The sequence below is a fragment of the Dyella flava genome (assembly GCF_016904955.1).
GTDB lineage: Bacteria > Pseudomonadota > Gammaproteobacteria > Xanthomonadales > Rhodanobacteraceae > Dyella_B > Dyella_B flava.
Map to the genome: position 1 here is coordinate 453,530 of NZ_JADIKE010000038.1, position 101,836 is coordinate 555,365.

102 protein-coding genes and 1 riboswitch (1 of these 103 only partly in view) are annotated in these 101,836 nt (G+C 61.3%); of the genes, 29 read left to right on the top strand and 73 right to left on the bottom strand.

What is annotated here, in order from left to right; translation table 11 throughout:
* The 7 genes from ISP19_RS17860 to parC form a co-directional block, all read right to left on the bottom strand.
* Window positions 1-885: the 5' portion of a beta-ketoacyl-[acyl-carrier-protein] synthase family protein gene (locus tag ISP19_RS17860; RefSeq protein ID WP_204683746.1), read on the bottom strand. 333 nt of this gene lie to the left of the window's left edge; 885 of the gene's 1,218 nt are visible here — the first part of the coding sequence; its start codon is at window positions 883-885; the stop codon falls past the left edge of the window.
* 10 nt (window positions 886-895) lie between these two features.
* The gene (locus tag ISP19_RS17865; protein WP_204683747.1) at window positions 896-1,147 is read right to left on the bottom strand and encodes an acyl carrier protein; all 252 of its coding nucleotides are present in this window, start codon (window positions 1,145-1,147) and stop codon (window positions 896-898) included.
* Between the two features lie 231 nt (window positions 1,148-1,378).
* Complete coding sequence (locus ISP19_RS17870; protein ID WP_204683748.1) at window positions 1,379-1,816, bottom strand: DMT family transporter; 438 nt, start codon at window positions 1,814-1,816, stop codon at window positions 1,379-1,381.
* Window positions 1,813-2,172, bottom strand: a complete 360-nt coding sequence (locus ISP19_RS17875; protein WP_204683749.1) for an EamA family transporter — start codon at window positions 2,170-2,172, stop codon at window positions 1,813-1,815. Before ISP19_RS17875 ends, ISP19_RS17870 begins: the two co-directional genes overlap by 4 nt.
* Before the next feature lie 11 nt (window positions 2,173-2,183).
* Window positions 2,184-3,023, bottom strand: a complete 840-nt coding sequence (locus ISP19_RS17880; protein ID WP_204683750.1) for an alpha/beta hydrolase — start codon at window positions 3,021-3,023, stop codon at window positions 2,184-2,186.
* Window positions 3,024-3,190: 167 nt separating this feature from the next.
* Window positions 3,191-3,688, bottom strand: a complete 498-nt coding sequence (locus ISP19_RS17885; RefSeq protein ID WP_204683751.1) for a hypothetical protein — start codon at window positions 3,686-3,688, stop codon at window positions 3,191-3,193.
* Between the two features lie 102 nt (window positions 3,689-3,790).
* Window positions 3,791-6,031 carry a DNA topoisomerase IV subunit A gene (gene parC / locus ISP19_RS17890; protein ID WP_204683752.1) on the bottom strand — a complete coding sequence of 747 codons (2,241 nt, stop codon included), beginning with the start codon at window positions 6,029-6,031 and terminating at the stop codon, window positions 3,791-3,793.
* Window positions 6,032-6,134: 103 nt separating this feature from the next.
* Between parC and ISP19_RS17895 the strand changes: the two genes are divergently transcribed.
* Window positions 6,135-6,596 (top strand): hypothetical protein, encoded by a 462-nt coding sequence (locus ISP19_RS17895; RefSeq protein ID WP_204683753.1) that lies wholly within the window; start codon window positions 6,135-6,137, stop codon window positions 6,594-6,596.
* A gap of 165 nt (window positions 6,597-6,761) precedes the next feature.
* Here the strand turns inward: ISP19_RS17895 and ISP19_RS17900 are convergent, their stop codons facing one another.
* The 10 genes from ISP19_RS17900 to ISP19_RS17945 all read right to left on the bottom strand — a co-directional run bounded on the left by ISP19_RS17900 (window position 6,762) and on the right by ISP19_RS17945 (window position 14,097).
* On the bottom strand, window positions 6,762-7,631 hold the full coding sequence (locus ISP19_RS17900; RefSeq protein ID WP_204683754.1) for a TraB/GumN family protein: 870 nt from the start codon (window positions 7,629-7,631) through the stop codon (window positions 6,762-6,764).
* 6 nt (window positions 7,632-7,637) lie between these two features.
* The gene (gene cfa, locus ISP19_RS17905) at window positions 7,638-8,756 is read right to left on the bottom strand and encodes a cyclopropane fatty acyl phospholipid synthase (RefSeq protein WP_204683755.1); all 1,119 of its coding nucleotides are present in this window, start codon (window positions 8,754-8,756) and stop codon (window positions 7,638-7,640) included.
* Complete coding sequence (locus ISP19_RS17910; RefSeq protein ID WP_204683756.1) at window positions 8,753-9,115, bottom strand: DUF190 domain-containing protein; 363 nt, start codon at window positions 9,113-9,115, stop codon at window positions 8,753-8,755. Before ISP19_RS17910 ends, cfa begins: the two co-directional genes overlap by 4 nt.
* A gap of 15 nt (window positions 9,116-9,130) precedes the next feature.
* Window positions 9,131-9,517 carry a fluoride efflux transporter CrcB gene (crcB, locus tag ISP19_RS17915; protein ID WP_204683757.1) on the bottom strand — a complete coding sequence of 129 codons (387 nt, stop codon included), beginning with the start codon at window positions 9,515-9,517 and terminating at the stop codon, window positions 9,131-9,133.
* 65 nt (window positions 9,518-9,582) lie between these two features.
* A riboswitch (Fluoride riboswitch) is annotated at window positions 9,583-9,670 on the bottom strand.
* A 108-nt stretch (window positions 9,671-9,778) separates the two neighbouring features.
* The gene (locus ISP19_RS21520; protein WP_204683758.1) at window positions 9,779-10,885 is read right to left on the bottom strand and encodes a glycosyltransferase family 9 protein; all 1,107 of its coding nucleotides are present in this window, start codon (window positions 10,883-10,885) and stop codon (window positions 9,779-9,781) included.
* A gap of 31 nt (window positions 10,886-10,916) precedes the next feature.
* On the bottom strand, window positions 10,917-11,393 hold the full coding sequence (locus ISP19_RS17925) for a hypothetical protein (protein ID WP_204683759.1): 477 nt from the start codon (window positions 11,391-11,393) through the stop codon (window positions 10,917-10,919).
* A gap of 169 nt (window positions 11,394-11,562) precedes the next feature.
* On the bottom strand, window positions 11,563-11,838 hold the full coding sequence (gene minE / locus ISP19_RS17930; protein ID WP_204683760.1) for a cell division topological specificity factor MinE: 276 nt from the start codon (window positions 11,836-11,838) through the stop codon (window positions 11,563-11,565).
* Window positions 11,839-11,843: 5 nt separating this feature from the next.
* Window positions 11,844-12,659: a septum site-determining protein MinD gene (gene minD, locus ISP19_RS17935; RefSeq protein ID WP_239556898.1), complete on the bottom strand. Its 816-nt coding sequence runs from the start codon at window positions 12,657-12,659 to the stop codon at window positions 11,844-11,846.
* Between the two features lie 38 nt (window positions 12,660-12,697).
* Window positions 12,698-13,480, bottom strand: coding sequence for a septum site-determining protein MinC (gene minC / locus ISP19_RS17940; protein WP_204683762.1), 783 nt, complete (start codon window positions 13,478-13,480; stop codon window positions 12,698-12,700).
* Window positions 13,477-14,097: a GNAT family N-acetyltransferase gene (locus ISP19_RS17945; RefSeq protein ID WP_204683763.1), complete on the bottom strand. Its 621-nt coding sequence runs from the start codon at window positions 14,095-14,097 to the stop codon at window positions 13,477-13,479. Before ISP19_RS17945 ends, minC begins: the two co-directional genes overlap by 4 nt.
* A 239-nt stretch (window positions 14,098-14,336) precedes the next feature.
* On the opposite strand from ISP19_RS17945, the gene ISP19_RS17950 reads away from it, so the two are divergent.
* The 7 genes from ISP19_RS17950 to ISP19_RS17980 all read left to right on the top strand — a co-directional run bounded on the left by ISP19_RS17950 (window position 14,337) and on the right by ISP19_RS17980 (window position 22,728).
* Window positions 14,337-15,578, top strand: coding sequence for a sensor histidine kinase (locus ISP19_RS17950; protein WP_239556899.1), 1,242 nt, complete (start codon window positions 14,337-14,339; stop codon window positions 15,576-15,578).
* Window positions 15,579-15,659: 81 nt separating this feature from the next.
* Window positions 15,660-16,301, top strand: a complete 642-nt coding sequence (locus ISP19_RS17955; protein WP_115477024.1) for a response regulator — start codon at window positions 15,660-15,662, stop codon at window positions 16,299-16,301.
* A 225-nt stretch (window positions 16,302-16,526) separates the two neighbouring features.
* Window positions 16,527-17,903, top strand: a complete 1,377-nt coding sequence (locus ISP19_RS17960) for an SRPBCC family protein (RefSeq protein ID WP_204683765.1) — start codon at window positions 16,527-16,529, stop codon at window positions 17,901-17,903.
* 195 nt (window positions 17,904-18,098) lie between these two features.
* Complete coding sequence (locus tag ISP19_RS17965) at window positions 18,099-19,037, top strand: ABC transporter ATP-binding protein (RefSeq protein WP_204683766.1); 939 nt, start codon at window positions 18,099-18,101, stop codon at window positions 19,035-19,037.
* Window positions 19,034-19,768: an ABC transporter permease subunit gene (locus tag ISP19_RS17970; protein ID WP_204683767.1), complete on the top strand. Its 735-nt coding sequence runs from the start codon at window positions 19,034-19,036 to the stop codon at window positions 19,766-19,768. Before ISP19_RS17965 ends, ISP19_RS17970 begins: the two co-directional genes overlap by 4 nt.
* The gene (locus ISP19_RS17975) at window positions 19,768-21,687 is read left to right on the top strand and encodes a GldG family protein (protein ID WP_204683768.1); all 1,920 of its coding nucleotides are present in this window, start codon (window positions 19,768-19,770) and stop codon (window positions 21,685-21,687) included. Before ISP19_RS17970 ends, ISP19_RS17975 begins: the two co-directional genes overlap by 1 nt.
* Before the next feature lie 165 nt (window positions 21,688-21,852).
* Window positions 21,853-22,728, top strand: a complete 876-nt coding sequence (locus ISP19_RS17980; protein WP_204683769.1) for a cytochrome c oxidase assembly protein — start codon at window positions 21,853-21,855, stop codon at window positions 22,726-22,728.
* A 7-nt stretch (window positions 22,729-22,735) separates the two neighbouring features.
* Here ISP19_RS17980 and ISP19_RS17985 read toward each other — a convergent pair whose 3' ends face one another.
* From ISP19_RS17985 to ISP19_RS17995, 3 genes are all read right to left on the bottom strand, one after another.
* A complete protein-coding gene (locus tag ISP19_RS17985; RefSeq protein ID WP_204683770.1) occupies window positions 22,736-23,506 on the bottom strand; it encodes a metallophosphoesterase in 771 nt (256 codons plus the stop codon).
* A 115-nt stretch (window positions 23,507-23,621) separates the two neighbouring features.
* A complete protein-coding gene (locus ISP19_RS17990) occupies window positions 23,622-24,071 on the bottom strand; it encodes a copper chaperone PCu(A)C (RefSeq protein ID WP_204683868.1) in 450 nt (149 codons plus the stop codon).
* A 2-nt stretch (window positions 24,072-24,073) separates the two neighbouring features.
* The gene (locus ISP19_RS17995) at window positions 24,074-24,691 is read right to left on the bottom strand and encodes an SCO family protein (protein ID WP_204683771.1); all 618 of its coding nucleotides are present in this window, start codon (window positions 24,689-24,691) and stop codon (window positions 24,074-24,076) included.
* Between the two features lie 81 nt (window positions 24,692-24,772).
* Here ISP19_RS17995 and ISP19_RS18000 point away from each other — a divergent pair, with 81 nt between their 5' ends.
* Window positions 24,773-25,150, top strand: coding sequence for a DUF423 domain-containing protein (locus tag ISP19_RS18000; protein ID WP_204683772.1), 378 nt, complete (start codon window positions 24,773-24,775; stop codon window positions 25,148-25,150).
* A 32-nt stretch (window positions 25,151-25,182) separates the two neighbouring features.
* Here the strand turns inward: ISP19_RS18000 and ISP19_RS18005 are convergent, their stop codons facing one another.
* Window positions 25,183-26,712: a transglutaminase-like domain-containing protein gene (locus ISP19_RS18005; RefSeq protein WP_204683773.1), complete on the bottom strand. Its 1,530-nt coding sequence runs from the start codon at window positions 26,710-26,712 to the stop codon at window positions 25,183-25,185.
* Between the two features lie 114 nt (window positions 26,713-26,826).
* Here ISP19_RS18005 and purT point away from each other — a divergent pair, with 114 nt between their 5' ends.
* Together purT and ISP19_RS18015 are read left to right on the top strand one after the other, a co-directional pair.
* The gene (purT, locus tag ISP19_RS18010; protein WP_204683774.1) at window positions 26,827-28,008 is read left to right on the top strand and encodes a formate-dependent phosphoribosylglycinamide formyltransferase; all 1,182 of its coding nucleotides are present in this window, start codon (window positions 26,827-26,829) and stop codon (window positions 28,006-28,008) included.
* Between the two features lie 84 nt (window positions 28,009-28,092).
* Complete coding sequence (locus tag ISP19_RS18015; protein WP_204683775.1) at window positions 28,093-29,607, top strand: FMN-binding glutamate synthase family protein; 1,515 nt, start codon at window positions 28,093-28,095, stop codon at window positions 29,605-29,607.
* Window positions 29,608-29,658: 51 nt separating this feature from the next.
* On the opposite strand, the gene ISP19_RS18020 is transcribed toward ISP19_RS18015, so the two are convergent.
* The 4 genes from ISP19_RS18020 to ISP19_RS18035 form a co-directional block, all read right to left on the bottom strand.
* Window positions 29,659-30,390, bottom strand: a complete 732-nt coding sequence (locus tag ISP19_RS18020) for an arginyltransferase (RefSeq protein WP_204683776.1) — start codon at window positions 30,388-30,390, stop codon at window positions 29,659-29,661.
* Between the two features lie 132 nt (window positions 30,391-30,522).
* A complete protein-coding gene (locus ISP19_RS18025; RefSeq protein WP_204683777.1) occupies window positions 30,523-30,921 on the bottom strand; it encodes a hypothetical protein in 399 nt (132 codons plus the stop codon).
* 67 nt (window positions 30,922-30,988) lie between these two features.
* Entirely contained in the window at window positions 30,989-31,858 is an 870-nt protein-coding gene (locus ISP19_RS18030) for an acyl-CoA thioesterase (protein ID WP_204683778.1), read from the bottom strand.
* 48 nt (window positions 31,859-31,906) lie between these two features.
* A complete protein-coding gene (locus ISP19_RS18035; RefSeq protein WP_204683779.1) occupies window positions 31,907-32,473 on the bottom strand; it encodes an N-acetylmuramoyl-L-alanine amidase in 567 nt (188 codons plus the stop codon).
* Window positions 32,474-32,627: 154 nt separating this feature from the next.
* Between ISP19_RS18035 and ISP19_RS18040 the strand changes: the two genes are divergently transcribed.
* The 3 genes from ISP19_RS18040 (at window position 32,628) to ISP19_RS18050 (ending at window position 35,797) form a co-directional block, all read left to right on the top strand.
* Entirely contained in the window at window positions 32,628-33,155 is a 528-nt protein-coding gene (locus tag ISP19_RS18040) for an alpha/beta hydrolase (RefSeq protein WP_204683780.1), read from the top strand.
* Window positions 33,152-35,353, top strand: a complete 2,202-nt coding sequence (rlmKL, locus tag ISP19_RS18045; RefSeq protein WP_204683781.1) for a bifunctional 23S rRNA (guanine(2069)-N(7))-methyltransferase RlmK/23S rRNA (guanine(2445)-N(2))-methyltransferase RlmL — start codon at window positions 33,152-33,154, stop codon at window positions 35,351-35,353. Before ISP19_RS18040 ends, rlmKL begins: the two co-directional genes overlap by 4 nt.
* 63 nt (window positions 35,354-35,416) lie before the next feature.
* Window positions 35,417-35,797, top strand: coding sequence for a hypothetical protein (locus tag ISP19_RS18050; RefSeq protein ID WP_204683782.1), 381 nt, complete (start codon window positions 35,417-35,419; stop codon window positions 35,795-35,797).
* A 73-nt stretch (window positions 35,798-35,870) separates the two neighbouring features.
* Here the strand turns inward: ISP19_RS18050 and ISP19_RS18055 are convergent, their stop codons facing one another.
* The gene (locus tag ISP19_RS18055) at window positions 35,871-36,320 is read right to left on the bottom strand and encodes a DUF6491 family protein (protein WP_204683783.1); all 450 of its coding nucleotides are present in this window, start codon (window positions 36,318-36,320) and stop codon (window positions 35,871-35,873) included.
* A gap of 194 nt (window positions 36,321-36,514) precedes the next feature.
* Between ISP19_RS18055 and egtB the strand changes: the two genes are divergently transcribed.
* Together egtB and egtD are read left to right on the top strand one after the other, a co-directional pair.
* Window positions 36,515-37,771 carry an ergothioneine biosynthesis protein EgtB gene (gene egtB / locus ISP19_RS18060; RefSeq protein WP_204683784.1) on the top strand — a complete coding sequence of 419 codons (1,257 nt, stop codon included), beginning with the start codon at window positions 36,515-36,517 and terminating at the stop codon, window positions 37,769-37,771.
* Complete coding sequence (gene egtD, locus ISP19_RS18065; protein WP_204683785.1) at window positions 37,768-38,745, top strand: L-histidine N(alpha)-methyltransferase; 978 nt, start codon at window positions 37,768-37,770, stop codon at window positions 38,743-38,745. Before egtB ends, egtD begins: the two co-directional genes overlap by 4 nt.
* 128 nt (window positions 38,746-38,873) lie before the next feature.
* On the opposite strand, the gene mfd is transcribed toward egtD, so the two are convergent.
* The 13 genes from mfd to ISP19_RS18130 form a co-directional block, all read right to left on the bottom strand.
* Window positions 38,874-42,323, bottom strand: coding sequence for a transcription-repair coupling factor (gene mfd, locus ISP19_RS18070; protein ID WP_204683786.1), 3,450 nt, complete (start codon window positions 42,321-42,323; stop codon window positions 38,874-38,876).
* Between the two features lie 118 nt (window positions 42,324-42,441).
* A complete protein-coding gene (locus ISP19_RS18075; RefSeq protein WP_204683787.1) occupies window positions 42,442-43,047 on the bottom strand; it encodes a GNAT family N-acetyltransferase in 606 nt (201 codons plus the stop codon).
* A 167-nt stretch (window positions 43,048-43,214) separates the two neighbouring features.
* Complete coding sequence (locus tag ISP19_RS18080; RefSeq protein WP_204683788.1) at window positions 43,215-44,123, bottom strand: cation diffusion facilitator family transporter; 909 nt, start codon at window positions 44,121-44,123, stop codon at window positions 43,215-43,217.
* Window positions 44,124-44,178: 55 nt separating this feature from the next.
* On the bottom strand, window positions 44,179-44,694 hold the full coding sequence (locus tag ISP19_RS18085) for a Slp family lipoprotein (RefSeq protein WP_204683789.1): 516 nt from the start codon (window positions 44,692-44,694) through the stop codon (window positions 44,179-44,181).
* A 108-nt stretch (window positions 44,695-44,802) separates the two neighbouring features.
* On the bottom strand, window positions 44,803-45,729 hold the full coding sequence (locus tag ISP19_RS18090) for a 23S rRNA (adenine(2030)-N(6))-methyltransferase RlmJ (RefSeq protein WP_204683790.1): 927 nt from the start codon (window positions 45,727-45,729) through the stop codon (window positions 44,803-44,805).
* 62 nt (window positions 45,730-45,791) lie between these two features.
* A complete protein-coding gene (locus ISP19_RS18095; protein WP_204683791.1) occupies window positions 45,792-46,433 on the bottom strand; it encodes an NAD(P)-dependent oxidoreductase in 642 nt (213 codons plus the stop codon).
* 102 nt (window positions 46,434-46,535) lie between these two features.
* Window positions 46,536-47,462, bottom strand: a complete 927-nt coding sequence (locus tag ISP19_RS18100; RefSeq protein ID WP_204683792.1) for a DMT family transporter — start codon at window positions 47,460-47,462, stop codon at window positions 46,536-46,538.
* Window positions 47,463-48,053: 591 nt separating this feature from the next.
* A complete protein-coding gene (locus tag ISP19_RS18105) occupies window positions 48,054-50,168 on the bottom strand; it encodes an AsmA family protein (RefSeq protein WP_204683793.1) in 2,115 nt (704 codons plus the stop codon).
* Between the two features lie 134 nt (window positions 50,169-50,302).
* Window positions 50,303-51,238 carry a peptidylprolyl isomerase gene (locus ISP19_RS18110; RefSeq protein WP_204683794.1) on the bottom strand — a complete coding sequence of 312 codons (936 nt, stop codon included), beginning with the start codon at window positions 51,236-51,238 and terminating at the stop codon, window positions 50,303-50,305.
* Window positions 51,239-51,456: 218 nt separating this feature from the next.
* Window positions 51,457-52,566 (bottom strand): alpha/beta hydrolase family protein, encoded by a 1,110-nt coding sequence (locus tag ISP19_RS18115; protein WP_204683795.1) that lies wholly within the window; start codon window positions 52,564-52,566, stop codon window positions 51,457-51,459.
* A 2-nt stretch (window positions 52,567-52,568) separates the two neighbouring features.
* Entirely contained in the window at window positions 52,569-53,402 is an 834-nt protein-coding gene (locus ISP19_RS18120; RefSeq protein WP_204683796.1) for an AraC family transcriptional regulator, read from the bottom strand.
* A gap of 163 nt (window positions 53,403-53,565) precedes the next feature.
* Window positions 53,566-54,750 carry a YXWGXW repeat-containing protein gene (locus ISP19_RS18125; RefSeq protein WP_204683797.1) on the bottom strand — a complete coding sequence of 395 codons (1,185 nt, stop codon included), beginning with the start codon at window positions 54,748-54,750 and terminating at the stop codon, window positions 53,566-53,568.
* A gap of 362 nt (window positions 54,751-55,112) precedes the next feature.
* Window positions 55,113-57,530, bottom strand: coding sequence for a TonB-dependent receptor (locus tag ISP19_RS18130; protein WP_204683798.1), 2,418 nt, complete (start codon window positions 57,528-57,530; stop codon window positions 55,113-55,115).
* 443 nt (window positions 57,531-57,973) lie between these two features.
* Between ISP19_RS18130 and ISP19_RS18135 the strand changes: the two genes are divergently transcribed.
* Both ISP19_RS18135 and ISP19_RS18140 read left to right on the top strand, forming a co-directional pair.
* Window positions 57,974-58,426 (top strand): DUF3574 domain-containing protein, encoded by a 453-nt coding sequence (locus tag ISP19_RS18135; protein ID WP_204683799.1) that lies wholly within the window; start codon window positions 57,974-57,976, stop codon window positions 58,424-58,426.
* 91 nt (window positions 58,427-58,517) lie between these two features.
* Window positions 58,518-60,113: a hypothetical protein gene (locus ISP19_RS18140; RefSeq protein WP_204683800.1), complete on the top strand. Its 1,596-nt coding sequence runs from the start codon at window positions 58,518-58,520 to the stop codon at window positions 60,111-60,113.
* A gap of 81 nt (window positions 60,114-60,194) precedes the next feature.
* Here ISP19_RS18140 and ISP19_RS18145 read toward each other — a convergent pair whose 3' ends face one another.
* The 6 genes from ISP19_RS18145 to ISP19_RS18170 form a co-directional block, all read right to left on the bottom strand.
* Window positions 60,195-61,184: a diguanylate cyclase domain-containing protein gene (locus ISP19_RS18145; protein ID WP_204683801.1), complete on the bottom strand. Its 990-nt coding sequence runs from the start codon at window positions 61,182-61,184 to the stop codon at window positions 60,195-60,197.
* Complete coding sequence (locus tag ISP19_RS18150) at window positions 61,181-61,750, bottom strand: chemotaxis protein CheB (RefSeq protein WP_204683802.1); 570 nt, start codon at window positions 61,748-61,750, stop codon at window positions 61,181-61,183. The genes ISP19_RS18145 and ISP19_RS18150 overlap by 4 nt, the downstream gene beginning before the upstream one ends.
* Window positions 61,747-62,598, bottom strand: coding sequence for a CheR family methyltransferase (locus tag ISP19_RS18155; RefSeq protein WP_204683869.1), 852 nt, complete (start codon window positions 62,596-62,598; stop codon window positions 61,747-61,749). Before ISP19_RS18155 ends, ISP19_RS18150 begins: the two co-directional genes overlap by 4 nt.
* Before the next feature lie 10 nt (window positions 62,599-62,608).
* A complete protein-coding gene (locus tag ISP19_RS18160; protein ID WP_204683803.1) occupies window positions 62,609-66,259 on the bottom strand; it encodes a response regulator in 3,651 nt (1,216 codons plus the stop codon).
* Between the two features lie 221 nt (window positions 66,260-66,480).
* Window positions 66,481-67,878: an FAD/NAD(P)-binding protein gene (locus ISP19_RS18165; RefSeq protein ID WP_204683804.1), complete on the bottom strand. Its 1,398-nt coding sequence runs from the start codon at window positions 67,876-67,878 to the stop codon at window positions 66,481-66,483.
* Between the two features lie 81 nt (window positions 67,879-67,959).
* Window positions 67,960-68,547, bottom strand: a complete 588-nt coding sequence (locus ISP19_RS18170) for a cysteine dioxygenase (protein WP_204683805.1) — start codon at window positions 68,545-68,547, stop codon at window positions 67,960-67,962.
* Window positions 68,548-69,171: 624 nt separating this feature from the next.
* Here ISP19_RS18170 and ISP19_RS18175 point away from each other — a divergent pair.
* The 4 genes from ISP19_RS18175 to hmpA all read left to right on the top strand — a co-directional run bounded on the left by ISP19_RS18175 (window position 69,172) and on the right by hmpA (window position 73,368).
* On the top strand, window positions 69,172-70,338 hold the full coding sequence (locus tag ISP19_RS18175; RefSeq protein WP_204683806.1) for an AAA family ATPase: 1,167 nt from the start codon (window positions 69,172-69,174) through the stop codon (window positions 70,336-70,338).
* Window positions 70,339-70,486: 148 nt separating this feature from the next.
* On the top strand, window positions 70,487-70,855 hold the full coding sequence (locus ISP19_RS18180) for a hypothetical protein (RefSeq protein ID WP_204683807.1): 369 nt from the start codon (window positions 70,487-70,489) through the stop codon (window positions 70,853-70,855).
* Between the two features lie 239 nt (window positions 70,856-71,094).
* Window positions 71,095-72,054: a hypothetical protein gene (locus ISP19_RS18185; protein WP_204683808.1), complete on the top strand. Its 960-nt coding sequence runs from the start codon at window positions 71,095-71,097 to the stop codon at window positions 72,052-72,054.
* Between the two features lie 105 nt (window positions 72,055-72,159).
* On the top strand, window positions 72,160-73,368 hold the full coding sequence (gene hmpA / locus ISP19_RS18190; RefSeq protein ID WP_204683809.1) for an NO-inducible flavohemoprotein: 1,209 nt from the start codon (window positions 72,160-72,162) through the stop codon (window positions 73,366-73,368).
* Window positions 73,369-73,379: 11 nt separating this feature from the next.
* On the opposite strand, the gene ISP19_RS18195 is transcribed toward hmpA, so the two are convergent.
* From ISP19_RS18195 to ISP19_RS18270, 16 genes are all read right to left on the bottom strand, one after another.
* Window positions 73,380-73,814, bottom strand: a complete 435-nt coding sequence (locus tag ISP19_RS18195; protein WP_204683810.1) for an RrF2 family transcriptional regulator — start codon at window positions 73,812-73,814, stop codon at window positions 73,380-73,382.
* Window positions 73,815-73,917: 103 nt separating this feature from the next.
* Window positions 73,918-74,247, bottom strand: coding sequence for an SDR family oxidoreductase (locus tag ISP19_RS18200; protein WP_204683870.1), 330 nt, complete (start codon window positions 74,245-74,247; stop codon window positions 73,918-73,920).
* 18 nt (window positions 74,248-74,265) lie between these two features.
* Window positions 74,266-74,736 (bottom strand): pilin, encoded by a 471-nt coding sequence (locus ISP19_RS18205; protein WP_204683811.1) that lies wholly within the window; start codon window positions 74,734-74,736, stop codon window positions 74,266-74,268.
* A 419-nt stretch (window positions 74,737-75,155) separates the two neighbouring features.
* Window positions 75,156-76,145, bottom strand: coding sequence for an acrylyl-CoA reductase (NADPH) (gene acuI / locus ISP19_RS18210; RefSeq protein ID WP_204683812.1), 990 nt, complete (start codon window positions 76,143-76,145; stop codon window positions 75,156-75,158).
* A gap of 16 nt (window positions 76,146-76,161) precedes the next feature.
* Window positions 76,162-77,439: an MFS transporter gene (locus ISP19_RS18215; RefSeq protein ID WP_204683813.1), complete on the bottom strand. Its 1,278-nt coding sequence runs from the start codon at window positions 77,437-77,439 to the stop codon at window positions 76,162-76,164.
* A 111-nt stretch (window positions 77,440-77,550) separates the two neighbouring features.
* The gene (locus ISP19_RS18220; protein WP_204683814.1) at window positions 77,551-77,781 is read right to left on the bottom strand and encodes a tautomerase family protein; all 231 of its coding nucleotides are present in this window, start codon (window positions 77,779-77,781) and stop codon (window positions 77,551-77,553) included.
* A 52-nt stretch (window positions 77,782-77,833) separates the two neighbouring features.
* On the bottom strand, window positions 77,834-78,544 hold the full coding sequence (locus tag ISP19_RS18225; RefSeq protein ID WP_204683815.1) for an SDR family NAD(P)-dependent oxidoreductase: 711 nt from the start codon (window positions 78,542-78,544) through the stop codon (window positions 77,834-77,836).
* 106 nt (window positions 78,545-78,650) lie between these two features.
* Complete coding sequence (locus ISP19_RS18230; RefSeq protein WP_239556900.1) at window positions 78,651-79,604, bottom strand: LysR family transcriptional regulator; 954 nt, start codon at window positions 79,602-79,604, stop codon at window positions 78,651-78,653.
* 136 nt (window positions 79,605-79,740) lie between these two features.
* Entirely contained in the window at window positions 79,741-80,856 is a 1,116-nt protein-coding gene (locus ISP19_RS18235) for an NAD(P)H-dependent flavin oxidoreductase (RefSeq protein ID WP_204683817.1), read from the bottom strand.
* A 409-nt stretch (window positions 80,857-81,265) separates the two neighbouring features.
* Entirely contained in the window at window positions 81,266-81,850 is a 585-nt protein-coding gene (locus ISP19_RS18240) for a DUF899 family protein (RefSeq protein ID WP_204683818.1), read from the bottom strand.
* Window positions 81,851-81,874: 24 nt separating this feature from the next.
* Window positions 81,875-82,579 carry a DUF899 domain-containing protein gene (locus tag ISP19_RS18245; protein WP_204683819.1) on the bottom strand — a complete coding sequence of 235 codons (705 nt, stop codon included), beginning with the start codon at window positions 82,577-82,579 and terminating at the stop codon, window positions 81,875-81,877.
* A 64-nt stretch (window positions 82,580-82,643) separates the two neighbouring features.
* The gene (locus ISP19_RS18250; protein ID WP_204683820.1) at window positions 82,644-83,063 is read right to left on the bottom strand and encodes an ArsR/SmtB family transcription factor; all 420 of its coding nucleotides are present in this window, start codon (window positions 83,061-83,063) and stop codon (window positions 82,644-82,646) included.
* Between the two features lie 183 nt (window positions 83,064-83,246).
* The gene (locus tag ISP19_RS18255; RefSeq protein WP_239556901.1) at window positions 83,247-84,818 is read right to left on the bottom strand and encodes a tetratricopeptide repeat-containing diguanylate cyclase; all 1,572 of its coding nucleotides are present in this window, start codon (window positions 84,816-84,818) and stop codon (window positions 83,247-83,249) included.
* 215 nt (window positions 84,819-85,033) lie between these two features.
* A complete protein-coding gene (locus tag ISP19_RS18260; protein ID WP_204683822.1) occupies window positions 85,034-85,330 on the bottom strand; it encodes a hypothetical protein in 297 nt (98 codons plus the stop codon).
* 168 nt (window positions 85,331-85,498) lie between these two features.
* Window positions 85,499-86,350 carry an SAM-dependent methyltransferase gene (locus tag ISP19_RS18265; protein ID WP_204683871.1) on the bottom strand — a complete coding sequence of 284 codons (852 nt, stop codon included), beginning with the start codon at window positions 86,348-86,350 and terminating at the stop codon, window positions 85,499-85,501.
* 171 nt (window positions 86,351-86,521) lie between these two features.
* Window positions 86,522-88,099 carry a tetratricopeptide repeat-containing diguanylate cyclase gene (locus ISP19_RS18270; protein ID WP_239556903.1) on the bottom strand — a complete coding sequence of 526 codons (1,578 nt, stop codon included), beginning with the start codon at window positions 88,097-88,099 and terminating at the stop codon, window positions 86,522-86,524.
* 12 nt (window positions 88,100-88,111) lie between these two features.
* On the opposite strand from ISP19_RS18270, the gene ISP19_RS21350 reads away from it, so the two are divergent.
* Window positions 88,112-88,603, top strand: coding sequence for a hypothetical protein (locus tag ISP19_RS21350; RefSeq protein ID WP_239556904.1), 492 nt, complete (start codon window positions 88,112-88,114; stop codon window positions 88,601-88,603).
* Between the two features lie 89 nt (window positions 88,604-88,692).
* Here ISP19_RS21350 and ISP19_RS18280 read toward each other — a convergent pair whose 3' ends face one another.
* On the bottom strand, window positions 88,693-89,517 hold the full coding sequence (locus ISP19_RS18280) for an SAM-dependent methyltransferase (RefSeq protein ID WP_204683825.1): 825 nt from the start codon (window positions 89,515-89,517) through the stop codon (window positions 88,693-88,695).
* A 383-nt stretch (window positions 89,518-89,900) separates the two neighbouring features.
* On the opposite strand from ISP19_RS18280, the gene ISP19_RS18285 reads away from it, so the two are divergent.
* Both ISP19_RS18285 and ISP19_RS18290 read left to right on the top strand, forming a co-directional pair.
* A complete protein-coding gene (locus tag ISP19_RS18285; protein ID WP_204683826.1) occupies window positions 89,901-90,677 on the top strand; it encodes an SDR family oxidoreductase in 777 nt (258 codons plus the stop codon).
* Window positions 90,637-91,125: a MarR family winged helix-turn-helix transcriptional regulator gene (locus ISP19_RS18290; protein ID WP_239556905.1), complete on the top strand. Its 489-nt coding sequence runs from the start codon at window positions 90,637-90,639 to the stop codon at window positions 91,123-91,125. Before ISP19_RS18285 ends, ISP19_RS18290 begins: the two co-directional genes overlap by 41 nt.
* Before the next feature lie 41 nt (window positions 91,126-91,166).
* Here ISP19_RS18290 and ISP19_RS18295 read toward each other — a convergent pair whose 3' ends face one another.
* The 4 genes from ISP19_RS18295 to ISP19_RS18310 all read right to left on the bottom strand — a co-directional run bounded on the left by ISP19_RS18295 (window position 91,167) and on the right by ISP19_RS18310 (window position 93,522).
* On the bottom strand, window positions 91,167-91,478 hold the full coding sequence (locus tag ISP19_RS18295) for a DUF3861 domain-containing protein (protein WP_204683827.1): 312 nt from the start codon (window positions 91,476-91,478) through the stop codon (window positions 91,167-91,169).
* A 74-nt stretch (window positions 91,479-91,552) separates the two neighbouring features.
* Entirely contained in the window at window positions 91,553-91,774 is a 222-nt protein-coding gene (locus ISP19_RS18300; protein WP_204683828.1) for a tautomerase family protein, read from the bottom strand.
* A 67-nt stretch (window positions 91,775-91,841) separates the two neighbouring features.
* Window positions 91,842-92,759: an SDR family oxidoreductase gene (locus ISP19_RS18305; protein ID WP_204683829.1), complete on the bottom strand. Its 918-nt coding sequence runs from the start codon at window positions 92,757-92,759 to the stop codon at window positions 91,842-91,844.
* A 22-nt stretch (window positions 92,760-92,781) separates the two neighbouring features.
* Entirely contained in the window at window positions 92,782-93,522 is a 741-nt protein-coding gene (locus ISP19_RS18310) for an SDR family oxidoreductase (RefSeq protein ID WP_204683830.1), read from the bottom strand.
* A 129-nt stretch (window positions 93,523-93,651) separates the two neighbouring features.
* Between ISP19_RS18310 and ISP19_RS18315 the strand changes: the two genes are divergently transcribed.
* Complete coding sequence (locus tag ISP19_RS18315; protein ID WP_204683831.1) at window positions 93,652-94,560, top strand: LysR family transcriptional regulator; 909 nt, start codon at window positions 93,652-93,654, stop codon at window positions 94,558-94,560.
* 6 nt (window positions 94,561-94,566) lie between these two features.
* Here the strand turns inward: ISP19_RS18315 and ISP19_RS18320 are convergent, their stop codons facing one another.
* From ISP19_RS18320 to ISP19_RS18350, 7 genes are all read right to left on the bottom strand, one after another.
* Window positions 94,567-95,316, bottom strand: a complete 750-nt coding sequence (locus ISP19_RS18320; RefSeq protein ID WP_204683832.1) for an HvfC/BufC N-terminal domain-containing protein — start codon at window positions 95,314-95,316, stop codon at window positions 94,567-94,569.
* Entirely contained in the window at window positions 95,313-96,161 is an 849-nt protein-coding gene (gene bufB, locus ISP19_RS18325) for an MNIO family bufferin maturase (protein ID WP_204683833.1), read from the bottom strand. The genes ISP19_RS18320 and bufB overlap by 4 nt, the downstream gene beginning before the upstream one ends.
* Window positions 96,162-96,224: 63 nt before the next feature.
* Window positions 96,225-96,509 (bottom strand): BufA2 family periplasmic bufferin-type metallophore, encoded by a 285-nt coding sequence (bufA2, locus tag ISP19_RS18330; RefSeq protein ID WP_204683834.1) that lies wholly within the window; start codon window positions 96,507-96,509, stop codon window positions 96,225-96,227.
* 51 nt (window positions 96,510-96,560) lie between these two features.
* Window positions 96,561-97,325 (bottom strand): alpha/beta fold hydrolase, encoded by a 765-nt coding sequence (locus tag ISP19_RS18335; protein WP_204683835.1) that lies wholly within the window; start codon window positions 97,323-97,325, stop codon window positions 96,561-96,563.
* Window positions 97,326-97,376: 51 nt separating this feature from the next.
* Window positions 97,377-97,868, bottom strand: a complete 492-nt coding sequence (locus ISP19_RS18340; RefSeq protein ID WP_204683836.1) for a DoxX family protein — start codon at window positions 97,866-97,868, stop codon at window positions 97,377-97,379.
* A complete protein-coding gene (locus ISP19_RS18345) occupies window positions 97,865-98,146 on the bottom strand; it encodes a BufA1 family periplasmic bufferin-type metallophore (RefSeq protein WP_204683837.1) in 282 nt (93 codons plus the stop codon). Before ISP19_RS18345 ends, ISP19_RS18340 begins: the two co-directional genes overlap by 4 nt.
* Before the next feature lie 47 nt (window positions 98,147-98,193).
* The gene (locus ISP19_RS18350) at window positions 98,194-98,613 is read right to left on the bottom strand and encodes an organic hydroperoxide resistance protein (protein WP_204683838.1); all 420 of its coding nucleotides are present in this window, start codon (window positions 98,611-98,613) and stop codon (window positions 98,194-98,196) included.
* 317 nt (window positions 98,614-98,930) lie between these two features.
* Between ISP19_RS18350 and ISP19_RS18355 the strand changes: the two genes are divergently transcribed.
* The 3 genes from ISP19_RS18355 (at window position 98,931) to ISP19_RS18365 (ending at window position 101,598) form a co-directional block, all read left to right on the top strand.
* On the top strand, window positions 98,931-99,473 hold the full coding sequence (locus ISP19_RS18355) for a redoxin domain-containing protein (protein WP_204683839.1): 543 nt from the start codon (window positions 98,931-98,933) through the stop codon (window positions 99,471-99,473).
* 68 nt (window positions 99,474-99,541) lie between these two features.
* Window positions 99,542-100,282 carry a response regulator gene (locus tag ISP19_RS18360; protein WP_204683840.1) on the top strand — a complete coding sequence of 247 codons (741 nt, stop codon included), beginning with the start codon at window positions 99,542-99,544 and terminating at the stop codon, window positions 100,280-100,282.
* A gap of 5 nt (window positions 100,283-100,287) precedes the next feature.
* The gene (locus ISP19_RS18365) at window positions 100,288-101,598 is read left to right on the top strand and encodes a sensor histidine kinase (protein ID WP_204683841.1); all 1,311 of its coding nucleotides are present in this window, start codon (window positions 100,288-100,290) and stop codon (window positions 101,596-101,598) included.
* The last annotated feature ends 238 nt before the right edge of the window (window positions 101,599-101,836 follow it).

Below are 101,836 nucleotides of genomic sequence, written 5' to 3' on the forward strand. Positions count from 1 at the left end.
CGCGTTGATGTAGTCGATCTCGCTCGGCTGCATGCCGGCATCTTGCAGCGCTGCCGTCATTGCCGCCGCCGCACCGATCTCCGATGGCGCGGCAATATCACCCGCATCGGCGCTCATGCCGAAACCCGCCAGCTCGCCGAGGATGGCGGCACCACGCGCCTGGGCACTTTCCAGCGTCTCCAGCACGAACATCGCCGCGCCTTCGCCCAGCACCAGGCCGCGCCGGTTGATGCTGAAAGGACGGCAGGTGTCCGGAGCGAGTACGCGCATGGCCTCCCAGGCGCGCAGCAGGCCGAGTGTGATACAGGCTTCTGCGCCGCCAACGATCGCTGCATCGATCATGCCCGCACGCATCATCAGGGCGGCCTGCGCGATGGCGTGATTGGACGAGGCGCAGGCACTGGCCACGGTGAATGTCGGGCCGGTAATGCCGTGCGCCATGCTGATCTGGCTAGGTGGCGCATTGCTCATGATGCGCACGATGCCAAGCGGGTGGAAGCGGCCGCACTGTTCGGCATATAGCTTTTGGTAGAGCCCTTCGCGGGTTTCCTCACCGGCAACCCCGACGCCGACCACCACCGCCGTGCGCGAGGCGCGCTCGTTGCGAAAGCTCAGGCCGGACTGGCGGATGGCTTCATTCGCCGCCACCAGCGCGTATTGGCTGAGCGGATCGAGAAACGGCAGGCGTGCTTCGTCGATGAAAGCGCGTGGTTCGAAATCGGCGATTTCTGCCGCGATCGCAGCGTTATTGCGCAGCTGGTTCGCGTCGACACGTCGGATCGGACCAATCCCGCTGCGGCCTTCGGTCATTGCCCGCCAGACATCGGCAGCGTTGTGGCCGAGCGCGCAGATGGCGCCCTGGCCGGTGATCACGATACGACGCATACTGAAACTCTTAGCCTTTAGCAGGCTTCTGTGCGAGCTGGCGGTCCACCGCTGCGACCAGGTGGCCGACCGTACCCGCCTCAAAATCGGTGTCTTCGTTAGGCAGGTTGATATTGAAATGTTCCTCGATATCGAAGATCACCTCGATGGCATCCAGGGAAGCGACACCCAGATCCTTGAGCGTGGACTCAGCGGTGATGGTGCTGATGTCGATCTTGGCCTGCTTGCTGATGATCTCGAAGACTTCCTGCTGCGTACTCATGCATCGATTCCCCGGTTTATCCTCTCCCAAGCGTGACGAAGAGTTCACGTATTGTCCATAAGCCAACTTGGCGCGTGGCCTTTAGCGTAACTTCTTGAGCCCCTCGTCGGCGGGGTGTTTTTCACGAAACGGGTGATTGCGCCGATGGCGGACGGGGGGCAAGCGTTGGCGTGGGGTAAAGCTTCGCGTGAGATAGGTGAACCTGGCAGTTCGCGAATGGATCCGAGCCTGTTAATCGCCCGCCACGACGCCCAAGGCGCCTTTGGCCTCGGTTGGCGCATCGTTGGCCGGATGCGCGCCTTTTTCGGCAAAGGCCAGGCAGACGATGCCCAGCATGATCACGCCTGCGCCCAGCAGGCGCATCGGCGTCAACGCTTCATGAAAAAGCCAGGCAGAGGCCAGCATCACCGTGACCACGTCCAGGTGCGAGGCCGCGAATGCGGGACCGATCGGTGCATGCTTGAGCAGACTCATCCAGGTGAAGAAATTGCCCACGTAGCCGATCAGCGCGATGTAGATCCAGGGATGACCGAACACACGCATCACCCAGGCGATATTCGCTTCAGGTGGAAAGGCATGTTCGCCGGTCAACTTGAAACTCAGTTGCACCACCGTGTCGAACGCCAACAACAGGGCGAAGCCTGCCAGGTAGAAGCGCCAGGTTTTCATCCGCCCATCCCGACGATGGCTACGCCCGCACTCACCAGCAGAATTCCACCTACGCGCAGCGGCGTCAGTTTTTCGCGGAACAACCAGCGGCCGGCGATCATGATCGCCACGATGTTGATCGAGGCTAGCAACACACCCTGGGAGAGATCCACCAAGGAAAGAAACGCGATCCAGGACAACAAGTGAGTGACGTAAGCCAGGATGCCCAGCCAGATCCACGGACGACTCGCCATGTAGCGCCAGCGCGCCACGCCATCGCCCGCACGCGGATCACTGGCGGCGGCTTTGAAAGCAAGTTGGCCGCCGGTATCGAGCGTCACATTGACCAGCCACAAGGTGGCGACAACAGGAGACACGATGGGCGCGCTCAGGCGACAGCACGCGCGCTGGGCGTGCAGCTGGCAGCGATCTTGGCGAAGAAGTCGGCGGAACGTTGCGCCAGCGTGCGGCGCTCACGGTCGACGGTGATCATGTGGTAGCTGTCTTCGAGCAGCAGCATTTCCACCGGGCCGGATACCGAGCGTGCCACGAGGTAGGCGTTTTCCAGGCTGGCGACGTCATCTTCGGTGGCGTGCGCGATAAAGCAGGGCGCCGTCACCTTCGGCAATTCGCGGCTCACCACCGCGGCCATGTTGTACATCTCGGCCAGCGACGGCCACGGATTGCCGGGCAGGCCGGCAGCGGCGCTATCGCCGCCCAACATCAGGCCGCTGATCTGCGCGCGCAGGCGTTCATCGCGCAGGCCATAGGGTTCATTCTCATGCACCATGCGGTTCTTGCCGATTCCCAGGCGCGCAATCATCGGCAGCAGGAAAGAGAGTCGGCCGTACCACGGAATCGCCCAGCCGTCGTAACGGAAGGTGGCGCCATAGACGCCTACGCCGCGAACCCAGTTCGGGTGATCGGCGGCAAGCTTCAGCGCGAGTACCGCGCCCATCGACAGGCCCGCCACAAACAGGTGGTCGACTTCGTGACGATAGCGTTCCGCGGCCGCTTCCACGCTGGCGTACCAGTCTTTCCAGCCGGTAGCGAGCAGGTCCGGCACATCGCCGCAGTGCCCGGCCAGTTGCATGCCGTAGACGCTGAAGCCGGCCCGGTTCAGACCCTTGCCGACCAAGCGCATCTCGGTGGGAGTGCCGGTCAGTCCATGAATAAGCAAGACACCGGAACGGCCGCCTTCGAAGCGGAACTCGACGTTTTGGATCACTAGCGGGTCTCTACAACACTGAGGGGCGATATTCCTACAGTCTGTAGGTGCAGGCTTTCCACCTGCTTTCGCACAAGATATTGGGCTGATGCCACGTAACTCAGCGGATTTCGCGCATTTTTTGTCGGATCAGGCGGTGCTGACCCGACCTGCGGCAAAACCGCTTTTTAGTGCCCGCCGAAGCCGCCGCCGCCGAAGCTGCCGAAATGGCTCACGCCAATCGAAATGCCCATGGTGCCGGTCGGGTGATCGCAGCTACCGGTGTTCTGCGTCACGCTGACATTGCCCGATTGGAAGCTGCCGGAGCCGTAGTGGCTGGCGCTGACCACGCCCACGCCGACATCGCCGTGGACCTGGGGTTTGGTGAAGGTGGAATCGTCGCAGGCCGGTGCCGAGGCGGAGGCATCGTTGCCGCGGGCGCCGCTGGTGTCGCCGTAATACACGCCGGGGGCCGCCGCGGAGGGGCGTTGGCCATTGATGGTGACAGCGCTGGGATTGGGCTGGGCGCTCGTCGCGTGCGCCGGCTGGGCCGCCGAGGCGCTGGCGGCAGGGTAACTGCTCATGTTTGCCGGCAGCTTCAGGTTCAGCGGCTGACTGGCCGATTGCGCCCATGCTGCGGTGACCAGCAGGCTTGTCGCCAGGGCGGTAATGGCTCGTCTGTTCATAAGTGCTCCAGGGGGCATCGCCCACATAACGCACGGCAGTCCCTTACCATACACATGCTCATACGGTGACTTGTGGCCAGTTGAAGTTCCTTTCAACTGTCGTTAGCCGGTTGTCTCAATGCGCTCAACACGGCGCAGGCCGCGCGGCAATACTCCACCGCGGGTAGCGCGGTTGCCGCCGTACTCGACCAGATCCGACCACTTCAGCGTCAGCTTGCGCTGGCCGGCGAACAAAGTGACTTCGCCCTTGCCTTCGGTCACTACGGCGACGCCGACCACGCGTTCGTCGCCGCTGCTCAGCTTGGCCTTGGGAATTTCGATCAGCTTGTTGCCCTTGCCCTTGTCGAGTTCAGGCAGTTCAGCCACCGAGAACATCAGCAGGTGGCCTTCGGTGGTGACCACCACGATGCGATCGCGCGACGGATCGGCCGTGACCTGCGGCGCCAGCACGCGTGCGCCGTCACCGAGCGTGATGATCTGCTTGCCGGCCTTGTTGCGTCCGGTAAGCGCCTCGAAGCGGGTGACGAAGCCATAGCCGAAGTTGGTGGCCAAGATCAGGCGGGTGTCGTTGTCGCCTGCGGCGATCGCATCGAAACTCGCGCCGGCCGGCGGCGTGAAGCGGCCGGTCAGCGGTTCGCCATTGCCGCGTGCCGAGGGCAGGGTGTGTGCGGGTGTGGAGTAACTGCGGCCGGTGGAGTCGATCACCGCGACTTGCTGGGTGGTGCGCGTCTTCACCGTGGCGAGCAGGCTGTCGCCTTCGCGGTAGGACAGGCCTTCGGCATCCACGTCGTGGCCCTTGGCCGCGCGGATCCAGCCCTTCTGACTCAGCACTACCGTGACCGGCTCGCTGGCGACCAGTGCGCTTTCGTCCAATGCCTGCGCGGCTTCGCGCTGCACCAGCGGCGAGCGGCGATCATCGCCGTACTTGGCGGCGTCGGCGCGCAGTTCTTCCTTGATCAGGCCCTTGAGCTTGGCCGGTGATTTCAGCAGCACGTTGATCTTGGCGCGCTCTTCTTCCAATTGGTCGCGCTCGGCATTGATCTTCATTTCCTCAAGGCGGGCCAGCTGGCGCAACTTGGTATCGAGGATGTAGTCGGTCTGTTCTTCGCTGAGCTTGAAGCGCGCCATCAGCACCGGCTTGGGTTCGTCTTCGGTGCGGACGATGCGGATCACCTCATCGAGGTTGAGGTAGGCGATGCGCAGACCTTCCAACAGGTGCAGGCGGCGCTCGACCTTGGCGAGGCGATGGTTGAGGCGGCGCGTGACCGTGTCGATGCGGAAGCCCAGCCACTCGGTGAGGATGCGCTTGAGATCCTTCACCTGCGGGCGGCCATCCAGCCCGATCATGTTGAGATTGACGCGGAAGCTCTTTTCCAGATCGGTGGTGGCGAACAGATGTTGCATCATCTCGTCGGCGTCGACGCGGTTCGAGCGCGGCACGATCACCAGGCGGATCGGGTTTTCGTGATCGGATTCGTCGCGCAGGTCCTCGATCATCGGCAGCTTTTTCGCGCGCATCTGCGCGGCGATCTGCTCCAGGATCTTTGACGGGCTGACCTGATGCGGCAGCGCGGTGATCACGATATTGCCGTCTTCGCGTGCATACACCGCGCGGGCACGGATCGAACCGCCGCCGCTCTGGTACATCGCAATCAATTCATTGCGCGGGGTGATGATTTCCGCGGTGGTGGGATAGTCCGGGCCGCGCACGTGTTCGCAAAGATCCGCGATGGTGGCGTCCGGATCGTCCAGCAGGCGGATGCAGGCGCTGGTGATTTCGCGCAGATTATGCGGCGGAATATCGGTGGCCATGCCCACCGCGATGCCCATCGAACCGTTCAACAAGACATGCGGCAGGCGTGCCGGCAGCCAGCTGGGTTCTTCCAGTGTGCCGTCGAAGTTTGCAACGAAATCCACCGTGCCCTGACCCAGCTCGCCCAACAGCACGTCGGCGATCGGGTTGAGCTTGGATTCGGTGTAACGCATCGCCGCGAAGCTCTTCGGATCGTCGGGCGAACCGAAGTTGCCCTGGCCGTCGATCAGCGGATAGCGGTACGAGAATGGCTGCGCCATCAGCACCATGGCTTCATAGCAGGCGCTGTCGCCATGCGGATGGAATTTACCGATCACGTCGCCGACGGTACGCGCGGACTTTTTCGGCTTGGCGCTGGCGGCCAGGCCCAGCTCGCTCATGGCGTAGACGATACGGCGCTGCACCGGCTTCAGACCGTCGCCCACGAAGGGCAGGGCGCGGTCCAGCACCACGTACATCGAATAATCGAGATAGGCCCGCTCGGCGTATTCCTTGAGCGGGATCTGTTCGTAATTGGCTTGCAAGTTCATGGGGGTAATCGTATGGGCGCAAGGGCGCCGCAGGCGTGGTAGATGGTGCCAGATGCAGAGGTCCTTGGGCTAGAATGCCCCGATCCTTGTCGTGGGCAAATCCATGCACTATCTACGCACTATGGCTGTTGTCGCGGCCTGTGTCCTGGCCGTCGGATGCTCGCAGCTTGCGGGCCGGCGACCTCTGCTTGGTTATAAGGACAAGGATCATCCGAAGTCGGATACCGCGCTGGTCGTATGTGCCGAGCAGCCGCAGTACATCTGCGGCATCACCGGTGTCAACGACAAGAGCACCTGGGAGAAATACAACGGTGGCAAGACGCCGTGGGTGCGCGTTCTGCCCGGCGACCAGGTGATCAGGCTGACGCTGTCCAATTCGCACCTGATCAACCGTCCCTGGCTGAAGATCAACAACGTGCAGGCCGGTCATGTCTACCGCATCACGGTTGGCTTCAGCGGTACGGCACTGACGGCGACGTGGGTGGATCTGGGCAGGATGGATTCCTACACCATCCATATGCCGCAGTTCCCGTTGAAGCCCAAGTCGTATACGGCGCATTTCTGATTGATTCTCGCCTCAGCTCGCTTGTCTCCTTCTCCCCTTGGGGGAGAAGGTCGGGATGAGGGTGGGAGCTTACGATGACGCTTCATCGGAGCGCACTTCAGATGTGTCAGTGGGGCGAGATTGGCCCCTGACCTAACCCTCTCCCCAGGGACAGGGCTTGGTCGATCAATCCTGCTGCACCGTAATGCCCAGCTTTGCGAGCTGTGCCTGCACACTGTCGGGGCCGGCCAGATGTGCTGCGCCGACGGCGATGAATACCGTGCCGGGCTGCTTGAGCATGTCACGAATTTTGCTGGCCCAGGCTGTGTTTCGCTGCACGATCAGTTCCTGGTAAAGCGCAGGTTCCTGTGTTTTCAACTCATCATTTTCCAGTTTGGCGATGGCGGCGACATCGCCTTGTTTCCAGGCGTCGACCAGCGACAGCAGTTCCTCTTTGGTCTTCGCGACGTCACGCAAGGTGTCGCGTAGAAAACCGATCTGCATGGGTGCTGGCAGGTCGGCCAGAAACTGGATCTGCTGCTCGGCTGTTTCCAATCCAAACACCGGTTTGCCGGCGCTGCTCATCTGCGCCCTGAGTTGTTTGTCGACACCCTCGGCAGGATCGAGCCCGGCTTTGAGCAGTGGTGCCACTGACAAGGTCAGTGCGGCAAGCCATGGCTTCATCGGTTGCAGCGTGGTCACGCCGCCCGGCAAGCCAGCCAGTTCTGCAGCCTTGGCCAGCGCAGCGTTGTCGCTCTCGCTCAGTTGCGTGGAGAGCGGGTGCGCGGCGTCGAGGCCATATTGCAACACCAACGTTGTCACGCTGGCCTGATCGTCATCGGTCAGTTCGATGTACAGCGACTGGCTGTGTGCGAGCGCTTGATCAAGCGCCGGGAAGTGCCACTGGGTGTCGTTCGGCAGCAGGTGCACGGTGCCGAACAGATAGACCGTGCTGTTGCCGATTTTTGCTTGCCATAGGGCAGGATGGGCCAGGGCGTTGCCGCACAGCAGGAATAGCAGCGACAGCACAGAAAGGGAGTGTCGAAGTAAGCGCATGGTGCCTCAGCGAGGTACGCGATAGCCGCCGGTTACGCCGTGCGGACTGAGGGTGAGTTGCCAGAGCTGGTCGCGCCGGCTGCGGAAGACGGCGGCTGATACCGCCAGATAAAAATGCCACATGCGGCGGAAACGTTCGTCATAGCGCCCCGAAAGCGCCGGCCACGCCGCATCGAAATTCGCCCGCCAGGCACTAAGGGTGCGATCGTAATCGGCACCAAAGTTGTGCCAGTCTTCGACCACGAACAAGCCTTCGAGCGCAGCGGCAACCTGGCTGGCGGCTGGAATCATCGAGTTCGGGAAGATGTATTTTTCGATCCACGGATCGGGACGTCCGGGCGTCTGATTGGTGCCAATGCAATGCAACAGAAACAGCCCGTCGTTTTTCAGGCAGCGCCGCGCTACTTCGAAATACTCGCGGTAGTTCTTGCCGCCGACGTGTTCGAACATGCCGATCGACATGATGCTGTCGAAGGGTTCGTCAAGCTCATGATAGTCCTGCAAGCGGATCTCGATCGGAAGGCCGTGGCACAAGTCGCGCGCCAGTTCCGCCTGCTCGTTGGAGACGGTGATGCCCACCCCGCTGACGCCGTAACGCTCTGCCGCAAACTTCAGCGCCTCGCCCCAGCCGCAGCCGATATCCAGTACGCGCATGCCGGGCTTCAATTGCAGCTTGCGGCAGATCAGATCGAGTTTGGCTTCCTGCGCATCGTCCAGATTCGCCGCCTGCGCCCAGTAACCGCAGGAATACATCATGTGTTTGCCCAGCATGGCCTTGAACAGATCGTTGCCGCGATCGTAGTGCGCCTTGCCGATCTCAAAGGCGTGCTGGCCGCGCTGCAGGTTGATGAAGCGGGCCTTAAGGTGCGCGATCAGCGTATCCAGTGTCTTGAGGTGCTCGTCCACGTGACTGGAGAGGATGCGGGTGAACAAGCCGGGCAGATCGTCGGCATCCCACCAGCCATCCATATAGGCTTCACCCAGTCCCAGCGATCCGTGCGCGAACACGCGTGCATAGAGCTGCTCGTCATGAACTCGGATATCCGTCGGCGCTGAACCGTCAATGTGCACGCCGGCGGCCTGAAGCAATTCGGCGGCGCGTTGCTGCAAAGAATCCTGACTCATGCTGTTTCTTCCTTGCCCAATATCCCGAAATGAACTGGCGACCAGGCATACACCAGGTCGACACCAGCTTCGCGTACCAGGCGCAGCAAGGTCTGTGCGTTGGGTTCGCTTAGCAGGAATTCGATCTTCTGCGGCAGATCATCGGCCAGTTCGAAGAATGCTTCGTGATGCAGCACGCCGTGCCGGCCGAAGCCTGCCGTTGCGCGGAACACCGAGCCGCCGCCAAGCTTGTGGCGCTTGGCCAGTTCCAGCACCCATTCGGAGACCAGCAGGCCATCATGGCGGGCATGCACATGCGTGTAGAAGCGCAGGAAGATGCCATTGGCGGAGGCGTTGCCGAACGAGGTTTCAAAGCTCATGACGTCGATTCCCTATCAATGCCGCAGCAGGCCACGGGTGAGGAAGATACCGAGAATGGTCATCGCCAGGCTGCCCAGAAGGTGTACCGCGACATGCGTGCCGAACCAAAGGTATTGGCCACGCAGCAGCAGCGTGTCGGCCTCGGCGGAGAAGGTGGAGAACGTGGTCAGGCCGCCGAGGAAGCCGGTCATCACGAACAGGCGCAATTCCGGCGGCAAGGTCTGGAAGTGCTCGAAGATGCCCATCATGCAGCCCATTATCAGGCCACCGCTGAGGTTGGCCGCGAGTGTGCCAAGCGGGAGAGTAGGGAAGATGGGGTTGAGCAGGATGCCGAGTATCCAGCGCATCCAGCAGCCCAAGGCGCCGCCCAATCCGACGGCAACAAAACCGCTCAAGCTCACGATGTGTCTCCTGATTGCAATGGATCTGTTCCACGGCAACAGGCACGCCCGCGCCGCCGGAAACCGGTGGTGCAGGCATCATCAACCTTTCGGTGGTTCGTTCCACAAGAGCGCGCCTTGGAGAACGGGAGGCATGCCATCTCCCTCATCGTGGGCATGCTAGCCGATGCGACGGCGAGTTGGTAGGTTGGGTTAGCGCGTAACCCAACGATGTTTGTTGCTTCGATGGAATTCCGTTGGGTTACGCTGCGCTAACCCAACCTACCCAACCTGCGGATGGCCGGCAAGTTCCGGCATGTCGGCAATCATGCGTGCAACCTCTTCGGGTTCCTTGCGATGCGCAGCAATGACGTGCCGGCCTGGACCGTAAGGTCCCCACTCCCCTGCATTGGTTACCGTGAAGATGCCCATGGTAGGGACATCCGACGCGCAGGCCAGATGCATGATGCCGCAATCGGCGCTGATATAGACGGCCAAACCGGAAAGCACGCTGGCAATCTTGCGCAGATCGCTGGAGTAGTAGCCGGGGTAGCGCGAACTGAGCATGGATTGGCCGGAGGCCGGCAGGATCTCAACGATGCGGTGCTCCGGATACTGCGCTTCCAGCACCTGGATAAATCGCATCCACCAGGCTTCGCCCAGCAGTTTGGGTCCAGTGGCGTTGGCGAAGATGCCGATGATGCCGCGGCCCGGCGAGCTGATGCCGCCTGCCGCCAGTGAACGGGTCAGTGCGCTGCGTCCTTGTTCGCGCTCTTCTGCGCCAAGGCGGATGTCCGGCACGGGATAATCCGCCGCGGCGTCGCGACCCATCGCGCTGCGCAGCAGGTAAACCGGGCGCCGGCCCTTGCTTTCCAGCTTCTCGGGCAGCGGTACGGCGTGGGTGATTTCGCCGTGCTTCTTCGGGCTGCTGAAGCCGAGCGTGTACGTCGAATTCGACAGCAGCATCAACAGGCGGCCGGTCTGCGACAAGGGATCGGCATCGATCGCCAGGTCATAGCGGATCTTGCGCATGCGCCGCAGGGTGCCGAAGAACTGGAACGGGTGACCGACGCCGTGGGCAGGCAAGCGGAAGATGCGCTGCACGCTGAAGAAATGCCCGTACACGTCATCGGCAATCGGGCTGCGCGTAAGGATGTCGATTTCCGCCGCCGGAAAGACCTTTTCCAACTCCGACAGCAGTGGCGTGAGCAATAAGGTGTTGCCCAGGCTGTGACTGACATGGCACACCAGGATACGGTAAATGCCTTTGCCCGGCAGCGGTTCCGACGTGGGCTGTCCATGGCTGCCGAACACCATGCGCATGAGCCGGCGCGCGACCTTGCGGCGCAGATCGTTGATCGGGTCGTAGTAGCGCGTGTTCTTGAGCACAGGAGTTGGGATCAGAAAAGGGCGACGGCGACTATACCGGTTCGCCGCTCGATGTAAGCAGACCGTGTTCGATCAGCCAGTGTTTAGCGTTTTCCGCGTCCTGTTCGAACCAGGCACGCGCCGAGCCAAGCCGGAAGGTATAGCCCCATGCATCCATATCGGTCATGACGCGCTCGCGGCCGACACCGGGCAGGGTGCCGCCCAGCATGATCTGCAGGTAGCAGACAGCATCCTCTTCGGCGATCGAGTCGGTTGCGTCGGTATGGGTTTCGGCACGGCGCTCCGGCGGCAGCACGATCAGGTGCCCGGCTTCGTGCAGCAGAGAGTGCACCGGCGTATCGCTGCGGGCGTAAACGGTGTTGCCGATGATGCCGGCCTCCTCTTCGCCCCAGTAGCTGCCGGGAATGGTTTCGCCGTCAGCCACCTGCACCATGCTCAAGCCGTAATGGGCGAGCAGGGACTTGATGGCCGAGTGGTCGATGTCAGCGATACGAAGAACGTCAGGCATTTACTCCCTCTCCCCTCCGGGGAGGGTTGGGGTGAGGGGTCAGCCTCGCGAAAGGGCTGATCCATGGCAGTGTTTTGAAAGAAGGAGGCCGTTTAACCGAAGGACTAAAGCGTGAGGCGGTCGCAACCCACGCCTCAGCCCATCCTCCCCCGCAGGGGAGGGGACGCGATCAGGTTGCAGCATTACCCGCCGGCTTGCCATCCGGCAGCGCCACCGACAACTCCAGCACTTCATGCCCGCTGTCGCGTTCGACATTGATGTTGATCGCTTCGAGGTCGACGTTGACGTATTTCTTGATGACCTCGAGCAATTCGTTACGCATCAGCGGCAGGTAATCGGGCGCACCCCGGGTGGAGCGTTCCTGCGCAACGATGATACGCAGGCGTTCTTTCGCCACGACAGCGGTCGGTTCCGGTTTGCGCTTCAGGAAATCGAGGATACCCATCGCGATCAGCCTCCGAATACGCGCTGGAAGAAGCCCTTCTTGGGTGCGTCAAGGAAGCGCATCGGGCGGGTCTCGCCGAGGATGCGGGCCACGGTGTCGCGATAGGCCTGCCCGGCGTGAGAATTTTCGTCCACGATTACCGGCACGCCCGCGTTGGATGCTGCGAGCACGTTTTCCGATTCCGGAATCACACCGACGACATTGATGCCGAGGATTTCCTCGACGTCCTTCACGCTGAGCATTTCACCTTGGTCCACGCGCGAGGGGTTGTAGCGGGTCAACAGCAGGTGCTGGGTGATGGCGCCGTCACCGCGTTCGGCGCGACGGGTCTTGCTGGCCAGCAGGCCCAGGATGCGATCGGAGTCGCGCACCGAAGAGACTTCCGGGTTGACCACCACCACGGCGTGATCGGCGAAGTACATCGCCAGGTGCGCGCCCTTTTCGATGCCGGCCGGCGAGTCGCAGATGATGTAGTCGAACTCTTCCTTGACCAGATCGTCGAGCACTTTCTCGACACCCTCCTGGGTCAGCGCGTCCTTGTCGCGCGTCTGGCTGGCGGCAAGTACGTACAGATTTTCGTAGCGCTTGTCCTTGATGAGGGCCTGCTTGATATTGGCCTCGCCGTGCACGACGTTGACGAAGTCGTATACCACGCGACGTTCGCAGCCCATGATCAGGTCAAGGTTGCGCAAGCCGACGTCGAAGTCGATCACTGCCACTTTCTTGCCCTGCATGGCCAGGCCGGTGGCAAGCGACGCACTGGTAGTGGTCTTGCCGACGCCGCCCTTACCGGACGTCACAACGATAATCTCAGCACTCAAGGGTTCGTCTCCGCTGGTGTTCTTATAGTCAGTAATAGTTACTTCAGAGGCGCAATCAACAATTTCTCGCCATCGAGCCAGCATTGCACAGAGTGGCCCTCCAGGTCTTTCGGAATCTGCTCGAAGACCCGGTAATGGCCGGCGATGGCCACCAGCTCGGCACGGAAGTCCGAGACGAAGATACGTGCCTTCACATCCCCCTGTGCTCCCGCCATGGCGCGGCCCTTGAGGCTGCCGTAAACATGGATGCTGCCATCGGCGATGACTTCGGCGCCGTTGGCGATCGCGCCCATCACCACCAGGTCGTGATCGCGTGCATACACTTGCTGGCCGGAACGCACGGCGCCTTCGTGGTGTTGTGCACCCGGGTTGCTGCCGGGAGCGGGCGCCGAAAGTACCGGTTCGCGCACCGGTGCCGGTACGGGTGCAGCTGCCGGCACGGGGCTGGGCGCCGGCGACGCGATGCTGCCACCATCCGCAGGCTCGTAGGCGGCGCGGAACTTGGCGATCAGCGGCAGGCCCATGCGCTGGGCCAATGCCTCGGTAGCACTGGTGCCATAGGCCAGGCCCACCGGCAGCATCCCCGCGCTACGCACCGCTTCGAGCAGTGCGTCAACCGTACCGTCGTCGGGAAGGTTGAGCAGGTGGCTCAGGTCGAGCACGACCGCGGCGCGTGAGAACAGCTGCGGCGCGGAACGCACGCGGCGTTCCAGTTCCTCGCACAAGGCCGCCGCATCGGGCCTTTTTATACGTACACAAGCAATGCCGACCTGGCCGAAGCGGAGGTCGCAAGCGTCATTGGCTTCCATCTTTGCATTCATAGGCGCCGCTCTCCGGCGAGGCGGCGCGGTTTGGAGTCGTTGTTCAGGGAAGGCGTACGGCCAGCCAGCCAGGGCAGGTCGGGCAGGCCGCCATGTTCCAGGTAGGTGTCGCGTACAAAAGCATAGCTGGGCAAGTCCTTGGCCAGCAGGCTCACTTGCGGCCCGTGCGTGCCCATCCGCTGCTGGCCCACTTCCTGGAAGCCATAGGTGCCATGGAACAGCACCACGACGTCGTCCGGCGGCTCCAGGAACACCTCGCAGGTCAGCAGCGGTACGCGCACTTCGGCGAAGCTGTTCACGTCGCAATAGAAAATGCGGCCCAGGCCGTGGCGGCGATAGGCGTTGGCGATGACGATGCGGTCGATGTAGACGAACGACTGATAGTGTTCGGCGAACCAACGGTAGTTGGGGCTGCCGTAGTCCCGGCCATCGCGCAGGGCGATCAGGAATCCGGCGAGTTGGCCGTCGATCTCGGCGACGCGGAAGTAGTCGGCATGCTCGTAGAAGTAGCGCAACTGTGCGGCGTCCAGGACCAGAATGGAGCGACCGGCGGTGTTGTTGAGCGCCAGTACGGCATCCAGGTCGTGCTCGCGCACGTCGCGGATGGCAAGGGCCATTCGTTGCTCCGCAGTGATGGGTGGCTAGTAAGACCGACGGGCGGCCCAGCTAAGGATCCATTATGGCATGTGCCATCTGGCGGTTCATCCCGTGCTGCGGCATGTAAAAGCTTTGTAAAGCCGCAAGTTGGAAGATGCGCCCGGACGGCGAAAGCACGTCGCCGCGCGGTTGTCGATACCCGGCAAGGGGTGACTTCCCGCGCATTGCATGGCATGGGCGCGGGCCTATGATGCGGGGCATGGCAATGACCAATTTCAATCACATCCGAGCGTTGCGCATCACGGGGCTGATCGCCTACCTGTGCATGGGCACGCCGTTGTTCACCAATTGGGCGACCGAGCGGCTCGATTTGCTGAACAGCCCCAACTTTGCCTTGCTGCTGTGGACGCTGTCGTATCTGTTGTTCGGCATTCTTTACCTGCTGATCACCAACAACCTCGGGCCCACCGGCAATCTCGGCGCGCGCACCAATATGGTGGCGCGGTTGTTCGGCTTGCTGCTGCTGACCGTGGCTGCGTTGATGGTGGGGTGGTACAGCCATAGCGGCCTGTCTGCGACCTTGCTGGTGGTCGTGGCGGTGGTATTACCCTGGCTGGTACCGTTCTGGGTTGGCGTGGCGTGGATCGTCTTTCAGACCTTGTGCCTGTCTGCACTGTTCTCCACGTTTGCCGAACTCAAGCACAGCATCATTCTCGGTGTGCTGCAGGCGAGCCTGTATACGGCGTTCTCGATGCTGGGCTTCGTGGCATCGATGGTGGCCAGCCAGCAGGCGGAGGAGCGCGAAGCGCAGCGCCGCCTCAACTCCGAACTGCGTGCCACGCGCGCACTGCTGGCCGAATCGACCCGCATTGCCGAGCGCATGCGCATCGCGCGTGAGCTGCATGATTTGATCGGCCACCACCTTACGGCGTTGAGCCTCAATCTCGAGGTGGCCAGCCATCTCAGCAACGAGGCGGCCGTCGAGCATGTGCGCAAGGCGCAGAACACCGCGCGCCTGTTGCTGGCGGACGTGCGCGAAGCGGTCAGTGAATTGCGCCAGGACGACGCCATCGATCTGACCCAGGCCCTGCAAAGCCTGATGGATGGGGTGCCAAGCCTGCGCGTGCACCTCAACACGCCGCCGCGTTTCAGCGTGGAAGATCCGCGCCGGGCGCAGGTGTTGCTGCGCTGCGTGCAGGAAATCATCACCAACACGGCCAAGCACGCGGGCGCGCGCAACCTGTGGCTCACCTTCGCCTATGACGATGAAAACCTGTTGAGCCTGAGCGCGCATGACGATGGCCGTGGCGCGACGGCCATCGCGCCGGGCAACGGCTTGTCGGGCATGCGCGAGCGCCTGGCCGAGTTCGGCGGCGATGTATCGATGGAAAGCGAAGCAGGGCAGGGTTTTGCCCTCCATGTCCGTCTTCCCTTGGGTGAGCCTTCGGTGCTGGCGCATACGCCATCACGCTTCGAGCCGCCCGCGTTGAGCCTGACCTGATGACTTGTAAGAATAACTGCTGCCCCAGTTCGTTGTACGTATGTGGCTCACGATGAGTCGCCAGCGCTGCGAGGATTCACGATGATTTCCGTTTGTCTCGTCGACGACCAGAACCTGGTGCGCCAGGGGGTGCGTTCTCTACTTGATTTGGCAGAGGACATTCGCGTCGTGGCCGAATGTGCCGATGGCGTGCAAGCCGTGCAGGACATCCCGCGGATCAAGCCGGATGTGGTGCTGCTCGATCTGCGCATGCCCAACATGAGCGGCCTGGAAGTGTTGCAGGCCTTGTCGGCACGCAACGAATTGCCACCCACCATCATTCTCACGACCTTTGATGACGACCAGTTGGTGTTGCAGGGCCTGAAGGCAGGAGCACGCGGTTATCTGCTGAAAGATGTGTCGCTGGAGCAGTTGGTGGAAGCCGTGCGCACCGTGGCAAGCGGCGGCTCGCTGGTGGCACCGATGGTGACCCAACGCCTGCTGGCCGGGGTCGGCCGCATCCATAACCAGTTCACCAGCCTGGAGCAGCCCGATCCGCTGACCGAGCGCGAGACCGAGATCCTGCGCCTGCTGTCCGGGGGTTACAGCAATAAGGAGATTGCCAATTCGCTCAAGGTCGCCGAAGGCACGGTGAAAAACCACGTCTCCAACATCCTTTCCAAGCTAGGTGTGCGCGATCGCACCCGGGCAGTGCTCAAGGCACTGGAGCTTGGGATCGTCTAAGCCTCCGATAAGGCGACGGGAATTGTCAGAAAATGCTGCGTAGCAACGCAGCTGCAGACCGCTTTGGCCCGTAGCGTTCCTGAGCGCGAGCAAGTACCATCGGCAGCTTAGGCGCCGGCCGAACCCCCGTCCTGATGCGATTTTCCTCTTGGGAAAGCCATCCGTGGCGGTCCGGTTCCAGCCTGCGCTTTCCACTGCAAGAGATACGTCTCGGAGAACCCTGGAATGACGCGTGTTCTGGAATTCATCGTTGCCCTTGTCATCGTCGCCGTTGTCGGCGTGGTGGTGGGCGTCATCATGCCCAGCAGCGGCCACGTTGAGCGGTCGTTGGTGGTCAGCAAAGACCTGCGCCAGGTCTACGACGTAGTAAATAATTTCCGTACCTTCCCCGATTACGGCGTGCTTCGCGCTTACGATCCGAAGACCCAGTACACGCTTTCCGGCAATGCCTATGGTCCGGGCTCCGAGATCAGCTGGAGCAGCCAGGACGAGAAAGTAGGCAACGGCAAGCTGACCATCGCCAGCGCCCAGCCGGAATTCGACAAGATCGACCCCAGCGTCAATAGCGCCGAGATCATCTGGAACGTGGACAATGCCTGGCGCGGTAACGACAAGCATTTCACCCTCGACCTGCTGCGTCAGGGCAACACGGGCAAGCTGACCAAGATCACCTGGTCGTACGATGTGACTTACGGGTTCGACCTGCTCGCCCGTTATTCCAATATGTACATTCACGGCCAGCCGGATGCCTTCATCCAGTACAGCCTGAACGACCTGCAGAACGTGCTCGCTGGCGTGCCGAACGTCGACTACAGCGCGCTTGATCCGTACATGGTGCAGACCAAGCAGACGCCAGTGTTGCTGGTTTCCACCTCGATGAAGCGCAAGGACGGTCTGGACGGTCTGAACGCCGCGACCGACGCCGCGATCAAGGAAATCGAAGATGCCGCCAAGAAGCTGGGCGTGCACACCAACGGTCCGCGCATCATCTTCACCACCAACTATGGTGATGAAACCTACACCTTCGACGTGGCTGAGCCGATCGACTCGTCCAGCCTCACCGTGGGCGGCCAGAGCTATCAGCTGACCGCGCCGACCCCGCCGTCGCTGGCCGATCAGGAAGCTCCGGCTTCCAGCAGCACCGCTGCCGCACCGGCCAATAGCCAGCCGCAGCCGGGCAACAAGGACCGTTACGGTCGCCTGGTGATCGACAACAACGTGGTTGGCACGCTGGCCTTCGGCGGCGCGGCCCTGGAAGCTCCGTGGAACGGTACCGCCGCCGGCGTGCCGCAGACCCGCGACATGCTGAAGGCCTATGCTCAGACCCACGGCTACAAGTACGACGAAGTGACCAACCGCTTGTATGACATCCTCACTCAGCCGGAAGTGAAGGATGCCAGCGGCAACATCACCACCTATGCGCAATACACCGTGTACCTGCCGGTCACGGATTCCGCAGACGGTGGCACGCTGCCGCAGCAGACGCCTGAGCAGCAGGCTGGCATCAAGCAGCCGGGCATCCTCAACGCCAACGGTCAGCCGGCTTCCAGCGGCACGGCGCCGGCTCCGGCCAGCACCGCCGCAGCGCCCGCCGGCAAGTAAGCGCCAGCTGCATACGGCTAAAAAAGCCCTCCCTTCGCCGGGAGGGCTTTTTTGTTTAGGAGAGAGTGGAGAGGAGTGAGAGGTGAGAGAAGAGCCAGAAGCTTGCGAGCGGCGCCTTTCTCTTACTCCTTACTCCTCCACTCACTCCTCGCCGTTCTGCGGTACATTGCGACGCAGTCCTCTTCACGACCGGACATGATCGAAACCGACAAGCTCACCAAGCGCTACGGCCATTTGACCGCGGTGGATGCACTGAGCATCTACGCCGAACCGGGCCAGGTACTCGGCCTGCTGGGTCCCAATGGTGCAGGCAAGACCACGGCGATGCGCATGATCGCCGGCTTTCTCGCACCTACGGCGGGCACTGCGCGGGTATGTGGACACGATGTGCGCAAGGAGCCACTGAAGGCCAAGCGTGCACTCGGCTATCTGCCGGAAGGTGCGCCCAGTTACGGCGAAATGACCGTGCGCGAATTCCTGGTCTTCATCATGCGCATGCGCGGCCTGCGCTCCGACGTGGGTCGTCGCCGTTTTGATGATGTGGTTGGCCAGTTGCAGCTTGAAGATGCGTTGAATGTCAGCGTCGATACCTTGTCAAAAGGCCTGCGCCGGCGCGTAGGCCTCGCACAGGCGATCGTGCACGATCCACCGGTGCTGATGCTGGACGAACCAACCGACGGACTGGATCCCAACCAGAAACATACCGTGCGTCAGCTGATCGACATGATGGCGCGTGAGCGCACCATCCTGATTTCCACGCATCTGTTGGAAGAAGTCCATGCCTTGTGCAATCGCGTGGTGATCATCGCGGGCGGACGCTTGCGCGCTGACGCCACGCCGGCCGAACTGGAAGCGCGCTCGCGTTATCACGGTGCGGTGTCCTTCAGTGCGGCCGGCAGCGGGGTTTCGCAGGAAATGCTGGGGCGCTTGCCGCAGGTGGCGGGTATCGAGGTGGATCCGCTGGATGGCCGGATCACCGTCTTCCCCAAGCCTGGCGAGCGGATTCTTGAGCCGGTCGAATCGCTGCTGCGCCAACAGGGTCTGGAAGTTTCCGAGATCCAGCTCGAACGCGGGCGCCTGGATGAAGTATTCCGTCAGATCACCTTGGGGACGGAAACGGGGGCGCAGCCATGAGTCCAACGATGGCGGTGATGCGCCGCGAACTGCGCAGCTATTTCGTTACGCCGGTCGCCTATGTGTTCCTGGTGATCTTCCTGGTGCTCGCGGGCATCCTCACGTTCTACGCCGGGGATTTCTACGATCGCGAAATTGCCGACTTGCAGCCGTTCTTTGTCATGCACCCATGGCTCTACCTGATCCTGGTGCCGGCGGTGTCCATGCGCATGTGGGCGGAAGAAGCCAAGTCGGGCACGCTGGAATTGCTGCTCACCCTGCCGATGACGCTGTGGCAGGCGATGCTGGGTAAATTCTTGGCTGCATGGCTCTTCATAGGCCTGGCCTTGCTGCTGACGTTTCCCATCTGGATCACCGTCAATTACCTGGGTTCGCCGGATAACGGCATCATCATTGCCGGCTACATCGGCAGCTGGTTGATGGCGGGCGCGTTTCTGTCCATCGGTGCGTGTTTGTCCACGCTGACCAGCAGTCAGGTTGTAGCGTTCATTCTCACCGCCGTGGTGTGCGTGCTGCTGATTCTGGCCGGTCAAGCCGAGGTAATGGATTTCTTCCAGGGTGCGTTGCCGCGCAAGCTGGTGAATGGTGTGGCGCATCTGTCCATGTTGCGGCATTACGAAGCCATTGCACGTGGAGTGCTGGATGTGCGGGACATCATCTACTTCGTACTCACCATTGCCGCCTGGCTGACCGCCGGCGTGCTGGTGCTAGATCTGAAGCGGAGTCATTGATGCCACGCCTTGCCCTGCGTCGGCGCACCATTCTGCTCAGCGCGTTGATCGTGCTGATCGTGTCTTATTGCACGCTGACGCTGGTCACCAGCCGCTGGATGGGGCCAGAGCGTTTTGATCTGACCGCGGACCGGCTGTATACGCTGTCGCCGGGAACGCGGCAGATCATTGACACCGTACATCGGCCGCTCTGGCTCACCTTGTATTTCTCGCAGCATGCGACCAGGGATCTGCCGCAATGGCGCAGCTACGAGCAGCGCGTCGCGGAAATGCTGCAAGAGATGGTGGCGCGCTCGCACGGGCGTATCCATTTGCAGATCGTTGATCCGGTGCCTTACTCCGACGACGAAGCGGCGGCCGAAGGCAGCGGCTTGACGCCGATCAGCGGTGGCAGCAACGGGGAACGTATTTTCTTCGGCCTGGTGGGGTCGACACGGCCTTCCGCCAACGACATGGCCGCGGATTTCACGGCGGATATGCCGGATGACAAGCACAAGGGAGTGGTCGATCGCACACTCTCGATTGCGTTCTTCGATCCGGCCCGCGAGGCCTTCCTGGAATACGACATCGCCAAGTTGCTGTACCAGCTCAGCGAACCGGAAAAGCCGCGCATCGGGGTGATCAGCGATCTCCCGGTGATGGGCAATCCGGTTGAGGGGACGACACCTTGGGCCGTCATGCAGCAGTTGCAGCAGTTGTTTGAAGTGGATGTGCTGGACGCGGACAAGCTCAAGAAGATCGACAAGAACATCCAGGTTCTGCTGCTGATCCATCCCAAAAATCTGGCGAGCGATGCGCAATATGCGCTCGATCAATACGTGCTCGGCGGCGGGCATCTGGTTGTGTTCGTCGACCCCTATGCGGAATCCGATCCCGCGCCGTTGTCGGAAGATTCCCTGGCGGGCACGAACAATCACAGCTCCAATTTGCCGCGCCTGTTCGCCGATTGGGGGGTGGCCTATAGCCCTGACCAAGTGGTGCTCGATCGTGGCCGCGCCTTGCAGATTGAGCTGGCCGGGGCAAACCTTGCCCATCCGGCGATGCTTGGCCTGGGCACGCAGGAACTCAATCGCGATGATGTGGTGACAGCGAGCTTGCAGCGCGTCAACGTTTCCACTGCCGGCCATTTTGATCTGCTGCCGAACGCGAATACGCGTCTGATTCCCCTGATGCAAAGCAGTGCCGACGCGGAAGTCGTGCCGACGCAACGGGTGATCGACGCGAGCGGCAATCCATCCAGTCTGCTGCAGGGCTATCAGCCGCAGAATCAGAATTATGTGATCGCAGCGCGGCTGCGCGGGCCATTCGTCAGCGCCTTCCCTGAATTTGCCAAACGGCCTGGACACCTGACCAGGTCAGCGCCGAACACAGAAGTGATCCTGGTGGCCGACACTGATCTATTGACCGACCGGCTATGGGTGGAAACCCAGAACTTCCTGGGCCAGCCCTTGCTTAGTGCCTTTGCCAATAACGGTGATTTCATCAGCAACCTGGTCGATAACCTCAGCGGTTCGTCGGCACTGCTTTCCATTCGCGGACGTTCCAGTTCGCAACGCCCGTTCACACGGGTCGATGCCTTGCGACGCGCGGCAGACCGCAAATTCCTGCAAAAGAAGCAGGAGCTGCAAAGCGAACTGGCCGATACCAAGCAACGGCTGAGCGAATTGCAGCCGGCGAAAGGCGAGCGCGATACGTCCACCAGTGCCGAACAGAAGCAGGAGATCGAACAGTTCCTGCAACGACAGCTGGCCATCAGCAAGGAACTGCGCGACGTGCAGCATCAGCTCAATGCCGAGATCGATGCCTTGGGGCTGCGCTTGAAAGTGATCAATATTGTGCTGCTGCCGCTGCTTATTACCCTCGTTGGCCTGCTCTATGGCTGGCGCCGGACGAGGCGCAATCGTCGCGAGCGGCCGTAGCGCCAATCACCAAACCAGCGCGAGGCGGGAGTCGGCATCAGGGGCGCGCTACGTTTTGTTAGCCGTTCCTGATGGTGGCAATATGCCGCATTGAGGTGAGGTAACGCAGGGCAGGTCGTGGACTAAGCTGGGCTGCCGTCACCAGGTGAGGGGTGTGTCGGGTCGATGATCGCGGTACTGCTGAAATGGATCGTTCCCTGGGAATTCTCGTGGGTGTTTCTTGCGAGTTTCCTGGGGGCATGCGTGCTGTATTGGCGTGGCTGCCGCGCTTTGCAGGTGAGCATCGGCCGGCGGATCGCTTTCTGGACCGGGATGGCGCTGGTCTACCTGTGCCTGCACACGTATTTCGATTTCTATGCCGAGCATGAGTTCTTCATGCATCGCATTCAGCAATTGCTGCTGCATCATCTGGCGCCGTTGGTGATCATGGCATCCTATCCGGGCTCGGTGTTGCGCGCGGGCCTGCCTTTCAGCTGGCGAGTGCATGTCTTTAAGCCCGCACGGCGCAGCTGGCTGTGGCGTCTGATCAGTGCGGTGTTGCTCAACCCGGCGGTGGCGACAATTCTGTTTGTCGTGTTTATCCTGGTCTGGTTGATACCTGCGATGCAGACGATGGCGATGCTCGACTGGCGCGTCTATCGCTTTATGAACTGGTCGATGGTCATCAGTGGTTTTGTCTACTGGTGGCTGGTGCTCGATCACCGGCCGCGCCCACCGGGGCGGATGATTCCCGGTTTGCGCGTGTTGTCGCCTGGCATCACCATGACGCCGCAGATCCTGGCCGGCGCCATCATCACTTTCTCCAAGGCGGATCTCTATCCCATCTTTGAAATCTGCGGACGCGCGTTTCAGTTCAATGTGTTCACCGGCCAACTGATCGGCGGCATCATCATCTGGGTACCCGCGGCAACCATAGAAACCGTCGGCGGCCTGCTGGCGATGCGACAGTGGTTGCGGTTATCGCGCACTGGCCGTATCCGCCGCCAGTTACGCAGGACGCAACCGGTGACGAAGGCCGTGACGGTTGGCGGCCAGGGCTAAGCGCCGATCATGCTGTGGTGTAGACGTGCAGCAGTTGGCGTGCGGTGAAGTGTGCTTCAGAGGGATAGCCATAAGCATTGTTGATATAAGTGACGCCATCGACCGTGATGTGGCGGTTGACGTGGCTATGCCCGTAGATGTGCATGCTGGCGCCGAGTTGCCGTAGCTGCACGTCCAGCACGTGTGCGCCAAGAATGGGATAAAGCCTGCGATGCTTTTCGGGGATGCGATCCGGCATCAGGTCAATGCGCGGCAGGAAGTGCGAGAAGCTGATGATCTTGTCGGCGCCTTCCAGCTCCGGTGCTGAATGTGCGGGATTGCGTTCGACAAACCAACGCGTGATGGCGGCATCGTCGTAGCCATGCGGCCAGCGGCAGGCACGATAATCAGCCCATGCGCTTCTGAGGTAGTCACCCGGCCTGCCAAAGGAATAGTCATACCAGCCAAGCAGTGGCACGATGGCAAGGTCTTCATGACGAAAGGGTGTCAGGCAAATGCCTTGAGCCGATGCTGTTTCGCATACGGCATCGAACTTTTCGAACGAGTCGTGCATGCCCTCGCGATGTACCCACAGGTCGTGATTGCCGGGCACATAAAGCACGGTGGCAAAGCGGCGCATCAAGGCTTTGAAACCATCCTGGATAAGTGCAAGCCGGTCGGACAGGTCTCCTGCAAGGATCAGTGCATCTTCCTGATAATCCTGCAGTGACAATTGCTCCACCCATGCGCGGTTGGGCGCGTAGTCCAGATGAAGATCGGAAACGGCAAACACACGCATCGATCATGGGCCTCGTACGGGGTGAGCGATATGCTCCTCTTTAATGCTTTGCGTAAATTAGCACGCTGGCGTGTGCGAGATGTCTGAATTCACCGCGTAAGACGCAATGAGCAGGCTATTGGGGATCAGTCGCGTTGGCCGGCCGCACCAGAAAGTGCACCGGTAAATGACTCCCGTCGGCAAAGTCCAGCGTGATATCCACGCTGTCACCGGGCGTCAGCGCGCGGCTGACTTGTTCAAGCATCAAATGGTAGCCAGCCGGGGCCAGCGTTACCTTGCCCTGTGGTGCTATCACCAGTTGCGCGACTGCGTTCATGCTGCTCATGCCGCCACTTCCCATGCTGCTTTGGTGCAGCATCACCGAGCCATAAGTAGCGCTGTGCGCGGAGACAAGTGTTGCTGCGGATGAGCCGGTGTTATGCAAAGTGACGTAGCCACTGGCCGGAAGCCTGGCTGGTAGCAGCCGGATCCATGCTTCGGTGGCGGTGACATGATCCGCCTGGGCAGCGAGAAGGTTTCCCACGGGAAGCAGGCCGATGGCCAGCAGCAGAAGCCGGGATGGCATCCTCACGGCGCGCTTCCCGGACCCAGCAGCAGATGGAGATCGTGCACGAGTTTGTCCTGTGCATCCTCGGGCGTTGCCAGCAGCCTGGCCTTGCCGTTGCCATCGAAAACATAGATGCCCGAACTGTGGCTGACATCGTAGCTGCCATCCGACTTGCCCGCTTCGCGCGTGAAGGCGGCGCGATAGCGTTTGGTAAGCGCTTCGATGTCGGCGGGTGAACCGGTCAGGCCAACTGCGTGCGGATCAAACGCTTTCACGTATTCGTGCAACACGGCGGGCGTGTCGCGATTTGGATCGACACTCACGAAAAGAATGCTTGCGCCATCGGCAAGTTTGCCCAGTCGCTGCATCACGACATGCAACTGCGCCATCGTCAGCGGGCATACATCCGGGCAATGGGTATAGCCGAAGTAGAGCAGGGTGACCTTGCCGCGATAATCATCGGCGGTAACGGTTTTGCCTTCGTCATTGGTCAGGCGGAAAGACAGGTCCGGCATATGCCCGGAAATATTCGTCAATTGCCAAGGCTGCGGCTCGTCTTGATGACAGGCGCTTAGCAGCAAGCCCACGGCGAAGAGCAGCAACAGCGTGGTCAGGTGGGCGAAACGCGGCAGCTTCATGCAACAATCCTGTGATGGCCCCGCGCAGCATACGCTACTGGCGCGGTGCTGATTGATCTCTTGCAACAGGAAACGGTCCTTATGCGACAACTTGCCCCTGGCCGTCGTTTGTTGGTGGGACTGGCTGGCGCCAGCGCTGTGTTGCTGGGCACGCTCGGCGCACATGCTTTACGCAATGTGCTGGATGCAGCGCATCATGAGCTGTGGCACACGGCGGTGGAATACCACTTCTGGCATGCACTGGCCTTGGTTGCCGCGGTGGCATGCGGCCAAGGCAAGGCGTCGCGTGTCGCGGTCTGGGCATTCGTGGTCGGCATCGTATTGTTCAGCGGTAGCCTGTATGGGCTGGCACTTGGCGCGCCCAGATGGTTGGGCCTTGTCACGCCTTTCGGCGGCGTGGCGTTTATCTCCGGCTGGATTGCGTTGGGGCTTTCGCTGCGAACCAGGTACCAGGCCTGACGCGCTTCCGGTGCCGGGTTCGATACCAGACCTTATTTCGCTCCGCCACTCCCGCCGCCGCCACTGCCACCACCGGCTTGTCCGCCGATGCTCGGCATGGTGTAGAGGTCGGCAAAGGTCTGGACTGAATGGATCTGGATGCTGCCGAATTCATTGGTGGCGTTGAAGAAGTGCCAGGGATTGCCATCACCGGTTTCCAGCGCGATATGGCCGCTGTCGAAGCGTTCGACAGCCGGATCAAAGCTATGCCAGCGTCCTTTGACCCACGCCATCACCCATGCGTGTGGCACGAACACCCTCGACTTGTTGCCGTAGCGCTCCACATACATCATGCCGACTACGACGCGTGCGGGAATGTCTTCCGCCCGCGCCATCGCAGCCAGCAGTACGGCATATTCGACGCAGTCGCCTTTGCGATTGCGCGCCACTTCCAGTGCGGAGGCATAACCAATATCCACTCCGCGCTGGGAAAGATAGCGACTGACAAATTTGCTTAGGTTGCCCATCACATGCATTTTGTTGACGCTGTCTCCTGCGGCACTGTCGGCAAGCCGTTGGATGATCGGCGAATCGGACTGCAACCAGGCATTCGGCTGGATATCGGCGGATGTCGGTGGATCCTCCGTATCGATCATGCCGCGGTAAACGTTGATTTGCCATTCGCCATTGCCGAGATCGACGACGTTTTGTTCGTCGGTATTGATAAATGGCTTGATGGCGGCCTTGTTGGTGACGCGCACGCGATAGCTCAGGAAATCGCCGAGCATTTCCGGTGTGATCAAGCGCGGCGAATCGATGGTGGCCGAGCCCATCATGTTCACACTCTGGCTTGGCGCGTCGGCACAGCTTTCCGTGCAAGCGACCAGGTCCAGCGGCTGACCCAGCATGGAAAGCGAACCCTTGCGAAGATTGCCCTGCGCATCCAGCCAGAGATCGACCACCTGGTCACCGGTGGAGCGGCGCAGCGTTTCGCGCTGATGAGTCAAGGTTTCGACATGATCGGGAAAGCTCACGCGCTCATTACCCAGCACATCGACATCGAGATTCATCGGTTGCTGGCTGGCCTGGTTATAGACGAGCAGGTTGTAATGCAGTCCACGGTGCTGGCCGGCAGTCAGCATCGCCAGCCGCTGTCCTTCCACCAGCAAGGCGCCGCCTGGCCACGCCGTCACTGACTTGCGTACATCACCGCCAACAGTGTTGGTCAATTGCAGATCGCCATTCGGCAGCAATACCCCATCGACCTTCGTGTCATTGGCCGACATGGTCGTGTTCATGCTGAAGCTGAGCGGCTCGCCGCTGATGGTTTCCACGCTGCGGCTGATATTGGTGTAGGGAACGGTCGTGCGACTGCGCTCGACATCCATGACCAGGGTCTGCGTCGTCACCACCGTGTTGCCCACTTGTTGGCGCTGGATTTCTTCGTGACCGACCTTGCGTCCGTTGAGCAAGACGGTCATCCAGGTGGTTTGCGTAGCAGGAACGCTGTTATCAGCCCGGAGCAAACCAGGGGCAAGGCACAACATCGGCACCAGCAAAAGCGGGGCGATCCAGCTGCGCATAGGTCTCACCGTGGGGAACGGAGACGAAGCTAGTGAATACCTGCTTTTTGCCGAGGTCAATCTGCGGTGCGGCAAGCTTCCAGCGCTAGAATGAGGGTTTTACAGGAGATCGCGATGAAGCCGTTCGGCACCCCCCATTCCGACCATGCCCTGAAGGTGCTCCTGCTTGGCGCGGGCGAGCTCGGCAAGGAGGTGGCGATCGAGCTGCAACGCTATGCAGTCGAAGTGGTGGCCGTTGACCGCTATGCCGATGCACCCGCCATGCAGGTGGCTCATCGCAGCCATGTGATCGACATGCTGGATGGCGCCGCCCTGCGCGGCCTGATCGAGCAGGAAAAGCCCGATCTGGTGGTGCCGGAAATCGAGGCCATCCATACCCCCACCCTGGTCGAGCTGGAAAAGGCAGGTCTGCGGGTAATTCCGACCGCGCGCGCGACCTGGCTGACCATGAACCGCGAAGGCATCCGTCGCCTCGCGGCCGAAGAACTGGGCTTGCCTACCTCGCCGTATCGCTTCTGCGATACCGAGGATGAATACCGCGAAGCCGTGGCCGCCATCGGCTTTCCGTTCGTGATCAAGCCAGTGATGAGTTCGTCGGGCAAGGGGCAAAGCATCGTGCGGGACGCGGCCGCCGTGCAGAAGGCGTGGGAATACGCCCAGTCTGGCGGCCGTGCCGGGAAAGGGAGGGTCATCGTCGAGGGTTTTATCCCGTTCGACTACGAAATCACCTTGCTGACGGTTCGGCACAAGCATGGCACCAGCTTCTGCGCGCCGATCGGGCATCGTCAGGAGGATGGCGATTACCGTGAATCCTGGCAGCCGCAGCCGATGAGCGACGCCGCGCTGAAGGAAGCGCAGCGGCAGGCCGAAGCGATCACCGGCGCGCTGGGCGGCTGGGGTGTGTTCGGCGTGGAATTTTTCGTAAAGGGCGATGGCATCATCTTCTCGGAAGTCAGCCCACGTCCGCACGATACGGGATTGGTTACGCTGATCTCGCAGGAGCTGTCCGAATTCGCGCTGCATGCGCGGGCCATTCTGGGTCTGCCGATTCCGGTGATTCACCAGCAAGGACCTTCCGCATCCTGTGCCGTACTGGTGGAAGGGGAAGGGCGTGCACCGCGCTACCACGGCATCGCCGATGCCTTGGCCGAGCCGGACACGCAGCTACGGATCTTCGGCAAGCCGGAGGTGAAAGGGCGTCGTCGCATGGCGGTAACCTTGGCGCGCGATACAGATATCGATGCGGCCAAGGCCAAGGCGATTCGTGCCGCCAAGGCGATCCGCACGGAGTTGTAAGATCGAACAAGCGCTCCCCCCGTCGGACGATCCGAAAGTCGTTCCGGTGGGAGAGAGGACGCAAACAGCATACGGAGAGCAAGGATGGAATCGACGGGTTTTTCGCATTGGCTGGTGGTGCTGGTAGAAACCTTTGCATTGCTGTTCGTGATGCTGCTGGTCATCGTCATTCTGGTGGTGATGGCGGTGTGGGTGCTGGATCGTAATCAGACGCATAACTCCGTTCTGCGCAATTACCCGGTGATCGGGCATTTCCGTTACTGGTTCCTGCACCTGGGCGAATTCTTCCGCCAGTACCTGTACTCCAGCGACCGCGAAGAGTTGCCGTTTAATCGCGCGCAGCGCATGTGGGTGTATCGCGCGGCCAAGAATTCGGAAAACACCAATGCTTTCGGCTCCACCCGTGACTTGCGCGGCGAGGGCGTACCGTTTTTCGTCAATGCGGCGTTTCCGGCGTTGGGCGATCATCACGTCAAACCCAAGCCGGTCCGCATCGGGCCGTATACGCGCGAGCCGTACGATCATGCTTCGTTCTTCAATATCTCGGCGATGAGCTTCGGCGCGCTGTCGGCGCCGGCCGTGCGCGCGCTTTCGATCGGTGCGGCCAAAGCCGGTATCTGGATGGATACCGGTGAAGGTGGTCTGGCGCCTTATCACCTGGAAGGTGGCTGCGACATCGTGTTCGAGATCGGCACGGCCAAGTACGGCGTACGCACGCCGGATGGCAAGCTGGACGATCAGAAGCTGCTGGCGATCTGTGCGCACAAGCAGGTGAAGATGGTCAGCATCAAGCTGGGGCAGGGCGCCAAGCCCGGCATGGGTGGTTTGTTGCCAGCGGCCAAGGTTACGCCGGAAATCGCGGAAATTCGTGGCATTCCAGTGGGCCAGGATTCGCAAAGCCCGAACCGTCACCTCGATATCGGCAACGTGCAGCAATTGATGGATGCGATCCAGCACATCCGCGAGCTGACCGGCAAACCGACCGGTTTCAAAGCCGTGTTCGGCGGCATGGAATGGATTGATGAACTGTGCACTGAAATCGACCGGCGCGGCATGGAGAGCGCACCCGACTTCATCATCGTCGACGGTTCCGAAGGCGGTACCGGCGCGGCGCCACAGACCTTGATGGAAGGTGTGGGCTTGCCGCTACACGAAGCGCTGCCGGCCCTGGTCAATACGCTGATCGAAAGAGGCATGCGCGATCGCATCAAGGTCATTTGCTCGGGCAAGTGCATCACGGCGTACGACGTGGCATGGGCACTGTCGATGGGCGCGGATTTCGTCAATTCTGCGCGCGGCTTCATGCTGGCGCTGGGTTGCATCCAGTCACTGCAATGCAATCGCAATACCTGTCCTACCGGCATCACTACGCAAAATCCCCGCTTGCAACGTGGCCTGGTGGTTACCGACAAGAGCGAACGCGTGGCGCATTATGCGGAGAATGTCATGCATGAAGTCGGCATCATCGCGCACAGCTGCGGCGTGGATGATCCGCGTGAGCTTGACCGCACGCATTGCCGCGTCGTAGGCGATGACGGCATTTCCGTGCCGCTGATCAAGCTGTTCCCTTATCCGAGCGGTGCTCAGCAGAAAGTCTGAAGCAGGTATGTGTTGCGTGGAAGCACCCGGGTTGGCGGGTGGCTGTTCGGATCAGTCGCCGGATAGCTTGGATGACGCGCGCTGCAGATCCACCCAGCCATCGGCCACACGCACCTGCAAAGGCCGGAAGTGCCGCTTGTAGTCCATCTTCGGGTGGCCTTCGATCCAGAAACCCAGATAGACCCACGGAATGCCGCGACGCCGGGCTAGTTCCACCTGCTGCAGGATGGCAAAGGTGCCCAGGCCGCGGTCCTGCTCGTCCGGGTCGTAAAAGGTATAGACGGCTGAAATGCCGGTGGCGCAGATGTCGGTGACGGCCACGGCCAGCAGGCGGTCGGCCAAGTGCAGTTCCAGAAATACCGTGGGACTCCACGGCGCGGTAAGAAAGCGCCGGAAATCACTCGCTTCGGCTTCGTCCATGCCACCGCCGGGATGGCGGGTACGCAGGTAGCGCGAATAAAGCGTATGGCGCTCGCTGTTGTAGCCGGCCATGCGTTCGGTGACGGTCAGGTCCGCGTTGCGTTTGAGGCATCTGCGCTGGGAACGGTCCGGCTTGAAGTTCGCCACGTCGATGCGGCAAGGCGTGCAGGCATGGCAATTCGGGCAGTGCGGGAAATACAGATGGCCACCCGCACGGCGGAAACCGTGATCCAGCGCCGCCCCATACAGACGATCCAGCTGGGGGGCAGCCGGGTCGATCACCAGGTTCTGTGCCGTGCGCCCGGCAAAATAGCCGCAGGCGTGCGGCAAAGTCTGGAACAGGCGGACGTGATCGGAGCGCATGGGACGATTCTATGACCGTCGCAGGCTACCGTGGCAAGCAATTTAGGGCCTGTCAGCACTATTGGCGTAGCCCGCGCCGGATGGTGGGCAAACAGCTTCCAGCGCGGGCTACGCCAATAGTGCTGACAGGCCCTAGATGAAGTGCAAATAGTGCAGGGCCAGCACCATGAATACGCCCAGGATGGCCAGCAATACGATGCGCCGCACCCTGGCGACGGTGTGATCGCGGCGGACGTAAAGGGCTTCGGTAGGATTGCGCTCCGCCCGCAGTTCTTCGCCATGGCGGATCATCGGTTCGATACCTAGCTGGCGCAACAACTCGCGCCCCTTGGTGTAGTCGTCCGCGCGGCTTATCCAGACTTGCGGCCAGCTGTCCCGATTCTCGCTGCGCTGCGAGTAGCTGAAGCGCCGATAGCTCGGACGGTTCCAGTTGGAACGATTCGTGACCGTGGTCTCCACGCCGTTTTCGGCCATGTAGGCGACAACGCGATCGATGTTTTCCTGGCGGGGCGAGGTATAGAGCAGACGCATGGGGCAAGTTTAGCAGGCTGTAAGAAGCAGCCTGCTAACGCGGGCCATGGTGGAACCTGGTGATTCATCAACCGTCGCTGCGCAAGCGGATCAGGCCTTCCTGGGCCGTGGACGCTACCAGTTGGCCGTCGCGGCTGAAGATCTGCCCGCGTGCGAGTCCGCGGCCACCCTGGGCGGTAGGGCTGTCAAAGGAATAAAGCAGCCATTCGTCCACCCTGAACGGGCGGTGGAACCACAGTGCGTGATCCAGGCTGGCCATCTGAATGTTATGGGTGAGATAGGAAATGCCGTGTGGCAGGGTCGCGGTGCCGACCAGGTGGAAATCCGAGGCGTAGGCCAGCAAGGCGCGGTGCAGGCTGGCCGAATCGTCCACCGGCGCGGTGATGCGGAACCAGATGTGCTGGATCGGCGGACGCTTGGGCGGGTGGATCTCGTCGCGCGGCCACACCTCGCGGAATTCGAACGGACCGTCAGTACCCAGCCAGCGCTGCAGCTTTACGGGCAGGCGAGCCAGTTCTTCCGGCGGTACCCGATGCATCGGCTCGAGGTCTTCGGGCTCGGGTACTTCCGGCATCGAGGATTGATGCTCGACGCCTTTTTCCGGAACCTGGAACGAAATCGAACCGTTGAGGATAGGCTGGCCATGCTGGATGGCCACCACGCGCCGGGACGAAAACGAGCCGCCGTCGCGCGCCCGTTCGACGCTGTAGACGATAGGGGCGTCGATATCGCCCGCGCGCAGAAAGTAGGCATGCAGCGAATGTGCCTCGCGCGAGGGATCGACCGTCTGCTGCGCTGCCGACAGCGCCTGCCCCAGCACCTGGCCGCCAAACACGAAACGCGTGCCGATGTCCCGGCTCTGGCCGCGGAAGAGGTTGTCTTCCAGCCGTTCGAGCTGCAACAGCTCTATCAGTTCTTTGACGTGCGCGTCGCGCATGCAGCTAACCCCTGAACGTATTGGCGCCGAATTATAGCGGTGGCGGAGCTAATGATTTGCGCCAATCCGTTTCAGCCCACTCCCGGCCAGCACCTCGGCCCAGGGAAACAGCGGACCAGGATCCAGCTTCCGCGGCACTTCCTTGGCGGGATCGTCGCTGGCGGGGACGCGTGCGGTGTCCAGATCCTCGTGACCGGCAATCTCATGCAGGCTGGGGAAATCCACGCGCAGCTGCGCCAGCAGTGCCCGCAATGAAGCGATCTGCGCCGGGGTATAGGGATCCGTCATGGTCTGGCGGCGTGAATCGAACCACAGCGGGTAGCGCCCCTTGTTGACCAGCTCAATACCGATCGACTGCGGGTTGTAGCCACGTATGTGGTTGGCCACGCGCGTGCCCGGCACATAGCGGTACACGGTGCCGTCGCGATCGATGTAGTAATGACCACTATTGCCGGTACCGCTTTCGTACAGCACCTTCTCGCCGTATTCCCGGGCCATGGCCAGGTCGGGGAGTTCGGTGCAATGGATCACCACCAGAGTGACAGTGCTGGCCGGCCGCTCCGGCAACTTGGCCACGTAGGGCAGGGGTTGATCGTGGATGGTCAGCATGGGCATGGGACCAGTCTTGCATAAGTGCGGCGCGCAGACTTGCCCCTGCAAGCAACCCCCGCTGGCACGCCTCACTTGGCGGGGCAGGGTTCGATACAGGCGGCTCACACACCAACAGGGATATCATTCGCGATCTGTTGTTGCGCACAAGGAGGCTGTCATGCCCGGACACGTCATACTCTCCCATGGTTCGGATGCCAGTCCGGATGCCACCAAGGTCAGCGTGCTGGCGAAAGTCGCCGAATCGATGGGCTGGAGCACGGAGCGCCCGGACTATCGCGAGGACGATGCGCTGGGGCACGCAGGCTCGGTAGCGCCGCGCATCGAGCGCCTGCACGCACGCATCGCTGCGTGTGCACAGCCGCCGGTGCTGATGGGTTCGAGCATGGGCTCGTTCGTTTCCGGATTGGCTTCGCTGGAGCAGCCGGTGGCGGGTCTGTTCCTGCTGGCGACCCCGGCGCTGATTCCGGGTAACGATCTGGCGTTCGATCTGCGTGAAGACGTGCCTACCTTGCTCATCCACGGCTGGCAGGACGACGTCTGTCCGCTGGACGAGGTCTACGAATTTGCACGGCGCCGCTATCTGCCGCTGCTGGTGCTGGATGACGACCATCGCCTTGGTGCGCACGTCGATGAGCTCAGTCGGCAGTTCGGCTTTTTCCTGGAACAGTTGGCGAAGCGCGCTTGAATTCCTTTTTTGCAACCTGCCCCAAGGGGCTTGAATATCTGCTGCGCGACGAACTGATGGCGCTGGGCGGCACCGACGTCCACGAAGCGCTGGCCGGCGTTCGCTTTTCCGGCACCTTGGAGACGGCCTATCGCGCCTGTCTGTGGTCGCGCCTGGCCAGTCGCATCCTATTGCCGATCGCAGAATTCGAAGCCGCTTCCGATGACGCGCTTTATGCCGGTGTGCAGGCCATCGACTGGTCGCAGCATCTGGCGCCGCACGCCACCTTGGCGGTGGATGCCAACACCGCGCAAAGCAAGATCTCGCACAGCCAGTTCCTGGCTCAGCGCGTGAAGGATGCGGTTGTCGACCAGTTCCGGCAGCACGGCCAGGAACGTCCAGGGGTGGATACGGAAGAGCCCGATGTGCGCATCAACCTGCGCTTGCGGCGTGACCGCGCCACCGTATCGATCGATCTGGCCGGCGCGCCGTTGCATCGCCGCGGCTGGCGCGAGCAGCAAGGCGAAGCCCCCTTGAAAGAAAACCTCGCCGCAGCGATGTTGCTGCGTGCAGGCTGGCCTGAGGTCTACGCCCAGGGCGGCGCCTTGCTCGACCCGATGTGCGGATCGGGCACCTTGCTGATCGAAGGCGCCCTGATGGTGGCCGATGTGGCGCCTGGCTTGCGCCGTACGTACTACGGCTTCCTCGGCTGGAAACAGCACGATATCCCGCTGTGGCGCAACCTGCTTGAAGAAGCGGGCAAGCGAGCCGAAGCCGGATTGCCGGCCTTGCGCAGCTGCTTCTTTGGTTCCGATGCCGATCCGCGCATGGTGCAGACGGCTAAACGCAATGCGCAGGAAGCGGGTGTCGCTGGTTTCTTCACACTCGATCGTCACGATGCGCTGCATGTTGCGCCGCCGCCGGGATGGACGCAGGGTCTGGTCATCACCAACCCGCCGTATGGCGAGCGGCTGGGTGACCGCGAGAGCATGCCCAGGCTTTATCGCATGCTGGGTGAAACCCTGCGCGATCGTTTCACCGGTTGGCGTGCCGCCATCCTGGCTGGCGATGCGGAACTGGGGCGCGCGACCACGCTGCGACCTGAAAAGAAATACGCCCTCTACAACGGTGCGCTCGAAACCGTACTGCTGATTTTCGAACTGCATCCGCGCGACGACACACCGCGCGAAAAGCCGCCGCTTTCGTCCGGCGCGCAGATGCTGAAGAACCGCTTGGACAAGAACGTCCGCCATTTGCGTAAACGGCTGGAGCGCGAAGGCATTCATGCCTGGCGCGCGTATGACCAGGATCTACCCGAGTACGCTGCCGCCATCGATGTGTATGCCGATACGTCCGGCGCCACGCATTTGCATATCCAGGAATATCGTGCCCCTGCCAGCGTCTCCGTTGAAGTGGCGCGCACGCGTGTGCGCGAGATGGCGCGTGTGGCGGGCGAAGCGTTCGACACCCCGCGTGCCCGTATCGCGCTGAAGACGCGCGAGCGTGGCAAGGGTGGTTCCAAGTACGGTCAGTTCGACCAGCGTGGTGAATTCATCGAGGTGGAAGAGGGTGGTTTGCGATTCCTGGTAAATCTTTACGATTACCTGGATACCGGTCTGTTCCTCGACCACCGCCTGGTGCGTGCAAAATTACGCGAGCTGGCCGCTGGCAGGCGTTTCCTCAATCTGTTTGCCTATACCGCGACGGCCAGCGTGTATGCGGCAGCGGGCGGGGCGCGCGATACGACCAGCGTCGACTTGTCCGGCACCTATCTGGAATGGGCGTCGCGCAATCTTGCGTTGAACGGTTTTACCGGCGAGAAGCATCGGCTGGTGCAGTCCGACGCGGCCAGTTTCCTGCAGCATTCGCGCGAGCGTTATGGGCTGATCTATGTCGATCCGCCGACGTTTTCCAATTCCAAGCGCGCCGACGATTTCGACGTGCAGCGCGACCACGTCAAGCTGCTGCTGGCTTGCGCGGATCGTCTCAGCAACGACGGCATCATCGTGTTCTCCAACAACTTCCGCCGTTTCACACTCGACCGCGAAGGGCTTGAAGAACGATTCAGCATTGAGAACTGGGGCGCGGGCAGTATTCCGTTCGATTTTTCGCGCCGATCGAACATTCATGATTGCTGGCTGATGCGGTTGAAAGGGCATGCGTCCGGGGCGGCTGAGGACGGGGTAAATCCTTGGGACGGCGCCCGTGTAAAGAAATGAAACGCTTCAGTACAGATTAAGCGCGTGAGGACGACGATAACTCCATCTTGACGGAGGTGTGTCATGTCCAAACGTAGTGTCGGCAAGTTCGTTGCGATCGGTCTGGCGCTCGCCACGGCCGTGGCTTTGCCGGTCGGCGCATCAGCCCGCGGCTGGTATGGTGGTGGGGGTTGGCACGGTGGTTATTACCACGGTGGCTGCTGCTACCGCGGCGGCGGTTATTGGTACGGTGGTCGCTGGATTGCCGGCGCCATCGTGGGCGGTGCAGTGGCAGGTCTGGTAGCCGGCGCAGTGGCCGGGCCGCCGGTTTACTACGCGCCGCCGCCGGCTGTGGTGTATGCCCCAGGCACGGTGGTTTACCAGGGTGTTCCGCCGCCGGTGGTAACCACCACGGTGGTGACGTCTGATCCCTATCAGACCCGCTATATCGGTCCGGCTTACTAAGCCAAGCAGAGCGTGATCAAAAAAGAGCCCGGCAAACACCGGGCTCTTTTCTTTTGCGCAGTGTCCAGGCACATCAAGGATGTTGGCCGGACTGTTTCTGTGTCGTCGTACTGCTGTACTTGGCCTTGGCGCGCAGATTATTGAACGTGTCCTGGTCGATCAGGCTCAGCGATTGAATCATGCATCCCGGTTGATAACGGGAACGAACCTTTTCGCCCACCGTTCCGCAAATGGTGTCCGCTTGCGTGGCCCGGTCCGCAGCGCTGCCGATGAACATCAGGCCAGGGTTGCCAATGCCCAGCTTTTGACAGGTTGCTTGCAACTTCACCAGGTAGCGCTTGTACGGTCCGGCCTGGACGATCGCCGTTTGATTATCGATGACGTGCCACTCGCTGATCTGACTAATACGCAGGCAGTCATTATTAGGTAAAGGGGTACGGGTGGGAGCGGCAGACTGCGCCCAGGCAAGTCCCCCAATTGCTGCAACAGCAAAAAACAGCACTGCGGAAATGACAGGTTTCATCGCGGTCACCTCATGCTGCATGGATTAAATTTGATGCGTTGCGGCGATATGGCCATGACAACCGCCATATTCCCGCCATGCGCTTATTACATAATATGAACGATGCTTACGGCATGGTGAAGATCTATGATCGTCTGCTGGTTCATGCGCCACAAGATGTACCGTAACCCGCCCACTCGGTTCGTACCTGTGTCATGAATGTCTCGACATGGGCTGTACGCAAGGAAGACCGCCTTGCGCGCTTCATGCGTATCCGTCGGCAGACGCTGGCGCTATGCGCCGGGCTGAGTGCGGAAGATCTCATGGTGCAATCGATGCCCGACGCCAGTCCTGGCAAGTGGCATCTGGCGCATCCCACCTGGTTCTTCGAGCAGTTCGTGCTCGGACGGGATCCTGCCTATCGCGCACCTAATCCCGAGTGGCATTACCAGTTCAATTCCTACTACGAATCGGTAGGGCCCATGCATGCGCGCCCAAAGCGCGGTCTGTTGTCGCGTCCAAGCCTGGATGAGGTGCGCGATTACCGCGCGCGCATCGATGAAGCCGTCGGCGAGCTGATGGAACGTGGGGTGGATGACGAACTCGCCGCCCGGATCGAGCTTGGCTTGCAGCATGAGCAACAACATCAGGAATTGATGCTGACGGATATCAAGCACGCGTTCTGGTGCCAGCCCTTGCATCCGGTTTATCGCGAGGCGTTGCCGGCCGAGAGCAGCGCTGCTTCGTTGCTGATGCACTTCATGCAAGGCCGGGAAGGCGTGGTTGAAATCGGGCATGACGATAGCCAGCGTTTTGCCTACGACAACGAGACGCCGCGTCATCACACCTGGCTGTCGGCGCATGCACTGGCCCATCGCCTGGTGACCAACAGCGAATACCTCGCCTTCGTGCGCGATGGCGGCTATCACGACGCCGGCTTGTGGCTTTCTGACGGTTGGGCCACCGTGCAACGGGAAGGCTGGCAGCGACCGATGTACTGGCAGGAAGACCTAGCCAGCGAATTCACTTTGTCCGGCATTTGCGCCCTGGACCCGCAAGCGCCAGTTTGCCACATCAGCTACTTCGAGGCTGACGCTTTCGCACGTTGGGCCGGCGCGCGTCTGCCGACCGAAGCCGAATGGGAGGATGCCGCCAGGGGGCTGCAGATCGCCGGCAATTTCCAGGAGAGCCAGCGCTTTCATCCCGTCGCTGCGCCGCGCGGCGAGGGGATGCTGCAAATGTATGGCGATGTGTGGGAATGGACCGCCTCGCCATACGTCAGCTATCCAGGGTTCAAGCCGCTGCCCGGCGCCTTGGGCGAATACAACGGCAAGTTCATGAATGGGCAATGGGTATTGCGCGGTGGCTCGTGCGCAACGCCGCAAGATCACATTCGAGCCAGCTACCGCAATTTTTTTCCGCCCCATGCCCGCTGGCAGTTCTCGGGCATCCGATTGGGACAGGACCGATGAGTGTTCAAGCTTATGCAGTACGTGACGAACAACGCCCGCCCGATAACCTGCTACTGCAAGTGGTTCAACGGGGTTTGCGTTCGCAACCCAAACGATTGCCATCCTGGCTGTTCTATGACGAACGGGGCTCTGCCTTGTTCGAGCAAATCTGCGAGCAGCCGGAGTACTACCTGACAAGAGCCGAAATCGCGCTGCTTGATGCGCATGCCGGCGAGATTGCCGCAGTACTCGGCTCGGATGTGCGGCTGGTCGAATACGGCAGCGGGCATGCCATCAAGACGCGATTGCTGCTCGAGCACCTTGCCACGCCGGTGGCCTGGGTGCCGATAGAGCTTTCTCCCGAACCGCTGCGGCTCAGCATGCAGCGCATGGAACAACATTTTCCGGAGCTGCCGATTCAACCGTTGGGTGCGGATTTCACCCGCCCGCTAAGACTGCCCGTGCCACCGCGTGCACCGCGGCGTACTGTGGTGTATTTCCCTGGTTCCACCATCGGCAACTTCGAAGAGCGCGAAGCCGCCCAATTGCTACGCAAGATGCGTGGCGAAATGGGCGACAACGGCGGCATCCTGGTCGGTGCGGACCTCAAAAAAGACCGGTCGGTCATTGAAGCGGCCTACAACGATCGTGCCGGTGTCACCGCGTCATTCACGCTCAACATGCTGGCGCGCTTGAATCGCGAACTCGGCTGCAATTTCGAGTTGGGCTCCTTCCGTCATCGCGCGCACTACAACGCCATGGCCGGACGCATCGAAACGCATATTCTGAGCAATCGCGAACAGCGCGTGCGGGTGGGGCGTTTGCAGGTGCTGTTCCGCGAGGACGAGGCCATGCTGGTGGAATACAGCTGCAAGTATTCAGTGGAAGATTTTGCTGCGCTGGCCGCGACGGCCGGCCTGACGGTGCAGCACGTATGGTTCGATCCGGAAAGGATGTTCAGCGTGCACTATCTCACCCGCAGCGGTTCCGCCTGACCGGACAGGCTGAGGCAGGTTGGGTAGGTTGGGTTAGCGCAGCGTAACCCAACGGAACTCCATCGAAGCGATAACCATCGTTGGGTTACCCCCCGGATCAAGTCCGGGGTAACCCAACCTACTCAAGCTTATGCAGCCTTGCGTGCGCCCAGCTTGCCAAGAATCTCTTCGGCAGCCCGAATCCGTTCGCTGGCGCCGGGCAGTTCCATGTTGACCTTCAGCTTGTCCTGTCCATCCAGCTTGTACACGCGCGGATAATTCTGGATCAGGCGAATGATCGCCATGGGATCCACATCGGGCTTGTCGCGGAAGGTGACGCGTCCCCCGTTGGCGCCGAAGTCGAGTTTGCGCACACCCAGCGGGGTGGCCATCAGTTTCAGACTGGCAATCGCGAACAGTTGCTTGACGGCGTCCGGCAGCAGGCCGAAGCGGTCGATCATTTCCACCTGCAGTTCGCGCAGTGATTCCCCGTCACGGGCGCTGGCGATGCGCTTGTACAAAGTCAGGCGCGTGTGCACGTCGGGCAGGTAATCATCGGGAATCAATGCAGGCAGGTGCAGTTCCACTTCGGTTTCGTGCTCGCTGCTCAGATCAAAGTCGGGCACCTTGCCGGACTTCAGGGCGCGAACGGCACGCTCGAGCAGTTCTGTATAAAGGCCGAAGCCGATTTCCTGGATCTGGCCGGATTGTTCATCGCCGAGCAATTCGCCGGCGCCACGGATTTCCAGATCGTGCGTGGCCAGCGTAAAGCCCGCGCCGAGTTCTTCCAGCGACGCCAGTGCTTCCAGTCGCTTCTCGGCATCGGCGGTGATGCTTTTGCGATCCGGTACGACCAGATACGCATATGCGCGATGGTGCGAGCGTCCCACACGGCCACGCAATTGATGCAGCTGCGCCAGGCCAAAGCGATCCGCCCGATTGATGATGATGGTGTTGGCGGTCGGGATATCGATGCCGGTTTCGATAATCGTGGTGCAAACCAGTACGTTGAAGCGCTGGCGATGGAAGTCCGCCATCACTTGTTCCAGTTCGCGCTCCGGCATCTGGCCGTGAGCAATGCCGATGCGCGCGTCGGGAATCAGCTCCTGTAGTTCGCGTGCCGAGCGTTCGATGCTTTCCACTTCGTTGTGCAGGAAATACACCTGACCGCCGCGTTGCAATTCGCGCTGGAAGGCCTCGCGGATCAGCGCGGGTTCCCACGCGGAAATAAACGTGCGCACGGCCATGCGATGGGCCGGCGGCGTGGTAATTAGCGAAAGATCGCGCAGGCCGCTCATGGCCATGTTGAGCGTGCGCGGGATTGGCGTGGCGGTCATGGTCAGCAGATCGACTTCAGCGCGCAGCTTCTTGAGCTGTTCTTTCTGGCGCACGCCGAAACGCTGCTCCTCGTCCACGATCACCAGACCGAGCTGCTTGAACTTGATATCCGACTGCAGCAGCTTGTGCGTGCCGACGATTACGTCGATATGGCCGTCGGCGAGGCGCTTGAGCGCTTCGTTCACTTCCTTGGTGGAGCGGAAACGGGACAGCACATCCACGCGCACCGGCCAATCAGCGAAGCGGTCGGCGAAATTGCGATAGTGCTGCTGGGCGAGCAGCGTGGTGGGAACCAGCACCGCCACCTGCTTGCCGGCAGTAGCCGCTGCGAAAGCAGCGCGCAGTGCAACCTCGGTCTTGCCGAAGCCGACGTCGCCGCAGATCACGCGGTCCATCGCACGCGGTGCGGCCAGATCCGTCAGCACGGCATCGATGGCATGCAACTGGTCGGGGGTTTCCTCGAACGGGAAGCTGCTGCCGAATTCCTCCACCAGTTGGCGGTCGATCGGCAGCGATTCACCGCCGCGCGCTTCGCGCTGGGCGTAGATGGCCAGCAACTCGGCGGCGACGTCGCGTACTTTCTCGGCGGCTTTCTTGCGTGCGCGTTCCCACGCATCCCCACCCAGCGAATGCAGCGGCGCCAATTCCGGCGCAGTGCCGGAGTAGCGGCTGACCAGGCCGAGTTGCGCCACGGGCACGTAGAGCTTGTCGCCCTTGGCGTATTCGATGGTCAGGAACTCGCCGGCCATGCCGCCCAGTTCCATCGACACCAGCCCCTGGTAGCGGCCCACGCCATGGTCGACGTGCACGATCGGCGAGCCGATCGACAGTTCGGTCAGGTCGCGGATGATGGTATCGGGATCGCGCGCCGCGCCACGCCGGCGGCGGCGTTCCGTGCGCACGCGTTCGCCGAACAGTTCGCGCTCGGTCAGCACGGCGATCGCCGGCTTGGTCAGCGCGAAGCCTTGCTCCAGCGGAGCGATCGTGATGGTGAGCTTGTTTGCATCCTGCAGGAAGCCAGACCAGCCATCGACGTTCTGCGGTCGCAAGCCTGCAGCGGCGAGCTGTTCCAGCAGCGCCTCGCGGCGGCCGGCTGAATCGGCTGCAATCAGCACGCGGCCCGGATAGCTTTCGATGAAGTGCCGCAGCGACGTGCCGGGTTCTTCACCCTTGCGATTGAGCGGCACATCCGGAGCCGGCTGCGTGCCGGCTGCAACGGCATGTTCGTGGCCGCTGTCGACCACTTCCACGCGCAGTCGCCTGTTGAGCTGCTCGCGCAGTTGTTCGGGCGAGAGATACAACTCGGCGGGTGGCAGCACCGGGCGCTCGATATCGTGCGCGCGCTGATCGTAGCGTTCGGCTGTCTGTGCCCAGAACTGTTCGGACGCTTCACCGCTGCCTTCGCCAAGCACAAACAGCGCATCGTCGGCGAGGTAATCGAACAAGGTGGCCGTCTGGTCGAAGAACAGCGGCAGGTAATACTCGATACCGCCCGGCGTCACGCCTTCCTTCATGTCCTGATAGAGCGGACAACGGCGCACATCGATCGGGAAACGTTCACGTAGACGGCTGCGGAAGGACTTGGCGGCTTCGTCAGTGACGGGGAATTCGCGTGCGGGCAGCAATTCGACTTTTTCGACCTGCTGCTGTGAGCGCTGCGTTTCCGGATCAAAGCTGCGGATCGATTCCACTTCGTCATCGAACAGTTCGATGCGGTAAGGCTCACGCGCGCCCATCGGGAAGATGTCGATCAGTGCGCCGCGCACGGCGAAATCGCCCGGCTCGGCGACCTGTGGTACGTGGCGATAGCCGGATCCTTCCAGGCGGCGCTGTTCGGCGGCGAGATCAAGCTTTTGCCCTTTGCGCAGCATCAGGCCCGAGCCGGTGATATGCGTGCGCGGCGCAATGCGCTGCATCAAGGTGGCGGCTGACACCACCAGCACGCCGCGTTTCACGCTGGGCAGCTGGTAAAGCGTGGCGATGCGCTGCGAGACGATGTCCGGATGCGGACTGAAAACATCGTAGGGCAGGGTTTCCCAATCGGGAAAATGCAGCACCGGCAGCGAGCCCGAGAAGATGCGCAGTTCGTCTTCCAGTGCATGGGCGCGCTGGGTATCCCTGGTCACGACGACCAGCAAGCCGCTATGCGATGTTGCCGCTTCGGCAACCAGCAGGGCCCGTGCTGAACCGTGTGGCGGGGTCCAGAAGCGGCGTTGCTTGGGAGTGGTGGGAAGAGGCGGGTGGCTGATCGGATTGGGCATGGGAAGGCGGCATGAAGGGCGCAGCCTCAAGGCCGCGCCGAGCGAGCGCGCAAGTGTAGCGCGTTGGCCCTGTTGCCTTCCGGGAAGTGTTTCAAAACCCGTCTGCGGGGTGGAGCCCTCAGAGCTTCAGGCTGATCTGCGCGGTGCCTGTTTCGCCCGGCACCATCTTGGCGACGAAGCCGAGCTCCTTGCACAGGTCCAGCATGGGGCGGTTTTCCATCAGCACGTAGCCCCAAAGCTCGCTGAGGCCACGGCGGCGGCATTCGTCGACCAGCCGCTGCATCACCAGCGCGCCCAGGCCGATGCGGGTCCATTCGCGTTCCACCAGCACCGAGAACTCGGCGCTGTTGGCTGCAACATCCACAAAGATGCGGCCCACGCCGCGCAGTTCGGCAGGTTTGACCGTTTCGTCCATCAGGGCGTAGGCCGCTTCCAGTTCCGGATCGATGCGGCACAGGCGCTGCGCCATCGAGATCGGCAGTTCCGACATCGCATGCATGAAGCGGCGGCGCACGTCCTGCGGCGACAGCCGTTTGAAGCAACGCTGCAGGGCAGCGACGTCACCGGGCTCGACGCGGCGCATCACCAGTTCGCGGCCATCGGCCGTGTGCACGACCTCGCCCTGGGCGGTGGTGACGATGCGCGGGCAGGCGAAACGTTCGCCGCTACGGGGCGGCAGCTGGGCGTGCCGGGAATGGGATTCAAAATCGCGAGCAGGGGTCATAGGCATGCCCATACTATAGCGTATTGTTTGCACTGCAACATGAATAAATCACAGCGATTAGGACTTGAACTATTTGCCTTGCCGCCTCTGCTGCAAAGAAATCATGCTTTGTCACGGCCTGCGTCACCAGGTCTCATGCTGCATCGCGACATGGCGTACTTGCAGGCCTAATCCGTTATATCCGGTTCGAAAAAGCTCCAGCGTATGTCGGTGAACTGCGCCTTCATCGCCGCTTCCACGGTGTTGATGGCGTGGATCAGGGCGAGGCTGTCCGGCGTCGGCGCCATCCGCGCCTTGACGGCCACCATCACGTCCGGACCCATTTGCAGCGTGATCAGGTTATAGACCTGGGCTACTTCAGGACGATGATCGAGGAAGGCCAGCAGCTCGGCACGCCGCCGCGGCTCCACCCCTTGGCCGATCAACAACGCCTTCACCTCGATCGCCAGGGCGATTGCCACTACCACCAGCAGGACCCCGATGGCGACGGTGCCGAGTGCGTCGAACAGCAGGTTGCCGGTGAGCATGGTTGCGCCGATCGCCAGCGCTGCCAGGCACAGGCCGAGCAGGGCAGCGAGATCTTCGCCGAAGATCACCAGCAATTCGCTTGAGCGCGTCTGACGAAACCACTGCCACAAACTTTGCTCGCCGCGAGCAAGGTTCACTTCACGCATGCAGCCGCGCATCGAGATGCTTTCAGCCACGATGCCGAACAGCAGTACGCCCAAAGCCAGCCACGGCCAGGTCAGCGGTTCGGGGTGGGTGAGCTTGTGCGTGCCTTCGTAGATCGAAAACAAGCCGCCGACCGCGAACAGCAAGATGGCCACGACGAATGACCAGAAGTACAAGGCGCGGCCCCAGCCCAGCGGATAATCGTCCGAGGGCGGTTTTTTAGACTGCCGCATGCCGAGCAGCAGCAAGCCCTGATTGCCGCAATCAGCCAATGAGTGCACCGCCTCCGCCATCATCGCGCCCGAACCGGTGATCACCGCGGCGACCAGCTTGGCGATGAAGATCGCAGCATTGGCGCCCAACGCCAGCAGGATGGCTTTCAGCGAATTGGCATGGCCGGACATGCAGCACTCCCGGTTACGGATGAGCCTCGTCAGGCGTTCGCCTGGATGATCGTTATCAGTGAATACCCACGCCTACGCCAACGCCGAAATGGATGTCTGGATGGCCAGCACGCATTTCTGCTGCCGTCCACCGGTGCGATTGCGTCACGCTGACCAACGGATACACATAAGCCGCCTGATCCACCTGCTCGTTGCGGCTACCGTTGAGTGTGCCGCTGATCGTCACCAGGCTGCCGCCTGGGAAGCTGAAGGACTCCAGATAGCCGGGATACACCGCAATAAAGCGTCCCACCGCTTGTCCATTGGTCAGCGGACGCTGCGATGAATCCAGCGGATAGGCCAGGATTTCGATTTCCGTATGGTCGGGGAAATTGCGCACGTCGATCACGCTGCCACCCCAGATGACTTCGCCCTTGGCGTACTGTTCCGGCGAATGTGCAACCTGCATGGGTGTGACGGCCACGGTGCCCGCGCTGACCTTGTAGATGGGGGCCGGCGCACAGGCTGCCAGGGCGAGTGCGATCAGCGGCGTGAACAAGCGCAGTGAACGGAGAGTGATGCGAATGTTCATGGCGATTTCCCTTTTGTGTTGCCCCTTCGCAGGTGTCGCTGTGAGACGCGCAGGGGGCGTAGCGCCGCGAGCGGCGTGGATGTTTTGCCAGTGCGTCAAAGCGCGAGCTTAGCGGGCGCGCCTCGGCGGCGGTAGCGGCTTGGTTGCGCCACTGGCCGCTTCGTCTTCCCGCACCAGCCAATCCAGTCGCCATTCGGCCGCGTGTTCTTGCGAGGTCAGACGCGCCATGGCCCGTAAAGGTTCGCGCAGCAGCTGATCCAGGTTCCACGGCGCATTGAGGACCACCATGCCGGAGCCGTTCAAACGCAGCGGGGAGTCGTCCGGATGCACCAGCAATTCCGCGCGCAGTACGCGCCGCGCACCACAACGCTGCAACCAGCGCAGGAAAGGCTGCACCTGGCTGCGTAACTTGATCGGGTACCAGATCGCATAGATACCAGTGGGCCAGCGTTGCAAGGCGGTCTTCAACGCCGCCTCGATCAACCGGTATTCCGCTTCCTGTGCTTCATAAGGCGGATCGATCAGCACCAGCCCGCGCTTTTCCTGGGGCGGCAGCAGCGCTTTGAGCGCTTCGTAACCGTTGCGGTTGTGCACGTGCACGCGATGGTCGTGGTGAAAAAGCTCACGCAGCAGGGCGGCTTCATCCGGATGCAATTCGCACAGATGAGCGCTGTCGGTGCTGCGCATGGCGCGAGCGGCCTGCAAGGGAGAACCCGGATAGAGTTTCAGCCCATGCTCGTTACCCGGCAGTGCCAGAATCGCATCCAGCCAGTGCCTCAGCAGCGGCGGCAGCGGATGGTTGGTCGCTTGACCCGGCTGCAGATCCGGAAAGAGCAGGCGCGCAATCCCGTTGCGATATTCGCCGGTCTTGCCGGCTTCCTCGCTGTCCAGCGCATAGCAGCCGCTGCCGGCATGCGTGTCGATCAGCGCAAAGGGCGTTTCCTTCGCCTGCAACGCCTGGATCAGCGCAAACAACACGCTGTGCTTGAGAACGTCGGCGAAATTGCCTGCGTGATAGGCGTGGCGATAATTCATGGCAATCCGGCGGGCTGGGCACTTGATTATAAGGGCCGGCCCGCCACGACTTGAGCGCGCGGTCAGTACGCCACGGTGATCCGCTGCCGTGGCGCATCCTCCCGGTCGAGGCGATCGAGCAGGGCCACAGCGTAATCGGGCACGCTGATGCGGCTGTGACCGCTCGCATCGGTCAGCAGCGCGTCGCCGCCCATCCGGTAGGTGCCGGTTCGCGCGCCATCCTCAAGCCAGGCGGCGGGGCTGATATAGGTCCAGTCGATATCGGCCTTGCTGCTGCGAAAGATTTCCAGCGCGCGGGCCTGTGCCTGGGCTTCCGGTTTCCATGCTTCCGGAAAGTGCGGGTCGTCGATCACCCTCACGCCGGGCGAGGTCTCCAGGCTGCCTGCGCCACCCACCCAAAGCAGGCGTTCCACGCCAGCATCAGGCAGGCAAGCCAGCAGGGTGTTCGCCGCGTTCGGAATCGTTTCGCTGTTGCCGTTGCGACGTGCAGACACGCTGGCAATCACCGCGTCGGCGCCCTTGGCCGCTGCCAGCCAGCTTGCCGGATCGGCGATGTCACCGACCACCACGTGCAGTTTGTGATGTTGCTCGGTGAGGCGGCTGGCATCGCGCACGACCGCCGTGATGTCGTGGCCGCGGGCGAGCGCTTCATCGAGGATGGCGTGGCCGATATGGCCGGTTGCACCGAACAGAACCAGTTTCATCACTTTTCTCCGTCGGGGGCATTTATCGACTTTATGCAGGACCGATTAGCCGTGCATTCGGTGACACGGGTTGGACCGGGGCAGCGTCATTCAACCTACGAATCAGTCGAGATTATGGCTTTCGGCTGCGCCCAGCAATTCCGGCTGAATCGGTGCCTGGTCCTTGCGATGCAGCAGGGGATGGGCAAACACTGCCGCCAGAATCACCATGACGCCTGCATAGAACCACATATCCAGCTGGCGCTGCTCACCCAGCAGCAGCATGGCCAGCACGATGGCGTAGACCGGCTCCAGATTGGTGATCATCTGCGTGGCAAAGGCGCTGATGTGGCGCAGCGCCACCAGCGCCAAGGTAAACGGCAGCAGCGTGCAACCGAATGCCAGCAACAACAGCAACAAGGCATCGTGCGTGTCAGGTAATTGGTAAGCCGGCCCGGTATGCGGCAACAGTGGTGCGAGCAAGGTGAGGAAGACTGCCCCCGTGCCCAATTCGATACAGGTCACCGTGAGCGGATCGCCATGTTCCACCAGGCGCTTGTTGAGTGAACCGAACAGCGCCACGAACAGCGCCGACAGCACACCCACGGCAATGCCCAGCCGCATATGTCCCGGCACGCCACCGGCCACCATTGCCACCCCCGGCACGACAGCGACGGCCATCAGCACCTCGCGCGGATCGAAGCGGCGGCGCGTCAGCCACGGTTCGATAAACGCCAGGAAGGCTGGCCCCAATGCAATGCAGGTGGCACCTACCGATGCATTGGCCAGCTTGATCGCCGCGTAGAACGTCAGCCAGTGCAGCGATACCAGCACGCCGATGCCGGCGTACGCCAGGCGCAGGCGCATGCTCATGGCGCGCAGTCCGCGCCAGACCTTTGGCAGCATTAACAATGCGCCGGTTACCAGCAACATGCGCCACCACACCAGTGAGAGGGCGGGCAGGGTGATCAGCTTGCCGAGGATGGCGGTGAAGCCCCATAGCAGTACGCAAAAGTGGATTTGCAGGCGGGCTTTGTTGATGGACTGCATGAGGGGGCGGGGCTAGGGGTAAGGTCGTCATTCTAGCCGGCTGTCGGGAATCGGTTATGCCGCGTCACCACAATAGAGGCGCTGCGCAAGTTGCTTGCATGTAGGCAAATTCATTGACGAGGTGAAGGCTGGGTTGGCGTGGGTAACCCAGCAAAAAGTTTGGGGCTGCGTTGTGGTCGATGTTCTAGAGCGTTAGGAGCTTTCGGCCCCGAAGGGGCCGAGTTACTTCTCTTTGCGTGCCCACGCACGCGTCAGGAACGCGTGCGAACAGCGCAGCTGGCCCGAAGGGCGGAGGGCGTGGATGCCCGGAGACAAGAGAAGTAACCAAGAGAAAGGGCACCCCCGAGGGCGCGCTTGCCGGGCGTCCTGCCCGGCAAGTCCGTGAAGGGGTTGCGGGGTTTTTCGACAGGGCTTCCTGCCCTGACGAAAAACAAGCCGGCTTCCCTGCGGGCTTGTCCTCCACCCCTTCACCGCGCCCCAGGGGCCCCATGAAGAGCAGCGCGCATCCATGCGCGCACTCGGTGCCGGCGCGTGGCGCCGGTAAATCAGGGGACGTTGCGCTGTGATGCAGGTATTGGATCAATCACCGGGCTACTTTTTACCACCGCTTGGCGGCGTGGCATTGCGCAGTTCCGTCAATACCTGTTGGCATGTGTTTGTGTGATCGCTGTGGCTGGGCGCAACCAAGGCCAGTAGCGCTGCCGGCGGAGCCAATACGCCAAGCGCCAGGGCGCCGCCGCCGCGCAGCAATAGCGGGCCGGCATGCACGCCAACATCGGGGGTCTTCAACGTGCCTTTGACATAAAGCGGCGAGCGCAGCGAGAAGATGCGCATGCCTTTGGTGTGCGGCGTAACGTTCAGATCCAGTTGCTCGTTGGCAAAGTTGATCGTTCCGGTCACATTGATGATGGCGTCGTCGGTATCGAACACAAACAGGCGGCTGGTGAACAGGCCATTCGTACCGGCAAGGTCGGCGGCAGCGCAGTTGATTTTCACGGTCTTGTCGCCGAACAATTTGCCGATCACGACATTCGCGAAGTTCAAGCCGGCTGTTTCGAGCAAGGTCTTGCTGATCGCGCCATCGTTCATCAGCAGCTTCAGTTCGCCATTGGCATCGCCCATCAAGGCGGCCACCGAATCGCCGTGTGCATTCATGGTGGCATCGCCATTGATTTCGCCAAAGCTGGTGCTCATGGGCTGGAACGTGGGGAACAGTTGCTTGAGCTGAAGCTGGCGGGCACGCAGATCCGCCGTGGCGCGCATGGGCTGCGCGCCGCCGTCAATGCGGATGCGGCTGTCGATGGTGCCACCGGCTACGTTCATATGCAGCGGATCGAGTTGCAGCAGACCGTTGTCCAGCAACACATGGGTGTTGAGCGAGTCGACGGGTGTCGACGTTGGATGCTCGATGTGCGCGGCGCTGAAGGTGAGGTCCGCATCCAAGGTGCGCAGGCGATCGGTACGGAAGGGCTCGACCGGTAGCACCTTGTCGGAGGGCTGTTTCGTGGTATCGCCGCGCTGCTGCTTTTCTGCCTGGCTATCGGCACCGATCAGCGGCGCCAGATCGACGAAGCGCAGCTGTTGCGAATGGACGTCGCCGGTGAGTTTGGGTCGGTCGCCGCCGGTCACCACCTGCACGTTGCCGCCTACGTCGCTGTTACCGACACGTCCACGGAAATCGCGATAGCTGAAACGGCTGCCGTGCAAGTGCAGCTCGGCGGAAAGGTGACCTTCGGTGGCATAAGGCGGGGTATCTGGCAGGGCAATGCCGATGATGGGGTACAACTTGGCCATGCTGGTACCGGCGAACCACATGCGCAGATCCAGTGCACCCAGATGCAGGGGATCGGTCAGCGTGCCCACCAAGGCGATCTTGCTGTCACCAACATGCAGGCGCGCCTGCACGGGGAATGGCTGATCGGTCTGCTGCAGGGCCAGCACCGCGCCGGTCTTGCCGGTGCCGGTCACCAAAGAACCTTGATAGTGGCCATCCACAGTCCATGCAAATTGGTAGCGGGTGCGGCTGGCGTTCGTCGATGAATCCGGCCTGGTCTTGTTGGCATCAACCGATTTGCCTACATCATGGCCCACATCGGCGCGCGCATCGCTGGTGGCTTGCGTCACGATCTGGTCGTACGGAATCGCCTGCTGCAGCGGCGTGATTGTCACCTGCAGATTCAGCCGGTTCCTGGCGTCGTCCAGCGCGATCTGGCCCTTGTCGAAGCCGATCGCTCCGATGTTGACCCGCCAGTTCGACGGCGTTGTGGTTTGCGGCAGACTGAACAGCCAGTTGGCTTGTCCGTGATTGTCGCGCTCGAGGTCGATCTTCACGCCAACCAATTGCACCGAGGGCACATAGACGTGGTGCAGCAACAGCGGTAGCGGGGACAGGCGAACCTGCAGTGCATCGAGTTGTGCGAACTGCGGCTGCGTGGTCCATGACGGATTGCCGACGCGGATATCGCGTGCCGTAAACGTGGGCCACGGTATCCAGCCACGCCACCCGGATTCAGAGGTTTCGCGCTGCCATGCTGCCGACAGGTCACCCTGGATCACAAAGGGGCGACCAATCGCCGTACTCACCTGATCATTAATGACGGGTTTCAGTCGATTCCAGTCAAACAGCGCGACCAGCAGTATCAGTGCCACCACCAGCGCCAGCAGGAAGCCGGTGATCCAGGCCAGAATTTTGTACCTGCGCTTCATCACTCCATGTCTCTTGAGGTCCCGCCGGCAGGAAGCAGCCGGCGTGGTTTCAGCACACTATGACGCAGGTGAAGAGCGTGTGTTCTGATGCTTAATAAGAATTTGTGCGTTCACTATGGTGTGCAGCACCCGGCTTAGTGCTTGACATCCAGCGCGCGCACGGGAATGTCGATACTGCACAGATCGATCTTTCCAGCAGGCACGGTATAGAACGCATCGCGGCGATTGCGCTTGGCCTCGATGATGGCGGCGAAGGTTGGGCTATCCGTGCGCAGTACTTGCAGGTTTTCGCGTTCAGCGGGCGGAATGTCGGCGGCAAGCCGTACCGAAATAATCGGTGTGCGCTGTGATGCCTGCGTATAGAAACCGAGCGCGCCGGTTCCGCGGGGCAGGGCAGACAGATATTGCATGCCTTGGATCACCCGACCTGCAATGGCCAGATTGCGGTCGAGTCCGCGTGGCGCTTGTCCGATTACCGCATAGAGCGAATTGCCGCTGCCACTATCCGGCGGAATGTCGCGCGCCACGCCCACCATGCCGTAACAATGCGTCAGCCATTCGCGTCCGGTACCCGGATCGCGCGCCACGGGAAAGCCCTCACTGAAACCAACCTGCGGTGCATACATGTCGCCGTCGGGGAGTGGGGTCCACGGCAGCTTGGGATCGATCGCGCGCGTGTATTCGGGCGGCAGTTTGGCCTTCGCACTACCTAACGGCTTGATCTTGCTCTTGTCTCCGCTGTCGTCATCGTTGGGGTCGCCCCACTGGGTGACGAAGTTGTCCTGCACGCGAATGATGGCCAGGCCGTCAAAGTAGTGTTCGCGCACCAGCGTGCGTATGTTGTCTGCGTGCAAGGGGGTGAAATCCGGCGCCAGCTCGATCACCACGCGTCCTTGTGGAAGCTGCATATAAAGCAGATTGGTGGGATCGGGCGTACGCCACTCCTCCGGCTTGGCCTTGGCGAGCAGTTCCTTGGCGGTTGGCGTCGACTTCGCCGTATCGGCGGCGGCAGGCAAGGCCAGCAGGCTGGCAGCGATGGCCAGCGCAGCCGGAAGTTGGCGCAGAAGCATGGTGTTCCCCTAGTCACTGTGCGGTGATGCAAGTTAGCAGAGGTGATGCCGGCATGGCAGTGACCTGAGCAAGGTGTTCTTTTGGATGTCCGGCCGTGATGTTTGCTTCGCAGCACGATTACCGGACCGACTCGCAGACCAGGGTTGACCGGATAGCCATTTGAAATGCGGCAACTTCGATCGCGCAGCATGAACCGTTGTGAGAAGGTCCGGTTTGTTCAGTTCGTTGTCGGCAGCGTTTTTGCAAAGAACGCCGCCACTTGCGCGATAGCCTCTGCATGTATCGCTGTGCGATCGACGCCGGGCCCATCCTTGCAGAAGAAGGGCTGGTCTCCGACATTGGGTGTGCAAACGTCGAGGAAGGTGTAGTGACCGGCGCCCGGTAGCAGAGTGAGCTTGGCGTTCGGCATAAAACGCGCAAAACGTTCGGCATTGGTGCCGAGGGGCACGGTGGTGTCGGCGCTGCCAGCAAGCAGTGCAATGGGGATGCGCACGTCGGCGAATGAGCTTGCATTGAAGGCTTCGCCCAGGGCCGGCGCAATCGCGAAGACGGCCTTGATGCGCGGGTCGCGATACGAGTCGTCGGAATGGGCGATGGAAGCATCGGTCTGCGGCGATGGCGCAAGTGCAAACCCATCGGCGTGCGTGAGCCCCTGTGCTTCCGGTGGATGGCAGATCGCATCCGCCGCGGGCGATACGCAGAAATGTTCAAACGCCAGCCGATGCGTTCTGGCTCCGGCCAATTCCAACACGGTGTATCCGCCCAGGGAGAAGCCCACGGCACCGACGCGCTGCATATCGATATGCGGGCCCAATACGGCGTCGTGCAGCAGACCATCGAGCACTTCGCTCACATCGGTCGCGCGTTCCCACCACAGCAGAAAACCTTCGGCCGTGAGCGGCTCCAATGCCGTATTGCCCGGATGATTCACCGCCGCGACGATATAGCCTTGCGCGGCGAGCGCCGCCCCCAGCCAATCGAGACTGTCGGCACTGCCACCGGTGCCGTGTGACATCAACAACAATGGGTAGCGCGCCTTGCCTGGCGACAGCGGCGCATCGGCCGCAACCGGATGCCCCTCGAAGATGGGGTGGCCAGGAGCGCCGATATCGTGAGGTTGTTCCGTCACGCTGCGATCGACGGGATACCAGATACGCACCAGCAAAGCTTGGGTTTTCGCACCGCGCCAGTCACGTGCTTTGTCCGGATGAAAGAGGCGCCCGCTTTCTCCGACGTGATAGGGCGCGATGGTGTCCGTGGCGAAACTGGCGGCCGGGAACGAGCCGGCGAGCAAGACTCCGGCGAGGAGGCAGCGGAACAAGTTCATGGCTATTCCCTTCGGATGGGTATCAGCAATTCGGTAACGTTTTCGCTGGGTGAGCCGGCTGAAGCATGCGTGTGATAAAGCTCCAGCGCTGGCCGGTGATCCGGTTCGTACCCGCTTTGCGGCAACCAACGGCCGAACAATGTCTGGAATGTAGGCGCAATCAATGCATACGGGCCGACGAGCCGGTACGAGGCGTACAGGCCTCCTTCCACGTGCATGGCTTCGACCGGTGCGATCGCTCGCGGTGCATCTTGCACAGTGACGCCGGCGAAATACCTGAAGCCATCCTTTTCCTCCGGGTCGCCATAGCCGATGCCGATCGCGGCCTGATGGGGCGTATCACCAAGCGCGCGATACAGCGCGCAAAAGGTATGCGTGATCGATGGGAGCGGGCCGCCATGGCGCAGGCATAGCGCATGCATCGGCGGTACTTCGCGCAACTCCACGACTGGCAGCGCCTCGTTATCCGGATCCGCTTGCAGCGTGGCGAGGTCGCGTTGCCGCTCTGAAAATTCGCTGGGCGTTATGCCGGTGAAGCTGCGGAATGCGCGCGCGAAGGTCTGCGCACTGTCGTAACCGGCGCCGAGTGCGATCGATGTCACCGTATCCTTGGCATCCGCAAGCCGATACGCCGCGCGCGCGAGCCGGACGCGCTTGACCGTCGTGGCGATGTTTTCGCCGGTAAAGGCGCGATAGATCCGGTGGAAATGAAACGCCGACAGGTGAGCCACCGCCGCCAGGCTTTCCACGGTATGCGGTGCCGCCGGGTCGAGCAGAATCGTCTCGACAACGCGGGCGATACGGCGGCGATAGTCCTGTTCGGTGTGAACCTTCATGCTGCCGCAGCTTAGCGACATCGCCGATCCATGGCGTGGCAGGAATTGCTGATTCTTGGAATGGTCGCCCCGAAACCGCCTCCTTCTATAGGTGATTGCGGTTTCGGGGCGCGGTGTTGCGATGCTAACGGTCGGGACTTACGCGGTTCACCCGCCGCCGGTTTTATCCGCCGCCAGGGGGCGCGCCGTGGTGTTCTTCCCGTTTGGGCGGCGGAGCCTTTTCAGCCGGGCGGGATGGCGCTGCGTGCGGTCGCGCGGCGGGGGCAGCCGGGTGAGCCATGGGCTGTGGCGCAGCATGGAAAGTCTGTTCGGCAGGTCGCGGTGCCGCATGCGGTGCGGGAGCAGCTTCGGGGCGTGGTTGCGGTTGCGACGGCAACGGCGACGCTTCATGCATCGGCTGACTGTTCACGCCGCCTGCGGGTGCCGGCTCGCTGGCCGGATGTGGTGCCTCGGACGGTGACACGGGATTCGGATGCGGTGCGTCAGCCGGCGAGCGCATCGCGCCGTTGGCGGGTTGCGCTGGATCCGCGTGAGTCGCCGGGTGGGGCGTTGGTGCGGCTGCCGGCATCGGCCCGCCTGGGCCACGTGCGGCTACCACGCCCGCGCCGGTAAACGCGCCGGGGTGCGAGGTGGCGGCAATGCTTGGATTACCGTGATTGACCGAGGCGCGCAGCGACTGATTCTGGGCCGCCATGGCTACATGCTGCTGCTGCGCGGCGACCGGCGGCGTGTGCTGCTGGCGTGCAAATGCAGCCTGTTCGGCCGTGGGCTGGGCGGTGATGCCGCCGTTGCCACCGTTATAGCTGACATGGTTGACGGTGACGTTGTTCACCACGGTCTGGTTGTACACATTGGTGACGTGCACGCCACCGAATTGGTTGACCGACTGGTTGTAGTAGAAGCCACCCGGTCCCCAGTGACCGCCGGCGTAACCATTGCCGGTATAGCCAAAGCCGTAATTGATGCCGCCATAAAAGCCGACTTGGGTTCCCCAGTAGCCTTCATGGAAGGCGTATACGCCGTCACTCCAGCCCCAATAGCCCGGCGTCCATAGCGCACCGACAAACGGCGCCATCACCCAGGTGCCCGGCACCCAGTAATAACCCCCATCGCCCCACGCCCAATAACCAGGTGTCCAGATGTAACCCACCGCCGGCATCGGTGGCTGCTCGTACACCGGCAGCGGTGGCGGCGCCACGTTGATCGAAATGCCCACGCCGATGGCAACCCCGGCATGAACCGGTGCGGAGGTAAGCGTGAATGCTGCGCCTGAAAGTACAGCGGCTGCGCTCAAGGCCAGGGCGACACCGCGGGCAAGAGCTTTTCGCATATGAGCATGCTTTTTCATGACGTCCCTCGTTGACAGGATCGTACGAGGAGACGCTAGCGCAGCGAATGCAACCGAAAGCTGAGCGGAATGTGGGGATGTTGTCGGCAAATCGTGTTCAAATCCTGCTGCAACACGAAATGTAAACATTCAAACGATTGTGCTCGTTGATTTATTCGTGAAACTAAATCCGTCGTGACCGACGATCGGCGCGGCGTGAGTCTTTCGCAAGGCTTACGGGATTTGCGCGTTTCCATGCACTGCTCGATTCGGAACAAGTGCAACACGACTGCGTGGTCTTGTGAGCAAGCGGCCCTCTCCCTCTGCATGTGCAAAGGGAGAGGGATGTCACTCAGTCAGACCGTACGCCATCAACGGTCCACTCAGAACAACGTCGTGCTGATCGTGAGATACCACTGCCGTGGCGCACCCACGTAATACGTCGGCGAAGACTGCGCTGCGTCAATCGTCGGACCGGCGGGCAGCGCCAGATAGTGACGGTTGAGGATATTGAGCAGATTGAGTGCAATCGTCGTCTTGTGCAACACGCTGAAGTCCGGCAGCTCATAACTTGCGCTGCCGTTGACAGTGAAGTTGGACGCTACGCGTTCGCTGTTGAGGAAGTCACCGTATTCGCTGCCGGTGAACTTGCCGTTGAGGTTCAAGGTCAGCCCATTCTGCGAATAGCGCGCGCCGAAGTAGGCCATATTGCGGGGCGTGCCGGGGAATTGCTTGCCCGCCGTGTCGTAGAGCTCGGCGTCGGTGTCCTTGGTCGCGGGCAGGTAAAGATCCTGCTTCACCATCGATTGCGTATAGCTATAGGAACTGTACAGGCTGAAGCCGTGGCCAAGATCCAGATTGCCTTCCGCATCGATGCCCGCCATGCGCACCGGACCGGCGTTGATGTAGTAGTTGATGAACGTGTCCGGATCCAGGCCTATCGCCGTGCGATTACCCATGTTGGCCAGATAGGCATCCGTATGCAGGGTGAGCGGGCCGTCGGTGAAGCGCCAGCCCAGCTCATTCGACCATGCGCTCTCAGGCAGCGGCGCGGGCAGGCCGAGCAGGCCGTTGCCGTAGGTGGAGGAATCCTGCGGCGCACGGAAGGTGCGGGTGATGCTGTAGTAGATCTGGTTATCTTCATCCGGCTTCCAGGATGCGCCGGCAGTGGGCAGGAAGCGGTGATAGCGTTGGTCGATGTCTTGATACGTCGTCCAGTCCGCAGGATCGGGGTTGCCGGGGTACAGTGCGAACTGGTTGTCGCGTTCGGTATGCAGATAGGCCACGCCGGCGTTCAACGTCCACGCATCGCTTGGGTTCCAGCTGTCTTCCACGAAGACTTTCTTCACCGTGCTGAGGTCGTATTCGGAAAAGTTTTTCCACGGCAGGCCATTGCTGTAGGTCAGCACATCGCGATCACCCCAGATCGCTTGCGGTTCGCCGGTCAACGGATCCACATACTGCGCGTCGATGTATTCCAGCTGGCGCGAGCGCTCGTACCAGATGCCCCAGTCCAGCGTGTTGTCCAGGCTAAGATTCAGCGTGAACTTCGCATTGATGCCGGGGCGGTACGTGATCGGCCGATACGCTTCCAGCACGGCGTACTGACCGTCGGCGTTCAGATTGGACTGCACCACCGGCTGGCCGTTCGCGCCCGGTTGCAGTGGCAGGAATCCGCCGAAACTGCCGTTGCCGTCGCCGAACTGGAAGTAGGGAATGACCGAGAGCGACAGGTTTTGCGTCAGCTTGAATTCGCCGTCCAGGTTCGCGACCCACGATTTGAATGGGTTCTGGTACAGCTTGTAATAGTTGTACTGCGTAAAGAACGCCGGGTCGTTGTAGAGCTGCGCTGCAGTAAAACCGCCTGGCGGCGTCGGTGTCCAACTGGTGCCGTAATCGTAGTGGTAGCCGTACTCGGCCGCGTCGGCCTTGGTCAACGGCATGTAGAAATAATTCTCTTCGTGGTTGTAATTGAAGTTGGCGGTGAGGCTGTTGTTTTCGTCGATGGTCCACACCGACTTGGCCTGGATCCGGTGGATACGATCCTGGCCGCCGCCGCGCCATTTGTCGTCGGAGTTCTGCGATATCGAGATCCAGCTGCGCACCGGCCCGGTGCTGCCGGTGTTGATGCGCAGATACGTGCTGCGCGCGTCGTCGCTGCCGAAGGTCTGCCCGGCGAAGATATTGAAATCCGGCGTCGGTGTCTTGGTGATGAAGCTGACATGGCCGCCGACGGCGCCGAGATCCGGCATGTCCAGGTCGGCCGAGCCAGGCGACACGGTAATCGATTCGTAGTTGCGTGCTTCGCCGTATTCCGACGCATAGGGGATGTAATCGCCGGCGTCATTCACCGGCACACCGTCGAGCGTGACGCCGATCTCGCTGGCGTTGAAGCCGCGGATCGTATAGCTGCTGGAATCGGTCAGGCCAAAGCCGTCATAGGAGGCCGAGTTGACGCCGGGCGCACTGTTGATCATCTGCGTGTAGTCGGCGGTGATCGGTTGTTGCGCGATCGCCTCGGCGGAAATCGTCGACACCTGTTTGGGCTGGTCCTGCTCGGCCATCAGGCCGCCGGCCAGGGTTTGCGCATTGACGTTGACGGTGGAAAGGGTGGTGCTCTTGTGCGTCTTGTCGGTCGTGGCGCTGCTGTTGTTGCTATTGCTATTGCTTGTGCTGGTGCCTGTGCTCGACCCTGGGTTTTGCTGATCGTCCGCGTGAACCGTGCTTGCGGTGCCCAAGCTCAGTGCGGCGATCAACGCCAGCCAGAGAACGTTGTGACGACGAACGGCGGTTGTATGCATGCCTGATTTTTCCCCTGAATGATGCTTGCCAAAAACAGCGGGGACCCTGGCCGCAGCCAGCGTCCTGTTTGAATTTTTGATCATTGAGACATCGCCCCAGCCGCTGGCCCTAACGATGGCCGGCGGCTTCTCCCGGGGTTGCGATGTCACATTTTGTTTATCGTATTGACACAGGCTTGTCTAGCTGAGGGGTGCCGATGGTGCTTATTGCGCCTTGGACTTTTTAATCAACGCATGGAAATTCATGCGTTAGCGCAATGACCTGGCAGTTTGCTGGGAGAATCACCCCCATCTGGCCGGGTCCTTGGGGACGGCGCTTTCGCAACATATTGCGACGGGTTTGCGGGATAGCCGGGCGCTCGTGAATACTCGGTGCCGCGCTACAGTTTTTATCCGCCTGTATGTCCCATGCATCGGGCCGGGCGATCAAACCAGGGGAATCCATGAAGATCCGTCACTCGCTGTCCGCTGCGTTGCTGGCTCTGCTGTTGTCGGCGTGCGCCACGACACCCTCGCCGTCCGCCATCGCCACCTTGCAGGGCGACGCGGGACATCCGGCGCAGACCCAGGGCTGGGTGGATACCAGGCTTTACTTTGGCTTGGGGCCGGCCGACCAGCCCGGCAAGGGCATCAGTGAAACGGCATGGCGCGACTTCCTCGACAAGCAAGTCACGCCGCGTTTCCCGGATGGCTTGAGCGTGCTCGATGTCTACGGCCAATGGCAGGGCAAGCAGGAAACCAAGCCCGAGCGGCTGCATTCGAAGCTACTGGTGATCGACTATCCCGATACGCCGGAAAACCGCAGCAGGATCGAGGCGATTCGTGCGGCATGGAAGCAGCGCACCGGCGATCAATCAGTGTTGCGGGTCACCCAGCCGGCGGACGTGTCGTTTTGATGGGCTGCGGCGCGCCTGATGTCCGAAGTGCGGCATCAGGCGGGCAGGGCTTCCCATTCTCACCATGCATAACAACAGATAGAGAAACCGCGTGAACTCACCAAGCAAAGCCCCGCTCTTCGTAAGCAGTGATTTCAACGGATTCCTGGGACTGCTGGTGGATAACCTCTCCGTGATGGCTTTTCTCGCCACCGCGTTGATCGGCATCTTCGGTTTCCCGGCGGATCTGGTTTATACGCGCATGTTTCCGGGCACGACGCTGGGTGTGCTGCTCGGCAACCTTGCTTATTTCTTCATGGCGCGGCGGCTAGCGAAGCGCAGCGGTAGTACCGAAACCACGGCCATGCCGCTGGGCGTCGATGCGCCCACCAGCATCGGCATGGCCCTGCTGGTGCTTGGGCCGGCCTTTCTCAGCTACAAGCAAAGCGGCATGGATGAACACGCCGCGGCGATCGCCACCTGGCAACTGGGCATGGCTGCGCTGGTCGTGATGGGCGTATTCAAAACCGTGCTGTCGTTCTTCGGCCCGCTGGTGCAGCGGCATGTGCCGCGCGCCGGCCTGCTTGGTTCGATTGCGGGCATTGCGCTGGTGTTGATGGGCTTTTTGCCGTTGCTGGAAATCATGAAGGTGCCGGTGGTCGGTTTCGCCGGTCTGGGCGTGGTGCTCTATGCACTGGTCGCGCGCGGGCATATGCCGTGGAATCTGCCGGGCGTGCTGGTGGCCTTCGTGATCGGCCTGCTGCTTTATGAGGTGCTGGGCCCATTGGGGTGGCTGGGACACGGCTATCAGCCGATGGCAGCATGGCAGTGGCGATTTGCCTTGCCTTGGCCGACCCTGCAGTGGATGCATGGACTGCCGCTCACTGTGCCGTACCTGCCGCTGATCCTGCCGTTTGGACTACTGATGGTGGTGGGCGGCATCAACGTTACCGAAAGCGCCCGTGCCGCCGGCGATGACTACAACACGCGCGACATCCTGCTGGTGGAAGCATTGGCCACCTTGATCGCCGGATGCTGTGGCGGTGTCGCACAGACCACGCCGTATATCGGGCAACCGGCCTATCGCGCGATGGGTGCGCGCACCGGTTATGTATTGATTACCGGTGTTGTCGTAGGTCTTGGCGGCGTCTTCGGCTATCTGTCCAATCTGGTGGAAATACTGCCGCTGGCGGTGCTGGCGCCGATCCTGGTTTTCGTGGCCGTCAGCATTACCACCCAGGCGTTCGTGGCAACACCGGTGCGTTACGCGCCGGCGGTCGTGTTCAGTTTCTTTCCGGCCATTGCGGACATGCTCGCGATCAAGCTGGGTGATCCGACCTATGTCGCGCATGCGCATTTCACTGAGCTTTACAACGACACCTCGCACGGTATCTCCGAACTGGCCGTGATCAATGTGCTCGGCAATGGTTTCATCATCACCGCCATGATTTGGGCCAGCTTTGTCGTTGCCATGATCGATGGCAAGCCACGTCGCGCCGCATGGATTGTGTTGTTGGGTGGCGCGTTGACGCTGTTCGGCGTGATTCATTCGGTGGTGCCGACGGGCAGTCTTTATCTGCCGTGGCTGCTGGATCCCGCATCGCGTTCGGTCGCCCTGCAATTTGCCGCTGCGTATGGGGTGCTTGCGCTGGTGCTGATGGCGCTGTCCCTGCGGCCAGGTCCGGCAAGCGTCGCCAAACCGCAATAAGTGGTGGTTTGGCGAGCATGCCGTGAATGACTTTCAGACAGCGGTTGCGCCTGCCGCCCAATGCGCCCAGTGACAACCAGTTCAGCTGGATAGCACGCAGCCATTCTTGCCGTTTTCCTTTGCCTGATACAGTGCCCGGTCGGCGGCTTGAATCAGCGCCTCGTCCGATTCGATCTGCGCATGCCATTGCGCAACGCCGATGCTGGCGCTGACGTGCGCCGTGAACTCGCCACGAGTCCCGCTGAGCGGATACGGCTTGGCCAGCATGTCGCAGATCTCTTCGCAACGTTGCAGCACAGCCTGAATGTTGTCGACCCCTTCGAAGATCAGTGCGAACTCATCGCCGCCCAGCCGCGCCACCGTGTCTTCGGTGCGGACATGGTTGTTGAGCCGCGCTGCAATCGCTTGCAGCAGTGCGTCGCCGGCCGGATGGCCGTAGGTGTCGTTCACTGCCTTGAAGCCATCGATATCCACCAGGGCGAGTGCGAAGCCTTTATCGCCGCCTGCCCGTTGCATGGATGCGCGCAGGCGGTCATGGAACAGCACGCGGTTGGGCAAGCCGGTCAACATGTCATGTGTGGCCTGGTGGCGAACTTTGGCCTCGATGCGTTGGCGTTCGGTGATCTCCACCTGCAATTGCTGATTGCGCGCGGAAAGTTCTTCCAGCGTCTGTTGCAGTTGCATGCGCGCGGTGTGCAGCTCCAGGAATACGCGCACCTTCGATTGCAGGATCACATCGTTGATCGGCTTGGCAATATAGTCCACCGCGCCGGAGCGGTAGCCTTTGAGGCGGTTGAGGTCGTCCGCATAGGCGGCGGTGACGAAAATCACCGGTGTATCGCGCAGCTGTTCGGCTTCGCCGAGCAGGGCGGCGACTTCGAAGCCGTCCATGTCCGGCATGTTCACATCCAGCAGGATCAGCGCAAACTGTTGATCCAGGCACAGGGACAGGGCTTCGTTGCCACTGCTGGCTTCCACCAGTTCAGCGCCGCAATCGGCAAGCAGATGGCGCATGGCGACCAGGTTGGCGCGGGTGTCATCAACGACCAGGATTTTTGGAGGAGTACTCATGCGAGGCACAATCGGTTGATCAGTGGGGCGATATCGGAAAGATCGACACAGTGATCGGCACCGGCTGTATCCAGAGCCGCCTGCGGCATGGTCGGTATTTCCGCGCTGGTTGGCGATTGAACGATGGCCGTGCCGCCCAAGCTGCGAATCCGTTGCAGGCCCGAGGCGCCATCAGCATTTCCCCCGGTGAGCACGACACCTATGAGTTTTTCACGCCACACCTCCGCGGCGGAATAGAACATCACATCAATGGACGGCCGGACGTAATTCACGCGCGGGTCGATCGACAAGGCAAAGTGCCAATCGGCTTCGACCAGCAGATGGTAGCCGCTGGGGGCCAGGTAGACCGTGCCGGCCTGTACCGGGTGACGCTCCTGTGCCTCCATGACAGGGAGGGATGAAACGCGATTCAGCACTTCACACAGCAGATCCATCGTTTCGGAGCTGCTGTGACAACAGACCAATACGGCTTGCTGCAAGCGGGTGCTGAAGCCGCCGACGATGACTTTGAGCGCTTCCACACCACCCGCGGAACAACCGATGACAATGGCCTTGGGCGTATTCATGCGAATGCGCGCTCCGGCTGACCGGCCAGGCGATAGATCCGCAGGCATTCATCGAACGGCGCAAAGCTGGCGGCGGCGGATGCGTAATCGAGACTTTCGCGCATGCCCAGGCAAAGAAAGCCGTTGCGCACCAGGCTGTCGCGGAATACCGACAGCACGCGGTCCTGCAAGGGATTGGAAAAATAGATCAGCACATTGCGGCACAGGATCAGGTGCGCTTCGCAAAACACGCCATCGGCGACCAGGTTGTGCTGGGCGAAAGTGACATGCCGGCGCAGGCGCTGGTCGATCTTCAGCAGGTTGTAGCGCGCGCTGTAGTAATCGGCCAGTGAATGGTTGCCGCCCGCGGCCTGATAGTTGCGCGACCACTGTTGCGCATCGCGCGCCGGGTAGATGCCTTCCTCGGCCAGCTGCAGGGCCCGCTCGCTGAGATCGGTGGCAAAGATTTGCGTGCGTTCATACAGGCCGGCTTCTTCCAGCAGGATCGCGAGCGAATACACCTCCTGCCCGTGCGCGCAGCCGGCCTGCCAGATATTGATTTGCGGATACGAGGCCAGCAGCGGCAGGACCTGCTCGCGCAAGCTGCGGAACATGGCCGGGTCACGGAACATTTCCGATGCGGGTACGGTCAGGCCATCCAGCACGCGCGGCAGCAGCGGTGGGTCATGCAGCATGCGCTCGGTCAGGCCGCTGATGGTCTTGCATTCCATTTGCTCACTGAGCTGCTGGATGCGGCGTTTCAGCGAGGCCGGCGCATACTGGCTGAAGTCGTAGCCGTAGCGGCGTTGCAACGCCTGTACGAACAGCGCCACTTCAATGTTTTCGAGCTCCGGCGTGTCCACGCTCATATCCTGCGCATCAGCCACGCAGCCACACGTGCATCATGGAAGCGAGCTTATCCAGGTCGATCGGCTTGGACAGGTAATCATTGGCGCCTGCCTCCAGGCATTGCTCGCGATCGCCACGCATGGCCTTGGCGGTCAGCGCGATCACCGGTAGATGGCTCAGCGATGGCTGCGCACGAATCGCCCGCGTTACTTCATAACCATCCATGCCCGGCATCATGATGTCCATCAGCACCAGTTCCACGCTGTTATGTTCCTGCAGGCTCTGCAGCGCTTTTTGCCCATCCTGCGCCATGGTGACTTGCAGCCCCCAGCCACGCAGCACCTTGGACAACGCGAACAGGTTGCGCATGTCATCGTCGACCAGCATCACGTGATGACCGCTCAGGCCATCGTACGTGGGCGAGGGCGCAATCGCTTGCGGACCGGTGCCCTGGCGGATGCTGTGCAGGAACAGGCTTACTTCGTCCAGCAGGCGCTCCGGCGAACGCACACCCTTGATCACGATGCTGTCGGTGTATTGGCGGATGCGCAGGTTTTCCTCGCGGCTCAGCTCGCGGCCGGAATACACCACCACTGGCGGGATGCTGCCGGTCTGGGCCAGTTTTTCCAGCATTTCCACGCCGGATATGCCGGGCAAGCCGAGATCGAGCACGATGCAGTCGTAGCCGGTTTCGCTGATCTTTTGCAGCGCTTCCTCACCGGATGTCGCCTCGTCGATGCTCACATCATCCTGGTTCAGCAGCGTGCGTACGGCGGCACGTGCGTTCGCGTCGTCATCGACCACCAGCAGGCGCCGGGTGCGGCCCTTGGCAAAATGCAGCAGACGTTCGAATGCGTCATTGATCGCTTCGCGCGTGACCGGTTTGGTAAGGAAACCCACCGCACCCATGTCGCGGCCACGCGAGGCTTCGTCGGTGGCCGACAAAAAGTGCACCGGGATATGGCGCGTGGCCGGATCGGACTTCAGCCGCTCAATCACCGTCCAGCCATCCATGCCGGGCAGCATCACATCGAGCAGGATCCCTACCGGATGATAGCGGCGGGCCAGCGCAAGGCCTTCTTCGCCATCCACCGAGTGGAGCACGCGATGTCCCTTCTGGCGCACGATATCGGCGAGGATGCGTGCGAAGGAAGCGTCATCTTCCACGATCAGGATCACGCTGTCGCCCGGCGCGATGCGCTCGCGATCATCGGCGATACCTTCGGCGGGCAGCAAGGAGCGGGTCACCGGACGTACGGCCGGCGTATTCGTTGTCGCCGGCGCTGCTCCGGTGGCGGTTTTCTCTTCCGGAGCGTGCTCGGGCAGCAGCAGCACGAATTCGCTGCCCTGGCCGACTTCGCTGCGCATCAGCAAGTCGCCGCCCAGCAGTTCCGCCATGCGCCGGGAAATGCTCAGCCCCAGGCCGGTGCCGCCGAACTGGCGGCTGGTGCTGCTGTCGGCCTGTTCGAATGCGTTGAAGATGCGTTCCTGCTTGTCTTCCGGGATGCCGATGCCAGTGTCTTTCACGCTGATCGCCAGCGAGTGCTGCTCCTTCATCGTGCCGAGCCAGGGCAGGATGTCGGCCGGCCGGCCGATATGCACGCGAATGCTGCCCTTGGTGGTGAACTTGAAGGCGTTGGCGAGCAGGTTGTTGATGATCTGCTCCAGCCGGTTGGGATCGGTGTGGATCTCGGCCGGCAGGTTTTCGTCCAGGCTTACCTCGTAATCGAGTTTCTTTTCGCGGGCAACGTGATCGAAGGTGCGGCGCAGGCTGCGCGCAAGGCTCTGCAACGAACTATCCACCAGCGACAGTTCCATCTTGCCGGCCTCGATCTTGGACAGGTCGAGGATGTCGTTGATCAGGCGCAACAGGCTGGAGCCCGCATCGTGAATGATGCGGGCCGATTCGACCTGCTCGGCGTCCAGATTGCCTTCGCGGTTGTCGGCCAGGCTGCGCGAAAGAATCAGCAGGCTGTTAAGCGGCGTACGCAACTCGTGCGACATGTTGGCCAGGAATTCACTCTTGTACTGGCTGGCGCGGGCGAGTTCTTCGGCTTTCTGCTGGGTCTCGCGTTGCAGCGCCTCCACCTGCTGCTTCTGCTGGCGCAGGGTATCGGTCTTCAGGCGCAACTCTTCGTTGGAGGCTTGCAGTTCATCGGCCTGTACGCGCAGTTCTTCTTCCGAAGCGAGCAGGCGTTGGGATTGTTCTTCCAGTTCGATGGTCTTGGCCTGCAGGATGTCATTGGCGTCGCGCAACGCATCCTGCTGCTGTTTCAGGGTGAGACTGGAAATGCGCAATTCGTCGGCCTGCTCGCGGGTCTGCTCGAGCAGGTCCTGGGTGTTCACCGCGCGGTTGAGGTTTTCCAGGGTCAGTGCCGCCATCGGCAGCAGTTCATCCAGCAAGGCCTGATGCTGCGGTGATGGTGGCGCGAAGCTCGCAAACTCCAGCACACCGACCAGCTGGTCACGCAGCAGCAGCGGGCGGATGGTGATGTGACGTGGCAGGGCGCCGCCGCTGCCGGAGTCGATACGCAGATAATTGTCTGGTACGTCATCCAGCGTAATCGGCTGGCGTGTCAGTGCGCACTGGCCGATCAGTCCCTCGCCGGGCATGTAGGCGTCGGGGCTGATCTGCAGGCGCAGGCCGTAACTGCCTAGCAGGTCCAGCCGTTGCCTCGATTCGTCGAAGCCGTATAAGAGCGACAGACCTGCCTCCAGCAATGGCGTGAGCATGAAGGTAAAGCGTTCGGTGAATTCGCGATGGCTGGTCGCCTGTTGCAAGCTTTTGGAGATCTGTACAGCCTGGCTTTTCAATAGCGCCTGCTGCCCGGAGTCGATCACCATCTGCCTGAAGAACTGCAGCGCCTTGGCGATTTCGCCGATTTCATCGCGCCGGCCGGCACCACGTATTTCAATGTTGTGGTCGTGATTGGCTAGGCGTGTCATCGAGTCGGTCAGCCGACGGATCGGCCTGGTGACCAGGCGCGAGGTCAGCACGATCACCATAATGCCGAGGATCAGGCCGATCAGCGCGGAGGCGATGTTCGTATACGCCGTCTGGCGCAGATGCTGTTCGACATTCCGCTCGCGTACGGCGAGCAATTGGCGTTCCGTACCGCTCATCTCGTCAAGGATCGCGGTGTAGTCCTCGGTTTTGACTGTGCGCCTGGCCAGGTAGTCCGCATGGATCTGGGCCAGGGCCTGGGTGCCGGCCGGCGACGTGGCATCTTGCACCGTTCGTTCGGGGGTGACCAGCAAGCCTTGCAGCTCGCTGTTCCAGGCGGTCATCAGCGCTTCGATATGATCGATGCGCAATTGCTGCACCGGATTGTCCAAAGTCAGTTGGCGCAATTGCGCGAGCTCTTGCTGGAACTGCTTGCCGCTGCTGCTGATGCGATCAAGATCGCTGGTCCTGTGGGTGATCAGGTACCCGCGCAGGCCGAGCTGTCCGTATAACGCGCTTCGGTCCAGCGCCTCGATCTGCAGCAGCACCTGATAAGTGTGGTCGGCCCATTGCCGGACCTCGCGCTGCTTGTTCTGCGAGGCGACGTTGATCAGGCTGTTGAACAGGAACAGCCCGAGCAGCAGGCCGATCGCGATGATGATCTTGTAGCGAATCGGCAGATGCGCCAGCCATGAATACTTTTTCTGTTGCGCTGGCGCCGCAGTGGAGCTGACCATGAGAAATCCCGCTGATTTGGCAGTGTCGTGCGCTCACTGGCATCAGGGATATACCTGACAGACAGGGCGGCTGGGGGTCAGATTAGCGAGATGGTGGCAAGGGCGGTAGCCGCCGCCGCGGGGCCGTCAAAGTGGGGCGCCCGGTTTGACACGCGATCGACAGTGGGCGTCAAGCGGAAGTGAATGTCCCCGGACTGCGGCGTCCGGGACGATCGGTTGGTTCAGGCCGTCATCGTTGCCGCCGGGGCCGCGCTTATCGGGTGGTTGGCGACCAGCGCGGCCGCCAAGGCATGCGCGGCGGCGCGGATCTCGGGCATGGCCGTGCACTCCCACAGATTGCCGCGCAGCAGCGAACCGATGGCGTAAAGCCCTGGCTGGACGTCACCGCGGGCGTTGATCAGGCGGCCGTCGGGATGCGCCGAAACCCCCAGCTGCAACGGGTCGGCTACGGCCAGACCGTCTTCAATCAGTTGCGAGAGCAGTGCATGCTCCGTGAAGGCGACCGCGGTATCCAGGCCGGTCGCTTGCACCACCAGGTCGGCCTGCAAGGTGGACATGACCTGATTGGCGCGAGCCCGGACCGTGACATCCAACGGACCCTGGCCGTCGACCGCCAGGACACGCGCGGCGTGCACCTGCAGCCGTCCTTCATCGCGCAACTGCTGGATGGTTTCTGCCGAGCGCGGGGCGGTGCGATGCCGCGAGGCTTCCCAGATCCAGCGGGCATGACGCAGAAACTGGCGGCGCCGGGCCAGGCTCAGGCCTTGCCACAGGGTGGCATTGATGGGACGCATGCCGTCGATAAGGCTGCGCCAATCCACCTCCGGCGCTTCATGCAAGGCATGGCGGATGGCGCGCAGCATCGGCGCCGTACCGTCACTGGCCAGCAAGGCCGCGTTGAGCTGGCTTTGCAGCGGATAAGACTGGGCCGGCAGGGTCGGATGCACAAAGGGCAACTGACCGTGGCGCGAAACGGCCACCAGTTCGGCATCCGGCCACTGCGTCGAGGCGGAGAGCAGTGTGTCCACCGCAGTCAGGCCGGTGCCGATCACGATCAGCCGGCGTGGCGCACGGATTCGTTGCGTCAGGTTCCAAGGATTGAGCTCATACGCGCCGCTGGCCAAGGCGTGCGCGGAAACCGTGCGCAGCGGGCGTGGCGACAGCGCCCCCACCGCCAGGATCACGGCATCGGCGCGCAAGGTTTCATGGTTGGCAAGCAAGATCTCGTAGCCGTGGATGTGCGGATCCACGCGCAGCGCCTCGCTGGCATGCACGCTAAAACGGCGCTCCCTCTTCTCCGCCGATGCCATGCGCGAACGCAGCTGCGCTTCAACGAAATCACCAAACAGGCGGCGCGGCAGGAAATCCGTAGGGCGCACGCTGGCTTGATCGCGTACGGCGTGCTGCACGAATTCCTCATCCTGATCCACATACAGACCCATGCCGCCGGCGCGCACGTTGAGCAGGTGATGGTCGTCGTGCGTGGCATACGCCACGCCACGGCCATGGGTGGCAGCGCCGGTTACCCAGTACACGGTGGCGTGGTCGTCGAGGTTCAGCAGCGCGCCGAATAATGCAGCCCCCGCTGCGCCACCACCGATGATTGCGATATCTGCCATAACACGTCCTCGAGCCAAGCCTGGATATTGCGGCGTTCTGGCGCCGTGTCGAAGCCGGCGTTCCGCCGGCATGCCATCGAATCAGACCAGCGCGGGTTCCCGCACGGTTTGATGGATCTTGCTGGTCCAGCGTTCTGCGTCGTCGGAGTGATAGCTGCGATAGGTGTCGAGCGCGCCGCCATAGATATGCAACGACACCGCAGCGCGATTCGAAGAAAGATTGCGGCAGCGGTGTGCGTAATCGGCCTGGGAAAAAGCCAGGTGATCGCCGATGCCGATCACCGATACGCCACGCGAAACCAGGTGCGGATGTTCCTGCAGCGAAAGATCGAATGCTTCCACTTCCAGCACGCCGTCGAGCATGATCTCCATGCCCCACAGGCCATCATGATCATGGATGGGCGTGGCGTGGCCCGGTGGCCAGACGATCAGCAAGGCGTCATAGCCGCGCGTGGCGTGATCGGTCAGTGCAATGCGGCGATAGCCCGATGCGGATGCAGCATCCGCGACATCTTCCGTGTGCGGACAGCCTTGCCAGGTGGGCGCCGATGCGAGCACTTCCGCCAAGTGATCAACATCAATCGGCTTGTTCTCACGCATGCACGCATCGACGGTGTCGAGGATCCGTTCCGCCCAACGTGTGATGGCAGGTTTGAGTGCGTCGTGCATGGGTGAACCCTGTGTGTTGGCGTACTCGACCATGAAACAACCATAGGCGGCGTTAAAGAACCGCTATGCAGTAGTTGCCAGATTTCATGGCGATATGACGAAACCGCCACTGTGCATGCAAGACATCGTACCGGCTCCGCACAAAGCACGGTATTTGCTTGAAGGATCGTCATAAGACGGATTTCGTCTTACAGCTGTGGGTGGCACGAATAAGAAAGGGCGATGATCATGCGCTTGAGGACACGCGCTTTAACTTTCCCCGTACATGTTCCACGCGTAAAGCGGACTCCTGGTATAGCCGTCCAAATCGCAACGCTTCCAGTCTAACAACGATGTAACGGTTCGCATGAGCCAATCGGCCGTCTCAGCCAGGTCGATGCGCAAAACGATGAGCAGTTGTGCGAGAGAACTTGCGCTGCCTTGCTGCATGCAAGCATGCGCAGTTCCGCGGAGGTTATGCCGTCTTGCACTATGGGCGCCTGGGCGCGTCTCGGCTGCTGAGAAAAGCGCAGGCTACCTTCCAGCTTCCGGGCCGCTCTCCTTGCGACGGATGACGCCGCTATCCTCGCGCTCGGCGTGAATGGGGCGATCGCATCGTTTGCTGGCCTTTGAATGGGGATGCCTATGCTGACTACGCTGGCGGTTGCCAACTATCGCTCACTGCGTTCGCTGATCGTGCCGCTCGGGCGATTGAATCTGATCACCGGTTCAAACGGGTGCGGCAAATCGAATCTCTATCGGGCCTTGCGGCTGCTGGCGGAAACGGCGCAGGGCGGAGTGATCCAGGCCCTGGCGCGTGAGGGAGGTTTGTCCTCGACCTTATGGGCCGGGCCGGAACACCTTACGCCGCGCATGCAGCGTGGCGAGGTGCCGATCGAGGGCGGCCCGCGCCAGGAGCCGGTAGCGCTCAAGCTTGGTTTCGCGGGTGAAGCCTTCGGTTACGCCATCGATTTCGGATTTCCGCCGCCACCACCACCCGCAACGGCATTCGCGCTCGATCCGATGATCAAGCGCGAAGCAATCTGGGCCGGTCCGTTCCTGCGCATGTCCAACTTGCTGGTGGATCGCAAGCGTGCCCTGGTGCGCGTGCGTGACGGGCGCAATTGGCGTGTGTTGACCGAGCATCTGAGCGAATTCGAAAGCATCTTCACCCAATTGGCCGACCCGGAACGCGCCGCGGAAGTGATGACCTTGCGCGAGTCGATCCGCGGCTGGCGTTTCTATGACCATTTTCGTTCTGATGCGGATGCGCCGGCACGGTGGTCGCAGCTGGGCACGCGTACCACCGTGCTCAGTCACGATGGTCGTGATCTTGCGGCGGCCTGGCAAACCATCATCGAGATCGGTGACGAGGCCTCGTTGCATGAAGCAGTGCAGGATGCTTTTCCCGGTGCCGAGGTGAGCGTGACGATCAGCGACGGTCGCTTCGGCCTGCTGTTCCGCCAGCATGGGTTGCTGCGATCGCTTTCCACGGCGGAACTGTCGGACGGCACCTTGCGCTACCTGCTCTGGATCGCCGCGTTGCATACGCCGCGGCCGCCGCCGCTGATGGTATTGAACGAACCGGAAACGAGCCTGCATCCCGATCTGCTGCCCGCACTGGCGCGGTTGATCGTGCGCGCCTCCAGGCACAGTCAGATCTGGGTGGTGTCGCACGCGCAGCGCCTGATCGCGGCACTGGAACAAACGTCTGATTGCATCAGCATTCACCTGGAGAAACAGTTCGGCCAATCGCAGATCGTAGGCCAGCGTCCGCTCGACGAACCGGCCTGGCATTGGCCGGAGCGGTGAGCAGCACAGAACTGTGAACGGCACGGCGCGAGTTCAATCGCGCATCACGCGTTAAACGCAACGCCCCATGGCGGCATCCCATTCGTACTGAACCGGCCACATGCCTGTGGCCGGGCGGGTACGGCTTTGCCTTTTTTGGAGGTGCAACATGCGCAATACATGGCTTGTGCTTGGCCTGCTGATGGCGTCGCAATCCGTAGAAGCTGTATCGCTGTGCTACGTCGATTTTATCAACGAGGGTGAAGATTCCGTGGTTGCGATCTCGCTGGCGACGCCGGGACGCAACGACTGGAAACCGGTCACATTGCGCGGTGTCGTCAATGGCGGTTATGTGAGCGTGGACGGCGGCTACATGGGGCGGGCAATGGTCGGTATTCGTGCCGATCGTGGCTGTGTTTACGACGTTCTGGTCGAGTTCGCACGGCAAAACGCGTTGCTGGTAAAGGCATTCGATGTCTGTCATACGCACGCGCTTTATATCGAACGCACCTGGCAGCAAGCTCATTTGGCAGCGTGATTGGCAGAGGTGACAGCGGCCTGCTGCAAGAATGGGCGAGTCGGACGAGTTTGCATGTCGCGAGCAAGCCGCGCTGCATTGCAGCGAGAGGCTGTATCCGGAAAGCCATCTTGAGCTCCACGTCATGACATGCACGCATCTTGCTGATACTTCTGAGATGCGTCACAGTTGCTGCCCGTGGAAGCGGTCATCGTATCCGCCACAACGCAGATCACCAGCATCGAGTACAGGGGGGCCTAATGATCGAGCTGGAAGTACAGGCCCTCTCGGCGGCACGAGAGGGTCTGGTTATCGACATTGGCCGTTCGGTCGTTGCCAGCGGCTTTGTCTTGCATCGACAGCGGCTGGTGCAGGATCCCAACGGCGTGCTTGTCACCTTGGTCGTGCGCGGACCCGCGCGTAAGCAACGAGCGCTGGAGACGGCGCTGGAAGCCAACGAGCGGATCATCAGCTTCGAGGTTTCGCCGTTTGAGGACGGTCCGCCGAAACCGCATTTTGCCGCCGCACGAACGTTTGCGCGCGAACCGGTGCCGCCAGCGCCGGTACCGGCGATCGAAACGCCTGTAGCCACGGCACCGGTTGCGATCGCGTCGCCCGCGCCCGTCGAAACGCCCAAGGCTGTGGTGGTGCCGGCCACGTCAGAGCCGCAACCGGAGCCCGATTCCGACTTCGCATTTCTGCTGGAGCCCAAGCACGTGGCACCCCCGGCACCGGCCCCCGTACCGGTCGAGCCATATGTCGAGACGATCCCGCTGGGTCCGGACGAAAGCGTGGTCGAAAAGCTGTTGCCGCGGCTGCAGTACGACTACCCAAAGATCATGCCGGTGTTGCAGAAGCTGGAACAATCGGTGGTTGATGCGGCACGTGAGTCGTCGTTGCTGTTGGCCGGGCAGCGGACCGGTGCCTGGGTGTTTGGGCGCGATTACGCTACGAAAACCAAGCTAGGTCTGGACGAAGCGATCAAGCATCTCGGCGTTCCTGCACTGGGTGCCGTGGTTGAAGTGGAATACAAGGGTGAAGGCCTGCATATCCGCCACAGCCCGCTCTGTGCGCCTGGTGGTCACTCCGGCTGCAAGTTTTTTAGCGGCTTTCTGGAGGGATTGCTCGGTCCGGCCGTGTCATCGGGAAACTTGTCGATCTTCGAAGTCTGTTGCCGCAGCTACGGCGCGGACGAATGCGTACTGGCCATTTCTGACTGAGCGATGCGTCGGCCTTGCCGGCGTGGCAAGGCGTCGCAGCAGGAAAGGCCACGACCTTAAAGATGCATAATATATGCATCTTTAAGGTCGTGAATGGTCGACGATATGCTTACGAAAATCCAGCGTGACATAGTAAAAAGCTGCGTGCCGGCGCTGAAGGCACATGGCCTGGCGCTTACGAAGAACTTCTACGCGCGCATGTTTGAGGCGAACCCCGAGCTCAAGCACATTTTTAACATGAGCCATCAAGCCGTCGGCGAGCAGCAACAGGCGCTGGCGTTGGCAGTGCTGGGTTATGCGGAGCATATCGACGATACCTCCGTGCTCGCGCCGGTAATCGACATGATCACCGCCAAGCACGTAAGCATCGGCGTGCGCGCCGAACACTATCCGATTGTGGGACGCCATTTACTTGCCGCCATTGCCGAAGTCATGGGCGACGCGGCAACGAATGAGGTGCTGGATGCATGGGCCGCGGCCTATGGGCAGCTGGCCGATGCGTTGATCCAGGCCGAGCAGGCGATGTACCTACGGGCCGCAACGGCGAAGGGTGGCTGGAGCGGCTGGCGTCCGTTCCAGGTGGTGAGGGTGGCGCGCGAAAGCAGCGAAATCGTTTCGTTTTACCTCAAGCCTTCCGACGCGGGATTGCTGCCGCCCTATCAGCCCGGTCAGTTTGTATCCGTGCGCGTCGTGGATGCGCAGGGCATGGCGCACATACGGCAGTACAGCCTGTCGGATGCACCGCATCAGGATTATCTGCGTCTGACCATCAAGCGGCAGGATGCAAGCGGGAACGCGCCTGCCGGGCAGGTCTCGACAGCGTTGCACGTGGATATCTGCGAAGGCGACGTCATCGAGCTTTCCTATCCGCAGGGTCTGTTTGTGGTGGATCAGGCGAAGGGTACGCCATTGGTGTTGTTGAGCGGAGGCGTGGGGATTACGCCGATGCTTGGCATGCTCGCCCACGTCGCCAGGCAGCAACCCGAACGATCGATCCATTTTGCGCACGCCGCGCGCGATCGCCATGTGCACGCGATGAACGATTGGCTAAGAACGATGGTGGCGAAGCACCCGGCATTGCAGCTTGAAATCTATTACGAGCAGGTTGGCGAAGCCGATGTCCAGGGCGTGCATTACGACCGGCAGGGCCGTATGGACGCTGGCGAGATTGCGGCACAAGGTCATCTCGCCGAGGCCGATTATTACCTGTGCGGACCACGCGGTTTCATGGCGGCCCAGATGAGCCTGTTGAAGCAGGCCGGTGTGCCGGATCACCGCATTCATGCCGAATTCTTCGGCGCGTCGATGGGTTAGTCAGGCATTCGTCAAGAGATGATGTTCAGCGCGATCCGCAGTTTTCTCGGGCGCGCGACCAACTGCTTCAGCGTGCAATTATCGAGCACGCTGAGGAAGCTCTTGCGAGCATCGTCCAATACATGGCGAAGCGAGCAGGCCGGTGTGATGCTGCAGCTATTGTCGTCGCCGAAACATTCCACGATGGCAAAATCGGGCTCCATCGCGCGAACGATCTCGCCGATCCGCAACTGCTCCGGTGCGCGAGCCAGCTTCAGGCCACCGCTGCGCCCGCGCAAGGCATCGACGTAGCCCAGCGCCGCAAGCTTCTGCGTGACCTTCATCAGGTGGTTTTCGGAGATGCCGTACTGGCTTGCGATTTCGTGGATGGACGAGCGGCGCTCACCCTGCACGGCGAGGTACATCAGCAAGCGCAGGGCATAGTCAGTCTGGTACGTCAGTCGCATCACAGGGCTCCGATAAGGAGCCCATGCTACACGTGATGATGGCCTGCCGGTTGCCGACTTATCGGCGACCCGCGACGCGGATCCTGTGCTGTGACGGGTCGCGCTATCCGTTCAACCTGCGTCGACCGTCGACAACCATTTCCGCGCTGACCGTCCAGGCCGATTCATCCGAAGCAAGATGCACCACGGCCTTGGCAACTCCATCAGGTTTCCCGAAGCGGCCATAGGGAATGCTGTCGATGATCTGCTGGTTCACCTGATCACGGTAGGCATCGGCAATGTTGAGCTTGTCGTAAAGCGGCGTATCAGCCGTGCCGGGACTGATGGCATTGGGGCGAATGCCGTGCGGCGGGATTTGTTTCCAGGAGGAAAGGGAGCGGGGGCAAAGCGCGAAGATCCGGAGGAAGAAGCAGGCATGGGCTGCGCCTCGCAGTCCATGCCTTGAATATGACTAACGGCAGTTAGTAGGCATATAGGTAAGCAATGCCGTAGCCGTGATATTGGTGTTGGTGCATGACCAACTTATTGAGCCTTCGGATACGATCGCGGAAAGCCCCATTTGCAGGCCGGCGATAGCCGGATTCGCATGCTGGCTACCGCTGTTATCAAAGTGGACAAGGATCATTCCCGGATTTTCTGTCGCATTGACGTGGCTGACATAGTTGCCTGATATCTGGTTATCGTTCGGTAAGCCTGCTGATGCCTGCGTTGACGGGAAGTGACCGGTGTTGGCATAGAACTCGGCAAGAGCGGCTTCCGATCCGGAAGCGAGAGTGAATCCCTCGGCGATCTGAGAGCGGATTACGTAGTTCTCATAAGCGGGAATGGCGATCGCCGCGAGAATGGCGATGATGGCCACGGTGATCATCAATTCGATCAAGGTAAATCCTGCCGTACGGCAGGTCTGACTGAGCTGCTTCATATTCCTCCCCCTGAGGAATGTCACAGACGTCCGACACGGACGTCGCAATATTATGCCTTGAAACCATATGGCGAATTGCGAGCGATAACACTCTTTAGCGATGGCGAAGTCCGCAGGGGTGGGGGCGAGATTCGCTTTGTCGTGGAAGCCATTCCACATGATTTACAGCTTATCCGGATGATAAGTGCTTATTTAAAACAATCCTTTAGATGTGGCCGAAAATTTAGACGTCTAAATTTTGAGTCAGCCTTCCTTCGGATATCCAGGGTCGGTATACCCCTGCGTGTGGTCAGCGACAAGGCTTCGATATAGCTGCCCCATCGCTTGGGTACGTGAACCGGCGATGCTGACGTCGACCGCCGGTTCTTCAGTGCTCAGGCTATGGCCAATGCGATGGATGTCGTACCACGTTCGGTCACTTATGCATTGACATCAATCACGATGCGCCCTTTGAGCTTGCCCGCCAGCATCTGCGGAGCGAGATCGATCACTTCGCCGAGGCGGATTTCTGTAGTCAATGCATGCAGGCTGTTCTTGTCGAGATGCTGCGCCAGCAGCTCCCACGCCTGCACACGCCGGGGCTTGGGGCAATACACGCTATCGATACCTGCCAGCGTGACACCGCGCAGGATAAACGGCGCCACCGTGGCGGGCAGGTCCATGCCCTGCGCCAGGCCGCAGGCGGTTACCGTGCCGCCGTAACGCGTACTTGCGCAGGCGTTGGCGAGGGTATGGCTGCCGACGGTATCGACCACACCGGCCCAGCGTTCTTTCGCGAGCGGTTTGCCGGGCGCACTCAACGTTGCTCGATCGATCACCTCGGAGGCCCCCAGTTTCGTCAGCCACGCCGCTTCGTCCTGCTTTCCGGTGGATGCGACGACCCGGTAGCCGAGGTTGGCAAGCAACAGCACGGCGATGCTGCCCACGCCGCCGGATGCGCCGGTAACCAGAATTTCGCCATCGCCCGGAGCCACACCGTGCCGCTGCAGGCCAAGCACGCACAACGCCGCGGTATATCCGGCGGTGCCGATCGCCATGACATCACGCGGGGTGAACGATGCGGGCACCGGCAGCAGCCAATCACCCTTGACGCGTGCGCGCTGGGCAAGCCCGCCCCAGTGCGACTCGCCTACGCCCCAACCGTTGAGCAACACACTGTCGCCAACGCGAAAGGCGGGATCCTTGCTTTGCGTAACGCGGCCGGCGAAGTCGATCCCCGGCACCAGCGGGAAGGTGCGCACAACCGGGGATTTACCGGTAATGGCCAGCGCATCCTTGTAGTTGAGGGTGGAGTAGGCCACTTCCACGGCCACCGCTTCGTCCGGCAGGCGGTCCTCGGCGAGCTCGGTCGATGCAGCGCGATAACCGGCGTCGTCCTTGGATATCAGGATGGCTTTGAATGTCGACATGGGTATGCACTCCTCATCAGGGATGCGCCTGTTGCGCATGGCGGGACTGGGTCCATTGATTGAGTACTGCGCACAGAACCAGCAGCGAACCGGTCACGAAAAATACTTCGTGCAAGCCGATGCGTGCGCCGATCTGTCCGCCGATCAGCGGGCCGATGACTTGTCCGGCAAACTGCGATGACTGTAAATAACCGAGCGTTTTGCCGGTCTGGCCTTCGTGCACGGAATGACGTACCAGCTTGGCGATGGAAGGAAGCAGGCCCGCGATGGTCATGCCCATCAGCACGCGTAGCAGCGCCAGTTGCCACCAATGGGTCACGAGTGCCTGCGGCACCATTACCACGCCGGTAGCGAGCAGGCACCCGATGATGACCTTCCAGCTGCCCACACGGTCCGCGAGTGCGCCGAGTTTTGCGGCGGTCAGCATGCTGCCGAGGGCGGAAGCGGCCATGACGATACCCGCGATCCGCGTAAGGTGACCGGTGGGTACGCCGAGTTGCCCGATATATACGGTGATGATGGGCTCGATGGACATGTTGGCCAGCAACACCATCATGGCGGTCAGCAGCAGAGTGGTGATCAGTGTGCGATCGACCGGTGTTGCCGATGCAGTCTGCGTGGCGACGCGAGCTCGTGCATCGGATGCCTGATCAAAATCTTCGCGAATCAACCATATCGTTGCCAGCGCCGCCACGGCAATCATCGCGCCGCCGACGAAGAACGTGCCGCGAATGCCCACCCACGTCGGCAGAAAACCACCCACCAGCGGACCGACAAGATTGCCGGTCAAGGCGCCGGTGGACAGCACGCCCAGCGCCCACCCGGCTCGCTCGCGTGGCGCCTGTGTGCCGATCATCACCAGCGATGCCGACGCGTAGCCGCCGACCAGGCCCGCAATCAAGCGCAGCACCACCAGTTGAACGACGCTGTGCACGGTACCGATCAGCGACATGGTGATCGCCATGCCGATCGCGGCGCGAACAAGCATGGGCTTGCGGCCGTATCGGTCGGCCAGATGCCCCCATAGCGGCGCGGTCAGCGCCGTACCTAGAAACGTCGCGCCGAATGCTACGCCGGACCATTGGATCACGGCCGATGAGGAGGTGACGCCCAGTTGCTGCACATACAACGGCAGAAATGGCAGCAGCATGCTGAGGCTGACCAGGGTGGTGAACGAACCGAATACGCAAATGATCAGATTACGCTGCCAGTGCGCCGCGTTGCGTTCTGCATAGCTGGCGCGGGCGGCGTCCAGGTTAAGCGCGTAATGGCCTGCATTTTCCTGTGAGGACATCGTCGTTGCCTTGCATGCAAAGGCCGTATGGCCGTTCTACAGGTGCTGAAAGCTTCACAGCTGCGAAAAGAAACGGCTGTACAGCCAGGCCGCACAGCCGAAGACTTGCATCTACTTGGCTTGCCGCTGTTTTCGAAGTTCGGGAACCGGCAGACCGCCCCAGCCCCAGTTTTCCAGTTCGACTTCGTTGATCACGACAAAGGTCGAGTCGAGCGGCTTGTTCAGGACATCCAGCAGCAACTGGCTGACACCCTTGATCAAGGCGGCTTTTTCTTCCGAGGTGGTGGCGCTGCGGCCAGGGGCCGAACCTTCACGGGTAATGCTGATGCTGACGAAAGGCATGATTATGTTCCTCAGTGTGGGCGGGACGGATGCGGGGTGCCCCGAAACAGATTTAGTGACCGGCGATCTGGCCGCCGTCGACGTGCAGAATCTCGCCCGTCACGAAACCGGCCGAATCCAGATAGAGAATCGCTTCGACGATGTCGCTGATCTCACCCATGCGGCCGACTGGATGCAGTGCACCGAGTGCAGCGTGCGTCTCCGGCGCATGCATCGGTGTCTTGATGATGCCGGGCGATACCGCATTCACGCGAATGCCGCGCTTGGCGTATTCGATCGCCAGTGACTTGGTCGCCGAGTTCAGGCCGCCCTTGGTCAGCGACGCCAGCACGGACGGTACGCCGTCCATCGCGTGATCGGCCAAGGTCGTTGTCACGTTGACGATATGGCCGCTGCCTTGCTTCTCCATCTGCACAACCGCGAGCTGGCTGATGTGAAAGAACCCGTTGAGATTGATCGCCAGCACGTTGGCGTAGTCTTCCTGGGTGTAGGCGGTAAACGGCTTGGCGATAAAGATGCCGGCGTTGTTGATCAGCGTATCGATGCGCCCGAAACGCGAGACGGCTTCGTTGACCATGCGCTCGGCCACCGCGCGATCGCCAATATCGCCGGCTACCGTGATGACGTCCGGATCGTTCGACGGCTTGATCGAGCGCGAGTTGGCGATGACGCGGTAATCGCGGTCGCGGAATGCCTTGACCAATCCCGCGCCGATGCCCTGCGACGCGCCGGTAATGGCGACAACCTTGCGTGAACTGTTCATGTTGTATCTCTCGAAGATGGAAGGGGGAGCCAGCGAGATGTTGCGGGGGGGGGGCTTGCGTCGATGGCCTTAATCTACGAGTGATAAGCGGGTTAGCGAATCCCTGCTATCCGGCAAACACTCTTCCGCGCCGCGGTGGAATCGGCGCACTGGGTTGTGTCTCGGCATCCTTGGCCAGGCAGGCGTACTGTCTGCGCAAGCGGGGCAGGGCAAAATCGACAAAAGCCCGTACTTTAGGTACGGAAAGCCGTCCATACGGCGAAACAAGGTGTACCGGAATCGGTGCGGGCTCCGCATCGGCAAGCACGACCTGCAACAGGCCCTGCTTGATTTCCGGCGCAACGTGATAGGAAAGCATGCGCGTTACGCCATGGCCTTCGATGACTGAGGCAATGGCTGCACGCGCGTTGTTCACGACCAGGCGCGGCGTGATGGAAACCGCACGGGGCACGGATGATCCTTCCAGTGGCGGAAAGCTCCAGGAATCTTGTCCCATGTGCTCCACCGCGATGATCTGGTGTTTGCTCAAATCTGCCGGATCGGTGATGCGCGGGTGCATCGCCAGATAACGCGGTGATGCCACGATCACTCTGCGCACTTCCCCGATGCGATGCGCGATCAGGGTCGAATCGGCCAGATGCGTGATGCGCAACGCAAGGTCCATGCCTTCGTCGATCAGGTTGACCGGTCTATCCAGCAGATACAGCCGGACATTGACCGTGGGGTATTCCTCCATGAACGCATCGACGACCGGACGCAGCACCTCCACGCCCGAAAACACCGTGGTGGTGATCGTCAAGGTGCCACGTGGGACCGAGCGCTCTCCCGCTGCGTTGCGATCCGCTTCCTCCAGATCCATGAGCATCTTCCGGCACGCGACTGCATAACGTTCGCCGGCTTCGCTCAATTTGATGGAGCGTGTGGTTCGATGCAGCAACGGGACGCCTACGCGGGCCTCGAGAAAGGCGATGGCCCGGCTGACCGCGGCGGCCGATCGCCCGGTTTTTCGGCTGGCGCCAGCCAGGCTGCCCTCGTCCAGTGCCGCGACAAATATCTTCATGGCATCGATGCGGTCCATACACGGGGCCTCAGAGGTTGGGTATGCGCGGCGGTCTGTGGAGTTTGCTACCTCCGCTCATCGAGCGATAGACGCAAGCCGTGGCGGACTGAACATCGCGCACTCAGATGCGCGATGTTCAGTCTGTCTTGTGGCTGTGAGGATTGCCGGTCGGCGCTTGGGCCAGAGCCTGGTCCAGCTCGCTTTTCAGCACTTGCATCAATGCTTGCGCAGGCAAGGCCCGCGCCAGTGGTGCACCTTGGCCCGCCCAATGCGCGCCGTACCCGGTTTGCCCTGCGGCCTTGCCGGCTGCATTGAGTGCTTTGCCGGCGTCGTAGGTGACGGGATAGTCGGGAATGACCTCATCCGGCACGTTGGCGCCCAGGCGGGTGAACGTGTTGGCCAGGCTGCGGGCCGGCCGGCCAGAAATCACCCGCGTCATGACCGTATGGTGTGCGGCATCGCTGAAGAGCAATTGGCGATACGCGGCATCCACCAGCGATTCTTCGGTGGCGACGAAAGCAGTGCCCAGCTGCGCTGCGCTCGCACCCAGCGCCAGTGCGGCGGCGATACCGGCGCCGTCCATGATGCCGCCGGCGGCAATGATGGGGACGTTGACCGCGCGCGTCAGCAAGTGGGTCAAGGCGAAGGTGCTGAGGCGGCTGTCTTCTGCGTCCGGGTCGAATACGCCCCGGTGACCACCGGCTTCATAGCCTTGGGCGACGATGGCGTCGATGCGCGCCGCTTCGACAAGTTTGGCTTCCTGCACATTCGTGACCGCGGCCAGCAGCGTGATGCCGGCCTTGTGCAGCGCTTCGATCTGTTTGGGATGCGGCAGGCCAAAATGAAAGCTCACGACCTTTGGTTTTTCCTGCACGAGCATGGCAAGCATGTCGTCGTCGGCGAGAAAGGATGTGTAGATTTCATGCAAGGCCGCAGGCGCCTTGGCGCCTACGCGTTCGAATTCGGGACGCAGTCGTTGCAGCCACGCGGCTTCTTTGGCTGGATTCGCCTGCGCCGGGCAGTGCACAAACAGATTCACATTGAGCGGTCCGCTGCTCAAGCTGCGGAATTTTTGAATGGCTTCCCTGGCCTTGGCGGCGGTCATTGCACCCACTCCCAGCGAGCCGAGGCCACCCTCATTGCTGACCGCGGCGGCCATTTCCGGCGACGACACGCCGGCCATCGGCGCCTGGATGATGGGGGTCGAGATACCTAGCAGGTTGAGCAGTGATGAAGAGGACGGCGTGGCCATGTCTGAAACTCCTGCAGTGATGCCGGGGAAGGGGCAAGCAGAGCCATTTTAAGTAGGCGCCGTGCTTCACTGAAGGCATGCCACTCGGCTATCAGTCTTCCGCCGCGCGGAAGAATAGCGGCATGTTTGAGGGCTATTTCCCGCGCAGTGCAAACCGGAGGCTATCCGATACGTTGGCGGAATTCATTCGGAAACGCGATGACTATCGAACGTCAGCACGCTTTTCCGTCGCACTTTGGCGAGAGGAAGGTGGTGGGCGAGGCTTGCGGGACAATGCCTCTCGGTCAGCGGATGGCTTTCGCGTCATCGAACGCAAGGCGACGCCAGCAGCACCTCCCGCCGAACCCGCGCTACTCCAGAGCAGGAGCGCAGTGCCGATGCAGAACGGACACATGGCGCAGCTCCCGCGTCAGTGACAGCAGGACGGTTTGCTGGAAACACCCGGCCAATGGCCGACGCCGCCCGGCAGCATGTCGAAGAAGTGCCAGAGCGTGCAGAAGTCGTCGCCGGGACTGAAACCGGTGTCCGACACGCGGGTGATGGTGTCGCCTTCACGACGGAACACGGAGACGCCCGGCATCCATCCGCCTTTCGCGGACACGTAGCCCATGTCCGCCGCGAAGCTCGATTCGGCATGGCTCACCATCGGAAAGGTCCATCCACGGCTTTCCGCGAATTTCTTCTGCACGGCGGGCCGGTCGGGGCTTGATACAACGAAGCCGGCGCGGCTGACGACGTGCTGGTGGATGCCGTTGTAACCATCGGCCCACAAGGTGCAATAAGAGCAGGCAACGCCCATGTTGTGGACGACGATAAGGTCCTCGTGTTCACCGAAGAGTTCAGACAGGCGCACGCTGCCATCGGGGGTGTTGAACGTGTAGTCCCGTACTTCCTGCGGCTCGGCGGCGGCGAGCGTTTCGCGCATCTTTTCCCGGATATCGGCGATCTGCCGGCGGTAATCGGCAAGCTTTCCATTCATATCGGCATATTTCATGGAGATCTCCAGCAGGCGGTTGAATCAGCTTTCGTAGGCAATGCGATGTTTCACCCAGGCCATGTCGAACGGGAGTCCGTCCTCATCGCGTCCTTTCGGCACGACATCCAGGTAGTGATAGGCCGTGTTGAACATGTCGATGCCGCGCGAGTAGGTGGAGTAGGTGTGGAAGATCTGGTCGCCGTCCTTGAAGAACACGCTGACACCCGGCCACTCCGCATACTTCACTTTTTGCGTGGCGTAGTTGTAGAGCGCCTGATCCTGCTCGATCGCTTCCGGCGAGAACAACACGTTGTAATCGAAGTTGAAGTCGCTGCCGGATGAGGATACCCATTTGAAGGTCCAGCCGAATCGGCGGGCCTGGGCCTGGAGCTTCTGCAAGGGGCCGCGCGAGATCGCAACCATCGAGACATCACGCTGGTTCAAGTGCGCAATGATGCCGTTGAAGTTGTCCGCCCAGAACGAACAGCTTGGACAGCCGATGTCCCAATCCGGGCCGAACATGAAGTGATAGACGATAAGTTGGTGGTGTTTGCCGAACAGGTCGGCGAGCGTTTCCTGACCATGTTCGCCTTCGAAGACATAGTTCTTCTCCACCCGTTCCCACGGCAGCTGCCGCCGCTCCTGGCTGAGCTGGTCGCGCAGATGGGTGAACTCCTTTTCCTTGGCGAGAAAGCGTTTGCGCGCAGCGATCCACGCGTCGTGACTCACGATCTGGTGATGCAGCATGACACCCTCCACAGGATGACGTGACTCGGGTTCCAGCAGCGGCGCCGCGCTTGCGCAGCGCCGCTTATTTCTTGCGCGGCGAGCGCTTTGCAGCGGTCTTGCGTGCCGGTTTGGACGGCTGCGCAGTTTTTCGTTCGTCGATGTCGGCCAGCGTGGCGGCGAGCAGGTCGAATTGCTGCTGCCAGTACTTGCTGTAGCGATTCATCCAGACCGCGGCGTCGAGCAGCGGGCCGGCATCCAGGCTGCATCGGCTGATGCGGCCGGTGCGTTCCTGCTGCACCAATCCCGTCCGCACAAGAATTTGAATGTGCCGCGATACCGCCTGCAGCGAGATATCGAACGAGGCGGCCAGCTCGGAAACCAGCAGCGCCTGCCCGTCGAGCCGCTCCAGGATCTCCCGTCGCACCGGGTCGGAGAGGGCGAAAAAGACCTGGTCCAGGCGCGCTTTGGCCAGCTCCGGATCCAACCCGGCTTCATCCACCACATGCAGTGATTGCCGAATACTCATCATGGCGTATGAATATCAACATATTGGTTGATTGTCAACAGATGTGTTGATTGATGGCGCGAATCAAGTATTCACGCGGTTGCGGGTCGTCGATGGGGATCAAGGCATATCGCCATGCAGTTGCATTGCGAGGCAGAGGCCTGCCGGCAATACCACCTTTCAGGCTTCGGCCGGATTGTCGCTTTCGGTATTGGTGACGACCCGATTGCGTCCGCTGCGCTTGGCTCGATAGAGCGCAGCATCCGCCTCCCGGCACAAGCGTTGCAGTTCGTAGCCGTAGATGTCGGTGGAGGCCAGGCCGATGCTGGCGGAAAGCGATGCGACGGATCCATCTACCTCTATCGGAGATGTTTCAACGGCGATGCGGATACGATCAGCGATCGCCATGCCCTGGTCACGTGTGCACTCGTGCAACAGAATGCCGAACTCCTCACCGCCCAGGCGGCCGAAAAGGTCGGTTGGGCGTAACTGCCGCCGGCAGATGGCAACCGTATGCCTCAGCACGGCATCGCCCATGGGGTGACCATAGGTATCGTTGATCTGCTTGAAATGATCCAGGTCGATAAATACCAGGCAGCCGCCGCCGGGCTTTTTTTCCAGCAGACGCAGGGCGCGATCGGCTTCAGTCATGAAGTGCTGGTGGTTGAAGATGCCGGTAAGTCCGTCGAGATGGGACAGTTCTTTGAAGCGAAGCAGTGCGCGCGAAAGCCGGAACAACCAGAAAACAATCGATGCCAGGACCACGAGCAGCAGGGCGATATAAAGCCGGCTGCTCTCGGCGGCCTTGGTGGCCAGCGCCTGCTGCAAGCGCAGGATGCTGTTTTGCCTGCTCAGGCCTTCCGTCTCGAGTTTTTGGACAAGCGTGTGTTGTTGAGTCTCGTCATAGGCCAGTGTTCTGGCACTGATGTCGTTGAGATAGCCCCTGTCCTGAGTGACATAGTGCTCGTAGTATGAGAGTGCAGCTGCGCTATGGCCCTGTCTTTTCTCGACTTGATAGAGCACTTCATAGGCCGACCTCAGCCATTCGCTGATATCGCCGGGATGGCTCATTGCCACGGTATTCAAGGCTGCTTTCCTGGCACCGTCGTCGTCACCCAGCTTCGCATATGCCTGTGCCCGCTCTACTTCTGCTGACAGCATGTGGGGGTAGTAATGGTTGATGCGGAGGCTGGGGCCAATCTGATCAAGCAAGGTCATGGCCTTGTCTGGTTGGTCTTCGTCCAGGTAGAGGCTGCCCTGGATGAACCGCATGCTGTTGGCTGCGACCGGCTGGTGGGCTGCTACGCAGGTATCGATTGCTCGTCGCAGTTCCGGGCTGGATGACGCTAGTCGCTTGCCGTCGTAGAGAGCGGCCACTTCCAGGGAGCGGGGCAGGCAAAGGCTTTCTCCAGGAGGAATCGCACTCTCCATCATGCGTGCGTATTTGATGGCGAGATCGATCTGGCCGGCCAAATCCAGCATCTGCGACAGATTCATCAGCAGCAGGTAACGGGCCAGCGGATCCTTGATCTGGGGCAGCTCGATCGTCAGGCGATTAGCCAGCGTAAAGGCTTCCTCGTAGCGTCGATTGGCCGCCAGGTTGGTCAGAAGCAGTGCCGATGCCTTGGTGCTCAAGGCCGTGTCACCGGAATGATCGATCACGTCGTGAAGCTGAACCTCGGACTTGGCATAGTCGCCCTCGAACATGGTTTCCCATGCATCGAGATAACGCAGATGCCATTGCTCACTCATTGTTAGAGGCGGTGCTTCACGGTGGATCTGTTCCAGCATCTGGACAAATCGAGGGTGATCTTTGGTGCGCAGGCTCTCGGTCTGGTCGAGGAATGCTGCTGAATTTGTAACTGGTGCGGTGGCGTGGCAAGGCTGCAAGAGCACAATCCAAGTCATGCCCAGTAGTACTGGGCATGACCAGAAGCGGCTCGGCAGCCGAGACATGCTAATGCCGTTTACAGTTGGGACGACGACTTGCCCTGATCCGGAGCCGGGGGATGGTGAGGTTCCTCGTTGTCACCATCATCCGACTCGTCCTCCTCGTGACCAGGGCCTTGGGTAATTTGAGGTAGGTGCATGGGTCTGTGCCCCAGTTCCTCGGATAACCGCGCGCTATCACCACACGCCACCGCAGCGGTGAGAGCCTCAGATGCATGCGCCTGTTCGAGCATGCTAGTCAGTTCTGCGGCCGAGGCGTGACGCAGCGAGGCGTCACGACCAATAGCCTCCAGCAATTCAATCGTGTCTGTCATGTATTTCCCCTGTTTCCTGTGATTGTCATCCAGCAGCTTGACGGGTCTGGCAGGGCGGCGCCATGCGGCCATCAGCTTAAACCATGATGACGGCCGTCATTGGTGCTTCTTGATAGCGCAGCGTGTTGCCTGGGCAGCCCACCGCGAATGTGTGCGGTGCTTGAGAGATCACCCGATCTCACCTGATGCCAAAGCGCCGGCGTTGTCCAGCTTATCCAAGGCCTCCAGCCGCGCTCGGATGGCCAGATCCGGCTTCAAGGCTTCAGCCGGAGGCAGTACGACCGTTTCCTCTGCAGGCAACGGGACATGGGGCAGATCGCGCAGGGCAACGCGCCGGATGCGCGGCTTCTCGATCGGGAGCGTTGCCCCCCGGTAGATGATCACCTTATGGTCGAGCGGATAGTCCCGGCTCAGCCGGTCCACCAGCACCTGCCGGTACGCTGGCCCGGTGTGGAAACGCGCCAGCGACATGTCGCCCACCAGCCCAACCTGCCACAGCACCAGATAGCCGGCCGGATCAATGCGTCGCTCATAGAAAAGCAGCTGACTGGCCTCGAAGTGCTGGCATCCGAAACGGCCGGGATCGATCCCCAGATCGGCATAAAGGCAGTCCTCGGCGGAAATGCCGGGATCCATATGCGCCTCGAAACCTTCCGCGCGCGCCACCTCGATGACCTTGTGCGGCGACCAGGCAAAGATACCGGGATGACCGTAAAACACTCCGCAGACACGCTTGCCGGCACGTACCTCGGCCATCATCAGCGCAACCCACTGCCGATAGGTCTTCATCCGTGACTTGCCTTCGGCGTAGTAGGGCTGAAGGCTGCGCACATCCGGGTGCATACGCTGCAACCACGTCTCCACGACGCTATCGGACAGCGCGGCGAAGATCACATCCGCCTGTTTGATGTGGCTGCGTGCCAGCGGCGTGAGGTGGGAGCCGAGGGTCATGCCCATGCCGACGCAGGCGATGCTGCCGCGGGGGGTAGGGTTTGCTGATGGTTCGGAAGATGTCGTCATAGTGGAATGGTGAAGCAAATTTTGTGCCGCGTTGCTGCGGTGGCAATGACGCCTTCTCGTCCTGTTTCAAGCCGGCAGTGATCCATGGATGACGAGTTGGGTCGCGTGTTGTTGACACATGGGAAGAGCAGATTTTTGACGGCTGCAGATGTTGCCCGACGTTGCGGCTTTTCAGGCTTCGGCCGCGTTGTCCAGGTCGGTGTCGACCATAACGCGATTGCGTCCGGTACGTTTGGCGCGGTAGAGCGCGGCGTCCGCCTCCCGGCACAGCTGCTGTATTTCGTAGCCGTAGGTGTCGGTGGAGGCCAGGCCGACGCTGGCCGAAAACGATATGGCCAATCCGTCGCCTTCGATCGGGGCTGTTTCAATAGCACGCCGGATGTGATCGGCGACAGCCAAACCCCGCTCGCGCGGGCAATCAAGCAACAGGATGCCGAACTCTTCACCACCCAGGCGGCCGAACAAATCCGTTTGCCGCAAGTATTGTTGGCAGATGGCAACGACATGTCTGAGCACGGCGTCGCCGGCGGCGTGTCCGTGGTTGTCATTGATCTGCTTGAAATGGTCCAGGTCGATAAACGCGAGGCAGGCTGTGCCGGCTTTTTTCTCCATGATGCGCAATGCACGATCCGCCTCACTCATGAAGTGCTGATGGTTGAAGATGCCAGTCAGTCCATCCAGGCTGGACAGCTCCTTGAAGCGCAACTGCGAGCGCTTGATCCGCAGCAGCCAAAAGATGATGGAGGCCATTGCCGCCAGCAACATGGCGATATACAGCCGTCCTGTTTCGACCGCTCTTTTGTCCAGCGCCTGTTGCAGTTCAAGGATGCTGTTCTGCTTGCTCAGTTTTTCTGTTTCAAGCTTTTGCGCAAGCACATGCTGCTGTGCCACGTCGAAGGCCAGCGCCCGTGCGCTTAAGTCGTTGAGACCTCCGCTGTTCTGCGCGACGTATTGCTCGTAGTAGTTCAACGCAGCGGCGGCATGCCCCCGCTTTTTCTCAATGCTATACAGCACCTGGTAGTCGTCGCGCAGCGACCCGTTCATGTCACCGGGATGACTGATGGTCAGGGTGGCGAGTGCTGCCTTGAGGGCGTTGTCGTCGTCGCCCAATTTCCAATACGCCTGGGCAAGCTGCGCCTCGGCTGCCAGCATGTGGGAGTAGTAGCGGCTTGCGAGGATGCCGGGCTCGCTCTGGTTCAGGAAGGTAATCGCTTTTTGCGGTTGATCCTCGTCCACATAAATGGCGGCCTTTACCAGGCGGATGGTGTCGCCGTAGACCGGTTCCCCGGCGGCGTTACAGGTGTCGATACCTTGCTGGAGCTCAGCACTCGAGGATGTCAGCTTGTGGCCGCCGTACAGGGCGACCATGAGCAGGGCCATCGGCGCGCAGACGGTCTGTTCTCGCGGAAGCGTCTGCATCATCTCGCGAATGTGCTGGATGGCCAGATCGTATTGACCGGCTGATGTGAGCAATTGCGAGACGTAGAACAGGACTACGTAGCGCGCCTCCTTGTCCTGGGTCTTTGGCAGATCGGCGACCAGCTGGTTGGCCAGCTCAAAGGCCTCTTCGTAATGTTTGGTGACACCCAAGTTGTCCATCAGCAGGGCGGAGGCTTTCGCCACGAGAGCGGCATCGCCGGAGTGCTTGATGATGTCCTGCAGCATGACGTTGGCATGGGAGTAATCGCCCTGGAAGACGGTCTGCCACGCGTCGAGATAGCGCAACTGCCAGCGTTCGCCAGGAGACATGCTGGAACTTTGTTGATCAAGCTGCTTGAGCAGGATCAGAAATTGCGGGTGATCATGGGTGTGCAGGCGTTGAGCCTGCTCAAGCAGCGCGGTGAAATCGGGCTGTTGCGCCACAACGGGTGCAGACTGAACGAGCACGCAAAAAGCCATGGCCGCGAGAACGGGCCATGGCCGGAAGCGGTAATTCCGCCGCAGCATGCGAGTGCTACTTATGGGTTATTGACCGTGCGAAGGCTTGCCCTGATCCGGTTGCGACGGGTGATCCTGGTCATCGTCATGGTCGGGATCTTCCTCTTCGTGTCCAGGAGTATTGGAGTGTTGGTCCACTCGCATCGGTTGATGGCCGAACTCGGCCGCCAACAGCGCGCTGTCTGCTGCGACCACGGCAGCCTTCAGGGCATCCGAGGCCTCGGCCTGCTCCAAGGTGTCCGCAAGTTCTTCGGCGGACGCACGACGCAGCTTGGCGTCCTTTCCAATGGCTTCGAGCAATTCAATCGTATCTGACATGTTTTCCCCCTGAATGACAGTCGTGTTCAAACATCAAGTTGGTGCAGTTGAAAAGTGTTTGCTGCGCAGTGCTTGTTGGGCAAGGATCATGCGACGCTGGCCTTGTCCAGCTCGTCCAATCGTTCACGGACAATGAGATTCGGCTTCAAAGGCATGGCGGGTGGCAGAACAACGGTTTCCTGCGTGGTGACTTCCGTGCCGGGCAAGTCCCGTAAAGCCACACGACGTACGCGCGGCTTGTCGATCGGCAACGTCACCCCGCGGTAAATGATCACTTCATGGTCGAGCGAGTAGTCCCGGCTCAATACGTCCACCAATACTTGTCGGTACTCTGGCCCGGTATGAAGGCGTGCCAGCGAACGATCGCCCACAATGCCAACCTGCCATAACACCAGATAGCCGGTGGAGTCGATGCGGCGCTCATACAGAAGCAGCTGGCTGGCCTCGAAGTGCTGGCATCCGAAACGGCCGGGATCGATCCCCAGATCGGCATACAGACAATCCTCGGCGGAAATGCCGGGTTCCATATGTGCCTCGAAACCTTCCGCGCGCGCCACCTCGATAACCTTGTGCGGCGACCAGGCAAAGATGCCGGGATGACCGTAGAACACGGCGCAGACACGCTTGCCGGCGCGCACCTCGGTGATCATCAGGTCGACCCATTGCCGATAGGTCTTCATCCGTGACTTGCCTTCCGCGTAGTAGGGCTGAAGGCTGCGTACATCCGGATGCAAGCGCCGCAACCACATCTCCACGACGCCATCGGACAGCGCGGCGAAGATCACGTCCGCGTGTTCGATATGGCTGCGTGCCAGTGGTGTGAGGTGAGAGCCCAGGGTCATGCCCATGCCGACGCAGGCCAGGCTGCCGCGGGCGGTAGGGTGTGCTGATGGTTCGGAAGATGTCGTCATGGTCGGATGCTAGAGCAAGTTTCGTGCCGCCCGCGCGACACGGCGATGACTCCTCCAAGTCATGTTTCAAACCGGCCGTGGTCTGTGGATGACAAATCGCGTCGCTGTGCTGTTGACACAGGGCGACAGGGTTTTGGCAGCGGCAGACGTCATGGCGTTGCTTGAAGAAAAGGGTAAGCGCTGAGCTGTTTGAGGCCAATAGCGACGCGCTTCGTCTGCATTGGATAAATAGGCATAAGGACATCTGCAGTGCACGGTGCAGTTAGCGTGCTGCGCGAGCGCGGAGTCATGGGCCTGCGCCAAGCGCCGGTTTGCTCTATATGGTTGACGTATCAACCATGCTGGCGTAAGGTTGATATATCAACCTTGCGCCTCGACCCACGATGAATCACGCTTCCCCTTTCCGTGACGCCAACGTGCTGATTACCGGCGGCAGTACCGGCATCGGGCTTGGCCTCGCCCAACGGTTTCTTGCTGCCGGCGCCCGGGTGCTGGTCACCGGACGCGACCGCGCACGCCTCCAACAGGCCGCTGCACGGCACCCTGGCCTGGAGACGCTCGCCAGCGATATCGCTGATGCCGATGCGCGCGAACAACTGGCGCAACAGGTGCGCGACGTGATGCCCGGTTTGAATGTGCTGGTGAACAACGCGGGTATCCAGCGCCGGGTATCGATTGCCGCCGATCGTTCGCCGTGGCGTGAACGGCAGGCGGAAATCGATACGCTGCTTGCGGGGCCCCTGCACCTTAGTCATTTGCTGGTGCCGGTGATCGTGTCGCAGGATGGGCCAGGATGGGTGGTCAACGTCACATCGGGCGGCGCATATGTGCCGCAGCCCTTTGCACCCATCTACAGCGCCTGCAAGGCGGCCCTGCACAGCTACACGGTGAATCTTCGTTTCGTGCTCCGGCACACGCGATGCCGGGTGGTTGAGGTGATTCCGCCGGCCATCCGCACGGCACTCGCCGGACCCGGGGCGACGCACGGCGCGCCGCTTGATGATTTTTGTGACACGGTGTTCGCGGAACTGGAAGAACCGGGAAGCGATGAGGTGGGCTTCGGTATCACGGCAAGCGAGCGCTTCAACGCGCCCAAGCAGCTGTATCGCGAGATGTTTGATGAATTCTCTGGCCGCTTCCCGGTGGACATATATGAGTAAGGAAAGTCGCTCCATTGCGCCGCTATCCGAAAGTGAGCGGGAACTGTGGCATGCGATCAAGAAGCTGGGCGAAAACGTCATCAGCCGCGTCGGCAATGACATCGAACGGCGCACCGGTCTTTCTGGCAGTGACTTCGGTGTGCTGACCCGCCTGGAAGATCTGGGCGGGGGCACACTCGGGCAAGCTGAATTGGGAAAATCGCTGGGCTGGGACAAGAGCCGCCTGTCGCATCACCTGTCGCGCATGGAGAAACGCGATCTCGTCGCGAGGGAGGCGGCCGAGCTCGGGAGAGGCGTGATCATCACCATTACCGATACCGGACGCCGCGAAATTGCTGCTGCCAGGCCAGTCCATGCGGGGGCGGTGCGCAAGCATTTGCTTCAGCACATCAGCGAGCGTGATGCCGCTGTCATCCTCAAGCTCGCGCGCCGTCTTTCTGCAGCATGATGTTTACGCCATCAAGTGGACGCGGCTGATCTGCCGCGCTTTCAGGGCTTGTGACTTTGCGCGGTCGTCGCAGCAATACGCGATTTCAAGTTACCAATGAACGTGCGCATGGCCGGCTGTATATCGGCGAATAGTGGATCGTGGCGTGCGGTCAACATCACCCCGGTAAAGAGTTTCAAGCCGACGGCGAGCGCGATGGCATCGTTCTCGCCGAACGCGGTGCCGGTGCGCACGCGATCCACGATGGCAAAGATGTCATCGTGGTTGCTGACTTCAAAGCTCAGCGCTGCGGAGGTGTCGTCACCGATGCGTTCGAGCTGGATGCGGAATCGGTGAGCTTTAGCGGCATGCATGTCCGGGTTTCCCGACGTCGTCATGTTGAAGGTACGGCGCGGCCATGCCGGAGCAGGCCACGCCACGATGCGACTCATTCCTTCGATTTGGGCGGCATCCCCATCTTCTCGAGGGTGAGAGTTTCGTCGGCCCGGCCCCAGCCGCCGTCGGCGACTTCTTCCACCAGCACCATCGAATATGGGCGTGCGCCCTCGCCGAAATACTCGACGAACATGGCCGTCGTACGGTGGATGATTTCTTCCTTGCGGGCAGCGTCGACGATTCCTTCGGGAAATTTGAAGTTGGCAAAAGGCATGATGTTTCTCCTGATCTGAGAGTGATTAATAACGTGGGGGGAGTGGCGGGCTGAGCCGCCTTGTCGTTTATGCAGCGCCAGCTGCGCACACTTTTCCTTGCGGGAACAGGAGGTCGCCGAGCTGGATGCGGCGCAGGAACTCGGCACGGATACGGTCGGCAACGGCGTTGACGACTTCGCAACCATCGCTGGCAGGATCGACATGCACGCGGAACGGGCGTCGGCCATAGGGCGTGTTCACTACATTGACCATGGCGGTCGCGACACTTTGCGGATCGGCGTCGGCCGGCTCGCAGGCCGCCAGGTTGGTGAGGATTTCCTCCGCCAGTCCATGATTGGCGCCTTTGTCGTAGGCAGCGTGGCGTTCCTTGTCGGCAGGCGCACCCGAATGCAGGAAATGGTTGGTGCCTTTGGTGAACGCGCCGGGCACCAGGATGGTGGTTTCGATACCCCAGCGCGCCAGTTCACCCGCATAGCTGACCGCCAGCGCATCCATCGCTGCCTTCGCCGCGAAATACGGCGCCAGATACGGTGGTGTGCCACCGCGATGACTGGAGCTTCCCACCCACAGCAGCAGGCCTTTCCCGCGCTCGCGCAAGTGCGGTAGCGCAGCGCGGTTGACGCGTTGCGTACCGAGCACGTTGACGTCATACAGTTGCGCGTATTGCTCCGGAGTGAACGCTTCCGCCGGACCAAAGACCATATGGCCTGCATTGTGGACGACGACATCCAGCTGGCCTTGCTCGGCGACGATCCGCGCAACCGCGGCGTCGGCGGAGGGCTGTGACTGGACATCCAGCTCCGTGGCGTACAGTTGCACGCCGTGCTGCGTGGCATAGTCGCGAATCGCCGCGACCTGCGGCGCGTTGCGGCCTTCGGTGTCACGCATGCTGGCGTAGACGATGTGACCGGCATCGGCCAGGGCGCGGGCGCTCATCGCGCCGAAACCGCTGGATGCACCTGTGATAAGAATGACTTGTTTCATGACGATATCCCTCGCTGCCGAATCAGGCGAAGCCGCCGTTGACGCGGATAACCTGTGAGTTCACCCACGCGCCATCGGGACCGGCCAGGAATGACACCGTGGCGGCGATTTCCTCCGGTGTGCCGATGCGCTCCAGCGGCGCCATCTTGGCGATCTGCGCGATTTGTTCGTCGCTCTTGCCGTTCAGGAACAGATCGGTACCCACCGGTCCCGGCGCGATCGCATTCACCGTGATGTTCCGGCCACGCAATTCATTGGCCAGCACATGCACCAGACCTTCCACGCCGGCCTTGCTGGCGATGTAGGGACCATAGGTCGGAAAGGATTTGGCCAGCACGCTGCTGGACAGCGCCACGATGCGGCCACCTTGCTCCAGATGCTGCGCGGCCTGCGCCATCACCAGAAAGGCACCGCGCAGATTGGTTGCGATGATTTGGTCGAACGCGGCCAGGTTGTTTTCGGCGATGGCTGTCAGCGGCATGACCCCGGCGCTGTTCACCACCACGTCGACGCGGCCGAAGGTGGCCTTGGTCGTCGCAAACACACGCGCTACATCGTCGGGATTGGCGACGTCACCCTGCACCGCGATGGCCTTGCCGCCAGCGGCTTTGATCGCGGCCACGGTCTCCTGGGCCTTGGCGGCGTTGCCGGCGTAATTGACTGTTACCGCGAAACCATCGGCCGCCAGCCGCAAGGCGATGGCCTGCCCAATACCGCGCGAGCTGCCCGTGACGATGGCGCTCTTGGCTTGATCAACGTTCATGGAATTGCTCCTGTCTGTGTGGAAGGGGAAGGGCGGATTGCCCTTGAGGAGCGAGTCTGATCTTTCAATACATGGCGATAAATCCTGCTAACCTGATAACGGTATTCAACAGGGCTCAATAATTGGCGTATGGACCGGCTTGAGACGCTGCAGCTGTTCACCCGGATCGTGGAGGCCGGCAGTTTCAGCCGGGCCGCGGACATGCTGGATATACCCCGCGCAACGGCGACCTATGCCATCAAGGAGCTGGAGGCTCGGCTCGGTGTCCGCTTGCTCGAACGGACCACGCGCCAAGTCCACCCCACATTAGATGGACAGGCGTTCTACGAACGTTGCGTACTCATTCTCAGCGAGCTGGATGACGCCGAGGCTTCGCTTAGAAACGTGGCATCGAATCCGCGCGGCACCCTGCGCGTGGACATGTCCAACACGCATGCCACGCGCATTGTGCTGCCGAAGATCGACGATTTTCGCAGTCGCTATCCCAGCATCGATCTGGTGATCAGCAGCGGCGATCGGCTGGTCGATCTGATCCGCGAAGGGGTTGATTGCGTGGTGCGCGCAGGTATTCCGAGTGACTCCAACTTGGTGGCGCGGCCCTTGGCCAAGATGCCGCAGGTTATCTGCGCAAGTCCCGAGTACCTGGCGTTCTTCGGCGTACCGCAGCATCCCGGCGAACTGGCCGACCATCAGGCAGTGAAGTTCTTTTCCAGCAGCACAGGCATCGACGACACCCTGGAGTTGATCGTCGATGGCAAGCTCAGTGAATTTGTCCTGGGCGGATGGATGGCGGTCAACGACTCAGAAAATTATGTCATTTGCGCCTTGCGTGGCTGCGGCTTGATCCAGCTGCCGCGCTTTCACGTTGAAGAGGAATTGCGCGACGGGCGGCTGGTGGAAGTACTCAGCGAATGGGCCAGTCCATCGAAGCCGCTCTCCGCGCTGTATCCCTATCGGCGGCAGCTGTCGCCGCGTGTGCGTGTATTCGTCGACTGGCTCGCCGGCTTGTACAGCGCCAGGTTTGCCGGCGCGGGCTAAGCGCGACTACGCCGCTACACCCGCCAGCAGTTCCTTGCCGACCCATCCGGCCAGCAACGCACCGGCTTTCGCGACACCTTCGCTCTCGCCGAGTCGCGCGACCAGCATGCTGCAAAGCGCATCGAAGCTTCCGTTCTCCCACAGTTGCAGCAGTGCCGCGTGTTCCACCGCATCCACCGCTTCCAGCACGACCGTAAATTGCCTGCGCCACACCACTACCGCAGCGGGCTTGGCCAGCATCTCGCTTTCCGGCGGTGCAATGCCTTGTTGCAAGGCTGACCAGATGTCCGCTGCATTGGTGGTTACGACGTGAGCCGTGAACGAGGGGGCGAGATGCAGTCGCGCCGATTCCCAATCGATATCGGATAGCGCTTCCAGTGTCAGAGGGCCCGCGTCCGGAGCGACAAACGCGCGCGAAAGCGCAAGCTCGATCCAGGCCAGCTCGTGCACTTCCGGATTGTCGGGATAGAGCAGGGCTAATGTCTCGCCAAAGTCGTCGCCGTAGGCGTCCAGGGTCCACGCATGCGGTGGAGAGTTATCGATATGGGTAATCGCTGCTGCGAGAAAGGCGTCTTCGCCGAGCCATGTCTGCACATGCGGATAGCTCACCCGCAAGCAATCGACCAGCTGCACGCGATAGTTGTTCTGATAGACGGATAGTCCCGCCACGTGGCCGCCGGCCAGCCGCTGCGCCGCATCGTCCGACGCCGTGACGAGCCAGGATTGGAACTCACGCTGCATCTGGGCCAGGTTCATGCGGCCACCTGGCGCATGCGCGCGTTCGCCTCGCCAATCGAGCGGGCGACGGCGAGCTCCTTGAGCAAATCAGCCAGCGGAGGAATGTTGCCGTCGCGTTCGATCATGGTCGCGACCGGTCCGGTCAGCGCAATCGCCTCTGCATACAGCGACCAGACGCCGCCATGTACCGGACTGTCATGCGTGTCGATCAAGAGCTCGGTGCCCTGGCTGTGTCCGGCCAGATGAATCTGGCGCACACGCTCGGCGGGAATGCCGCGCAGATAGGCGTGCGCATCGAAGCCGTGGTTGGTGGCGCTGACAAAAACATTGTTGACGTCCAGCAGCAGTTCGCAACCGGTGCGCTTGCTCATCGCGCGAAGAAACTCCCACTCGGTCATCGCGGCGTCGCCGAAGGCGAGATAGCTGGACGGATTCTCGAACAGCATTGTGCGCCCCAAGGTGTCCTGCGCCATCTCGATGTTGCGGCAGACGATACCCAGCGCTTCTTCGGTATAGGGCAACGGCAGCAGATCATGCGAATTGAAATGATCGATCCGCGACCAGCTCAGGTGATCGGAGACGAACAAGGGTTGGATCTCGTCCGCCAGTGATTTCAGCCGACGCAGATAATCCGCTTTCAATCCGTCCGCGGAGCCGATCGACATCGACACGCCGTGCAGGGCCACCGGATGCCGTTCGCGCACCTGGCGAAGAATATGCCGCGGCTGGCCGCCTTCGACCATGAAGTTTTCGGAGATGACTTCGACAAAGTCGACCGGTACGTCGGTCTCGAGAAAATCGCGGTAATGCTCGCGGCGCAAGCCGAGTCCATGACCGGCGAAGCGGGAGGATGGAGTGGACATCGAGTTGCTCCTGGACAGGATGGGAAAGCGCTGGACCCGCGCGGCACGGGTCCAGCGATGCAATCACTTCGGCTCGGTCAGCGTGCCGCCGGCGGCGACGCATGCACTCGGGGCTTTCACGACAACGCCCTGGCCCTTGCAGTCATTCAGGCCCTTGCAGTCGTGCTTGGCAGTGGCGCACAGGCTCTGGCCTTTGCAGGTGTTGACGCCGTAGCAGCGGGCCGGCTGTTCCTTTTGCACGGATTGATCGGCGGCATGAGCCGGCGAATGCACGGCGGCAAGGGCCATGGCAACGACGGCGGCGGCAGCGGCGAAGCTGTTGCGGGACTTGGTAACGATGGTGGTCATGAGGTTTTTCCTTGAAATGGATGAGTAGGATCGTGGTGGGTGAGTGCGGCTTTACTTCAGGCTCTGCGCCGCGTCTTCGATAACTTGCGCAACCCGTTCCGGCTGCGAGATGTAAACAAGGTGGCTGCCTGGGATCTCGGTGATCTTCGAGCCGGCACGCTGATACATGGAGCGCTGAAGTTCGGGGCTATACACGCGGTCCTGCGTAGCGACCACGGCCCACGAGGGCTTGTCGCGCCAGGATGCGAATGACGTGACGCCACGGAAGGCGGCGACGGTTGCCGGCACCTGCGAGATCGCCATGTAGTTGGTGCGATTGGTGGTCAGGTCGCCGCCGACATCGGCGTCGAACTTGGTCGGATCGATCGAGATGTAACCGTCCCAGGACGTCTGGAAATCGTTGCTCGGCTCAGGCACGGAACCGACCAGTTGCAGCACGCTCTCGCCGACGCTGGGCGCCACCGCAGCCACGTAGACCAGGCCTTTCACTTTGCCGTGCACACCGGCCTGGGTGATCACCGCGCCGCCGTAATCACTGCCGACCAGCAGGGTCGGACCGTCTTCCTTGCGCAGCTGGCGGAACACCGCATCGGTGTCGTTGGCGAGGGTGTCGATGCGCGGCTGCACGACATTCACGGTGTAACCCTGGTGGATCAGGATGTCGTGCACGACACGCCAGCCGGAACCATCGACGAAGGCGCCGGGAACGATCACGATGTTCTTGACGCCGACAGGCGCGGGAGTGGAGGTGTTGGCAGCGAAGGCAGGGGCGGTCGCTGCCAGCATCAGAAGCATCAAACTCAATGATTTACGCATGGGATTTTCCTTGGGGATGGCGATAAAAAAAACAGCGGCTTCGAGCGGCGATCAGCGCCGCAGCGGCCAGCCGCGGCGCAGGCGATCGAGCGACCAGGTGCCGCCGCCGCGTGCAATGAGTGGCAACATCAAGCCGGCCCAGCTCAAGTGCGTAGGCCATGCATCGGGATAGACGAACACTTCGATCACCGTCGTCATGCCAAGCAGCGCGAGGGCGGACAGCCGGGTGAACAGGCCCAGCACCAGCAAGATCGGAAACAGATGCTCGGCACCGGTCGCCATGCGCGCCGCGATGTCGGAGGGAATCAGCGGCAGCTTGTAATCCGTGGCGAACAGATCGTAGGTCGACGGCTTGATGGTCAGAAAACCTTCGACCTTGGTGCGCCCCGACTGGAAGAACACCGCGGCGATACCGAAGCGCGCGACGAGCAGCAGCAGCGACTCCGGCAGCACACGCGAAAGCCAATTCGATGCGGTGCGATCAGCACGATCGTCCGCTGCGGCCAATGCCGTCGACGAAAGTGTCATGGCGGACCGGCTCATGACTTGGCCTGCAACGAGCCGTAGCCCTTTGGCGTCTTGATCGTGGTGCAGGTGCCCTTCGGAACCAGAATCCAGGCGTTGCCCTGGAAGTTGGCCTGGGCAGTGCCGGCGCAGGTCGTGCCGGGGCCGGCGGCGCAATCGTTCTTGCCGGCCAGCGCTACGCCGTAGCACTTTTCCATCGCCGGCTTGGGCGCAGTGGGGCTGGCGTGTGCGCTGGTAGCCAGGTTTGCCAATGAGAACGCCAGTGTGGCGGCGAGTGCTGCATAAGTACTTTTCATGGTGGTCTCCGTCGATGAGTGAAGTGGATGGGTGATGGGTGTGCCGCTCACACGGCGGTGAGGACGGCCTTGATGTTTCCGCGGGTGGCCTTGGAATACGGGCAGAGCTGGTGGGCGCGATCGACGATGGACTGGGCCAGCGCCTGATCGAATCCGGGCAGGCTCACGTTGAGCTGGGCCTGTAGAAAGAAGCCTTCCTCGGGGTTGTTGACCAGGCTTACCTCGGCGTCGACCACGGCGTCGGCGGGAAGACGCAGGCCCCGTTCCTGGGCGGCGCGTCCCATGGCACCGATGAAGCAGGCGGACCAGCCGGCGGCAAACAGCTGCTCGGGGTTGGTGCCGGTGCCTTGGGCGCCGAACTGCGTCAAGGTCACATCGAGACGGCCGTCGCTGCTGCGCGACTGGCCGTTGCGGCCGCCGGTGGTGTGGGTCTTGCCTACATAAAGAATGGTGTTGTTGTCAGACATGGTCGGTTTCCTGGTTTGGAAGAGGCCGTTGGTCGCGAAAGGGGCGAGGACTTGGCCGGTGTGCATAGGAAACCGCCGCGACGTATCCCGGGTGTGTCGTGGCAAGCGTCAAAAAGCATCGCAATGTGTAGCGGGCCGGGCTGGATACATTCCGATACAAAAGGCCGCCGGCAGCGGGAATCCGCGCGGTGGCACGCTTGTACAAACAGATACAAAAAGCCGTTGCAGCCGACACACGCCAGATAAGTCGGACCGCTGGAATGGCAGGCATGGCGGCACATGCGTGCCGCCGTTCCCCTTATCTGTGAGGCAAATCCATGAAATTCCTGCGTATCGCCATTGCCGTGCTGGCTTTGAGCACCGCATTGATCGCCTATTGGCCCGGTGCCTGGAATGCGGCGAGCGCACAGGACGTCGCTCCCGGAACCTCCGCGCCGGAATTCCCCGGCGGCGCACAGTGGTACAACTCGCCACCGCTCACCCAGGGCGCGCTGCGCGGCAAGGTGGTACTGGTCGAATTCTGGACGCGCGAATGCATCAACTGCATCCACGTGCTGCCGCACACCAAGGCGCTGTATGACCGCTACGCCAAAGATGGCCTGGTGGTGATCGGCGTGCACACGCCTGAATACGATGAAGAGCGTGATCCGGACGCGCTCCAGGCGGCGATTCGCCGTTACCAGATCACCTGGCCGGTGGTGGCGGATAATGACATGCGTATCTGGAACGCCTATGCAAACCGTTTCTGGCCGGCCGTCTACCTGATCGATCAGAACGGCCGGGTGGTGTACAGCACCATCGGCGAGGGAAACTATGATGAAACCGAGCGGCATGTTCGCCAGTTGCTCGGCAAGGCGTAAAACCACTCAAGGATGCGCTGACGCACCAGCGCATCTTTCACCGCAAAGCAGCCCTGGGATAAGCAGACATGGACCACATCGACCATATCCTCGTTGTCGATGACGATCACGACATTCGCACCGGTGTCGTGGATTACCTGCGCAAGAACGGCTTGCGCGCCAGCGCGGCCGTCGATGGCCGCGACATGTTCGCCCAGCTCGATACGTCCAGCTTCGATCTCATCGTGCTCGACATCATGATGCCGGGCGACGATGGCCTGGTGCTGTGTCGTACCCTGCGCAGCGGCAAGCATCGCGCCGTGCCCATTCTGTTGCTCACCGCGCGCGACGACGAAACCGACCGCATCATCGGCCTGGAGATGGGTGCCGATGACTACGTCGCGAAGCCGTTTTCACCGCGCGAACTGCTGGCGCGCATCAAGGCGGTGATCCGGCGCACGCGCATGCTGCCGCCCAACCTGCGCATCACCGAGACCACCGACACGCTGTCCTTCGGCCGTTGGCGGCTCGATACCCATGCGCGCCACCTGATCGATGAAAGCGACACCATCGTTCCACTCAGCGGCGCGGAATTCCGATTGCTGCGCGTGTTCCTGGATCATCCCCAGCGCGTGTTGTCGCGCGACCAGTTGCTCAACCTGACCCAGGGCAGGGACGCGGAGCTGTTCGACCGCTCCATCGATCTGCTGGTGAGCCGCCTGCGCACCCGCCTTGAGGACAACGCCAAGGAACAGGCCTATATCAAGACGGTACGCAGCGAGGGCTATGTGTTCAGCATGCCGGTCATCGTGCACGGGACCGATGCATGAGCCACATGGCCTCGACAAGGTCCCGGCGCTGGCTGCCGCGCAGCATGGCATCGCGTCTCTACCTGATCATTTTTGCCGGCCTCATGCTGGCGCAAGGTCTGTCCCTGGCCTTGCTGTTCTACGAGCGCTACGAAAGCGCCACCGCGATGATGTTCAACACGGTGGAACATGACGTCGGCACATCCGTGGCCATACTCGATCGCTTGCCCGCACAGGAACGCGCCAACTGGCTGGGCCGCCTGCAGCGCGACAATTACCACTACATCCTCGGGCCGGGCCAGGCTGGCTCGCCGGTCATTTCCGATCGTACGCGCGAAGTGATTCGCCTTATCGAGAAAGAGGTCGGCCCGGACTTTCACGTCCACGCCGACACCATCTCGGTGAAACCCGCGCTTTACCAGGTGCACTTCACCTTGCACGATGGCTCGCTGCTTACCTTGGTCGTGATGCCACGCATCATGCCGGTGGCCCATTGGTTGCCGTTCGTGTTGGCGGTGCAGATCCTCCTGCTGCTCATGTGCACCTGGCTGGCGGTCCGGCTGGCGACGTTGCCGTTGACGAAATTGGCGCAGGCTGCCGAGTCGATGACCCCGACCGCCGATGGCCCACGCATGAGCGAGGAAGGCCCGACCGAAGTCGTGCAGGCCGCCGTGGCCTTCAACACGATGCAGGAGCGCGTCGCCCGCCATCTCAAGGAGCGGCTGCACATCCTCGCCTCGATCTCGCACGATCTGCAAACGCCGATCACGCGCATGCGGCTTCGCGCCGAAGTATTGGAAGAGGGCGAAGAACGGCAGAAGATCCTGGACAGCTTGCGCGAGATGGAGCATCTGGTGCGCGAAGGCGTGGCCTATGCGCGCAGCGCGCATGGTGGTGCCGAGACGCCGGTGCGCATGGATGTGAAATCGTTTCTGGAAAGCCTGGTGTTCGATTACCAGGACGTCGGCCGCCCGGTCAGCTTCTCCAGTTGCATCAACGGCGTTGCCATGGTCCGCCAGCAGGCGCTGCGGCGCGTGGTGTGCAACCTGATCGACAACGCCATCAAGTACGGAGGCGCCGCCGAAGTCGGTGCCTGGCGAAACGAACAGAACGCGCTGTGCATCGAGGTATCGGACCGCGGCCCCGGCATTCCCGAAGACGAACTGGAACAAGTGCTCCAGCCCTTTTACCGATTGGAGGCATCGCGCAACCGCGATACCGGCGGCGCGGGTCTGGGCCTGGCCATTGCGGCGCAGCTGATGCTCTCAATCGGCGGCAACCTCAAGCTGGCTAATCGCGAAGGCGGCGGTCTGATGGCGACAGTTATTTTGCCTTGAGTGGTCGCCGCGTATTTAAGGGAGTCGGAGTGCTTGAAGCTCAAGTGCCGTTTTGACGGCACTTGAAACTTGGGCATGGAATGAACTGGTGTTCCGATTCGTTGTGCGCACCATTGCCTGCGGCGCTTTCGGTCCCTAAAAGGGTCCGAGTCACTTTATCTTTGCTGGCTCAAAGAAAAGTAACTCAAAGAATCCGTAGTGCGCCTGTTCGGTTGATCGCAGAGTAATTTGGCGTATT

Excerpts from the sequence above, each read along its gene's own strand:
- ISP19_RS18340 (WP_204683836.1), bottom strand. The coding sequence starts at position 97,868 with ATGAGCCGGTCCGCCATGACACTTTCGTCGACGGCATTGGCCGCAGCG.
- ISP19_RS18225 (WP_204683815.1), bottom strand. The coding sequence starts at position 78,544 with ATGAACAGTTCACGCAAGGTTGTCGCCATTACCGGCGCGTCGCAGGGC.
- ISP19_RS18300 (WP_204683828.1), bottom strand. The coding sequence starts at position 91,774 with ATGCCTTTTGCCAACTTCAAATTTCCCGAAGGAATCGTCGACGCTGCC.
- ISP19_RS17970 (WP_204683767.1), top strand. The coding sequence starts at position 19,034 with ATGAGTCCAACGATGGCGGTGATGCGCCGCGAACTGCGCAGCTATTTC.
- ISP19_RS18265 (WP_204683871.1), bottom strand. The coding sequence starts at position 86,350 with ATGACGACATCTTCCGAACCATCAGCAAACCCTACCCCCCGCGGCAGC.
- ISP19_RS18245 (WP_204683819.1), bottom strand. The coding sequence starts at position 82,579 with ATGCTGCATCACCAGATCGTGAGTCACGACGCGTGGATCGCTGCGCGC.
- ISP19_RS17950 (WP_239556899.1), top strand. The coding sequence starts at position 14,337 with ATGGCAATGACCAATTTCAATCACATCCGAGCGTTGCGCATCACGGGG.
- bufA2 (WP_204683834.1), bottom strand. The coding sequence starts at position 96,509 with ATGACCACCATCGTTACCAAGTCCCGCAACAGCTTCGCCGCTGCCGCC.
- ISP19_RS18145 (WP_204683801.1), bottom strand. The coding sequence starts at position 61,184 with ATGAGTACTCCTCCAAAAATCCTGGTCGTTGATGACACCCGCGCCAAC.
- ISP19_RS17975 (WP_204683768.1), top strand. The coding sequence starts at position 19,768 with ATGCCACGCCTTGCCCTGCGTCGGCGCACCATTCTGCTCAGCGCGTTG.
- ISP19_RS17990 (WP_204683868.1), bottom strand. The coding sequence starts at position 24,071 with ATGCCATCCCGGCTTCTGCTGCTGGCCATCGGCCTGCTTCCCGTGGGA.
- ISP19_RS17960 (WP_204683765.1), top strand. The coding sequence starts at position 16,527 with ATGACGCGTGTTCTGGAATTCATCGTTGCCCTTGTCATCGTCGCCGTT.
- ISP19_RS18105 (WP_204683793.1), bottom strand. The coding sequence starts at position 50,168 with ATGAAGCGCAGGTACAAAATTCTGGCCTGGATCACCGGCTTCCTGCTG.
- minE (WP_204683760.1), bottom strand. The coding sequence starts at position 11,838 with ATGGGTATCCTCGATTTCCTGAAGCGCAAACCGGAACCGACCGCTGTC.
- ISP19_RS17985 (WP_204683770.1), bottom strand. The coding sequence starts at position 23,506 with ATGCGTGTGTTTGCCGTTTCCGATCTTCATCTGGACTACGCGCCCAAC.
- ISP19_RS18170 (WP_204683805.1), bottom strand. The coding sequence starts at position 68,547 with ATGCACGACGCACTCAAACCTGCCATCACACGTTGGGCGGAACGGATC.
- ISP19_RS18130 (WP_204683798.1), bottom strand. The coding sequence starts at position 57,530 with ATGCATACAACCGCCGTTCGTCGTCACAACGTTCTCTGGCTGGCGTTG.
- ISP19_RS18320 (WP_204683832.1), bottom strand. The coding sequence starts at position 95,316 with ATGAACCTGGCCCAGATGCAGCGTGAGTTCCAATCCTGGCTCGTCACG.
- ISP19_RS18020 (WP_204683776.1), bottom strand. The coding sequence starts at position 30,390 with ATGCGCTCCGATCACGTCCGCCTGTTCCAGACTTTGCCGCACGCCTGC.
- ISP19_RS18015 (WP_204683775.1), top strand. The coding sequence starts at position 28,093 with ATGGAATCGACGGGTTTTTCGCATTGGCTGGTGGTGCTGGTAGAAACC.
- ISP19_RS17865 (WP_204683747.1), bottom strand. The coding sequence starts at position 1,147 with ATGAGTACGCAGCAGGAAGTCTTCGAGATCATCAGCAAGCAGGCCAAG.
- ISP19_RS17945 (WP_204683763.1), bottom strand. The coding sequence starts at position 14,097 with ATGGCCCTTGCCATCCGCGACGTGCGCGAGCACGACCTGGATGCCGTA.
- ISP19_RS17910 (WP_204683756.1), bottom strand. The coding sequence starts at position 9,115 with ATGAGCTTTGAAACCTCGTTCGGCAACGCCTCCGCCAATGGCATCTTC.
- egtB (WP_204683784.1), top strand. The coding sequence starts at position 36,515 with ATGAATGTCTCGACATGGGCTGTACGCAAGGAAGACCGCCTTGCGCGC.
- ISP19_RS18180 (WP_204683807.1), top strand. The coding sequence starts at position 70,487 with ATGCGCAATACATGGCTTGTGCTTGGCCTGCTGATGGCGTCGCAATCC.
- ISP19_RS17995 (WP_204683771.1), bottom strand. The coding sequence starts at position 24,691 with ATGAAGCTGCCGCGTTTCGCCCACCTGACCACGCTGTTGCTGCTCTTC.
- ISP19_RS18175 (WP_204683806.1), top strand. The coding sequence starts at position 69,172 with ATGCTGACTACGCTGGCGGTTGCCAACTATCGCTCACTGCGTTCGCTG.
- ISP19_RS18215 (WP_204683813.1), bottom strand. The coding sequence starts at position 77,439 with ATGTCCTCACAGGAAAATGCAGGCCATTACGCGCTTAACCTGGACGCC.
- ISP19_RS17955 (WP_115477024.1), top strand. The coding sequence starts at position 15,660 with ATGATTTCCGTTTGTCTCGTCGACGACCAGAACCTGGTGCGCCAGGGG.
- ISP19_RS18135 (WP_204683799.1), top strand. The coding sequence starts at position 57,974 with ATGAAGATCCGTCACTCGCTGTCCGCTGCGTTGCTGGCTCTGCTGTTG.
- bufB (WP_204683833.1), bottom strand. The coding sequence starts at position 96,161 with ATGTCCACTCCATCCTCCCGCTTCGCCGGTCATGGACTCGGCTTGCGC.
- ISP19_RS18260 (WP_204683822.1), bottom strand. The coding sequence starts at position 85,330 with ATGACAGACACGATTGAATTGCTGGAGGCTATTGGTCGTGACGCCTCG.
- ISP19_RS18230 (WP_239556900.1), bottom strand. The coding sequence starts at position 79,604 with ATGAAGATATTTGTCGCGGCACTGGACGAGGGCAGCCTGGCTGGCGCC.
- ISP19_RS17965 (WP_204683766.1), top strand. The coding sequence starts at position 18,099 with ATGATCGAAACCGACAAGCTCACCAAGCGCTACGGCCATTTGACCGCG.
- ISP19_RS18150 (WP_204683802.1), bottom strand. The coding sequence starts at position 61,750 with ATGAATACGCCCAAGGCCATTGTCATCGGTTGTTCCGCGGGTGGTGTG.
- ISP19_RS18050 (WP_204683782.1), top strand. The coding sequence starts at position 35,417 with ATGTCCAAACGTAGTGTCGGCAAGTTCGTTGCGATCGGTCTGGCGCTC.
- ISP19_RS18085 (WP_204683789.1), bottom strand. The coding sequence starts at position 44,694 with ATGAACATTCGCATCACTCTCCGTTCACTGCGCTTGTTCACGCCGCTG.
- ISP19_RS18000 (WP_204683772.1), top strand. The coding sequence starts at position 24,773 with ATGCGACAACTTGCCCCTGGCCGTCGTTTGTTGGTGGGACTGGCTGGC.
- mfd (WP_204683786.1), bottom strand. The coding sequence starts at position 42,323 with ATGCCCAATCCGATCAGCCACCCGCCTCTTCCCACCACTCCCAAGCAA.
- ISP19_RS18100 (WP_204683792.1), bottom strand. The coding sequence starts at position 47,462 with ATGCAGTCCATCAACAAAGCCCGCCTGCAAATCCACTTTTGCGTACTG.
- ISP19_RS18310 (WP_204683830.1), bottom strand. The coding sequence starts at position 93,522 with ATGAACGTTGATCAAGCCAAGAGCGCCATCGTCACGGGCAGCTCGCGC.
- ISP19_RS18090 (WP_204683790.1), bottom strand. The coding sequence starts at position 45,729 with ATGAATTATCGCCACGCCTATCACGCAGGCAATTTCGCCGACGTTCTC.
- ISP19_RS18035 (WP_204683779.1), bottom strand. The coding sequence starts at position 32,473 with ATGCCCATGCTGACCATCCACGATCAACCCCTGCCCTACGTGGCCAAG.
- ISP19_RS17900 (WP_204683754.1), bottom strand. The coding sequence starts at position 7,631 with ATGCGCTTACTTCGACACTCCCTTTCTGTGCTGTCGCTGCTATTCCTG.
- ISP19_RS18125 (WP_204683797.1), bottom strand. The coding sequence starts at position 54,750 with ATGAAAAAGCATGCTCATATGCGAAAAGCTCTTGCCCGCGGTGTCGCC.
- ISP19_RS18365 (WP_204683841.1), top strand. The coding sequence starts at position 100,288 with ATGGCCTCGACAAGGTCCCGGCGCTGGCTGCCGCGCAGCATGGCATCG.
- ISP19_RS18335 (WP_204683835.1), bottom strand. The coding sequence starts at position 97,325 with ATGCGTAAATCATTGAGTTTGATGCTTCTGATGCTGGCAGCGACCGCC.
- ISP19_RS18240 (WP_204683818.1), bottom strand. The coding sequence starts at position 81,850 with ATGAAATATGCCGATATGAATGGAAAGCTTGCCGATTACCGCCGGCAG.
- ISP19_RS18160 (WP_204683803.1), bottom strand. The coding sequence starts at position 66,259 with ATGGTCAGCTCCACTGCGGCGCCAGCGCAACAGAAAAAGTATTCATGG.
- ISP19_RS17980 (WP_204683769.1), top strand. The coding sequence starts at position 21,853 with ATGATCGCGGTACTGCTGAAATGGATCGTTCCCTGGGAATTCTCGTGG.
- ISP19_RS18110 (WP_204683794.1), bottom strand. The coding sequence starts at position 51,238 with ATGCTTCTGCGCCAACTTCCGGCTGCGCTGGCCATCGCTGCCAGCCTG.
- ISP19_RS18005 (WP_204683773.1), bottom strand. The coding sequence starts at position 26,712 with ATGCGCAGCTGGATCGCCCCGCTTTTGCTGGTGCCGATGTTGTGCCTT.
- ISP19_RS18220 (WP_204683814.1), bottom strand. The coding sequence starts at position 77,781 with ATGCCTTTCGTCAGCATCAGCATTACCCGTGAAGGTTCGGCCCCTGGC.
- egtD (WP_204683785.1), top strand. The coding sequence starts at position 37,768 with ATGAGTGTTCAAGCTTATGCAGTACGTGACGAACAACGCCCGCCCGAT.
- hmpA (WP_204683809.1), top strand. The coding sequence starts at position 72,160 with ATGCTTACGAAAATCCAGCGTGACATAGTAAAAAGCTGCGTGCCGGCG.
- ISP19_RS18355 (WP_204683839.1), top strand. The coding sequence starts at position 98,931 with ATGAAATTCCTGCGTATCGCCATTGCCGTGCTGGCTTTGAGCACCGCA.
- ISP19_RS18055 (WP_204683783.1), bottom strand. The coding sequence starts at position 36,320 with ATGAAACCTGTCATTTCCGCAGTGCTGTTTTTTGCTGTTGCAGCAATT.
- ISP19_RS18075 (WP_204683787.1), bottom strand. The coding sequence starts at position 43,047 with ATGACCCCTGCTCGCGATTTTGAATCCCATTCCCGGCACGCCCAGCTG.
- ISP19_RS18185 (WP_204683808.1), top strand. The coding sequence starts at position 71,095 with ATGATCGAGCTGGAAGTACAGGCCCTCTCGGCGGCACGAGAGGGTCTG.
- ISP19_RS18040 (WP_204683780.1), top strand. The coding sequence starts at position 32,628 with ATGCCCGGACACGTCATACTCTCCCATGGTTCGGATGCCAGTCCGGAT.
- ISP19_RS18115 (WP_204683795.1), bottom strand. The coding sequence starts at position 52,566 with ATGAACTTGTTCCGCTGCCTCCTCGCCGGAGTCTTGCTCGCCGGCTCG.
- ISP19_RS18280 (WP_204683825.1), bottom strand. The coding sequence starts at position 89,517 with ATGACGACATCTTCCGAACCATCAGCACACCCTACCGCCCGCGGCAGC.
- ISP19_RS18360 (WP_204683840.1), top strand. The coding sequence starts at position 99,542 with ATGGACCACATCGACCATATCCTCGTTGTCGATGACGATCACGACATT.
- ISP19_RS18235 (WP_204683817.1), bottom strand. The coding sequence starts at position 80,856 with ATGGCCACGCCGTCCTCTTCATCACTGCTCAACCTGCTAGGTATCTCG.
- purT (WP_204683774.1), top strand. The coding sequence starts at position 26,827 with ATGAAGCCGTTCGGCACCCCCCATTCCGACCATGCCCTGAAGGTGCTC.
- ISP19_RS18285 (WP_204683826.1), top strand. The coding sequence starts at position 89,901 with ATGAATCACGCTTCCCCTTTCCGTGACGCCAACGTGCTGATTACCGGC.
- ISP19_RS18290 (WP_239556905.1), top strand. The coding sequence starts at position 90,637 with ATGAATTCTCTGGCCGCTTCCCGGTGGACATATATGAGTAAGGAAAGT.
- ISP19_RS18315 (WP_204683831.1), top strand. The coding sequence starts at position 93,652 with ATGGACCGGCTTGAGACGCTGCAGCTGTTCACCCGGATCGTGGAGGCC.
- ISP19_RS18255 (WP_239556901.1), bottom strand. The coding sequence starts at position 84,818 with ATGAGTGAGCAATGGCATCTGCGTTATCTCGATGCATGGGAAACCATG.
- ISP19_RS18270 (WP_239556903.1), bottom strand. The coding sequence starts at position 88,099 with ATGTCTCCTGGCGAACGCTGGCAGTTGCGCTATCTCGACGCGTGGCAG.
- ISP19_RS18080 (WP_204683788.1), bottom strand. The coding sequence starts at position 44,123 with ATGTCCGGCCATGCCAATTCGCTGAAAGCCATCCTGCTGGCGTTGGGC.
- ISP19_RS18095 (WP_204683791.1), bottom strand. The coding sequence starts at position 46,433 with ATGAAACTGGTTCTGTTCGGTGCAACCGGCCATATCGGCCACGCCATC.
- ISP19_RS18030 (WP_204683778.1), bottom strand. The coding sequence starts at position 31,858 with ATGCGCGACGCGCACGTCAAAGAACTGATAGAGCTGTTGCAGCTCGAA.
- ISP19_RS18120 (WP_204683796.1), bottom strand. The coding sequence starts at position 53,402 with ATGAAGGTTCACACCGAACAGGACTATCGCCGCCGTATCGCCCGCGTT.
- ISP19_RS18205 (WP_204683811.1), bottom strand. The coding sequence starts at position 74,736 with ATGAAGCAGCTCAGTCAGACCTGCCGTACGGCAGGATTTACCTTGATC.
- ISP19_RS18350 (WP_204683838.1), bottom strand. The coding sequence starts at position 98,613 with ATGTCTGACAACAACACCATTCTTTATGTAGGCAAGACCCACACCACC.
- acuI (WP_204683812.1), bottom strand. The coding sequence starts at position 76,145 with ATGTCGACATTCAAAGCCATCCTGATATCCAAGGACGACGCCGGTTAT.
- ISP19_RS17885 (WP_204683751.1), bottom strand. The coding sequence starts at position 3,688 with ATGAACAGACGAGCCATTACCGCCCTGGCGACAAGCCTGCTGGTCACC.
- ISP19_RS17870 (WP_204683748.1), bottom strand. The coding sequence starts at position 1,816 with ATGAAAACCTGGCGCTTCTACCTGGCAGGCTTCGCCCTGTTGTTGGCG.
- ISP19_RS18025 (WP_204683777.1), bottom strand. The coding sequence starts at position 30,921 with ATGCGTCTGCTCTATACCTCGCCCCGCCAGGAAAACATCGATCGCGTT.
- ISP19_RS18165 (WP_204683804.1), bottom strand. The coding sequence starts at position 67,878 with ATGGCAGATATCGCAATCATCGGTGGTGGCGCAGCGGGGGCTGCATTA.
- ISP19_RS17925 (WP_204683759.1), bottom strand. The coding sequence starts at position 11,393 with ATGCCTGACGTTCTTCGTATCGCTGACATCGACCACTCGGCCATCAAG.
- ISP19_RS18155 (WP_204683869.1), bottom strand. The coding sequence starts at position 62,598 with ATGAGCGTGGACACGCCGGAGCTCGAAAACATTGAAGTGGCGCTGTTC.
- parC (WP_204683752.1), bottom strand. The coding sequence starts at position 6,031 with ATGAACTTGCAAGCCAATTACGAACAGATCCCGCTCAAGGAATACGCC.
- ISP19_RS18195 (WP_204683810.1), bottom strand. The coding sequence starts at position 73,814 with ATGCGACTGACGTACCAGACTGACTATGCCCTGCGCTTGCTGATGTAC.
- ISP19_RS18305 (WP_204683829.1), bottom strand. The coding sequence starts at position 92,759 with ATGAAACAAGTCATTCTTATCACAGGTGCATCCAGCGGTTTCGGCGCG.
- ISP19_RS18345 (WP_204683837.1), bottom strand. The coding sequence starts at position 98,146 with ATGAAAAGTACTTATGCAGCACTCGCCGCCACACTGGCGTTCTCATTG.
- ISP19_RS18295 (WP_204683827.1), bottom strand. The coding sequence starts at position 91,478 with ATGCATGCCGCTAAAGCTCACCGATTCCGCATCCAGCTCGAACGCATC.
- minC (WP_204683762.1), bottom strand. The coding sequence starts at position 13,480 with ATGAATGCAAAGATGGAAGCCAATGACGCTTGCGACCTCCGCTTCGGC.
- cfa (WP_204683755.1), bottom strand. The coding sequence starts at position 8,756 with ATGAGTCAGGATTCTTTGCAGCAACGCGCCGCCGAATTGCTTCAGGCC.
- ISP19_RS17895 (WP_204683753.1), top strand. The coding sequence starts at position 6,135 with ATGCACTATCTACGCACTATGGCTGTTGTCGCGGCCTGTGTCCTGGCC.